The sequence below is a fragment of the Murimonas intestini genome (genome assembly GCF_024622195.1).
GTDB lineage: Bacteria > Bacillota > Clostridia > Lachnospirales > Lachnospiraceae > Murimonas > Murimonas intestini.
In genome coordinates this window covers 519,043-634,385 of record NZ_JANKBI010000001.1, presented here as the reverse complement: position 1 = coordinate 634,385, position 115,343 = coordinate 519,043, and the positions used below count along the sequence as shown (strand labels likewise).

At 43.1% G+C, this 115,343-nt stretch carries 111 protein-coding genes, 1 tRNA gene, 1 other RNA gene, 1 pseudogene and 3 other annotated features (2 of these 117 only partly in view); of the genes and pseudogenes, 98 read left to right on the top strand and 16 right to left on the bottom strand.

The features are described from left to right. Positions 1-141 carry the 3' portion of an ABC transporter ATP-binding protein gene (locus tag NSB28_RS02960; protein ID WP_109624278.1) on the top strand. 1,704 nt of this gene lie to the left of the window's left edge, so only the last 141 of its 1,845 coding nucleotides appear in the window; the start codon falls outside the window, past its left edge; the stop codon is at positions 139-141. A gap of 71 nt (positions 142-212) precedes the next feature. Here NSB28_RS02960 and NSB28_RS02955 read toward each other — a convergent pair whose 3' ends face one another. Further along, a complete protein-coding gene (locus NSB28_RS02955; protein WP_257497418.1) occupies positions 213-1,226 on the bottom strand; it encodes a LacI family DNA-binding transcriptional regulator in 1,014 nt (337 codons plus the stop codon). Positions 1,227-1,999: 773 nt separating this feature from the next. On the opposite strand from NSB28_RS02955, the gene NSB28_RS02950 reads away from it, so the two are divergent. The 11 genes from NSB28_RS02950 to NSB28_RS02900 are packed head-to-tail and all read left to right on the top strand — an operon-like array spanning position 2,000 to position 13,796. After that, entirely contained in the window at positions 2,000-3,112 is a 1,113-nt protein-coding gene (locus tag NSB28_RS02950) for a uroporphyrinogen decarboxylase family protein (protein WP_109624280.1), read from the top strand. A 57-nt stretch (positions 3,113-3,169) separates the two neighbouring features. Then, a complete protein-coding gene (locus NSB28_RS02945; protein ID WP_109624281.1) occupies positions 3,170-4,129 on the top strand; it encodes an ABC transporter permease in 960 nt (319 codons plus the stop codon). Between the two features lie 4 nt (positions 4,130-4,133). Next, a complete protein-coding gene (locus NSB28_RS02940; protein WP_109624282.1) occupies positions 4,134-5,003 on the top strand; it encodes an ABC transporter permease in 870 nt (289 codons plus the stop codon). Positions 5,004-5,015: 12 nt separating this feature from the next. Then, on the top strand, positions 5,016-5,990 hold the full coding sequence (locus NSB28_RS02935; protein WP_109624283.1) for an ABC transporter ATP-binding protein: 975 nt from the start codon (positions 5,016-5,018) through the stop codon (positions 5,988-5,990). Between the two features lie 14 nt (positions 5,991-6,004). After that, the gene (locus NSB28_RS02930; RefSeq protein WP_109624284.1) at positions 6,005-6,982 is read left to right on the top strand and encodes an ABC transporter ATP-binding protein; all 978 of its coding nucleotides are present in this window, start codon (positions 6,005-6,007) and stop codon (positions 6,980-6,982) included. A 14-nt stretch (positions 6,983-6,996) separates the two neighbouring features. Beyond that, positions 6,997-8,613 (top strand): ABC transporter substrate-binding protein, encoded by a 1,617-nt coding sequence (locus NSB28_RS02925; RefSeq protein WP_257497417.1) that lies wholly within the window; start codon positions 6,997-6,999, stop codon positions 8,611-8,613. A 57-nt stretch (positions 8,614-8,670) separates the two neighbouring features. Beyond that, positions 8,671-10,092, top strand: coding sequence for an amidohydrolase (locus NSB28_RS02920; RefSeq protein WP_109624286.1), 1,422 nt, complete (start codon positions 8,671-8,673; stop codon positions 10,090-10,092). Continuing rightward, entirely contained in the window at positions 10,089-11,117 is a 1,029-nt protein-coding gene (locus NSB28_RS02915; protein ID WP_109624287.1) for a Gfo/Idh/MocA family protein, read from the top strand. The genes NSB28_RS02920 and NSB28_RS02915 overlap by 4 nt, the downstream gene beginning before the upstream one ends. 24 nt (positions 11,118-11,141) lie before the next feature. Further along, positions 11,142-12,407, top strand: coding sequence for an L-cysteine desulfidase family protein (locus NSB28_RS02910; RefSeq protein WP_109624288.1), 1,266 nt, complete (start codon positions 11,142-11,144; stop codon positions 12,405-12,407). A 41-nt stretch (positions 12,408-12,448) separates the two neighbouring features. Beyond that, the gene (locus tag NSB28_RS02905) at positions 12,449-13,282 is read left to right on the top strand and encodes a sugar phosphate isomerase/epimerase family protein (protein WP_109624289.1); all 834 of its coding nucleotides are present in this window, start codon (positions 12,449-12,451) and stop codon (positions 13,280-13,282) included. Between the two features lie 40 nt (positions 13,283-13,322). After that, positions 13,323-13,796, top strand: a complete 474-nt coding sequence (locus NSB28_RS02900) for a VOC family protein (protein ID WP_109624290.1) — start codon at positions 13,323-13,325, stop codon at positions 13,794-13,796. Between the two features lie 43 nt (positions 13,797-13,839). Here the strand turns inward: NSB28_RS02900 and NSB28_RS02895 are convergent, their stop codons facing one another. Then, on the bottom strand, positions 13,840-14,001 hold the full coding sequence (locus tag NSB28_RS02895; protein WP_187374124.1) for a hypothetical protein: 162 nt from the start codon (positions 13,999-14,001) through the stop codon (positions 13,840-13,842). A gap of 62 nt (positions 14,002-14,063) precedes the next feature. Beyond that, positions 14,064-15,767, bottom strand: a complete 1,704-nt coding sequence (locus tag NSB28_RS02890) for an ABC-ATPase domain-containing protein (protein WP_109624292.1) — start codon at positions 15,765-15,767, stop codon at positions 14,064-14,066. Positions 15,768-15,874: 107 nt separating this feature from the next. Between NSB28_RS02890 and NSB28_RS02885 the strand changes: the two genes are divergently transcribed. The 10 genes from NSB28_RS02885 to NSB28_RS02840 all read left to right on the top strand — a co-directional run bounded on the left by NSB28_RS02885 (position 15,875) and on the right by NSB28_RS02840 (position 24,159). Continuing rightward, on the top strand, positions 15,875-16,753 hold the full coding sequence (locus tag NSB28_RS02885) for an LD-carboxypeptidase (RefSeq protein ID WP_257497416.1): 879 nt from the start codon (positions 15,875-15,877) through the stop codon (positions 16,751-16,753). A 64-nt stretch (positions 16,754-16,817) separates the two neighbouring features. Further along, positions 16,818-17,141 (top strand) — a binding site (T-box leader). Positions 17,142-17,231: 90 nt separating this feature from the next. After that, positions 17,232-18,956, top strand: a complete 1,725-nt coding sequence (gene ilvB / locus NSB28_RS02880) for a biosynthetic-type acetolactate synthase large subunit (protein WP_109624293.1) — start codon at positions 17,232-17,234, stop codon at positions 18,954-18,956. Between the two features lie 13 nt (positions 18,957-18,969). Then, positions 18,970-19,473 (top strand): acetolactate synthase small subunit, encoded by a 504-nt coding sequence (gene ilvN / locus NSB28_RS02875; protein ID WP_109624294.1) that lies wholly within the window; start codon positions 18,970-18,972, stop codon positions 19,471-19,473. Positions 19,474-19,550: 77 nt separating this feature from the next. Continuing rightward, complete coding sequence (locus NSB28_RS02870) at positions 19,551-19,733, top strand: DUF6472 family protein (RefSeq protein ID WP_109624295.1); 183 nt, start codon at positions 19,551-19,553, stop codon at positions 19,731-19,733. A gap of 102 nt (positions 19,734-19,835) precedes the next feature. After that, on the top strand, positions 19,836-20,291 hold the full coding sequence (locus NSB28_RS02865; protein WP_109624296.1) for a CBS domain-containing protein: 456 nt from the start codon (positions 19,836-19,838) through the stop codon (positions 20,289-20,291). Next, positions 20,272-21,483 (top strand): homocysteine S-methyltransferase family protein, encoded by a 1,212-nt coding sequence (locus NSB28_RS02860; protein WP_109624297.1) that lies wholly within the window; start codon positions 20,272-20,274, stop codon positions 21,481-21,483. The genes NSB28_RS02865 and NSB28_RS02860 overlap by 20 nt, the downstream gene beginning before the upstream one ends. Before the next feature lie 108 nt (positions 21,484-21,591). Continuing rightward, positions 21,592-22,089, top strand: a complete 498-nt coding sequence (gene ilvN / locus NSB28_RS02855; protein WP_109624298.1) for an acetolactate synthase small subunit — start codon at positions 21,592-21,594, stop codon at positions 22,087-22,089. A 125-nt stretch (positions 22,090-22,214) separates the two neighbouring features. Beyond that, a complete protein-coding gene (ilvC, locus tag NSB28_RS02850; protein ID WP_109624299.1) occupies positions 22,215-23,228 on the top strand; it encodes a ketol-acid reductoisomerase in 1,014 nt (337 codons plus the stop codon). A gap of 8 nt (positions 23,229-23,236) precedes the next feature. Beyond that, complete coding sequence (locus NSB28_RS02845; RefSeq protein ID WP_109624300.1) at positions 23,237-23,653, top strand: DUF4430 domain-containing protein; 417 nt, start codon at positions 23,237-23,239, stop codon at positions 23,651-23,653. A 2-nt stretch (positions 23,654-23,655) separates the two neighbouring features. Next, positions 23,656-24,159 carry a hypothetical protein gene (locus tag NSB28_RS02840; protein ID WP_109624301.1) on the top strand — a complete coding sequence of 168 codons (504 nt, stop codon included), beginning with the start codon at positions 23,656-23,658 and terminating at the stop codon, positions 24,157-24,159. Between the two features lie 225 nt (positions 24,160-24,384). On the opposite strand, the gene NSB28_RS02835 is transcribed toward NSB28_RS02840, so the two are convergent. Continuing rightward, positions 24,385-25,311 (bottom strand): LysR family transcriptional regulator, encoded by a 927-nt coding sequence (locus NSB28_RS02835; RefSeq protein WP_109624302.1) that lies wholly within the window; start codon positions 25,309-25,311, stop codon positions 24,385-24,387. A gap of 142 nt (positions 25,312-25,453) precedes the next feature. On the opposite strand from NSB28_RS02835, the gene leuC reads away from it, so the two are divergent. From leuC to NSB28_RS02810, 6 genes and pseudogenes are all read left to right on the top strand, one after another. After that, positions 25,454-26,722, top strand: a complete 1,269-nt coding sequence (gene leuC, locus NSB28_RS02830; RefSeq protein WP_109624303.1) for a 3-isopropylmalate dehydratase large subunit — start codon at positions 25,454-25,456, stop codon at positions 26,720-26,722. Between the two features lie 11 nt (positions 26,723-26,733). Then, positions 26,734-27,225 carry a 3-isopropylmalate dehydratase small subunit gene (gene leuD, locus NSB28_RS02825; protein WP_109624304.1) on the top strand — a complete coding sequence of 164 codons (492 nt, stop codon included), beginning with the start codon at positions 26,734-26,736 and terminating at the stop codon, positions 27,223-27,225. A 105-nt stretch (positions 27,226-27,330) separates the two neighbouring features. Beyond that, positions 27,331-27,696: pseudogene (locus NSB28_RS24960) on the top strand (DUF6783 domain-containing protein). Between the two features lie 113 nt (positions 27,697-27,809). Continuing rightward, positions 27,810-28,667 (top strand): HAD family hydrolase, encoded by an 858-nt coding sequence (locus NSB28_RS02820; protein WP_109624306.1) that lies wholly within the window; start codon positions 27,810-27,812, stop codon positions 28,665-28,667. A gap of 41 nt (positions 28,668-28,708) precedes the next feature. Then, a complete protein-coding gene (locus NSB28_RS02815; protein ID WP_330665334.1) occupies positions 28,709-28,954 on the top strand; it encodes a hypothetical protein in 246 nt (81 codons plus the stop codon). After that, a complete protein-coding gene (locus tag NSB28_RS02810; RefSeq protein ID WP_109624308.1) occupies positions 28,951-29,700 on the top strand; it encodes a M23 family metallopeptidase in 750 nt (249 codons plus the stop codon). Before NSB28_RS02815 ends, NSB28_RS02810 begins: the two co-directional genes overlap by 4 nt. Positions 29,701-29,938: 238 nt before the next feature. On the opposite strand, the gene NSB28_RS02805 is transcribed toward NSB28_RS02810, so the two are convergent. The 3 genes from NSB28_RS02805 to NSB28_RS02795 all read right to left on the bottom strand — a co-directional run bounded on the left by NSB28_RS02805 (position 29,939) and on the right by NSB28_RS02795 (position 31,244). After that, on the bottom strand, positions 29,939-30,223 hold the full coding sequence (locus tag NSB28_RS02805) for a hypothetical protein (RefSeq protein WP_109624309.1): 285 nt from the start codon (positions 30,221-30,223) through the stop codon (positions 29,939-29,941). Positions 30,224-30,225: 2 nt separating this feature from the next. Beyond that, positions 30,226-30,522 (bottom strand): DUF2089 family protein, encoded by a 297-nt coding sequence (locus NSB28_RS02800; RefSeq protein WP_109624310.1) that lies wholly within the window; start codon positions 30,520-30,522, stop codon positions 30,226-30,228. A 365-nt stretch (positions 30,523-30,887) separates the two neighbouring features. Beyond that, the gene (locus tag NSB28_RS02795; RefSeq protein ID WP_109624311.1) at positions 30,888-31,244 is read right to left on the bottom strand and encodes a molecular chaperone Hsp90; all 357 of its coding nucleotides are present in this window, start codon (positions 31,242-31,244) and stop codon (positions 30,888-30,890) included. A 361-nt stretch (positions 31,245-31,605) separates the two neighbouring features. Between NSB28_RS02795 and NSB28_RS25060 the strand changes: the two genes are divergently transcribed. The 8 genes from NSB28_RS25060 (at position 31,606) to NSB28_RS02760 (ending at position 37,754) form a co-directional block, all read left to right on the top strand. Continuing rightward, positions 31,606-31,872, top strand: a complete 267-nt coding sequence (locus tag NSB28_RS25060; RefSeq protein WP_207708120.1) for a GNAT family N-acetyltransferase — start codon at positions 31,606-31,608, stop codon at positions 31,870-31,872. A gap of 425 nt (positions 31,873-32,297) precedes the next feature. Continuing rightward, the gene (locus NSB28_RS02790) at positions 32,298-32,654 is read left to right on the top strand and encodes a hypothetical protein (protein ID WP_257497414.1); all 357 of its coding nucleotides are present in this window, start codon (positions 32,298-32,300) and stop codon (positions 32,652-32,654) included. Positions 32,655-32,875: 221 nt separating this feature from the next. After that, positions 32,876-33,376, top strand: coding sequence for a YHYH domain-containing protein (locus NSB28_RS02785; protein ID WP_109624790.1), 501 nt, complete (start codon positions 32,876-32,878; stop codon positions 33,374-33,376). A gap of 126 nt (positions 33,377-33,502) precedes the next feature. Continuing rightward, positions 33,503-34,195, top strand: a complete 693-nt coding sequence (locus NSB28_RS02780) for a hypothetical protein (protein ID WP_109624313.1) — start codon at positions 33,503-33,505, stop codon at positions 34,193-34,195. A gap of 221 nt (positions 34,196-34,416) precedes the next feature. Then, complete coding sequence (locus NSB28_RS02775) at positions 34,417-35,493, top strand: leucine-rich repeat protein (protein WP_109624314.1); 1,077 nt, start codon at positions 34,417-34,419, stop codon at positions 35,491-35,493. A 362-nt stretch (positions 35,494-35,855) separates the two neighbouring features. After that, positions 35,856-36,053 (top strand): hypothetical protein, encoded by a 198-nt coding sequence (locus NSB28_RS02770; RefSeq protein ID WP_109624315.1) that lies wholly within the window; start codon positions 35,856-35,858, stop codon positions 36,051-36,053. A gap of 685 nt (positions 36,054-36,738) precedes the next feature. After that, complete coding sequence (locus NSB28_RS02765) at positions 36,739-37,149, top strand: hypothetical protein (protein ID WP_109624316.1); 411 nt, start codon at positions 36,739-36,741, stop codon at positions 37,147-37,149. A gap of 23 nt (positions 37,150-37,172) precedes the next feature. Beyond that, entirely contained in the window at positions 37,173-37,754 is a 582-nt protein-coding gene (locus NSB28_RS02760; protein ID WP_109624317.1) for a hypothetical protein, read from the top strand. Between the two features lie 859 nt (positions 37,755-38,613). Here the strand turns inward: NSB28_RS02760 and NSB28_RS02755 are convergent. Further along, positions 38,614-38,895, bottom strand: a complete 282-nt coding sequence (locus NSB28_RS02755) for a hypothetical protein (protein ID WP_109624318.1) — start codon at positions 38,893-38,895, stop codon at positions 38,614-38,616. A gap of 867 nt (positions 38,896-39,762) precedes the next feature. Next, positions 39,763-39,836 (bottom strand) — tRNA-Pro (locus tag NSB28_RS02750). A 313-nt stretch (positions 39,837-40,149) separates the two neighbouring features. On the opposite strand from NSB28_RS02750, the gene NSB28_RS02745 reads away from it, so the two are divergent. The 4 genes from NSB28_RS02745 to NSB28_RS02730 all read left to right on the top strand — a co-directional run bounded on the left by NSB28_RS02745 (position 40,150) and on the right by NSB28_RS02730 (position 43,243). Continuing rightward, positions 40,150-41,172: an aldo/keto reductase gene (locus tag NSB28_RS02745; RefSeq protein WP_109624319.1), complete on the top strand. Its 1,023-nt coding sequence runs from the start codon at positions 40,150-40,152 to the stop codon at positions 41,170-41,172. Between the two features lie 72 nt (positions 41,173-41,244). Continuing rightward, positions 41,245-41,889, top strand: a complete 645-nt coding sequence (locus tag NSB28_RS02740; RefSeq protein ID WP_109624320.1) for a hypothetical protein — start codon at positions 41,245-41,247, stop codon at positions 41,887-41,889. Between the two features lie 35 nt (positions 41,890-41,924). Beyond that, positions 41,925-42,398, top strand: a complete 474-nt coding sequence (locus NSB28_RS02735; RefSeq protein WP_109624321.1) for a GNAT family N-acetyltransferase — start codon at positions 41,925-41,927, stop codon at positions 42,396-42,398. Between the two features lie 80 nt (positions 42,399-42,478). Next, positions 42,479-43,243: a MerR family transcriptional regulator gene (locus NSB28_RS02730; protein WP_109624322.1), complete on the top strand. Its 765-nt coding sequence runs from the start codon at positions 42,479-42,481 to the stop codon at positions 43,241-43,243. A gap of 103 nt (positions 43,244-43,346) precedes the next feature. On the opposite strand, the gene NSB28_RS02725 is transcribed toward NSB28_RS02730, so the two are convergent. Beyond that, positions 43,347-44,105, bottom strand: coding sequence for an alpha/beta fold hydrolase (locus tag NSB28_RS02725; RefSeq protein WP_257497412.1), 759 nt, complete (start codon positions 44,103-44,105; stop codon positions 43,347-43,349). Positions 44,106-44,184: 79 nt separating this feature from the next. Between NSB28_RS02725 and NSB28_RS02720 the strand changes: the two genes are divergently transcribed. The 3 genes from NSB28_RS02720 to NSB28_RS02710 all read left to right on the top strand — a co-directional run bounded on the left by NSB28_RS02720 (position 44,185) and on the right by NSB28_RS02710 (position 47,252). Continuing rightward, positions 44,185-45,093: an SPL family radical SAM protein gene (locus tag NSB28_RS02720; protein ID WP_109624324.1), complete on the top strand. Its 909-nt coding sequence runs from the start codon at positions 44,185-44,187 to the stop codon at positions 45,091-45,093. Positions 45,094-45,230: 137 nt separating this feature from the next. After that, the gene (locus NSB28_RS02715; RefSeq protein ID WP_109624325.1) at positions 45,231-45,788 is read left to right on the top strand and encodes an RNA polymerase sigma factor; all 558 of its coding nucleotides are present in this window, start codon (positions 45,231-45,233) and stop codon (positions 45,786-45,788) included. A 12-nt stretch (positions 45,789-45,800) separates the two neighbouring features. After that, positions 45,801-47,252: a hypothetical protein gene (locus NSB28_RS02710; RefSeq protein WP_109624326.1), complete on the top strand. Its 1,452-nt coding sequence runs from the start codon at positions 45,801-45,803 to the stop codon at positions 47,250-47,252. Between the two features lie 186 nt (positions 47,253-47,438). Here the strand turns inward: NSB28_RS02710 and NSB28_RS02705 are convergent, their stop codons facing one another. Next, positions 47,439-48,299 (bottom strand): putative manganese transporter, encoded by an 861-nt coding sequence (locus tag NSB28_RS02705; protein ID WP_109624327.1) that lies wholly within the window; start codon positions 48,297-48,299, stop codon positions 47,439-47,441. A 133-nt stretch (positions 48,300-48,432) separates the two neighbouring features. Beyond that, positions 48,433-48,705, top strand: a binding site (T-box leader). Positions 48,706-48,926: 221 nt separating this feature from the next. Here NSB28_RS02705 and NSB28_RS02700 point away from each other — a divergent pair. The 19 genes from NSB28_RS02700 (at position 48,927) to NSB28_RS02610 (ending at position 74,428) form a co-directional block, all read left to right on the top strand. Further along, complete coding sequence (locus tag NSB28_RS02700) at positions 48,927-50,588, top strand: 2-isopropylmalate synthase (RefSeq protein WP_109624329.1); 1,662 nt, start codon at positions 48,927-48,929, stop codon at positions 50,586-50,588. Positions 50,589-51,172: 584 nt separating this feature from the next. Beyond that, positions 51,173-52,015 (top strand): cell wall hydrolase, encoded by an 843-nt coding sequence (locus NSB28_RS02695; protein WP_109624330.1) that lies wholly within the window; start codon positions 51,173-51,175, stop codon positions 52,013-52,015. A 202-nt stretch (positions 52,016-52,217) separates the two neighbouring features. Then, on the top strand, positions 52,218-53,705 hold the full coding sequence (gene thrC / locus NSB28_RS02690; protein ID WP_109624791.1) for a threonine synthase: 1,488 nt from the start codon (positions 52,218-52,220) through the stop codon (positions 53,703-53,705). A gap of 12 nt (positions 53,706-53,717) precedes the next feature. Next, on the top strand, positions 53,718-54,062 hold the full coding sequence (locus NSB28_RS02685; RefSeq protein WP_109624331.1) for a hypothetical protein: 345 nt from the start codon (positions 53,718-53,720) through the stop codon (positions 54,060-54,062). A gap of 114 nt (positions 54,063-54,176) precedes the next feature. After that, positions 54,177-55,868 carry a phosphoenolpyruvate carboxykinase (ATP) gene (locus tag NSB28_RS02680; protein ID WP_109624332.1) on the top strand — a complete coding sequence of 564 codons (1,692 nt, stop codon included), beginning with the start codon at positions 54,177-54,179 and terminating at the stop codon, positions 55,866-55,868. A 134-nt stretch (positions 55,869-56,002) separates the two neighbouring features. Beyond that, positions 56,003-56,184: non-coding RNA, 6S RNA (gene ssrS / locus NSB28_RS02675), on the top strand. Positions 56,185-56,304: 120 nt separating this feature from the next. Beyond that, positions 56,305-57,360, top strand: a complete 1,056-nt coding sequence (locus NSB28_RS02670; protein WP_109624333.1) for an aldose epimerase family protein — start codon at positions 56,305-56,307, stop codon at positions 57,358-57,360. A 195-nt stretch (positions 57,361-57,555) separates the two neighbouring features. After that, positions 57,556-59,148, top strand: a complete 1,593-nt coding sequence (locus NSB28_RS02665; protein WP_109624334.1) for a SpoIID/LytB domain-containing protein — start codon at positions 57,556-57,558, stop codon at positions 59,146-59,148. Between the two features lie 54 nt (positions 59,149-59,202). Continuing rightward, positions 59,203-60,042: a YihY/virulence factor BrkB family protein gene (locus tag NSB28_RS02660; RefSeq protein ID WP_257497411.1), complete on the top strand. Its 840-nt coding sequence runs from the start codon at positions 59,203-59,205 to the stop codon at positions 60,040-60,042. Next, positions 60,020-60,286: a hypothetical protein gene (locus NSB28_RS02655; protein WP_109624336.1), complete on the top strand. Its 267-nt coding sequence runs from the start codon at positions 60,020-60,022 to the stop codon at positions 60,284-60,286. The genes NSB28_RS02660 and NSB28_RS02655 overlap by 23 nt, the downstream gene beginning before the upstream one ends. Continuing rightward, complete coding sequence (locus NSB28_RS02650; protein WP_109624337.1) at positions 60,276-61,616, top strand: ABC transporter substrate-binding protein; 1,341 nt, start codon at positions 60,276-60,278, stop codon at positions 61,614-61,616. The genes NSB28_RS02655 and NSB28_RS02650 overlap by 11 nt, the downstream gene beginning before the upstream one ends. A gap of 71 nt (positions 61,617-61,687) precedes the next feature. Next, positions 61,688-62,545: a carbohydrate ABC transporter permease gene (locus NSB28_RS02645; RefSeq protein ID WP_109624338.1), complete on the top strand. Its 858-nt coding sequence runs from the start codon at positions 61,688-61,690 to the stop codon at positions 62,543-62,545. Between the two features lies 1 nt (position 62,546). After that, positions 62,547-63,377: a carbohydrate ABC transporter permease gene (locus NSB28_RS02640; protein WP_109624339.1), complete on the top strand. Its 831-nt coding sequence runs from the start codon at positions 62,547-62,549 to the stop codon at positions 63,375-63,377. A 67-nt stretch (positions 63,378-63,444) separates the two neighbouring features. Then, a complete protein-coding gene (locus NSB28_RS02635) occupies positions 63,445-65,208 on the top strand; it encodes a cache domain-containing sensor histidine kinase (protein ID WP_257497410.1) in 1,764 nt (587 codons plus the stop codon). 11 nt (positions 65,209-65,219) lie between these two features. Next, positions 65,220-66,725: a response regulator transcription factor gene (locus tag NSB28_RS02630; protein ID WP_109624341.1), complete on the top strand. Its 1,506-nt coding sequence runs from the start codon at positions 65,220-65,222 to the stop codon at positions 66,723-66,725. Positions 66,726-66,759: 34 nt separating this feature from the next. Further along, positions 66,760-69,891, top strand: a complete 3,132-nt coding sequence (locus NSB28_RS02625) for a glycosyl hydrolase (protein ID WP_109624342.1) — start codon at positions 66,760-66,762, stop codon at positions 69,889-69,891. A 79-nt stretch (positions 69,892-69,970) separates the two neighbouring features. Next, positions 69,971-70,226 (top strand) — a binding site (T-box leader). 63 nt (positions 70,227-70,289) lie between these two features. Further along, positions 70,290-71,309 carry a phenylalanine--tRNA ligase subunit alpha gene (pheS, locus tag NSB28_RS02620; protein ID WP_109624792.1) on the top strand — a complete coding sequence of 340 codons (1,020 nt, stop codon included), beginning with the start codon at positions 70,290-70,292 and terminating at the stop codon, positions 71,307-71,309. 67 nt (positions 71,310-71,376) lie between these two features. Continuing rightward, positions 71,377-73,794, top strand: coding sequence for a phenylalanine--tRNA ligase subunit beta (gene pheT, locus NSB28_RS02615; protein WP_109624343.1), 2,418 nt, complete (start codon positions 71,377-71,379; stop codon positions 73,792-73,794). Between the two features lie 19 nt (positions 73,795-73,813). Further along, the gene (locus NSB28_RS02610) at positions 73,814-74,428 is read left to right on the top strand and encodes a histidine phosphatase family protein (protein WP_109624344.1); all 615 of its coding nucleotides are present in this window, start codon (positions 73,814-73,816) and stop codon (positions 74,426-74,428) included. Between the two features lie 18 nt (positions 74,429-74,446). Here NSB28_RS02610 and NSB28_RS02605 read toward each other — a convergent pair whose 3' ends face one another. Further along, positions 74,447-74,983: a DUF6512 family protein gene (locus NSB28_RS02605; RefSeq protein WP_109624345.1), complete on the bottom strand. Its 537-nt coding sequence runs from the start codon at positions 74,981-74,983 to the stop codon at positions 74,447-74,449. An 81-nt stretch (positions 74,984-75,064) separates the two neighbouring features. Between NSB28_RS02605 and queA the strand changes: the two genes are divergently transcribed. The 21 genes from queA (at position 75,065) to NSB28_RS02495 (ending at position 91,278) form a co-directional block, all read left to right on the top strand. Beyond that, the gene (queA, locus tag NSB28_RS02600) at positions 75,065-76,102 is read left to right on the top strand and encodes a tRNA preQ1(34) S-adenosylmethionine ribosyltransferase-isomerase QueA (protein WP_109624346.1); all 1,038 of its coding nucleotides are present in this window, start codon (positions 75,065-75,067) and stop codon (positions 76,100-76,102) included. Positions 76,103-76,335: 233 nt separating this feature from the next. Then, positions 76,336-78,201, top strand: coding sequence for an AAA family ATPase (locus NSB28_RS02595; RefSeq protein ID WP_109624347.1), 1,866 nt, complete (start codon positions 76,336-76,338; stop codon positions 78,199-78,201). 62 nt (positions 78,202-78,263) lie between these two features. Beyond that, positions 78,264-78,410, top strand: a complete 147-nt coding sequence (locus NSB28_RS24955; protein ID WP_334304785.1) for a type II toxin-antitoxin system Phd/YefM family antitoxin — start codon at positions 78,264-78,266, stop codon at positions 78,408-78,410. Positions 78,411-78,748: 338 nt separating this feature from the next. Next, positions 78,749-79,606 carry an alpha/beta fold hydrolase gene (locus NSB28_RS02585; protein WP_257497409.1) on the top strand — a complete coding sequence of 286 codons (858 nt, stop codon included), beginning with the start codon at positions 78,749-78,751 and terminating at the stop codon, positions 79,604-79,606. A 271-nt stretch (positions 79,607-79,877) separates the two neighbouring features. After that, a complete protein-coding gene (locus NSB28_RS02580; protein ID WP_276538579.1) occupies positions 79,878-80,429 on the top strand; it encodes a YdeI/OmpD-associated family protein in 552 nt (183 codons plus the stop codon). A 103-nt stretch (positions 80,430-80,532) separates the two neighbouring features. Next, positions 80,533-80,928: an iron chaperone gene (locus NSB28_RS02575; RefSeq protein ID WP_109624349.1), complete on the top strand. Its 396-nt coding sequence runs from the start codon at positions 80,533-80,535 to the stop codon at positions 80,926-80,928. Positions 80,929-81,867: 939 nt separating this feature from the next. Next, positions 81,868-82,365 (top strand): DUF3795 domain-containing protein, encoded by a 498-nt coding sequence (locus NSB28_RS02570; RefSeq protein WP_109624350.1) that lies wholly within the window; start codon positions 81,868-81,870, stop codon positions 82,363-82,365. A gap of 119 nt (positions 82,366-82,484) precedes the next feature. After that, positions 82,485-83,051, top strand: a complete 567-nt coding sequence (locus NSB28_RS02565) for a GNAT family N-acetyltransferase (RefSeq protein ID WP_109624351.1) — start codon at positions 82,485-82,487, stop codon at positions 83,049-83,051. Between the two features lie 188 nt (positions 83,052-83,239). Beyond that, entirely contained in the window at positions 83,240-83,557 is a 318-nt protein-coding gene (locus NSB28_RS02560; protein ID WP_109624352.1) for a hypothetical protein, read from the top strand. A gap of 146 nt (positions 83,558-83,703) precedes the next feature. Beyond that, positions 83,704-84,810 carry an LPD25 domain-containing protein gene (locus tag NSB28_RS24605; RefSeq protein WP_109624353.1) on the top strand — a complete coding sequence of 369 codons (1,107 nt, stop codon included), beginning with the start codon at positions 83,704-83,706 and terminating at the stop codon, positions 84,808-84,810. Next, on the top strand, positions 84,765-85,022 hold the full coding sequence (locus NSB28_RS02550; RefSeq protein WP_306812108.1) for a hypothetical protein: 258 nt from the start codon (positions 84,765-84,767) through the stop codon (positions 85,020-85,022). Before NSB28_RS24605 ends, NSB28_RS02550 begins: the two co-directional genes overlap by 46 nt. Before the next feature lie 221 nt (positions 85,023-85,243). After that, positions 85,244-85,891 carry a TetR/AcrR family transcriptional regulator gene (locus NSB28_RS02545; protein ID WP_109624354.1) on the top strand — a complete coding sequence of 216 codons (648 nt, stop codon included), beginning with the start codon at positions 85,244-85,246 and terminating at the stop codon, positions 85,889-85,891. Positions 85,892-85,958: 67 nt separating this feature from the next. After that, complete coding sequence (locus tag NSB28_RS02540) at positions 85,959-86,249, top strand: hypothetical protein (protein WP_109624355.1); 291 nt, start codon at positions 85,959-85,961, stop codon at positions 86,247-86,249. A gap of 23 nt (positions 86,250-86,272) precedes the next feature. Then, positions 86,273-86,401 carry a hypothetical protein gene (locus NSB28_RS02535; RefSeq protein ID WP_257497408.1) on the top strand — a complete coding sequence of 43 codons (129 nt, stop codon included), beginning with the start codon at positions 86,273-86,275 and terminating at the stop codon, positions 86,399-86,401. Then, a complete protein-coding gene (locus tag NSB28_RS02530) occupies positions 86,398-86,688 on the top strand; it encodes a hypothetical protein (protein ID WP_109624356.1) in 291 nt (96 codons plus the stop codon). The genes NSB28_RS02535 and NSB28_RS02530 overlap by 4 nt, the downstream gene beginning before the upstream one ends. A 229-nt stretch (positions 86,689-86,917) precedes the next feature. After that, positions 86,918-87,499 carry a TetR/AcrR family transcriptional regulator gene (locus NSB28_RS02525; protein ID WP_109624357.1) on the top strand — a complete coding sequence of 194 codons (582 nt, stop codon included), beginning with the start codon at positions 86,918-86,920 and terminating at the stop codon, positions 87,497-87,499. Between the two features lie 4 nt (positions 87,500-87,503). Next, complete coding sequence (locus tag NSB28_RS02520) at positions 87,504-88,400, top strand: ABC transporter ATP-binding protein (protein WP_109624358.1); 897 nt, start codon at positions 87,504-87,506, stop codon at positions 88,398-88,400. Continuing rightward, positions 88,397-89,200, top strand: coding sequence for an ABC transporter permease subunit (locus NSB28_RS02515; RefSeq protein ID WP_109624359.1), 804 nt, complete (start codon positions 88,397-88,399; stop codon positions 89,198-89,200). The genes NSB28_RS02520 and NSB28_RS02515 overlap by 4 nt, the downstream gene beginning before the upstream one ends. A 473-nt stretch (positions 89,201-89,673) precedes the next feature. Next, on the top strand, positions 89,674-90,165 hold the full coding sequence (locus NSB28_RS02510) for a hypothetical protein (RefSeq protein WP_257497407.1): 492 nt from the start codon (positions 89,674-89,676) through the stop codon (positions 90,163-90,165). A gap of 93 nt (positions 90,166-90,258) precedes the next feature. Then, a complete protein-coding gene (locus NSB28_RS02505) occupies positions 90,259-90,966 on the top strand; it encodes a hypothetical protein (protein WP_109624360.1) in 708 nt (235 codons plus the stop codon). A 108-nt stretch (positions 90,967-91,074) separates the two neighbouring features. Next, positions 91,075-91,278 carry a hypothetical protein gene (locus NSB28_RS02495; RefSeq protein WP_257497406.1) on the top strand — a complete coding sequence of 68 codons (204 nt, stop codon included), beginning with the start codon at positions 91,075-91,077 and terminating at the stop codon, positions 91,276-91,278. A gap of 82 nt (positions 91,279-91,360) precedes the next feature. Here NSB28_RS02495 and NSB28_RS02490 read toward each other — a convergent pair whose 3' ends face one another. After that, entirely contained in the window at positions 91,361-92,707 is a 1,347-nt protein-coding gene (locus NSB28_RS02490) for a sensor histidine kinase (protein ID WP_257497405.1), read from the bottom strand. Beyond that, entirely contained in the window at positions 92,704-93,429 is a 726-nt protein-coding gene (locus tag NSB28_RS02485) for a LytR/AlgR family response regulator transcription factor (protein WP_109624361.1), read from the bottom strand. The genes NSB28_RS02490 and NSB28_RS02485 overlap by 4 nt, the downstream gene beginning before the upstream one ends. 207 nt (positions 93,430-93,636) lie before the next feature. Here NSB28_RS02485 and NSB28_RS02480 point away from each other — a divergent pair, with 207 nt between their 5' ends. The 13 genes from NSB28_RS02480 to NSB28_RS02420 all read left to right on the top strand — a co-directional run bounded on the left by NSB28_RS02480 (position 93,637) and on the right by NSB28_RS02420 (position 109,268). Further along, positions 93,637-94,020 carry a DNA-binding transcriptional response regulator gene (locus tag NSB28_RS02480; protein WP_109624362.1) on the top strand — a complete coding sequence of 128 codons (384 nt, stop codon included), beginning with the start codon at positions 93,637-93,639 and terminating at the stop codon, positions 94,018-94,020. 71 nt (positions 94,021-94,091) lie between these two features. Then, a complete protein-coding gene (locus NSB28_RS02475) occupies positions 94,092-94,841 on the top strand; it encodes a LytR/AlgR family response regulator transcription factor (RefSeq protein ID WP_257497404.1) in 750 nt (249 codons plus the stop codon). Between the two features lie 159 nt (positions 94,842-95,000). Further along, positions 95,001-96,155: a GHKL domain-containing protein gene (locus NSB28_RS02470; protein WP_257497403.1), complete on the top strand. Its 1,155-nt coding sequence runs from the start codon at positions 95,001-95,003 to the stop codon at positions 96,153-96,155. A gap of 54 nt (positions 96,156-96,209) precedes the next feature. Then, positions 96,210-97,079 carry a hypothetical protein gene (locus tag NSB28_RS02465; protein WP_109624365.1) on the top strand — a complete coding sequence of 290 codons (870 nt, stop codon included), beginning with the start codon at positions 96,210-96,212 and terminating at the stop codon, positions 97,077-97,079. A 4-nt stretch (positions 97,080-97,083) separates the two neighbouring features. Next, entirely contained in the window at positions 97,084-97,791 is a 708-nt protein-coding gene (locus tag NSB28_RS02460) for a polyphosphate polymerase domain-containing protein (RefSeq protein WP_257497402.1), read from the top strand. A gap of 61 nt (positions 97,792-97,852) precedes the next feature. Then, positions 97,853-98,530 carry a DUF4956 domain-containing protein gene (locus tag NSB28_RS02455; RefSeq protein ID WP_109624366.1) on the top strand — a complete coding sequence of 226 codons (678 nt, stop codon included), beginning with the start codon at positions 97,853-97,855 and terminating at the stop codon, positions 98,528-98,530. 20 nt (positions 98,531-98,550) lie between these two features. After that, on the top strand, positions 98,551-100,101 hold the full coding sequence (locus tag NSB28_RS02450) for a CotH kinase family protein (RefSeq protein WP_109624367.1): 1,551 nt from the start codon (positions 98,551-98,553) through the stop codon (positions 100,099-100,101). Positions 100,102-100,122: 21 nt separating this feature from the next. Continuing rightward, a complete protein-coding gene (locus NSB28_RS02445; RefSeq protein ID WP_109624368.1) occupies positions 100,123-102,303 on the top strand; it encodes a hypothetical protein in 2,181 nt (726 codons plus the stop codon). Further along, positions 102,254-103,417, top strand: coding sequence for a HEAT repeat domain-containing protein (locus NSB28_RS02440; protein ID WP_109624369.1), 1,164 nt, complete (start codon positions 102,254-102,256; stop codon positions 103,415-103,417). The genes NSB28_RS02445 and NSB28_RS02440 overlap by 50 nt, the downstream gene beginning before the upstream one ends. Beyond that, the gene (locus NSB28_RS02435; protein ID WP_109624797.1) at positions 103,414-104,817 is read left to right on the top strand and encodes a glycosyltransferase family 2 protein; all 1,404 of its coding nucleotides are present in this window, start codon (positions 103,414-103,416) and stop codon (positions 104,815-104,817) included. The genes NSB28_RS02440 and NSB28_RS02435 overlap by 4 nt, the downstream gene beginning before the upstream one ends. A 10-nt stretch (positions 104,818-104,827) precedes the next feature. After that, on the top strand, positions 104,828-106,699 hold the full coding sequence (locus NSB28_RS02430) for a metallophosphoesterase family protein (protein WP_109624370.1): 1,872 nt from the start codon (positions 104,828-104,830) through the stop codon (positions 106,697-106,699). A gap of 220 nt (positions 106,700-106,919) precedes the next feature. Beyond that, positions 106,920-108,815: a sensor domain-containing diguanylate cyclase gene (locus NSB28_RS02425; protein ID WP_109624372.1), complete on the top strand. Its 1,896-nt coding sequence runs from the start codon at positions 106,920-106,922 to the stop codon at positions 108,813-108,815. Between the two features lie 33 nt (positions 108,816-108,848). Then, positions 108,849-109,268: an acyl-CoA thioesterase gene (locus tag NSB28_RS02420; RefSeq protein WP_109624373.1), complete on the top strand. Its 420-nt coding sequence runs from the start codon at positions 108,849-108,851 to the stop codon at positions 109,266-109,268. Here the strand turns inward: NSB28_RS02420 and NSB28_RS02415 are convergent. Next, entirely contained in the window at positions 109,262-109,852 is a 591-nt protein-coding gene (locus NSB28_RS02415) for a response regulator transcription factor (protein WP_109624374.1), read from the bottom strand. The two genes, NSB28_RS02420 and NSB28_RS02415, sit on opposite strands and share 7 nt — an antisense overlap. Next, positions 109,853-111,298, bottom strand: a complete 1,446-nt coding sequence (locus NSB28_RS02410; protein ID WP_109624375.1) for a sensor histidine kinase — start codon at positions 111,296-111,298, stop codon at positions 109,853-109,855. It lies immediately after the preceding gene. A 241-nt stretch (positions 111,299-111,539) separates the two neighbouring features. Between NSB28_RS02410 and NSB28_RS02405 the strand changes: the two genes are divergently transcribed. Together NSB28_RS02405 and NSB28_RS02400 are read left to right on the top strand one after the other, a co-directional pair. Next, a complete protein-coding gene (locus NSB28_RS02405; RefSeq protein WP_257497401.1) occupies positions 111,540-113,630 on the top strand; it encodes a serine/threonine protein kinase in 2,091 nt (696 codons plus the stop codon). 32 nt (positions 113,631-113,662) lie between these two features. Continuing rightward, positions 113,663-115,343, top strand: partial view of a DUF5050 domain-containing protein gene (locus tag NSB28_RS02400; RefSeq protein ID WP_109624377.1) — the beginning only. 1,910 nt of this gene lie beyond the right edge of the window; only the first 1,681 of its 3,591 coding nucleotides appear in the window; the start codon lies at positions 113,663-113,665; its stop codon lies beyond the right edge, outside the window.

The following is a 115,343-nucleotide window of genomic DNA, read 5'->3' as shown; positions in this document are numbered from 1 at the left end:
CTTTCGACTATCCGGGATGCGGACAGGATCATGGTGATCGGGGAAGGGTGTATTCAGGAGATGGGGAACCATGAGGAATTGATGGAAAAGAAAGGCATTTACTGTCAGATGGTCACAAGCCAGATGGGGGAAATGAAATAATAGTAAAAAATGAGGAACAGGATGTGCAGGCATCCTATTCCTTATTTTTTTATAGCAAACTTCGTTTAAAATCAGCGGCTGTTTTTGCTTTCAGGCAATAACTCGGTAGACTCCTGGATCGTAAAATGATAATCGACGTAAATATATTCCGGAGAATGATCATTCTTCTCAACGTGGTTTATCAATGCATTACAAAGTGTTAAGCCAATCATGTCAAGGGATGTGTCAACGGAAGTAATCCTGGGCGAAGTGACATGGGAGAGGAAGGTACTTCCAAATCCAAGAATAGCTATGTCCTCAGGGACTCTAAGACCATTGCGGCGGGCTGCGCTGATCGCGACTAAGGCCAGCGCATCGTCTTCGCAGATCATGGCGTCTATAACTGGATGTGTACTGAAAAATTGATTTAAAAGTGTTGAAATATAAAAATAGTCATAATTATTAGGCCGCAGAATCAGAGAAGAATCATATGGGATATCTGCTTCTTTCAGGACGTCCATGTAGGCATCAAGCAAGTCATTTGTTACATATCTGAGGGGAAAAAGCACTCCGATGTGTTTTCTGTTCTGCGAAACCAGATAAGTTGCCATTGTTTTATAAGCGCTGTACAGGCGGGTTCCTACAAAGGAAATTTGACAATTTTCCGGGACTTCAGATGAGTAAACAACGGGGACGATCTTGTTTATTTCCTCAAGAGTTTCAAACTTTGCCATGAGTGCTAAAACAATAACACCGCAAACGTTATTTTCTGTTACACGTTCATACAATTCGTCAAATGAGAGAAGACGGTTGTTTGTAATTTCAATAATGATGCGGTAACCACGTTCCTCAGCAGTTTCATTAATTGCATCAATGATTTTGAGATGCATTAAATGAGATAAATTTGCAGAGATTACTAAAATATTGCGGTTTGTTATCGTTTTTGTAGGATCGTGGTTGACAGTATTAAGATGATTAAGTGCCGCATAAATTTTATTTTTTGTAGCACTGTTAACTTGGGTTTTTCCGCTGAGGACCCTGGAAACAGTAGATATGGAAACTCCCGCTTCCACGGCGATATCTTTCATTTTGATACGATTGTTCATGTGAACCTCCATTTAAAATGTTACTATTCACAGCCCCGCAAAAGACGCGGTTCTGCGAACAGCAGCTTTAAAATTATTTAAAGGAAAGCAGCTGTTCAGTAGTTTTGTCATTTGCTGAAAATTTATTTCTTATGGTGCAAATCTGTTCTTAATATGGGAAGATTGAGAACTGCCATTGCGCTACCTCTGTCCTGCAAAGCTAAAATTATGCAGAATGCATAATTTTATGAGGAATTTTAGCACAAAACCGTATGCGTTTTTGTGCTTTATGTGTATCACGCAGTCTTAACTGTTCAGTACCTGGCCAGTCATGCTTGAGTTAATAATAAATTGAACTGTAAGCAATGTCAAGGATATTTTAAATTTCAGGGAGCATTTTTGAAAAAAACAATTTTGGGCGAAGAAAATAAATTTCTAAATGGAAAATAATAAAACAAATATACTATAAAAAGAAAAAATATTGAAAATTTATGTTTATATTTACTGCTTGTGCTGACGAGAATAAGGGATTTTAAAAGATCAATTGAGGAAAATTATTGCAAAAATATGAAAAAATTAAAAAATAAAAGCGCATGAATGCAAATAATTTGCAGCAATATTATGCATATATTATATTTTTACAGGAAAAACACTGCTGTAAATAGGGAAAAATTTACGAATATGCAAATAAGTATGAAAATTAATAAGAAAATTGTTGCAAAGAAATGAGATTGAGATTATAATGTGATTAAAAGTTGCACATAAATAAATATACAAACAAGGAGGAAATTGTAATGACACATCGTGAACGGTTAATGAAGGCAGTGAAAGGGGAGTGGCTGGACAGACCATGTTCGGCTTTCTGGGGACCTCATTATAATCTTGAGGAGGCAAACGCAAGAGACCTGGCATATGCTACAATTGCTAACCAGCAGGCATACGGATGGGACTTCATCAAGGTTATGGAATCAGGAATGTATTTCCCGGAGGCATTCGGACAGGATATGCCGGCAAACATTACAGAGGACATGCAGTCCTGGGTCAATGTGGAGAAATTTATAATAAATCACGGCAAAGACTGGCTGAAATTAAAACCGCTTCAGGTAAAAGGCAATAAGATTTTTGAACGTAATGTTGAAGTGATCAAAAGAGTTGCAGATCATTTTCAGGGCGATGTACCTATCCTGCCAACTGTGTTTTCACCGGTAAGCATGGCAGGAGAAATGACAGGCGGATTTTTTGATGAAGCAAAAATCGTAAGCATGATCCAGTATGATACAAAAGAGGTAGAATACGGATTATCAGTTATAGAAGAGACGCTTGTAAATTTAATGAACGCATACATAGACGCGGGAGCTGATGGATTCTTCTTCGGATTCCAGAATGGTTTAAATGCCAAGCTTGGATGGGATGCTTTTATGGAATTTGAACATGCCGGTTCTGAGCGTGTGATAAATGCAGTAAAAGACCGTACATGGTTTAACATGGCACATCTTTGCAACGGCAGATTTGATAAAGAAGAAAATACGAAATTTATTGAAGGCTGTCTGGATCTGCCGTTTGATGCATTTAACTACAGCAATACATGGACCGAGATCATGCCGTCTTTTACGGATATCCGTAAAAAGACAGATAAGGTTCTTGTAGGAGGAATTAAGCATTCAGCAATGCCTCTTGGAAGGATATCCTGGAATTCACCAAAAGATAATGATTTTTGCGGAAAAGACAGAGAGGTGATCAAAACCAGGCTTCGTGAAAGAGTAGATACAGCAATCGAAGAGGCAGGAAATAAACTGGTTATTGCAGGCGGCTGCGGATGCTTTGAACCGCACAGATTCTGTGTCTTTGATGAAGTCATGGAAGAAGTGGCAGAAGAAAGAGCAAAGATGCACAGAACTGAAAATTAGAATTGTCCATAACTGTTCAGTACCTTTACAGTTATAAAGATAAAGCGAGAGGCTATAATGGGAAGATATATACTCAAACGTACTTTAACGGCTATAGTAGCTTTTATAGGAATTACCATAATGACATACTGTCTGGCTTCATTGATGCCGGGGTCGCCGCTTGATCAGTTAGTTCAGCCGGAAAGTGGAATCTCAAATGCTGAGCTGGCAGCTATCGAACATAAAATGGGGCTTGACCAACCAATCTACATTCAGTATTTCTTTTGGCTGAAAAATATGTTTCAAGGCAATTTTGGGGTGTCTTATACGCAGCACAGGCCGGTTGTGGAATTGATAGCAGGACGTATCGGACCTACACTTTTGCTCAGCTTATCATCGATGCTTTTGGCGCTGTTTGTTGCGGTTCCGCTTGGAACCGCAGCAGGATACAGGCCATATAAAGGAATTGATTATGCTTCATCAGTCCTGGCGTTTGTTGGCCAGGCTGCCCCCAATTTTTTCGTGGCTCTGTTATTGATCTATATTTTTGCAGTGAAACTGCGCCTGCTTCCGATAAGCGGAATGTATAATTCGGGATCATCCGGAACAGCAGGAGAGGTACTGAAGCACTTGATACTGCCCTGTCTGGCCTTGACCTTCCAGCATTTAGGAATCTTCACCCGCCAGATGCGAAACAGTATGTATGAGTGCATGAGTGATGATTATGTGCGCACGGCGCGGGCAAAGGGCCTGAATGAAAGAACAGTGCTGTTCAAACATACTTTGAGAAATGCACTGCTTCCGCTGATCACACAGGCAGGACTTTCCCTGGGAGCACTTGTGGGCGGCGCGATCATTACAGAACAGATTTTTTCATGGCCGGGAATGGGGACATTGATGCTTAAAGCTATTAAAGACAGAGATTATCCTTTAATAATGGGAATAACCGTTATTATTTCGGTGATAGTGCTGATCGGCAATATTGTGATTGATATTATTTACCGAATGCTGGATCCAAGAATAGATGATAAGGTGTAAGCGTATGAAGAAGTCTAATAAGAAAAACAGTTCATATTTTCATGATGCAGTCGAGCGTTTTATGCACCATAAGTTAGCTGTGGTGGGTTTGGCAGTGGTGACGGTTGAGATCCTGCTGCTGGTCATTCTGCCGGTCATAATGAATTTAGAGCCTAATGCAGTAACCCCGGCGGTAAATATGGCGCCTGATAAAACGCATCTTCTGGGGACGGATACATATGGCAGAGATACTTTTGCCAGACTGATATATGGGGGGAGAACATCCTTAAAAATCGGCTTTTTTTCTGTTCTTGTCCAGGCTGCCATAGGGATACCGTTAGGCATCATAGCCGGATATTACAGGAAGGCAGCGGAAGTGATCATAATGAGGCTGGCAGATATGTTTCAGTCCATTCCTTCGATGTGTTTAAATATAGTGCTGGTATCAGTGCTGAGTCCGTCTGCGGAAACTCTGATATTAGTAATCGGAGTCATGGGATGGCCGTCATTTGTCCGTCTTCTGTATGCAAAGGTGCTTTCCGTAAGAGAAAAAGAATATGTAGAAGCTGCAAGAACAACAGGGACAGGCAATCTGGGAATTATGCTGAAATACATATTGCCGAATTCTATATCACCGGCGCTGGTGGCATTTACCTTCGGAATACCAAGTGCGATTTTGACAGAGTCGGCATTAAGCTTTCTTGGGCTTGGAATTCAGATTCCGGAGGCTTCCTGGGGGAATATGCTCAATGCAGCACAGTCAGTCGCGATCATTTCAACAAAACCGTGGCTTTGGATCCCGGCAGGAATGTGTATTTTTATTACTTTGATCAGCGTGAATTTATTTGGCGATGGATTGCGTGATGCACTTGATCCTAAGACAAAGATTGGTTAATGGAGATGAGAGATGGGAGAAAGAGTATTAGAAGTGAATAACCTGACTACCGTTTTCCATACGAAAACAGGTACATTCCCCGCTGTTTCACAAATGAATTTTACATTGGACGCAGGAGAAACATTAGCAATTGTCGGTGAAAGCGGATGTGGAAAAAGCGTTACCAGCCTGTCTATTATGCATCTTCTTCCGGATAGGATGGGTGAAATAACGCCGGAATCGTCTATTAAATTTAAAGGGACTGAGATTTCAAAGTACAGCAATAAGCAGATGAGTAATCTGCGAGGAAATGAAATATCAATGGTTTTTCAGGATTCGTTAACTTCACTGAATCCGACAATGACGGTCATGGCGCAGATGGTAGAACCTTTTATGGTCCATCAGAAGATAAGCCGCAAAGACGCCGAAAAAGCTGCGATAGAAATGCTGCGGAAGGTGGGCATCCCGAATCCTGAAGCTCGTGTGAAGCAATATCCCCATCAGTTTTCAGGCGGGATGAGACAGCGTGTAATGATAGCAATGGCATTGTCGTGCAATCCGTCAGTTCTGATTTGTGACGAACCGACAACGGCGCTAGATGTGACGATTCAGGCTCAGATCCTGAAGATGATATATGATTTAAAAAAGGAGCTGGACACGGCGGTAATCTTGATAACCCATGATATGGGGGTGGTAGCTGAAACAGCAGACCGCGTGCTTGTTATGTATGGGGGACAGGGAGTGGAGCTGGCGGACTGCCATACACTGTTTACAAATCCGCTGCATCCTTATACACAGGGGCTGCTGGCTTCTATTCCCAAGATTGATGATGATACAAGATTGTCAACGATTGAAGGTATGGTGCCAAGTTTAAAGGATATGCCAAAGGGATGCCATTTTTGCGACAGATGCCAGTATTGTACGGACCGCTGCCGCAAAGAAAATCCGCCAATGTATCGGGCAGGGGAAAGAGAAGTTCGCTGTTTCCGCTATGAAGAAGGAAATTGACAGAGGGCACTAACATGAAAAAATTATTAGAGGTGAAGAATCTGACAAAGACCTTTCCTGTAAATGGAGGTTTTTTGAAGAAAAGTAAAAAGCTTACAGCAGTGGATGGAATTTCTTTTGATGTTATGGAAGGAGAGACTCTTTGCCTGGTTGGGGAAAGCGGATGCGGGAAATCAACACTGGGGAGATGTATTCTGCAGATAATAAAGCCAACCTCAGGTGAAGTGATATTTGACGGGGTCGATCTGTGCAAGTTAGACGAAAAGAAAATGCGGCCATACAGACAATACCTTCAGATGATTTTTCAGGATCCATACGCATCGCTGAATCCCAGGATGACTATCAGGGAGCTGATAGGCGCGCCTGTACATGCTTTTAAACTTGCGGCAACAAGTGATGAGCTGGATGAAAAGATCAGGGAAGTCTGTAAGGTTGTCGGGATCTCTGAAGACTGGCTGAATAAATACCCGCATGAATTTTCAGGGGGGCAGAGACAGAGGATCGTGATTGCCAGAGCACTCATTATGAATCCAAGGTTTATTGTATGTGATGAACCTGTATCAGCCCTGGATGTTTCGATCAGAAGCCAGGTGCTGAATCTGATGAAGGATCTGCAGGAACAGTTTAAATTCTCTTACTTATTTGTATCACATGATTTAAGTGTTGTTAATTATATTGGAGACAGGATCGCAGTTATGTATTTGGGCGAGTTTGTTGAATTAGCTACGAAAAGAGAATTATTTAACAACCCGTCGCATCCATATACACAGGCCCTGCTTTCTGCAATCCCGGTTGCAGACGTTAACTACAAGAGAGAGCGGACATACCTGGAGGGAGAAGTTCCTTCCCCTGTAAATCCGCCTTCAGGATGCAGATTTAGAACAAGATGCAGGTATGCATCGGATGTTTGTAAAAGTAAAAGACCAGAGTTGAAATTAGTTGGGGAGGATCATTTTGCAGCATGTCATATGTGCGGCAAAATAACAAAATGAAAGGAAAAATGATTATGAAGAAGAAAACAGCATTTTTATTTTCAGCAATTCTTATGGTGAGTTTATTTCTGGGTACAGTATTTACTTCAGGCGCTGCAGACAGCCAGACAGTTACTATGGCGTTTACAGGTTCGTGGAATACGCTTTGTCCTTTAGCGGCTACAGCGGATTATGATGACTGCGCTGCCAATCCCATGTTTGACAGGCTTTTAGAGCTGGACGGCAAGGGCGGCTACAGCTACAGACTGTGTGAGAGCTTTGATATTTCAGATGATTTTAAGGTTCTTACCCTGAATCTGCGCAAGGACGTTAAATGGCATGACGGAGAACCGTTCAATGCTGACGATGTAGTGTTTACATATCAGCTCTATTCAAGCGCTGATCTTGTCACATCCAGAAGGCTTTTCTTACAGGGCGTGGAGGGCTGTGATGAAAGCGGGATTGAGCTTTCACCAAACAGCGTACATGTGGAGAAGGTTGATGATTATACAGTAGATGTATATTATTCAGAGCCTAAATCAGAAATTGCTATGTTTGCATGGAATATGTATTTTACAGTTCTTCCGAAACACTGTCTGGAAGGAAAAGACCCTGCTACAATCCTCCAGGATGATTTCTGGACAAAGCCGGTCGGCACAGGGCCATATATTTTTGAAAGCACAGTTCCGGGCGAAAGTGTGACTTATAAAGCAAATCCTGATTATTATCTGGGCGCGCCTTCAATTGAGACTCTCTGCATTAAAGTAATACAGCCGGCAAGCTTGACAACTGCAATGATGGCAGGTGAAGTTGATCTGATCAATGGCACTCTTGCAGCAATCCCGGACGCTGATATGGAATTTGCACAGACTCTTGAAGGATATAATGCAGAATCCATGGAAGGAACATCAGCCAATTTCTTTGTACTGAACAATAAGGTATTTGATTCAGCCAAGATCAGGAAAGCTTTTGCGATGCTTCTTGATAAAGATGCCATGATAGAATCAGGCTGTTATGGGAATGGAGCAAAGGTATACACAACATATGCACCGAAAAATGTTTGGAGCGACCAGGAGATCATAGAGGAATATGGTTATGAGTTTGATCCTGAGACAGCAGTTGAAATGCTCAAAGAAGAAGGATTCGACTTTGACCGCACTTATACAGTATGTATCAATGATATGGCAGTGCGCCAGGCTATTTGTACTGTAATGCAGGATACATGGGCCAAGTATGGCCTTAAACTGGAAATTGTAACGCTTGATACACAGACATGTATCTCCTCAATGAGAGATGAAGCTTATGACATGTGGATCAACGGAGGCGCAGGCGCCAATTTTACAAGTTTGGAGACTGGCTTTATTATTTGGGTAACGATCGATGACAGTGGTGAGTATGGCCCATATAACCTGGCTAAAGTGGATGATCCTACATTTATGAAGGTTGAGAAAGAACTGGCTTCTGCAACAAGTGAGGATGAAATCAAGAGACTTACACAGGAGATTCAGAAACTTGAGCTTACAGAGTACAACTATGTATACATTATCGGGCCCTATATTAATACTGCAATAAGCGACAGGCTTGTGGGCGTGGATAAAGATATGATGCTCACACGCGGATTCAATTACAGCGAGTGGAAAATAGAAGAATAGTGGAAAACAGACCCGCTGCAGATTAAGCTGGCGGGTCTGCTTTAAAAGAGGGGTAATATGGATAGAGAGATACAAAAATGGTTTTTGGAAAATCATGAAGGTGTAGAAGCTCTTTCGAAAAGAATATTTGATCATCCGGAAGTTTCCGGAGAAGAAGAATATGCCTGCTCTCAGGTCGCATCGTATTTGCGTGAGCATGAGTTTGAGGTAGAGACATATCCGGTTGCGCCTTCAAAGGTAAATAATGGTCTGACTGCAAAATGGGGAGACGGGTATCCTGTTATCGCTGTTCTTGGTGAATATGATGCTTTGCCGGGGCTGGGACAGGAAGGAACTGCAAGCCGTTCTCCCATTGAAGGACCAGGTCACGGATGCGGTCACAATCTGATGGGAGCCGGGTGTGCTGCAGGGGCAATAGCGGCAAAGCAGGTTATGAAAGAACAGAAGCTTTCCGGAACTGTGAAATACTATGGCTGTCCCGCGGAAGAAGGACTTGCAGGGAAAGTCCAGATGATGAAGATGGGCTGTTTTGATGACGTGGACATCTGCATTGCTTGGCATACAGGAGGACCGTTCAGAGTCTGTGAACATATATGCCAGTCCATGATTAGCGTGGAGTTTAGTTTTTACGGAATTACATCACATGCGGCATGTGCCCCTCAGGAAGGAAGAAGCGCCCTGGATGCGGCGCAGCTTATGAATATGGGGGTTGAGTTTTTGCGCGAGCATGTTGATGACGCTGTCAGGATCCACTATGTATTTGGAGCAGCGGGTGAGCGCCCGAATGTGGTCCCTGATTATGCAGTAGTGAAATATTACATAAGATCAGATAAGAAAGAGTCAGTGGATCAGGTGTTTGGCAGGGTATGTGATATTGCGAAAGGCGCGGCGCTCATGTCAGGAACAAAAGTATCCTATAAAATCATATCCGGCGGATACGAGCCAGTATTGAATTTTACCCTGAATGATGTTTTGTATGAAGCTATGAAAAAGGTCCCGAACATCGTGTATGATGAGAATGACTATCAGTTTGCAAAAGAGCTGTATAAGAACTATAACGGTAAGGAAGCTCCGGATACATTAGATATGGCGGGCCGGGAAGCTATCATGGGAAAATGCTGCCTGCTGCCCACGCATCTGTGTGTGCCCCTGGGGACTGGCTGGGCGGAGTCAGGATCTACAGACGTAAATGATGTAAGCCAGGTGATTCCCACGGTGCAGCTGTTTGGAGGAGGCGTCATGGGGGTTGGAGGCCACAGCTGGGGCGTAACAGCTTCATCAGGTTCTGCGGCAGGAAGAAAAGCTGCTGTTCAGGCTGGCAAATATATCGCGCAGTTTTGTGCAGATGTTCTGAAAAACAAGGAAGTAGTTGAAAAGAGTAAAAATGAACTTCGGGAGGTTCAGAAGGGAAAACCGCCATATTCTCCCATACTTGCATCAGACGGGGAAATACAGCTGAAAATAGGTGAAGATCAATGAATGTAGCTATTATAGGATGCGGGGCGATTGCCAGAAAACGTCATGCACCGGCACTTTCAAAATATGAGGGTGCATGTTTTTACGGGGTTTGTGACCCGGTTAGAGAGAATGCGGATGAACTGGCGGAAACTTATCATGTAAAAGCGTTTTATGATTTGGGAACACTGCTGTCCTGCAAAGAGGTAGATGCTGTTATTATATGTACGCCTGAGAGGTTTCACATGGCTAATGTCATAGAAGCGCTGAGAGCAGGTAAGCACGTTCTCTGTGAAAAACCTCTTGCGTTAAATGCCGGACAGGCTGAGGAGATTGTAAAAGAGTGGAAGAAAACAGACAGAATGCTAATGGTGGCATTTAGCCAGAGAACATATAAAGTGCATACAATGGCTAAGCAGCTGATCAGGGAAGGGAAAATTGGAAAGCCGGTTTTCTTCAGGACAAATCTTACACAAAAAGGAGTGGAGTATACAACGCTTGCCGGCAATCAGCCGGATTTTTATGATAAATATTTAAAAAATATTGGCGGAGCCTTGCTGTCGGTGGGCTGTCACAGAATTGACCTTGTTGATTATCTCTTTGACGCTCATATTGAGGAGGTACAGGCTTTTACTCCTACCATTGACAAAAGCTATGCAGACGGGAAAAAAATAGATGCGGAGGATCATGCATTAATAAATGCGAAACTGTCAAATGGATTAGCCGGTCTTATATGGATCAGCTGGTGCAATTATGGGGAAGCGGAAAACGAAACAATAGTTTATGGGACGAATGGAACACTGAAGACCTTTGAGGGAAAAGGGATCAGGATCTGTTATAAAGATGGTTCCACGGAAGAATATGATACTCTGGCAGATCATGATGAGTATCAGAATATTACAATAAATTTTCTTGATGCGCTGACGAAAAATGAAGCAGTGATTGCAGACGGGCTGGACGGATGCCGCTGCATGCAGGTGATTGATGCTGTTAAGAAGTCAAACGCTTCTGGCTGCTGGGTTTTGGTCGATAGTAAAGCAGAGAATTAGTAAGGCACACTGGATGGAGACATTATGAGTAATAAAATGTATGAGAATTTTACAGAAGTTTTAAGGCATGAACTTGTACCGGCATTGGGATGTACGGAACCAATTGCGATTGCTTTTACTGCTGCCAAGGCAAGAGAAGTCCTTGGGCATATGCCGGAAAAAATGAAAGTTTCCTGCAGCGGTAATATTGTTAAAAATGTAAAGAGCGTTACCGTACCGTCTACAGACGGATTAAAGGGAATTGCATCGAGTGCGATCGCAGGTGCGGTTAATGGGGATTCCTCCCTGGAATATGAGGTTTTGAAGCCGATCACCAGGGAAAATGTGGAGACGGTCAGGCATTTTCTGGAAGAGGGAATGTGTGAGGTGGGGCTTCTTGACACGGAGGCTGTTCTGGATATTGAGGTGCGGATGTCCGCCGGAAATGACAGCGTAGTAGTTGAGGTCAAGGATGAGCATACACATATAGACCACATTGAAAAAAATGGAGAGATCATTTACCAGGCAAAATCTGAAGCAGCCGCTGAAAATGCAGTAATGCTTGACCCGGATACAACCCTGCCGGATATTCTTTGGTATGCGGATCATGTAGATCTGAACGATGTAAAAGATATAATTGAGGAACAGATAAATAAAAATCTGGTGATCGCAGAAGAGGGCCTTCGGAGACCTTATGGCGCAAATGTTGGCAAAAATATTATGAAGACCTGCAGGGACTGCACTGATAAAGCTGTCGCATATGCCGCTGCGGGCTCAGATGCAAGAATGGACGGATGCAAACTTCCCGTTGTGATCAATTCCGGGAGCGGGAACCAGGGGCTTACGGTGAGCATGCCGGTATATATATTTGCAGAAGAATATAATGTCAGCCATGAGAAAATGCTCAGGGCTGTGGTGTTCAGCAATATGACGGCTATTTACCAGAAAAGCAAACTGGGCAAGCTTTCAGCATACTGCGGTGCGGTGAGCGCAGCCTGTGCAAGCGGGGCGGCTATTACATATATGCTGGGCGGAACTTATGAACAGATTGAAAATACGCTGACAAATGCGATCGCCACGCTTTCAGGAATTGTGTGTGACGGAGCAAAAGCTTCCTGCGCTGCTAAAATTGCTACAGCTGTTGACAGCGCCATACTGGCCCATAAGATGGCAATGAGCGGGGATGTGCTGAAATCAGGAGAAGGATTGATCGCGGATACTTTGCAGGAAACGATCGAGGCATATACGACCATGGGAAGAGACGGCATGCGGGAAACTGACAGAATGATCCTAAAAATGATGACAAGTTAGAGAAATTATAATAAAATGAAGAATGGAAGGGGGGACTGAAAATGAGGATTGGCTTATCATCCGCGCTGGAACATGAAACACCGGAGGAGTGGGCTTTGAGAATGCAGGAGCTGGGGTGCAGATCCGTGGTATTTCCCGTAGACTATACTGCACCTGAAAATGTGATAGCCGATTATGCTGATGCTGCCCATAGCCATGATCTGATGATCGCGGAGGTGGGAATATGGAGAAATGTATTTGCAATTGATCCAAAAGAACAAAGAGAAGCACGTCAAAGAGCAGCGGGCCAGTTAAAGCTGGCGGATGAGATAGGTGCAAAATGCTGTGTAAATGTAGCCGGAACATACGGGGGGCCTTTGTGGGACGGCGGGTATAAAACAAATTACTCAAAAGAGTGCTGGGATATGATCAGGGATTATACCCGTGGCCTGCTGGATGAAGTAAAGCCGGCAAGGACGAAGTACAGTCTTGAAGCAATGCCGTGGATGTATCCGTCAAGTCCGGACGAATATCTGAAAATGCTGGAAGAGGTTGACAGACCTGCTTTTGGAGTACATATGGATGTGGTCAATATGATCAATTGTCCCGGGAGATATTTCTTTTCTGATGATTTTCTCCAGGAGTGTTTTGATAAACTGGGGAAATTTATCTGCAGCTGTCATCTGAAAGACATCAGATTAAAAACAGAATATACTTTCCAGCTGGAAGAGACTTATTGCGGGAACGGCAGCCTGAATATAGAAAAATATATTTCACTTATTGACCAATATGATAAGGATATGCCGGTCATAATTGAACATCTGGATACGGATGAGGAATATATCTCCAGTTTAAATTATGTGAAGGAACGATTGAAAAGAGCAGATCTTTTATAATTATTATGAAATAGCAAAAATTATATGAGGAGGAAAAGAGATGGGTTTAAAACAGATTTTAGGACAGGCTAAGTTTGCACAGGTTGGTTTTGTTGTGAACGATATTGAAGAAACAAAAAAGAAGTATGCATTGTTATTCGACTGCGCTGAACCGGAGGCGGATATCTGCGGGGATTATAAAGTGATGCAGACAAAAATGTATGGGGAACCGGCTCCGCTGGCTAATTGCAAACTGGCATTTTTTGATCTTACCCCCGGCGTTTCACTGGAATTGATCGAGCCTAATGAATATCCCTCAGTCTGGAGAGATCATCTGGATAAATATGGGGAGGGTATCCACCACATAGCGTTCCAGGTAGAGGACGGGGATGCTGTGGTCAAAAGGCTGCAGGATGAATTTGGAGCTGTAGTGGAACAGATGGGGACTTATGGAGATGGAAGCGGCCGGTACATATACCTGTCGCTGCAGAAGGAACTCAAGTGCAGGATTGAATTATTAGAGAGCTACAAGTGATTAAGGAAGGGGCCGGCGCACAAAGTGCACAGGCCCCCGTTTTTTATTCCCCTCCTGGTCCGTCTTTTCGCGGCCTTGTGGATTCGGGCAGCGGTTCAACGGTTACAGGGAATTCTTCTGGTATATTATTAGTAGCATTATCTGACTGCGGCATATCGATCTCGGGGATATTGCCGTCATCGTAAGTAGATTTCATTTTTTCCATGAGCATCTCCTTGTATATCTTCATTTGTTGGTACAGTAGAAGAATACCCATAATCACATTTTTTATACATTTAATCCCCTGTATCTGTTCAGGCATGCAAAGATCTCCTGCCTGCGGGGCATAGCGAGGCCGGAAGGCAGATAGCTTCCGGGAACGACTGCGGCCAGCCCTTTTGATCTTAAAATGTTTTCCAGCGCATTTACTACAGATTGAAGATTGTTCCGCCCATTGAACAGGCTGTTTTCGGCATAAGTGAGGATATATCCCAGGGCAGTGCACTGCTCGGAGTCGGCCAGCTGTTCCACATAGCGCAGGTCAATATTTTCGCGGTTGATGCTAAAGCCGTCCCTTCCCATGGTTTTCATTTTCAGGCGGCTGTTGCCTTTGACCTCCGGGCTGGGGGAAGGGCAGCGTGACACGGAAGGCTTTGACGGCTCGCCGGCAGGGCCTGTGAGCATAGGAAAGGCAAGAGCCTCTTTCTTGGCAAATTCCGTAATTTCCCTTGGAATATAACGGTCCATCTGGATAATGTAGTCGGCGATATGAAAATAAGAGCCGGAACTTCCGGCTACTATGACAGAAGAAATACCGTATTTCTCATATAACAGGCGGGCGCGCTCGATAAATGGAGTGATCGGTTCCTGGTCCCGGTGTACGACACGCTGCATAAGCTCGTCCCGAACCATAAAGTTTGTGGCGCTGGTATCTTCGTCAATTAAAAGCAGTGAAGACCCGCTTTCTATGGCTTCCACCACGTTTGCAGCCTGGGAAGTGCTGCCGCTGGCGTCCTCTGTATAGAAAGAAACAGTGTCCCGGCCGTTTGGCAGGTCATTTACAAACATGGAAATATCCGCTTTTTTAATGCTTCTGCCGTCCTCGGCGCGTATCTTCATGGCTGAAGCATCTGTTATGACATATTCACGCCCGTCCCCTCCGATATGATTATACACGCCCAGCTCCAGGGCCTTCAGCAGTGTTGATTTTCCGTGATATCCGCCGCCTACGATAAGAGTGATGCCCTTTGGTATGCCCATGCCGGCGACAGGGCCCCGGTGGGGCAGCATAAGTGTTACTTCCATGGATGCAGGCGATGTAAATGGTACGCTGTCTTTCATTGGGCGCTGGGAGACACCGGATTCCCTGGGAAGGACGGAGCCGTTAGCAATGAACGAGGTCAGCCCGAGGATGGGAAGCTGTTCCCTGATATACTGCTGGTCTTCAGAGAGAGAAATAACGGATCCCACCTTCCTGGGATCCAGCTTGGCGTAGAAACAAACTGAATTTACACATTCAGGAAGAAAATCAAAAAAGATTTTGATAAGCTCCTGGGAATTGATTGTCCGGCCATTAGCGGGGAATCCTACCTCCAGCCGGATCATGAGGCTTCCGTCAGAGGGGGAGATCTCACAGGCGGTCCGCTCAAGAATCTCCTGTCCGCATTTGCTTACAGATATAAGTCCGCTTTTTCCTGACCCCTTTGCTTTGAAATTATACTTGTCAATCTTTTGCTTAAACAGGCGCAGCAGATAGTCGCAGAGGGCAGTCCTTTTGTAGGGCTTATCATAGGTTTCAGAGGGAAAACCGGCGGCTTTGCCCTGTATCTGTATACTTACTTTAGAGGGAGATGCAAAGGGGTCCCCCTGGACATGGTCAATAGATAATACGTATTTTGGAAATGAATAACTGCCTTTTGTATCTTTGTATGCAGGATAGCTGCGGTGGTCAATGGAGCGCAGCAGTTTTTCCAAATCTGTTGAATTCTTCATGTATGTTATTTTCCTTTCATCTGATAATATTGTGCTGATCTGCACCACAGATAGTATAGCATATTTCGCGTAAGATGATATAATATTTTGTAACAGGAGGGATACAAATGGCAATGTTAAACAAAGGTGATACAGCGGCGCTGGTGTGCTGTTCTAATGGATTAAGGCCGTCTGAGAAACAAAGGATAGATACTCTGGCAGATATACTGGGGGATATGGGGATCAGGACGGCAGTTTCAGCTGTAATGTATGCAGCTTCAACGCACTATGCCGGAACAGGGAAAAAACGGGCGGAAGCGTTTATGGAGCTGTACTGCAGGAAAGACGTGAGAGCTGTATTTGACGTGTCGGGCGGGGACCTGGCAAATGAGGTGCTGCCGCATCTGGATTATGGGATATTTATAAGAGAGCCGAAGCCTGTGTTTGGATACAGTGATCTGACAGTTCTTTTGAATGCTGTAAATGCTTCGGCGGGTATGGAGACATATCTGTATCAGATCAGGAATCTGACAGGGGCTTGTGGGGACAGGCAGAGGGAAGAGTTTTACAGGACAGCCATGGGCGGCAGTGCATGTCTCTATGATTTTGAATTTAAGTTTCTGCGGGGATCCGGGATGGAAGGAATCATGGCGGGAGGAAATATACGGTGTCTGCTGAAGCTGGCAGGTACACCCTGGTGGCCGGATTTTGCGGGGAAGCTCCTTTTTCTGGAGAGCAGAAGCGGAGACGCGGCAAAGATGGCCACATATCTGTGCCAGCTGGAACAGACGGGGGCCCTGGATAAGGTAAACGGAATCCTCCTGGGGACATTTACACAGATGGAAGAGGAAGGCTGCAGACCGCGGATAGAGGAACTGGTGCTGAATATAACTGAAAAGAGAGGAGTACCTGTGGCTGCTACGCCCCAGATAGGTCATGGCAGCGATTCCAGGTGCCTGATATTGGGCAGGAATTATTGTCTGAACCTTCAAGGGAAAACATTATAGAATTATAAATAAATAGTTGACAGCACTTAGATTATGTGGTAGATTATATAAAAATAAACAGATTGTAAATGCAGTGACAGGGAGTAGTACATGTTTGGCGGAATTCAGAGAGAAGGCGGCTGGTGAAAGCCTTTATTCTTAGAATATGGAAGTAGCCCTTGAGCAGTGGATTGAACGGGATCAGGCATAGAGATTCTAAGTAGACTCCAACGGAAGTTTCCGCCGTTACGAGGAAAGCGGTATCGATATTTATCCGTACTGATCAAGTCAGAAAATATAGCAGAAGCAGATATTTTCAAATGTCAGGAGGAGATATCCGTACTGGCATGAGAGCAGAAATTAGTTTCTGAATTTAGGTGGTACCACGGATGATGAATTCGCCCTAAGCTGGAGAGATCCAGTTTAGGGCTTTTTCTGTTACATAGGAAAGTTCGTCCTATGTATTTATATTAAAAAATTTGAAGGAGGAATGAAAGGTATGGAAATGAAAGGAACAGAATTATTTGTAAAAGCATTAAAAGAAGAAGGCGTTGAGACATTGTTTGCATATCCGGGCGGGATGGCTATAGACCTTTTTGATGCTCTGTATGGCCAGGATGAAATTGATGTGGTGCTGCCGCGGCATGAGCAGGGCCTGATCCATGCAGCCGACGGATATGCCCGTTCTACCGGGAAGACAGGAGTATGCCTTGTAACGAGCGGACCGGGCGCTACAAATCTGGTCACAGGGATCGCTACGGCAAACTTTGACAGTGTTCCTCTTGTATGCTTTACCGGGCAGGTTCCCACACATTTAATTGGAAATGACGCTTTTCAGGAGGTTGATATAGTAGGAGTTACAAGAAATATCTGTAAATATGCCGTAACCGTAAGAGAGAGGGAAAAACTGGGAGAAGTGATTAAAAAAGCCTTCTATATTGCTCGGACAGGCAAACCGGGCCCCGTATTAGTAGATATTCCAAAAGATATCCAGCAGGAATATGGGAGCGGTGAGTATCCTGATACCGTTACGGTCCGGGGATACAGACCGAACACGGGTGTGCATGCAGGCCAGATAAGACGTGCCATGGATGTGCTTGAGAAGGCCAGCCGGCCGGTATTCCTCATTGGGGGAGGTGTTAATATAGCCAGGGCCCAGAAAGAAATGACCATGCTCACTGAGAAGACGGGAGTGCCTGTAATCACTACGATCATGGGGAAGGGGGCCATACCTACCAGCCATCCTAATTATGTGGGAAATATAGGAATGCACGGCAACTACGCATCTAACCAGGCAGTTACCAGATGCGATGTCCTCTTTTCTATAGGGACCAGATTTAATGACAGGATCACAGGGAAAATCAATGAATTTGCTCCTCATGCAAAAATAATCCATATTGATATAGATACAGCATCAATTTCAAGGAATATACAGGTTGATATCCCCATAGTTGCAGATGCCAGGGAAGCAATCTTAAAAATGCTTGAGGATGCGAAGCCGCTCCCTGTGGAAGAGTGGAAAAGACAGATCAGTGAATGGAAAGAAGAATATCCAATCCATATGAAAAAATATCAGGGGATGACACCTCAAATCATACTTGAGGAGATCAATAAGATGTTTCCTGAGTCGATTGTTGTAACAGATGTAGGGCAGAACCAGCTCTGGACAACACAGTATCTGGAACTGGATGAAAAACGCCAGCTGCTCACATCAGGCGGACTTGGAACCATGGGATATGGATTCCCGGCAGCTATAGGCGCACAGATAGGAAATCCGGACAAGACAGTGATCTGTGTGTCGGGAGACGGCGGGATGCAGATGAATATACAGGAAATGGCCACGGCAGTGGCGCTGGAACTTCCTGTCATCATCTGTGTGCTGAATAACGGATATCTGGGGAATGTGCGGCAGTGGCAGGAAATGTTTTTTGACAAGAGGTATTCCAGTACCTGCCTGTGCTACAGGAGAAGCTGTGAGCGCGATTGTATGAACAGAGATAAGAAATGCCCGAAGTACTCTCCTGACTTCATAAAACTGGCTGAAAGCTATGATGCGGCCGGTATAAGAGTTGAATGTACAGAAGATATACGGCCGGCGTTTGAGAGGGCAAAGGCAAATAAAAATTCACCTACACTGATTGAGTTTATTATAGAGCGGGAAGCAAACGTGCTTCCGATCGTACCTGGCGGAAATGCAATAAAAGACATGATTATGGATTGTTAGGAGGACGAAAGTAATGGAAAAGAAGAGATGGATCTGTCTGTTTGTGGAAAATGAAATAGGTACCCTGGCCAGGATTTCGGGCCTGTTTTCTGGAAAATCGTATAACCTTGACAGCCTTACAGTGGGAGAGACAGAAGATCCCACGATCTCCAGGATGACTATCAGCCTTACGAGTGATGACCGCACGTTTGAGCAGGTCAAAAAACAGCTGAACAGAAGTGTGGAAGTAATAAAGGTCATTGACTATACAGATATTCCTATTCATATGAAGGAACTGATGTATGTGAAGGTGGGCCATTGCTCTGAAAGTGATAAGGCGGAGCTGTTCAGGATCGCACAGGTATTTCAGGTGTCTATCGCTGACTGTGACAAGACTTCATATATTCTGGAATGCCTTCAGACAGAAGAAAAAAATGATGACATGATAAGGCTCCTCCAAAAGATATTCCCCAACCGCATCGAGGTGGTGCGGGGAGGCAGTGTGGCTATAGAGGCTCTGAGTATGACTGTGAGATAATAAAAGAAATAATCATAAGGGAATTGTTGAAAAGAGGGGGAATCCGTAGTAAGATAAAATGCAGGAGGTGAATGACGATGCCGGGAAAGGGCAATTGTGAATGCTGCATTAATTATTCTTACGATGAAGAGTGTGGTTTTTATGTATGTGAAGTAAACCTGGATGAGGATGAGATGGGGCGTTTTATGAGAAATGATTTCTCAGACTGCCCGTATTTCCAGTACAATGATGAATATAAAATTGTCAGGAAGCAGATGTGATCTGGCTGAATATAACCTATATTTATAACAGCCATGAATATTATGTATTTTATTTATGGAAAAGAATGTGCTATATTAATTTGACGAGACGAGGTAAAAGAAATGAATGTATTGTTTTTCCTGACGCCTAAGAGCGAACTGGCTTATCTCTATGACGATTTTTCACTGAGGCAGGCACTGGAAAAAATGGAGCATTACCGATACAGTGCGGTGCCGGTCATCAACCGGAGGGGTAACTACGTAGGGACATTGACGGAAGGTGACCTGCTCTGGGACATAAAAGATAAATATCTGCTGGATCTGCACAAGGCTGAAGATATTCCTTTGAGCCAGATCAGAAGGCACTGGTACAATGAGCCGGTAAATGTAAACTGCGAGATTGAAGATCTTGTACTGACTTCAATGAACCAGAACTTTGTTCCGGTCATTGATGATAATCAGATTTTTATTGGAATAATAACAAGGAAAGATATCATCCAGTATTGTTATAACTGTTATAAAAATTCAGAAAAAGAAATGCTTGAGCTGAGGGGAAAAGATGGATCAGAAGAAATTTAAGGAGCTGACAGACGGGAAGATCATCCTGCTGGACGGAGCCACGGGGACCTGCCTGCAGAAAGCAGGGATGCCGGCGGGCGTATGCCAGGAGCTGTGGGCCAGTGAACATCCTGATATTATTCTTGAACTTCAGAAAGGGTATGTGGATGCGGGTTCACAGATCATATACGCGCCTACTTTCACAGCCAACAGGTATCACCTCAGGGAATACGGGCTGCAGGATGAGACTGTCCGTCTGAACAGAGAGCTGGTAGAGCTGTCAAAGGCCGCAGCAGGAGGCCGGGCTTATGTGGCCGGCGATCTGAGTATGACAGGAGCCCAGTTGTACCCCATGGGTGATATGGGATTTGATGAACTTGTGGATATATATAAAGAGCAGATAACAGCTCTTGTTGAGGCAGGCGCAGATCTCCTTGTGGTTGAGACCATGATGAGTCTTCAGGAGGCCAGGGCAGCTGTTATTGCTGCTAGGGAGACCTGCAGCCTACCTGTTATGGCTACTATGACCTTCCAGGAAAACGGGCGGACCCTTTATGGCACTGACCCGTCGGTGGCGGCAGCTGTCTTGCAGGATGCAGGGGCGGATGCTGTGGGAATAAACTGTTCAGCAGGACCGGACCTTATGGTACCTATGATCGAAAAGATGGCAGTGACAGCAAGAGTGCCGCTCATTGCAAAGCCGAATGCGGGAAAGCCGTCATTTGATAAGGCAGGAAATGCCGTTTATAATATGGATCCCGGGACGTTCTGCAGTCATGCAGAAAAACTTATAAATGCAGGGGCATGTATCATAGGAGGATGCTGCGGCACCACACAGGAGCATATCAGAGCGCTGGCAGAGGGGGCAGAGAAAATGCCCATTCCCGTGTGGGAGGAGCGCAGCAAGATGCCGGAACTGGCGGCCACGGAACGTACACTTCTGGTCATTGACAAGGAGACAAAGACAGAGAGCATAATATGCAGCAGAGATACTCTGAAGAACTTAGATGCATTGATGGATGAGACTGAAGAAAAAGAGGATGCGGATGCGCTGCTGATCATATTTGAAGACAGCCTGGATTCGGAAGAGGTGCAGGAGGTCCTGGAAACTGTCAGGGAGGTAACAGATAAGCCGCTTGGCTTCCAAGCCTGTGATATAAATGTCCTCGCACTGGCCAGACGCTATTATGCAGGGTGCGCTTTTGTGCGTTAGCTTTATATTAACTGTTACTTTGCTTTCTTACTTTAGCGAATTAAACATTGACAAAGATTTTAATAATTGATAGAATGTTAGTAACTTTGAGTGAAAGTAGGGATATGGATGAACAGAAGAGTGTTATCTATACTGGTAGACAATACATCAGGTGTCCTCAGCCGTGTGGCAGGGTTATTCAGCCGCCGCGGCTATAATATTGACAGCCTGACAGTAGGTGTTACGGCAGATCCCAGGTATTCCAGGATGACTGTCGTTGTGAATGGCGATGAGCTGATCTTAGACCAGATCACAAAACAGCTGGCCAAGCTGATCGATGTAATTGATATCAAGGTATTGGAAGAGTCAGAGAGCGTCAGCCGCGAACTGATTCTTGTAAAGGTAAGGGCTGATGCCCAGAACCGTCAGTCTATAATCGCGGTTGCGGATATATTCAGAGCCAAGATCGTTGATGTGGCTATAGATTCCCTGATAATTGAACTGACAGGGAACCAGTCGAAGCTGGATGCTTTTATTAATCTTCTGGAGGGCTATGAGATACTTGAACTGGCCCGCACAGGAATCACAGGATTGTCCAGAGGTACAAAGGACGTCAAATATCTGTAGAGGAATTTCAGGGGATATTTATTACTGTGATACATAATTTATTATGCAGCAAGCCTGCATATAGGATGAAGTTCGCTAGAGGCTTTTCAAACCTTTAACAAATAAAAAATTTGGAGGAATTTAAAATGGCAGCAAAAATTTATTATCAGGAAGACTGTAACCTTTCTTTACTGGAAGGCAAGACTATCGCAATCATCGGCTACGGAAGCCAGGGACATGCACATGCTCTCAATGCTAAAGAATCAGGATGCAACGTGATCATCGGACTTTATGAAGGCAGCAAATCCTGGGCCAAAGCTGAGGCACAGGGATTCCAGGTATATACTGCAGCAGAAGCAGCAAAGAAGGCTGATATCATCATGATCCTTATCAATGATGAAAAGCAGGCAGATATGTACAAACAGTCCATCGAGCCAAACCTGGAAGAGGGCAATATGCTTATGTTCGCTCATGGTTTTGCTATCCATTTCGGACAGATCGTTCCGCCGAAGGGTGTGGATGTTACCATGATCGCACCAAAGGGACCGGGACATACAGTAAGAAGCCAGTATCAGGAAGGAAAAGGCGTTCCCTGTCTGATCGCAGTGCATCAGGATGCAACAGGAAAGGCAAAAGACATGGCGCTTGCATATGCGCTGGCTATCGGCGGAGCAAGAGCAGGTGTGCTTAAGACTACATTCCGTGAAGAGACAGAGACAGACCTTTTCGGTGAGCAGGCAGTTCTCTGCGGCGGTGTATGTGCTCTGATGAAAGCTGGTTTTGAGACTCTTGTTGAAGCAGGATATGAACCGGAAAGCGCATATTTTGAATGTATCCACGAGATGAAACTGATCGTAGATCTGATCTTCGAGAGCGGATTTGCAGGAATGAGATATTCTATCTCCAACACAGCAGAATACGGTGATTATATCACAGGGCCTAAGATCGTGACAGATGAGACAAAGAAGGCTATGAAGCAGGTTCTTACAGATATCCAGAGCGGTGTGTTCGCACGTAACTGGCTGTTAGAGAACAAAGTAGGCTGCCCGAGCTTCAATGCCATGAGAAAGAAAGAAGCAGGACATCAGTTGGAGGAAGTAGGTAAAGAGCTTCGTAAACTTTACAGCTGGAACAACAATAATAAGCTTCTGGATAACTAATCTGAAATATGGATAATGTGATTAAGAAAAATAATAGTAAAAAGACAGCTGTCATCGCGGTGATTTGTTTCATCGCGGTGATTGTCGTTGTGACAGCAGTATATTTTCTGAACAGGCCGGCTACCCAGAAGGGCGCTAAAACGATCACTGTGGAAGTGGTGGACGGCGGCGGAGCATCAGAAGAATTTGTGATACACACTGATTCAGAGTATCTGCGGCAGGCCATGGAGGAAGCCGGTATCGTCGGCGGAAATGAGAGTGACTATGGCCTTTGGGTCACAACTATGAATGGGATCGAAGCGGATGAGTCAAAGCAGGAGTGGTGGTGCTTTACTAAAGGGGGAGCGATGGTTGAGACCGGTGTTGATACAACTCCGGTTGCAGACGGGGATCATTTTGAGGCAACCCTGACAACTGGTTACTGATCATGAAGGTAAAAGACATTACGCTGATAGGGCTTTTGGCCGCTGTGCTTCTGATCCTGCAGGTAGCGCTTGGGCCGCTTCCCAATATTGAAGTCGTAAGCCTTTTAGTTATCGTATATGCCATGGTCTTTGGAAAACGTGTTTTTTATATCCTGGCTGTATTTGCAGTTCTGGAGGGACTTATCTACGGATTTGGGATCTGGTGGATCATGTATCTGTATGTATGGCCGCTTCTGGCTGTGCTCACCCTCCTGCTTAACAAGACAGAGTCGGTCTGGATATGGGCAGTCATATCAGGCGGCTTTGGGCTGGCATTTGGCGCGCTCTGTGCGATACCTTATGCCGTAGGAGGAGGTTTGGCTGCGGGGATCTCCTGGTGGATAAGCGGTATACCCTTTGATGTCATCCATGGAGTCAGCAATTTTATCCTTGTCCTGATTCTGCTGAAGCCTCTGAAAAAGCTGCTGGGGCGTCTTAAAGGTTACTGTTCACTCCGTGACCAGTAACACGCTCCGCGATGCACAGAAACGGCAAAATTTGCCGTTTCGCGCTGCAAAACTCGGGATTTTCGTGCAAAATACGCACGAAAACACCTCGCGGAATGTTGGCGTGTGAACAGTAACGCTTAAAGTACAGATATACAGAGGGTGAGGCACCGGGCAGGCGGGAAAATAGAATTTTGGTATGGGAGGATGCTCGCTATCTGTGCAGCATCCTTTTGTCTTCTATAATTACTTCTCCATGTCCAGAAAATCAAGAAACTCTTTTACGCTGGGTGAGGGTGTGATATCTGCGGGCCATGCGAAACCAACCTGCCTTTTGTGGATGGGGCAGGGCAGAGGAATCTGTATCAGACTGCCGTCATCCAGCTCTTTTTCAACAAATTTTTTGATCACGCATGCGATACCCAGGCTGATTTTAGCAAAATCGATCAGAAGATCCATAGATGATATTTCAATCAGATTGTTTGGTTCTATGGCGTGCTCCTTCAGATAGTCATTAATATACTGTCTTGTCATGTTTTCTTTGTCAAGCAGCATCAGAGTCCCGGCTTTGGCTATCTCCTGGATGGAAGCAGGGGAATGCTCCTGAGCGCAGGATAAACCGGGAAGCCTGAGCATGAGATTATCCAGGTAGCTTCTGGTGGAAACGAAAATATCCTCTATTTCAGTCAAAGGCTGGAAATGGATATGTGAAAATCTCTCGGGGCGCCCAATCAGGCCTATATCTATCTTGCGTTCTTCCAGAAGCTGGAGGGTCTGGTTAGTGGACTGGCATTCGATAGCTATCTTGATGTGAGGGTGCAGTCCAATGAATCTCTGGAGATACGGCAGCAGCAGATATTTGCACAGCGTAGTGCTGACGCCTATCCTGAGATGCCCGATCCCGAGATCAAGCGCCATCTTCAGCTGCTGTTCACCGGCCTCGATAAAATCAAAGGCGGATTTTACGTAGTCAAATAAAAGGGCGCCCTCATCAGTCAGGCGGACGCCTCTGGATGTCCTTGAAAACAGTGTGGTATTTAAGGACTGCTCCAGCTTCCTGATGGATTTGCTGATGGCGGGCTGGCTGATATACAGGGCTTCGGCGGCATGGGAAATATTTCCGGTACTTGCGACTGTATAAAAAATTTTGTACAGGGAGAGGTTCTGATCCATATAAATTCCTTCCATAACTTTAAATTATACTAAATATTCATAATATATATTTCAATTATAACAAGGCCTGTGTTATAATGCAATCAGAAAAGAAAAAAGCTGCATCAGAATGAGTGCAGCGATAAAATCAGGAGGTAAGACAATGGGAATGACAATGACACAGAAGATTCTGGCTGCACATGCCAATCTTCCATCTGTAGAACCGGGGCAGCTGATAGAGGCGGATCTGGATCTTGTATTAGGAAATGACATTACATCACCTGTAGCTATCCATGAGATGGATAAAATGACAACAGACAAGGTGTTTGACAAGGAAAAAATAGCCCTCGTTATGGACCACTTTATTCCTAATAAGGATATTAAATCTGCAGAGCACTGTAAATGTGTGCGTGAATTTGCGTGCAGACATGATATAACAAATTATTTCGACGTGGGGGATATGGGAATAGAGCATGCCCTGCTGCCTGAAAAAGGGCTGGTTGTAGCTGGCGATGTGGTGATCGGCGCGGATTCCCATACTTGTACATACGGCGCCCTGGGGGCATTTTCCACAGGTGTTGGAAGCACAGACATGGCAGCTGGAATGGCTACAGGGAAAGCATGGTTTAAGGTACCGGGAGCTATTAAATTCAACCTGACAGGAAAACCGTCCAGGTGGGTCAGCGGAAAAGATGTGATCCTTCATATTATCGGAATGATCGGTGTTGACGGCGCGCTCTACAAGTCAATGGAATTTGTGGGAGACGGGATAGCGAACCTTTCTATGGATGACAGATTTACAATTGCCAATATGGCGATCGAGGCCGGCGGCAAGAACGGCATTTTCCCTGTTGATGAACAGACTGTTGCATATATGAAGGAGCATTCTGTCCGCCCCTTCAAAACCTATGAAGCAGATGAAGACGCTGTATATGAGGAAGAATACACAATAGACTTAAGCCAGTTAAAGCCAACGGTGGCATTCCCGCACCTGCCGGAGAATACAAAGACAATAGATGAGATTAAAGAGGATGTGGTGATTGACCAGTCTGTTATCGGATCATGTACAAACGGTCGTATTGAAGATTTAAGAATAGCTGCCAGGATCCTTGAAGGACGTCATGTAAAGAAAGGAATCCGCTGTATCGTGATACCCGCGACCCAGAAGATCTATCTGCAGGCTATCGAAGAGGGGCTTGTGCAGACATTTATCAAGGCGGGAGCTGTTGTGAGCACACCTACCTGCGGCCCTTGCCTGGGCGGATATATGGGAATTCTGGCCGCCGGTGAGAGATGCATATCTACTACGAACAGAAACTTTGTGGGACGTATGGGTCATGTTGACTCAGAAGTATATCTGGCAAGTCCGGCAGTAGCAGCAGCCAGCGCAGTGACCGGTAAGATATCAGCGCCGGACGAATTAGGATTATAGGAGGAACTTTCATGAAAGCAGACGGAAAAGTATTTAAATACGGAGATAACGTAGATACAGATGTTATAATTCCTGCCAGGTATCTGAACTCGTCAGATCCTGCGGAACTGGCTACACACTGCATGGAAGATATCGATAAAGAATTTGTGAAAAAAGTAAATAAGGGAGATATCATCGTAGCCAACAAGAATTTTGGCTGCGGTTCATCAAGGGAGCACGCGCCTATTGCAATCAAGGCGGCGGGAGTCAGCTGTGTCATAGCCGAGACATTTGCCAGAATTTTCTACAGGAATGCGATCAATATCGGACTGCCGATCATTGAATGTCCGGAAGCGGCAAAAGATATCGATGCAGGAGACCGGGTGGAGATAGATTTTGACAGCGGTATGATATATGACAGGACAAAGGAAACAGAGTACAAAGGCCAGGCTTTCCCGGAGTTCATGCAGAAGATCATAAAAGCAGAGGGACTTATCAATTATATAAACAATAAAAACGCTTAGATTCCAGTCCGGGGGCTGCTCCCCCGGACACCCTGCGCTAAAAAATAATTTGTTTACAGCTTGAAGGTATGTCTTAGAGCGTGTTTGAAAAATGCTTTCCGTGAGATGTGCGTCACAGTTTGTGGGAGATTTGTCCCGAATGAAGGAGGCGTAGCGGGCTACGTCGACTGAATGAGGGGCAAATCTCCCACAAAGTGGGGCGTGCAGATCGCGGGAATGATTTTTCAAACACGCTCTAGTACATACCTTATTTTTTTGCCTGAAAAATGCAACTGTTCGCAGGACGTTATCCCGCCGGGTGTTTTCATGCGTATTTTGCACGAAAATCCTGAGGGCTGCAGCGCGAAACGGCGCTTTTGGCCGTTTCTGTGCATTGCGAAGCGTGTTACTGGTCACGGAGTGAAAAGTAACTTTATAGGATTTATGAATATACATGGTATTCCTTACGGGTGTATGTTAAAATATTTGTAGCTATTCAGCAGGTCCGTGCATTTACTGCACAGACCGTAAGAAAAAATTTAAAGAAATATACAGGCGGCAGGTGCTATAGAACTGCTGGGGGAATCAAAGGAGGATCGGGAACAATGATCAAAGCGATAGCTCTGGATCTGGACAGAACTACATTGAACGCAGAAGGCGGATTATCTGATGGGAATAGAGAGGCAATCGAATACGCAGTTTCAAAAGGGATGCATGTAATCGTGGCCAGCGGCAGAGCCCTGTATTCACTTCCTGACCAAATAACAGGGATACAGGGAGTAGAATATGCAGTTACTTCCAATGGAGCGTCTGTTTACCGCCTTTCAGATAGTGTGCGCCTGAGGCATTATAAGATGACAAAACAGTCAGTACTGAAGATCCTGGAGGTGACCGGGACAGAGTCACAGAGCCGGGAAGCGGCTTATGAAGTCTTTGTGGACGGCGAGGCATATGCACAGGCAGGGTATGTGGCGGATCCTGTTCACTTTGGGGCATCCCCAAAAGCCGTGTCTTATATCCGGGGAAGCAGAAAACCAGTAGAAGATATTCAAAAGTTTATACTGGAACATATAGAAGAATTGGACAGCATGGATGTGGTGTGCCGGGAGGGCCCTGTAAAAGATCTCATCTGGGAGCGCATTCAGAGGGAGGTTCCGGATATATATATGACTTCATCTGTACGGCAGCTTATAGAGATATCATATAAAGATTCGGGGAAGCATATGGGAATCAAATTCCTGGCAGATTATCTGGGGATACTGCCCAAGGAGCTGGCTGCTTTTGGCGACGGCGACAATGATGCAGAAATGCTTAGAGAGGCCGGCATAGGGATAGCGGTGGCAAATGCATCCCCAAAATGCCTCCAGGCTGCAGATTATATAGTTCCCGGGAACGATGAAGACGGGGTGGCCTACGGAATATATACAATATTGTGCGCAGCACGCCCAACTGCAAGGATCTAAGTTATGGGATGCACGTAGTTTGGCCAAGCGAAGAGAAGAAGGTGGAAGAAATGGAAGAGGGAAAAGTTGTCTATTATATTGATGAGGGGCGGATATATTCCGGACAAGTGACAGATGTGGAAAAATCGGGGAAAGAGTTTGTATTCAGCATAGACAGCTACGGTGACTGTTCTGGTCAGCACAGGATATCATCGGCGCAGATAGGAATTAAGGTCTTTCTTAGCAAAGAGGAGGCAGAAAGTGCTGTGGGGGTTGAACAAGAAAGTTATAGAGAGGAATCTACATGAATATACGTTTTTTAGGTCAGATTGTATTGCAAGTAACCGGATTGATTTATGCCACTGTAAAATACAGAGACAAAGAAATTGACAGTGCTGATGGTTTTGTTCCCCAAACAGAGTATTCATTGCCGTTTGACGGAGAATGGTATACGATAAATGGTGGTATAACAAAAAACACGTCCCACTCCTGGGATATTCTGCCGCAGCGTTTTGCCTATGATTTTATAATTGTGGATGATGAAGGCGGGAGTTATCACGGAGACAGTAAAGATCTGCACAGCTATTATTGTTATGGGAAGGACATTCTTGCTCCGGCGGATGGTATCGTTGTTACAGTAAAGAACAGCTTTCCGGACTGCCGTATAATGGACGGGGAGCAGACAGACCCGGATACACCAGATATTGGCGGCAACCGCATTATCATAAAGCACTCTGCAAATGAGTACAGTACTCTTTGCCATCTGATGCCTGGGAGCATATTAGTAAAAAAAGGACAGAAAGTAAAAAGAGGCGATGTTATTGCTAAGTGCGGTAATTCAGGCAATACGACTGAACCCCACCTCCATTTTCAACTGCAAAATACTGCAGGTTTTTATTCTTGTATTGGTCTGCCTGTCCATTTTACAAATATTCACAAAAGGATTTTTAACAGCTATTACAAAGTTGATTCGCGACCGCTGCCGGAAAAAGAAGATATAGCAGAAGGTTATATTTACCGAGGGTTGTTAGTAAAAAACTTTGGAGACAATTAAACAGCAGCTTATTTATATGGTATATGCCGTAAAATTATCTTAACTTCAAAGAGCCGATAATTCATGAGGTCGAAAGACCTTATAATTATTGGCTCTTTAGCTTAGTGTCTGGCGCTGTCATAAGGATACATTGCACAGGTATGTTTGCTTATCCATTTTATTGTTTGTATCTTAGGCAATAAAAGAGGAAGTGCTTTAGTTCTCTATTTGAAGGAAACTCAATTTGAGAACTTATATACTAGATGTCTTTTGCTTTCATCCTATTAAGTTCTTTCTGCCTGTATCCCTTACGGCTATCCAGCCAAATAAAAAGTTCAAGTACAAGAATAATGACACATGGAACAATAGTTTTAGCGGTAAGTTTAACATTCATGGTATAAAATAATATACTCATTATAATAGCGGAAATAATGGGTATAACTGCTCCTAACTGCCAATACTTCCTTGTGCCTAAATACTTCTGCGTGACTGTTATAGACAGTGTGATGATGACAGTAATGATTATTGAAACAATAGTTGGCATACTCATCTCTCCTTTTCTTTTTTGTATTTATCAATAATAATTTTTGCAGTCTCTAAATCAATACGAGAATCGACAGCCAGGCCTTTAATGAAAGCCTGAAATGGCTCGTCTTCCTGCTGGTCACTGATTTCTATTTTTTGTATAAGTTTATCCAGTCTCAGCCGGACAGTAGGGTATGAAACTTCATACAGTTTTGCTATTTCTTTTAATGAACCGGATTTTAAAATAAAATTTTTTAGAAAAGCTGCGTCTTCCTGCTCTAGTGCCAGTATCCACTGTGGTATTTTGTCAATCTCCAATTTCAATCACCCTTTCACATAATATTCAATATAGTTAAGTATAACATGAATAAAATTAAAGTCAATATAAAAATGAATATAAAGAAAATAATATAAAGTTATAATATAAAATAATAAACGGAGGAGGACTACCAGAAGAAAAAATACTAACAGATATGTCAGATGAATGAAAGGGGAGATAGCGTATGAATATATTTCAAAATGACAAGGTAGTTTTGTTCCCTTTACTCCGGCTGCCGGATAAGTCTTGTCTCATGCAAGGGAGGGGGATATATGATGAATACAGACGTTCAAAAAGATAAAATAAAAGGGGGACACGGACGAAATTTAGATTGTGAGAATCAAGGCCCGTATCCCCGTTTCTATTATTTAAGAAGTTCAGATTTATGTTCAAGAATGGCTTCAGCAGCAGCGCAGGCTGGACAATCACAGTATTTGGCTCCGGAAGCTTTAATTTCTTTGGCATGTGCAGCCACATTAGGAGCATTGCTTCCAAATACCTTCTGGCCGGCATCAGACTCAGCAAAGCTAATTAAAGTATCAATTGGCATAATATCAGCTTCCAGTTCTTCGATATAACGGAGAGTCTCAGAGGCTTCGTTTTCTGTTCCGATGGAATCAAGCCAAGACTGTGCTGCAGCTTTAGTTTCACTGCTGCATGAAAATGCGTTAATAAGTTCGTTTGTTTTCTCAATGGTAAAATCTAATAATTTTTTATCCATGCTAAATTGATACCTCTCTTTCTATTATTTGTAACTGTTTTCACAGTTACATGCAAAAATCCATTTAATATCGCCTTCGGCGATGGGATTTTTGCACCCTTGAATCATTTTCTTACGGTCTGTGCAGTAAATGCACAGACCTGCTGAATAATTACATTTATTTTATCATAATCATCACTATATTGCAATTTGTTATAGCTGAATAGCCATACACATTTGAGAATCAGGCTTTGGGGAAATATTGGGGCAGCTTTAGTGAGTTATATGAAGTAGAAGTAAGAACAAATGGAGAAGTTTTAGATATGCCAATTTGAAACTTGCAGGGTAATGGCGGAAACTGTTATAATACTTAAAAAGTGAGTTGCGCTATAATAAATTTGAGACTAGTCCGGCAGGGGAGCTGGTTAATAGGGTTAGAAAACGCCTGGAACAGGAAAATACATATTATTATTTTATCTGTATGGATAATAAAAAGGTTGGAGCAATTCGCATAATTGATTCTCACGAAAAAAATATGAATAAAAGGATAAGCCCATTATTTATATTACCGGAATATCAAAGAAAAGGCATTGCACAGACAGCAATCCGATTATGCGAAAAATCCATGGTGAAGATGGGTGGGAATTAGATACTATCTTGCAGGAAAAAGGCAATTGCTATTTGATATAAAAAAATGGGATATCGTACAACGGGTAAACTTAAGAAAATCAATGATAATTTAACCTTAATATTTTATGAAAAATAATCTTGAAGGATGGATCAACAGTAGAAGCACAGAGTGCGAGATTTTTAATATTGATTTTGTAAAACATGTATTTATTCAGGAAGAGAGGTTGTATAATTGACAAATATAAAGGAGATAACAAATCCCACTGGCGTCATGCGGAACTTATTAGCATCAAGCATTGGGATAGACAAATATAGTACAATCCTTAATACATATAAAAACGTAGATGTTTCAATGATATAAAATTCCAAAGAAATTTTAATGGATTTTATGTAATTCAAAGAAATATCGATTGGCTAAATAATTACTATATTCTGTTCGAAAGAGTGAAAGGACAAGAGACAACATTTGAAGAAATTCTTCGTGAACTGTATGATTTAACAAATGGAAGAATAGAAGCCTCTTTTTCCAGTAAGATGTATGCAACGCTTTATCCCGAAAAACCAATATGGGACCAGTTTGTATTAAAGTTTTTAGGATTGAAAATGCCGGATGGAAATTCTGAAAAAAGATTAAAAGCGGCCATTGTATTATATAGTGATATTGAAGAATGGTACAAGGAGTTTTTATGTAAGGAAAATGCAAGGTTGTGTTTGGCATTATTTGATGAAATATTTCCTGACTATAAATGGGTGTCAGATATAAAGAAAATAGATTTTTATTTGTGGAGTATTCGGGAATAATTATTATATTTCTGCTGCTTTTTTAAGCCTGCAGATAAATGTAAAGAAGCATAGTTTAAACATACGTTCCGAGTATTTTTATATCAGTATATATGATAAAATCATACCATTACAAACACTAAAATATCATCTTAGTTGTAAAATATCACAAAGGATAAGGAGAAAGAGTTATGAACAAGATTACTAAGAGATTATCAATCTGTATTTTAAGCGGAACATTAATGTTTGCTCCTGTTGCATTGGGGGCAGAAGATTATTCTATTGTGTCAGAGGCTCATTCCGGAAGAACAGACAGCAATGGAGGACATAAAGACAATAAAAATAAGAGTGGTCTGGGATCATATCATTATCATTGTGGAGGACATCCTGCTCATTTACATGACGGAGGGGTATGTCCCTACGGCGGGACAGCATCTTCCTCAGCTGCAGCGTCTGGTATTACATCAAGTGAAGTTACATCAACAAGTACCCCATCTTCATCTGTTTCCAGTGGAGTCAAGACAGTTACGTTACATGATAACAGTACGATTTCACTTTCAACCGATATATTGAAATTAGTCCAGGATGTTTTAAATGAAAAAGGATATGATTGTGGTAAAGCTGATGGAATAGTTGGAGAAAAGACGAAAACAGCTATTTCAAAATATTTAAAAGATAATACTGATGATTCCAGTGATAGGATGATTATTGAAATGATTGCTGAGGCATTGGATATAGAGTAAGTAAAGCTATCAACTGGAATTTCTATCTTAAATAGAGAATATAAAACTGCCGGAGCTGGTCCGTCTGAAAGTAGGGCGGCACCGTGAGATCCCAGAAGGATACCGACTTAAAGAGTGTGGATGTGAATGGAGGCATCAGGGAAATCATATAAAGAAATGATTACATATAATGAATTAAAAGATAGTGATAAAACAGACAATGATGATCCAAACAGTAAGGATGCTGCTATGGTTTCTGATGTGCAAAAGGCATATGATGAAGCTTTGTCCATTGCTAGAAAGGATATCACTAGGGATGGTAAATCTTATTATTATGGAGATATTAATGTCTTAGCAGAATATGTCGAATGGATAGATAAGTACCCAAATGCTGATGAAAATACAGAGATTAATCAAGGTGCAATTTATCGCTCACTTGCTAAAAGGCTAAAAGAATTTTATACAGGTGGTGATAAATATTATGGTAACTGGAAATCAATCTGTCCGATAATTTTTGGATTTGAGGCACTTGATACCTGGGAGGAAATGTTGCCCTATGTTGAAAATGCCAGCATCTATATAACGAATGAGAACTCTTTCACTGAAATAATGAATAAGCTACAGGAGTTAGAGTGTGTGGAGGGGACTTTTGATTATGAAGCACGAAATTTTGATTTTGTGATTTCCGATTTAAGCAAAGCTGTCAGTAAGTTAAAAATTTCAGATGAAATGTTAGGGTATATTCTAGCGGCCTTAGATGAATATGGACCTGCTAGTTTGTTTGATGGGAATTCTTTTACATTTAAACTGATTACTAATAAAAATGTGGAAGGACGTTGAAAATTAGATTATGAAGATTTTGAAGTTACTGGTAACGATGCAGAAGGCAGTGTGTTTGAAGCCATAAATTTGTTATATGATGAAAGCTTTAGGTGGTGATGTGTATTAAACACTAATTAATATATAACAGTGCCATTAAATAGCGGAGATATGGAAAAAAGTTATCTGTGTTGTGAGTTCAAATCGATACAGTTACGACAACAAACTACGGAGGAGAAGCCATGCCACTTATACCAGCCAAATGTACGAACTGCGGAGCAGAATTAGAAGTAGATTCGTCAAAAGATGCTGCTATCTGCCCCTATTGTAATTCTGCATATGTTGTAGAAAAGGCAATAAACAATTATAACATAACAAACAATATTGAGAACTCTGTTGTCAATATATATTCTAATTCGGCTCAAGTGAAGTCAGATTTTGAAATTGAAGGGCATACGCTTAAGGCTTATATTGGCGAATCAGAAATAGTAGATAATATACCTTCACATATTACTGCTATCGGAGACGAAGCCTTTTATGGGAATAAAAAGATAAAGAAGGTAATAATACCTGATTCAGTGATGAGAATTGGAGCCTTTGCTTTTTGTCAATGTAGTAATCTTAAAGAAATTGTTATTCCCGATTCGGTAAAAGTAATAGGTAGCTTTAATGGCAGCGGATTAGAACATATTACACTTCCATCAAATTTAGGAGTAATCGGTGAGTACATGTTTTATTATTGTCCAAATTTGAAAAGCATAATAATACCTAATGGAGTAGAGGAAATCGGCTTAGCAGCATTTGGTAAATGCACTAGTCTAGAAGAGATTACTATACCTGGGAGTGTAACAAAAATTAATGATGCAGTGTTTTTAGATTGCTGCAATATAAAAAAAGTGTTGTTCGAAAATTGGTACAATATCGAGGAAATGGGAGAAGATATTTTTAGACGTTGCCCTACAATACCAGAAATAGTTCCTTCAAATATAATGATGAAATATCATGATAATTTTTACCCGCCCACAGCAGAAACCTCTAAACCAGATGAATCAAAAAAAGGATGTTACATAGCTACCTGCATCTATGGTTCATATGATTGTCCAGAGGTATGGACATTGCGTCGCTTTAGAGACAATATCCTCGACAAGAATTTATTCGGGCGATTATTCATTAAGACATATTATTTGATAAGTCCTAAATTAGTGAAGTATCTTGGTGATTACTCATTGTTCAAAATTGTCTGGAGAAAGAGCCTTGATAGTTTGTTACAGTTACTACGAAAGAGTGGGATAGAAGATACGCCATATAAGGATTTGTAAGTTTCCGCCGGGTTGATATAGATATTATTATCCCACATTGTGAGAACATGGAGCAATTATTGAAGTATCTATAAATTCAAATTGAATAAAATCGCTGCGCGATAGCTTACAAAGGCTGTAGCATAGCGATTTTTCGTTTTCTGTAACAAAAACAGTGGAAAGCAAGTCCTAAAAGTAGTATTTGAGTATTCCGGGCGATTCTGAACCGTCATTCCGGAAGAACCCGTTCTTACGGAACAGGGGTACATTTTCACCATAATATACAGGCTGAAGGAAAAGGAATTTATTGCTTTTGTAAACTCCGATGAACTAATACCTGTTCATAAAGTCCGTTATGCTGATTATTATAGGAGACTTATATAATGACAATAACACAAATTAACTGCGATATTGAGAGGGCCAATATCGCAAGGACAATACTGGAATCCCTTCCAGATTGGTTTGGCAACTCAGAAGCAATAGAAGAATACATCGCAGTCAGCAAGGGACAGCCTTTTTTCTGTGCATTTATTGCCATACAATATAATAATAGTCAAGCTGGGTTATATATCCCTGCTTGACTATTATCTGAGAGTCAGTAAAAATAAGGAACCGCTTTGGTACCGAACGGTCTGCCAGGTGGTGTGAGAGGTCGGCTAATCAACTAATGGTTAGCCTTTACTCGATGAGATGGCCGCTTTCATGCGGCCGAGTTATGAAAATAAGGTGAGAAACCTCAAACTCTATAATTATAATATGACATTATATGGCGCAGTTCAACATGTATTAGTCGCAAGTTTCGACTGTGTTCGACATCTGATTGTGGTTCACCCATTAGTGATTTTCACGAAATTAAATAAATTCATATCTGCTAACCTTGATAATTGATCTAAATACAACAGAAATAATCACAAATAATCAAAGAATAGTCAAAAATAAACAAAGAAAATAAAAAGGTCTATGCTCAGTAACGTAAGATTATGAATTTTGTAATATAAAAAATAACTAAAATATATTGAAAAAATTAGTGTCTCTATTGGACATGTTGTCAAATATATTTAATTTTTATACTTGTGCAAAATAACTCAAATAATATTCAATACAAAATTTGAAATATTGACAAGTATTTAGAAAAAATATATAGTTTAAGCATACAGTTATGAAATAATCGTGTGGGGGAGAGTGATTCCAATGGAGGATATTTTATTTTGAAAACGAATAGGGTTTTTTGTACGCTAACTGAAACTGGATAAGTTTAGGAAGGATATGAAAAAGAAATATTCGAAGAGATTGCTTGCAATCGTTATGGTAATTATAATTGTTATGGGAACCACATTAACAGGATTTTCCAATAGAAATGAAGATAATATTTCACAACATCAGAAAGAGATAATGGAACGACAAAACAAAGGCGTAACGAGACTAATGTGCCTTGATTGTGCATGGTATAGTCACTATGTATGCCAGAGTAATCATAGATATGATGGTAATACAACACATAGTTATTGGGGAGGTATATGTAGAATTAACTGGTATAATGCCACAGCCCAAGAAGTTTGTACGTCATGTGGAAAGGCACTCGCACAATTTGGAGAACACCCTAGTATTGAAAACCACTTAAATTGCTCAAAGGGAATGTACAAAATTTGTATGATTGGGTTACCACCAAGTCCATAAATTATATCTAAATGGGAGTGATCATGAAAACTAAGTATCATATTTCTATAATGATTGTGCTAGTAGTCACCCTATTGGCTTTAGCCGTTACTGGGTGTAGCAAAAATACGACCGATGAGAATTTAGATTTACTAGATTTAAAAACTGGTAGTATTTATGGTTATAAAGGGATTGAATGGAAAGAATCTAAGGATGAAGTAGAAAAATCCCTTAAGTTTTCTTTTGAGGAAGACAAAATTGTTAACCAATCAGAAAATGTCTTTTTTTGTTATAATAGCAAACCAATAAAACTGTTTGACATAGAAGGGACACAGTGGTTTGAATTTAAAAATGATGAACTTCTATTAGTCGGATTTGATTTTAGGAATTCGGATAAAAACGGTGACTTATCTAATTTTTTTGAAAAGACATTGAATGAACTTACAAAACACTATGGTGATTTTCAAGACGATATCACAAAAGAGAATGAATTTGGATTAATGTGTGGATATAAGTGGCTTAATGAAAATGTAGATGGAGGCAGGGACACATTGCAACTAATTTCTTTTACCAAGGATAAAGATGTCCAGATTATATTAACGGTAGGATATATTCCATCTAACTAGTGAAAAGTCATATTAAAAGGAGAACAAATGAAAAAAATCCTTTCTTACTAATAATAATTGTAATTTTAACTGTTATAGTAGGGTGTGGTTTAACGGGATTTTCCCAAAAAGATGAATCTCTAAGTCCTATAATAACAAGAGGAAATTGTTTGAATTGTGGTTGGTTTACACATATTACTTGTATGAGAGACCATGTTTATGATGGAAACACCACACATTCTTACAGTGATGGAACTTGTAGAGTTAATTGGTATACGGCATCTGGGCAGGATAGATGTCTCAATTGCGGACATGTGAATGAGTACTTTAATCGTCACAATTGTATAGAAAATCATTTAAACTGTGGGAAAGGACAGGTTAACATTTGTCCATTACCTTATGCACCTTCAAAATGAATAGTAAATGTATGATAGCTTAACAAAAAAAAGGGAGACTGGTCAAATAAGCCAGCCTCCCTGAAATTTTTCTATCACCTTTTTAGTACGTAAATAACTGAACAATAATAATAGTAAAGGAGTTGTCGGTTAATTCTAGTTTTTAACCTTTCAACCCCGGAAATGAGATTATCTCGTGAAATCCAGGCTTTTTTAAGCTTTGGATCATCACGAGATAATCTTTTGTTTTTTATGCTGCAGTCTAACTATTTGCAAATATAGTGGCTGGCTACACCTGCCTTTAATGTTTTTTTATAAAGATTATATAGAATATTAGCATAACAAATCCAACTACTCGTATTATATCTGAGATTTGTTGATATCCCAATATATACTTAATTGGGAAACTAGAAATTAGTAATATGATAATTAATAACATGAACAAAATATGTAGCGATTTTTTCATACTTACTGGATACTCCTGTTTATTGAGATGTAAAATAGATTGATTGAGTAGATTCGACAGTTTGAATATACATAATGATTCCTGTACCAGAAACAGTAGCCTGTTCGACTTGCCATCTATAAATTAATGTGCCTACACCAAAGATACCAGCAATTCCACCAAGCACACTTCCTAAATTTCCAGGAAGAAATCCTAAAAGTCCACCTGTTGTTGCACCATCACCGACAGCTGATAGTGAGTCAATTAAATCTTGAGCTTTATCAGAAATCATGTATACTTCTGTAATACCAGTGTGTAACAATTTTACTTTCTCCCTGTGCGCGAGTGCTGGGAAGAAGAATGATAGCAGAATAGTTTTCGTCTATGTAAGCAAGTCCTTGAGTAATTAAAGCGTTCATACTTGCAATTTGAGATTCTACAGACGTAATCATGTCATTCGAAAAACCATCTTTTAAAGCAGAATTTACATCAAAGACGATTAATTCATTTTTGTCTTTTTGTAGGAATTGTTCTAATTTCGTATACTGAAGGATTAGTTGTTTCTTCAGTGGATGCTGCAGAGGTAATGATACTTGTAGATAATACCGTAATGAGAGTAAGAATTAGAGCAATAAGTTTACGGAATTTTTTTCATCAAAATACCTCTTTACTCAAAAAAATTGGATTAATTATGTTGACAAAAAATTCTCCATGGGTATCACACTCCTTATATGTACCTGGTATTCTAAAATATATATGTGTTATAACACATATTAAAAATGAAAGCTAGTAAAATTGTCGTGTAAATTATATAAAAAAACAAATTTTGCGCCATATATGAGTTTGGATAATAAATGTATACAAGCAGGTATAACCCCAAGAGGAGTACACGCCTTTAGAAGAACTGTTAACTCCAAAATGAGATGTGAGGGAGTATCAGCAACTGTTGCAGCGGCCCTGCTTGGGCATAGTCCGGATGTAAATGAACAATATTATACGTATGTTATAAGTAATATTGAAGAAAAATTGAAGAAAAAAACAGAATCGTGTCAAAGATTAATGCGGAGATGCCTGTTGCAAAGTGAGTGATTATTTAGATAGTGAAATATATAGGTAATCAAAGGTAATCAAGAAAAAAAGAATTCCGATGCATAAAAATGCTCGGAACCCTTGATTTTACTGGCTTTAATCGGAGTGACAAGATTTGAACTTGCGACCTCTCGGCCCCCAGCCGAGCGCGCTACCAAGCTACGCCACACTCCGGTACGAACGATATTCTATCATAACTCTATATAAATTGCAATAGTTTTTTTGTTGACTTTTTATCATTGATAGTAGAGAATAGTATTATGAGGTTACAGTTTAACTTTCCGTTGTTTCGTGAAGCGCTGTTAAGGGCAGACGGATGCCGGACGGCAGAAAGCTTAACTGTAATAATATGGTAGCTATTCAGCGGGTCTGCGCATTTACTGCACAGACCGTAAGAAAAATGATTCAAGGGTGCAAAAATCCCATCGCCGGAGGCGATTTTAAATGGATTTTTGCATGTAACTAAAAAGACAAAGGAGCGAATATTATGGCAAAGGTAAGGCTTGGCAGAACAGAAATTGTAGTGGAGAAGAATGGATTTGGAGCTCTGCCTATACAGAGGGTAAATATGGACACTGCAAAACATATCTTGCGCAAGGCATATAAGAATGGCATTGAATTTTTTGATACGGCAAGATTTTATACTGACAGTGAGGAAAAACTGGGGGAAGCGCTGAGTGATGTGCGGAATGAGGTAGTGCTGGCATCCAAGACGGGAGCCTTAAATGCTGAAGATTTCTGGAAGGACCTGGAGACTACCCTTAACAATTTAAAGACGGATCATCTGGATATCTACCAGTTCCATAATCCGCCGTTCTGTCCTCTTCCCGGAGGGGAGGATGGGCTCTACGATGCTATGCTGAAGGCTAAGGAAGAGGGAAAGGTAAGATTTATCGGAATTACGAATCACAGGCTTGCTGTGGCGCATGAGGCAATTGATTCTGGAATGTATGATACACTGCAGTTTCCGTTCTGTTACCTCTCAGCAGAAAAGGAGACAGAGCTTGTAGAGAAATGCAGGAAGGCTGATATGGGATTCATTGCTATGAAAGCTTTGTCAGGCGGGCTTATTACCAGTTCAGAGGCCGCAGCCGCCTTTATGATGGAGTATGATAATGTGCTTCCCATCTGGGGTATTCAAAGAGAGAAGGAGTTAGACGAATTTCTGGAATTTGTAGCCAAGCCGCCTGTTATGACTGAAGAGATAAGCGCTCTGATAGAGAAGGACCGCAAAGAGCTGCAGGGTGAGTTCTGCCGCGGCTGTGGCTACTGTATGCCCTGTCCGGCGGGGATAGAGATTAATAACTGTGCACGTATGTCTCTGCTTCTGAGGAGGTCTCCTTCAGAACAGCAGCTTACCCCTGAAGTACAGGCGAAGATGAAGAAGATAGAGGAGTGTCTTCATTGTGGTAAATGTAAGACAAAATGCCCATATGGACTTGATACTCCGGCTCTGCTTGAAAAGAATTATAAGGATTACAAAGAGGTGTTAGCAGGAAAAGCCATATAATGTAATAGGTCAGACGACTGCTGAAAAGCAGGCGGCTGAATTGTAACGAGTTTTTGAAAGGGTGATGCCTAAGTGATTCCCAGAAAAATCAGGCCGGTTGAAGAAAAAATGAATATGGCTGTTTCGATGTTTGTAATTTTTCCGCTGTGGGCATATATTACAGGCTTGTATTTGATTTCAAGTATTGGCGGCAATGCGGGGATGCTTTTACTGAGAGCAGTCATGTTTTTGGGCGGCTTTGTTTTTTTGTATATTGGTTTAATGTCATACAGGAAGGCAGCTGCGGCAAGAAAAGAGAGACAGAGGCTTAAGCAGTTCCCGCCGGTTAAAGGCACGATAGTTGAAGTGAGGCAGGATGTTTCTGTTAAGGCAGATGATTATTCTGTTTCTCAGAAGGTGATAAGGTACTATATGATTGTAAAAATATATGATCCTGAGACCATGATGCCGCGTCTGGTGAAAAGTGAGTATTACAGTGAGCCTTTGCACAGGCTTCTGGGTGATACGAAGGCAAATGTCTACCAGGAACCGAACGGATGGAAGGCAACAGTTGATGATTTTGTATTGAAGAAGAATAGCAGAGAACCGGATATCAAGCTTGAGAATATGGTCATATACGATGTGGCTGCCGGCAAGGAGAACAGATTCCTTGGGATTCTGGGAAAGGCTGCAATTGTAGTTTTGATCATCTGGATGCTGGTTAAGTTCTTTTTATAGCAGGATAAGCAGAATAATTGCAATCGGAGGTTTCTATGGATTACAGAATCAGAGAGATATTAGAAGAAGAGTATAGCCTGCTTGAAGATTTTCTGTATGAAGCAATATTTGTGCCGGAGGGTATGGCGGCTCCGCCAAGATCAATAATCAGGCAGCCTGAGCTGCAGGTATATCTAAAGGATTTTGGAAAGAAAACGGGTGATGCGGGCTTAGTGGCGGAGGCCGGGGAAAAGGTGGCCGGTGCTGTATGGGTCCGTATTATGAATGATTATGGCCATATTGATGATATGACTCCTTCATTTGCAATTTCACTGTATAAAGAATTCCGGGGATTGGGGATAGGCACTGCATTAATGAAAGAAATGCTTTATTTACTGAAGCATCAAGGATACAAGCAGGCTTCACTTGCGGTCCAAAAAGCCAACTATGCTGTAAATATGTATAAAAAAGTTGGTTTTAGCGTTTTGTATGAGAATGCGGAAGAATACATTATGGTAACTCGACTTTAAATTTCTGACGGCAGAAGAAAAAAGGGGTTGACTTTAACGCTGCGTAAAGGTTTATGCTGATTTTGTCAGGAGGTGCAAAGATGGAATACACAATTTTAAAGCTTGCAAATCTGGCTGGAATCAGCACCAGGACTCTTCGGTATTATGATGAGATTGGTTTGCTTAAGCCTTCCCGAAAAGAGGACAGCGGTTACCGCGTCTATGGGGAGGGGGAGGTAGACAGGCTGCAGCAGATCTTATTTTACCGGGAGCTTGGATTAGGGCTGTCTGATATTAAGAAAGCAATGGACGCCCCGGAATATTTCAGGCTGGATGTATTAAAAGGGCACTTGAAGGAACTTAGTGAGCGGCGGGTGCAGCTTGCCCTTCTGATAGAAAATGTTGAGAAGACAATTCAGAAAGAAGAAGGGAGAATACAAATGGCAGATCAGGAAAAATTTATGGGGCTGAAGAGACAGATCATAGCAGAGAATGAAGAGAAGTATGGTGATGAGATCCGCTCAAAATATGGTGATACTTCTGTAGATGAAAGCAATAAGAAAATGTTGGGACTTACAGAAGAAGCGTACAGCGAGATGACAGACACAGGTGAGAGGATCCTGCAGATACTGGAAGAGGCTGTCAGGAATCAGGAAAAGCCCGAAGGTGAAAAAGGTCGTGAAGCGGCCGAGCTTCACAAGAAATGGCTTACATTTACATGGCCCAGCTATACGAAGGAAGCCCACTGCGGGGTTGTGCAGATGTATGTGGCTGATGAGAGATTCAGGGCGTACTATGACGGAAATATGCAGGGATGTGCAGCATTCCTCAAGGCGTCTGTGGAGGCGCACGTTGATGAGATTTAGGCTGTATATTCTGAAGATATCACAGATGGCGGAAACATAAGCCGCAAGGAGCCGGACTGCAAAAAAATGCAGGCCGGCTCTTTGCGGTTTTAGTGAGGGGCTTTTACTGGCTGACATGATGTCCCGGAACTGTTTTGCTGTCTGAGCGAAGGAAATTCAGGACAACCTCATTTGTCTGTTCTGCCCATTTGCCAAAGACAAAATGGGAAGCCTTTGGTATAATAGTGAGTGTACTCTTGGGCAGTGAGCGGGCGATAAGCTTTGTATGTTTATCCTTTATCATATCACGTTCACCGGCCAGTATAAGAGCAGGGGCGGTGATGCGTCCCAGACTGTCAGGATTGATACGCGGTTCTTTGACCATGAGCCCCAGGATCTCTGCCTTTATCCTTGCTTTTTTATCAAATTTTGCAATCAGGCTGCAGATTCCATAACCCAGTATAGTGGGGAGCTGACAGGAGGGCTTAACACCCATGGGATAAAGATTTCCACCTGCCAGTACCAGCTTTTCTATAGGGTATACACTTTTCAGCGCCATCAGCATGGCAATATTGGCACCATCACTGAATCCCAGGACAGAAGCGCTCTTTACCCTCAGGTATTTTAACAGTTCAATGGCATCAATTGACATCTGATCCAAAGTGAGTGGTTCAGGACCTCTTTCTGAGAGGCCGTGTCCCCTGCTGTCCATGGTGATGACTTGAAAATGTTTTGAGAAATCGGGGATCTGTTTGTCAAAGCAGTGGCCGTCTTCTCCATTACCGTGCAGCAGCAGAAGTGTTTTAGGACCATTACCATATATGCGGTAATGGATGTTGGCTCCGTGTATCAGCGCGGAACCTTCTTTGATTGGTTCTGTCATGGCGTTCATCCTTTCTGAGAGTATATTAGTAGTATAGCTTAAGTTTATGAAAAAATTATGAAATATGGGGGAAAAGACAATGAAATATATACCTGCTAAGACGATAGTGACAAAAACGAAAAGTCCGTCTTCGTGGTTTGGGATAGATTATAATATGAATATTTATAAGGGATGCTGTCATGGATGTATTTATTGTGACAGCCGTTCTGAGTGCTACCATGTAGAAAATTTTGACCAGGTCAGGGCAAAAGAAAACGCTCTCCAGATTATCAGGGATGAGCTGCGCAGAAAGTCAGGGACGGGAGTTGTGGGAACTGGCGCTATGAGCGATCCCTACAATCCTTTTGAGAAGGAGCTGGAGCTGACAAGGCATGCATTGGAGCTCATAGACGCCTTTGGATTCGGAGCTGCAATTGCCACAAAAAGCAGTCTGATGACGCGTGATATTGATGTTTTGTCGGGGATAGCAGAACATTCTCCGGTTCTCTGCAAAGTCACGGTCACGGCGGCAGACGATGAACTTTGCAGAAAGCTGGAGCCTAACGTGTCCCCTTCCAGTGAACGCTTTGAGATGATAGAAAAGCTGTCCGGTGCAGGGCTTTTTTCAGGCATACTGCTGATGCCTGTGCTTCCGTTTTTGGAAGATGATCAGAAAAATGTTCTGGAAATAGTAAGACGTGCTTCAGAGTGCGGAGCCAGATTTATATATCCTGCTTTTGGAATGACACTCAGACAGAATCAGAGAGACTGGTATTATAACAAACTGGAGGAAATTTTTCCGGGAGAGGGGCTTGCAGAAAAGTACCAGAAACGATATGGGAATTACTATGAATGCAGATCCCCTAAAGCAGCATCACTATATAAAGCATTTGCGGCAGAATGTGACAGGAGAGGGATACTGTACAATATGAAAGATATTATAGCTGCCTATAAGAGGGGATATGAGGTCAGGCAGCTCTCACTGTTTGACGGACCGGATTTTTTTTGAATTTAAAAATGCGGGATTAGTTACATAAAATCTTTTATATAGATTGAAAATTAATTATTTAATTCTGAGTCCAAATAGCGCCCTGTTTCGTCTAATGGGTATAAATAAGTCAGACTAAGGAAAAGGGGGAGTTTTATGTGAGGTATTTGGTAAAGAGAGCTCAGAATGATGATGAGGAGGCGTTTATTGAACTGATAGAACGCTCTAAGCAGGGGATGTATAAGGTGGCAAAATCTTATCTGCACTGTGAAGAGGATGTGGCTGACGCCATGCAGGAGACGATACTGGCCTGCTATGAAAAAATCAGGACACTGAAAGAGCCGGATTATTTTCAGACATGGATGATACGGATCCTGATTAACAGATGTAAAGATATTTTAAAGAAGAATAAAGAACTCCGTCTTCTGGATGATTATCCGGAAAGGCCATTTATGGAGGAGATGCAGGTAAACCTGGAATTTGAAGAGCTTCTGGAATCTGTGGGAGAGAAGTATAAAACGATACTTGTCCTTTATTATGTGGAAGGGTTTAATACGAGAGAGATAGCCGGACTGCTGGATATGAATGAACACACGGTGAAGACAAGGCTGGCAAGAGGAAGGGATAAGTTTCGCAAAGAATATATGAGAAGTGATGAGATTATAAAAGAATGCAATTTAAAAAAAACGGGATACAGTCAGGCATCTTCATCATAAGGGGGGAATAGGATGAGTAAGCAGTATAATAATGAGGAAATCTCAAGGATATTATGCCAGGATCTAATTTTCAGCAGGACAATAAATGACAGGCTTGATGAAACATATGCCCTTATACGGGCGAACGCAAGACAGATAAGGGAAGGAAGTGCAGAAAATTCCCACAGAAGAGTACGCAAAATGGGCAGAAGAAAAATCGGCAGAAGATTAGGTCTTGCAGCTGCAGTGATGGTTCTGCTGGCTGCAGCATCTTTGGCAGTGGTGGCTGCAGGAGGATTTTTTGTTAAAAACAGCAGCCAGACAGGGGACAGTATGACATATGAATTCAAGATTGATTATACACTTGTACCGAAGAAGTTTGAGGCGAAGCCGTCCTATCTGCCGGAAGGCTATAAAGAATGGCAGAAGGGGAAATATGAGAAGGATGAATATGCGCGAATTTCTATCAGGACTGTAAACATGGATCTTATGGACAGTAACAGCGGCGAATTTGACTGCGTTGGCGTGGAATCAGTAACAACAGATATACTTGGAGGAATGGATGCGGATATTGTGCAGTTAAAAGAAAATAAGATGTCTTACCACCCATTTGATAAAAGGATATACTTGTTCAATCCGGATAAGGGATATGCAATAGCTCTGTATGGGACAGATCTGGTGGAGATGGGAGAACTGAAAAAAGTAGCTGATTCATTAATAGTCACAGAGACAGAGGAGGATATTTCCTATACTTCAGAAGAATTAAAGAAAATCCGGCAGCAAAGAATGGAGGAAGAAAATAAAAAGAGCATGGCAGCCAACGAGGCAGGGGTTCCTGCGGATGCTGTTACGCCCATGGGGGAAGAAGCCGGGATGGTAAACGCGCAGGGGACAGAAATTTCAGACGGAGTAAAATACAAAGTAATGGAGGTGATCCATGCCGACAGTATCAGCGAGCTGCCGGATCTGGAGGAAAAATATTTTATTGATTATGAGGATAACAGCTGGTGGATCCGTGAGGATGGGACACTGAAGCCACAGGGAAGGGTTAAGGCAGATAGCTGGCCGCTGACAGGAGATGAAGAAATAGAGCAGGTGCAGCAGAAATATCTGTTAGTGAGGGTCAGGGCAAAGAATAACAGCGATTCCCTAAAGATGGCTCAGGGAGGGCTTTTTGCGTATCTGCTCCGGCAGGAGGAAGACGGCCATTATTCTTTCATGGATAATACAGTCCATAAACAGGTGGAAGTGGATAATATTCAGATGGAATCCCGGCCATTTTATTTTGACGGCGCCGAAAATATTGAGGGAGAGGCAAGAAGTGACTTTTATTATTACTACCTGGAACCAGGGGAAGAAAAAGAGTACACTCTCATATGGGCTGTGGATGAAGACGTCATTGACAATGTCTGTCTGATGGTGGATTATAACGGGATGTACGAACCGGGATGTTATGATAATAAACGGTTCATGAGCATTAAATAAGAAGGGGGAAATGACCAAAGGGTGTGCCAGGTTATTGCGGCACACCCTTTGGTTCTTCTATAGGAAACTTCGTTTCATATAGAAGCCCCTTCCGGGAGGATGTACAGCAGCGCACGCGGAACAAAAGCTGCGCTTTTCATAATATTGGCTCGAGGGGGGGCGCAAAGCGCATTTTTGTTCATTTGGTCACCAGCCCGCCAGACTCAGCAGGATACCGGCTGCAGATGCTGTCAGATATAGGATGCCGATGATCTTCAGGTTTTCTTTTTTGTCTGGATTCATCTTAAATAAAACAATAAGCCCAACACCGGCTCCCGTGCAGAGTCCGGCAATGACAGAAGCAAATGTGATCGCACCGTCCAGATAAAGCTGAGTAAGTATGACAGATGCGGCACAGTTGGGGATCAGGCCGATGACAGCGGCGATCAGCGGCTGGAAAATGGTATTGCCCAGAAGGAGGGCAGACAGCCTTTCAATGCCGAAAATTTCAGTTATAAGATTCAGCACACCGGAGAACACAAATAAATAAATCAGTATTCTTACTGTGTGTTTTATTGCCGGCTTTACAATACCCCCGTGATCATGGCAGCCGCAGCCGGAGCAGAGATCTTCCAGATGCCTGTCATCTGTCTGCCTCTGCCTCCAGAGACAGTCAACTGCATATCCGGCCAGAATTGCTATAACAACCTTGACAGCCAGAAGAATGAGGATATCCTTTCCGCGTCCCGGATTTCCAAGAAGGATGAGGATGGCTTCATCGGAAGTGGCAATAAAGACGGAAACCAGGGTACCGGGGGAGATCACGCCGCCGGCAAATAAGTTTGCAGCCATGACAGAAAAGCCGCATTGAGGGACACAGCCTGCCAGAGCGCCGAAGATGGGACCAGACCAGCCTACTCTGGCCAGCATCCTGTTAAGAAAACTGCCTGAATAATGTTCAAGCGCTTCCAAAACGAGAAATGCAGCAAACAAAAAAGGAAGCATCTTAATGCAGTCCAGGCTCGTGTCTGTCAGAACATCCAAAAAAATGTTTAAATAATACTCCATAGTGTTAAGTTCTCCTTTTTAGCCTATTTTTTATTATAACCATAAAAAGGATCAAATTACCAGAACTTTTTTGAAACTAAATTCTGCTTGACAATATGAAACAAAAATGATATCTTAGACTCAGTTGATAATAGAGAATGCAATGAAGAGGAATAGTACGATTCGTTCTGATTACAGAGAGCCGGCGGCTGGTGTGAGACGGCAGAAGGATGGATGGGAACTCACCTTGGAGCGGCTGCCCCAAATTTCATGATGTATGGAAGAGTAGGCGCAGACGGAACCCTACCGTTATCCTGGGAGGATATAATGTTCAGCAATTGGACCCGTATCCGCAGAGAGTATGAAGTAATTCATAAAATAGAGTGGTACCGCGTAAGACATGCAGAGTCAGTCTTTCGTCTCTAATGACAGCAGATGTCAGGAGATGGGGGGCTTTTTTAGTTTCCGGAAAAGCCATATGGGTTCACCGGTATAAAAGAACTCTTGTCAGGTTATTCACGCGTAGACTGCAGACCCTTCTGAAAACCGCTTCATATTATCACTGAAAATTACTATATATAGTAAGAAGCAGGACCGCTGCCGGTATGGTGCAGGCGGCAGGAATCAGAAAAGAAAAGGAGAATGGATATGAAAAATTTTGAAAAGTATACCAGGCAGTATTTCATGCCGCCAGAACCGTCTTTTAAATGGGTGGAGAAGGATCATATTGAGAAAGCCCCTATATGGTGCAGTGTAGATCTTCGTGACGGCAACCAGGCGCTGATAGTACCGATGACACTGGACCAGAAAATTGAATTCTTCAAGCTTCTTGTAAAAGTTGGTTTCAAAGAGATAGAAGTGGGATTTCCCGCAGCTTCTGATACAGAATATAATTTTTTGAGAGCGCTTATCGAGCAGAACCTGATACCGGAGGATGTTACGATTCAGGTGCTCACACAGGCCAGGGAACATATTATCCGCAAGACATTCGAGGCTTTGAACGGGGCAAAGAAGGCAGTAGTCCATGTTTATAATTCCACATCTCTTGCACAGAGAGAGCAGGTATTTAAAAAGTCAAAAGAGGAGATCCTGAAGATCGCTGTCGACGGGGCAGCGCTCTTAAAGAAACTGGCAGCTGAGACTGAAGGAAACTTTTCATTTGAATACAGCCCTGAGAGCTTTACGGGCACAGAAGTTGAGTATTCTCTGGAGGTCTGCAATGCCGTGCTGGATGTTTGGCAGCCAACGCCTGACAACAAAGTGATCATTAATCTGCCCAGCACGGTCCAGCATTCAATGCCGCATGTATATGCCAGCCAGATTGAATACATGAGCACCCATATGAAATACCGCGAAAACGTGATACTTTCTCTGCATCCGCATAATGACAGGGGCTGCGGCGTGTCAGACGCTGAGATGGGGATACTGGCAGGAGCCGACAGAATAGAAGGAACACTGTTTGGCAATGGTGAGAGGACAGGAAATGTAGACATAGTGACTCTTGCCATGAATATGTTCTCACAGGGTGTGGACCCTGAACTGGACTTTACAGATATGCCATATGTAAGTGAACAATATGAGAAATTTACAGGAATGAGCATTGATATGAGAAGCCCGTACAGCGGCGCACTTGTATTTGCAGCATTCTCAGGGTCACATCAGGATGCTATTGCAAAGGGTATGAAATACAGAGAAGAGAACGACTGCCAGTACTGGACAGTTCCATATCTTCCTGTTGATCCCACTGATGTGGGAAGGCGTTATGAAGCTGATGTTATCCGTATCAACAGCCAGTCCGGAAAGGGTGGCGTGGGATATATCCTGGAGCAGAACTTCGGCCTGAATCTTCCGGCAAAAATGCGTGAAGCTATGGGATATGCAGCCAAAGGAGTTTCTGATGAACAGCATAAAGAGCTGCAGCCAGAAGAAATATTTGAACTGTTTAAAGAGAAATATGAAGATATTCAGACTCCTTATAATATTACAGAAGTACATTTCAAACAGCACAACGGCATCATTGCTGAAGTGACTGTTACATGCAACGGTGAATCACGGGTGGCTATTGCTTCCGGAAACGGACGTCTCAATGCAGTAAGCAATGCCCTGAAGAAATGCTATCATCTGGAATATGACCTTGTAACTTATCAGGAGCATGCTCTGGAACAGAGTTCCAGCTCAAGGGCTATCGCATATGTGGGAATCAAGGATAAGAATGACAGCCTGTACTGGGGCGCCGGAGTAGATCAGGATATTATCCGGGCATCTATCAATGCTCTTGTGACAGCTATCAATAATAAAGAGACAGCATAAATTTGGCAACCGGATAAAAGGCAGCAAAAGATAGAATTAGGGCAGGCTATTATGTGATTCTTTTGAGGATTATCATAGCAGTCTGCCTTTACGTTTTTTCAGCAGAGAAGCAGTATGAGATATATTTCAAAAATGTTAAATGGATTTAAAGAAATATTTAAAAAATAAATAGAAACGAAATAAAAATGTAAAATGTTGTAAAATGTAGAAAAATGTTTCATAAAAAATGGAAATACAAAAAAATGAGCAGATGTAAAAATGCATAAAATAATAGGGGGAATTATCAAAATATTTTGTGGATATCTCATAAAAAGGCTGCTGAGCTAAAAAAATGCCATGTAAGATATTACAAAATTATGAAACCATACTTGACACTTGATTTTAATTTCAATATAATTTCAATTACTAAGGGCGACATAGATTACTCCATCGAAAAAAGGCGCATAGTCTCTTCGAAAAAGAGTATTTTCCATAGATTAGATAGATAATATGTAACTATCCGGTTCAGGCTGGTCTGCAGGACCGGGAGCAGCAGGTGCCGGAGAGTTGCGAAAATATTTAGAAAAGGAGGGAGGTACGGTAAGATGTTATGGCTGAAGGAAATTTTCTGCAGAGCATGGAATTTCATAAAACAGGCGTTGACGAAGCGCACCTATAGGGAATGCGCAATAATTGTGGCCGGCATTGCCGTACTTGCTGTGGTGGTTTTGGGTGCCGCCGGCTTTTCAGGTGGGGGCAAAAACAAAGTCTATGCCGTCCAGAATTCAAAGGACAAGGAAGCAGAGTCGGGGGATGAAGAAAATATCCCCAATGAACTTCAGGCGGGGCTGATGGGTGTTGTTAACAGTGTCACCAGCCTGGAGGAGTATTCTGCGGCGGCCAGCTCCAAAAGCATCGAGAATGCTCATGAAGATGTCCTGGTTGGAAATTCAAAGGCAAGCAAGGGTGCCTTGAACAGGATATCTGTAGAAAAAGGCCTGAAGGCTATGAGCGGTATCGGGTACATATCCCAGCTGGCAGTGCGTCAGCATCAGATGCCTGTAGAGGATTATTATGCACTTCTGCAGATTGTAGAAGCTGAAGCTACAGGCGGGGATACCTACAGCAAGATGTTAGTGGCAAATGTTGTGCTCAATAGGGTGGAGGACAGCCATTTTCCGGACAATATTTATGATGTGGTCTGGCAGACGGTTGGCGGTTCACCGCAGTTTTCGCCGACGAGTGACGGCCGTATTTACAGCGTAGATATTACAGACAGTACCATAGAGGCTGTAGACAGGGCACTGGATGGGGAAGATAACTCGAAAGGAGCGCTTTTCTTCATTGCCAGGTCGAGTGCTGATGAGCACAATGCTGAGTGGTTTGATGACACGCTGGAATGGATGTTCGAGTATGGCGGGCATGAGTATTACAAATTTGCCGAATAGTGATGCAAAGTACGAAAGAGCGCTGCAGGGCTGTATAGCCGGGCAGCGCTCTTTCGATTAATTTCGCGTAAAGTCTGCTTTAGTTTTGCCTTGTACAGTGCTAAATTCTATGCTATAATTATAAATTGAGAAGTTTTCGGCTTCATTTTTTCACAGAGGTGAGCCGGATAAGAAAACAAAGAAAGAGCAAAGGATGGGAAATATGGAGCTTCTATACAAAAGTACGAGAAACAGTGATACCACAGTAACAGCTTCACAGGCTATTTTAAAGGGCCTTGCAGAGGATGGCGGATTATTTGTCCCAACAATGATCCCGAAGCTGGATGCCGGCATGGATGAACTGGCAGGTATGAGCTATCAGGAAACTGCGTATGCTGTGATGAAACAGTATCTGACAGATTTTACGGAAGAAGAGCTGAAAAGCTGCATTGCCAGAGCCTATGATGAAAAGTTTGACACAGAGGAGATCGCGCCTCTGAAGAAGGAAGATGGAGTCTATTATCTGGAACTGTTCCACGGCGCTACGATAGCTTTTAAGGATATGGCGCTGTCTATTCTTCCGCATCTGATGACCACAGCAGCAAAGAAAAACCATATTTCTAACGAAATCGTGATCCTGACTGCTACTTCAGGAGATACAGGAAAGGCAGCGCTTGCCGGATTTGCGGATGTTCCCGGTACCAGGATCGTGGTCTTCTATCCGAAGTCAGGCGTCAGCCCGATTCAGGAAAAACAGATGGTGACCCAGAAGGGGGACAATACATTTGTTGTAGGTATCAGGGGGAATTTTGATGATGCACAGACAGGGGTAAAGAAGATCTTTGGAGATAAAGATCTGGAAAAGGAGATGGCATCTGCCGGATTCCAGTTCTCATCTGCAAATTCTATCAATATCGGAAGACTGGTGCCTCAGATCGTATATTATGTCTATGCATATGCAAAGCTCTATGCTGCAGGGGACATCAAAAATGGTGAAGAGATAAATGTTGTCGTTCCCACAGGCAATTTTGGAAATATACTGGCAGCTTATTATGCAAAGAATATGGGAGTTCCTATCAGGAAGCTTATCTGCGCTTCAAATGAAAACAGAGTGCTTTATGATTTCCTGGGAACAGGCACATATGACAGAAACAGAGAGTTTATCCTGACTACATCACCCTCCATGGATATCCTGATCTCCAGCAATCTGGAGAGGCTGCTGTACCGTATAGCAGGGGAAGATGACAGTAAGAACCGTCAGATGATGGAAGCTCTCGTAAAAGACGGCAGATATGAGATTACAGAAGACATGAAGGAAAAACTGGCGGATTTCTACGGCAACTATGCCACAGAGGCGGAGACAGCTGATGAGATAGCCGGGCTTTACCGCAAGACAGGTTATGTTCTGGATACGCACACAGCTGTGGCCTCCAGGGTTTACCGCAAGTATGCGGAGGAGACTGGCGATACGGCAGTGACAGTCATAGCTTCTACAGCCAGCCCGTATAAGTTTACTAGAAGTGTCATGGATGCTGTCGATAAAAAATATGATGCCATGTCAGATTTTGAACTGGTGGATGAACTGAATAAAATATCAGGAGTTGCTGTGCCCAGGGCTATAGATGAGATCAGAAATGCCCCTGTGCTCCATGATACAGTTGTGGATGCGGCTGATATGAAAGATACTGTTAAGAAATTCCTGGGAATATAGAGGGGGGAGAATATGGACTCAATGTTTGTGCTCCTGGACGTCATAGTCCTGGGATGCGGTGTTTACATACTGTATGCATATTACCTGATGAAGGTGAAGGGGGAGGTGAAGGAGAATCTTCTTTTAAATCCGACTACTCCTCTGAAGCGCTGCAAGGATAAGAAGGCTTATATGGAATATATGGGGCCCAGGCTTTTGGCGCTGGGAATAGGCGCGCTTATCTGCGGAGGTGCAGGGCTTATCAATGACTATACTAACTTTATGGGTTCCTGGTACCTGGCAATCACAGTAGTTTTTCTGGTGCTTGTCATCTGGTTTGCTGTGGCAGTTAAGAAATCTGTTAAAAAGTTCTGGTAGGACAGGCCAAATTATTAAAAAGCTGTAAAATCGTAAACTGGCTTTGTTAAATACTTGACATTTGACTTTGAAAATGAGATAATGAAGCCAAATTTTGATAAAGGAGGACATAAGATGTCAACAAAAGCGTATTATCCACTTAATGAAATCGGCGCTGGCAAAACTGGTTTTGCAAAGACCCGTTCCATTATCGAAGCAGCTTTCTACGGAAACAACGTAGTTAAAGTAAACACTTTAAAAGAGGCTTATGAATTAGCTAAAAACTCAACAGGAACAATCGTTACAGATATGCCAGTATACAGAGGAGAGGAATTCGGTCTGGAACCGGATGCAAAAGTTCTCTTATTCAACGATGGCGCTATCACAGGCCGTTATGCTGCAGCACGCCGTATTGCCGGTGAACCGGGAGTTGACTGCGCAGCACTTGATAAAGTGGCTATGGACGCTGTATATGAGTCACGCTGGAAAACAATGTACCATGCAGAGGTTTATGTAGGCCTTGATCCTGAATTCATGGTAAAAGCTCACCTTCTGATCCCGGAAGGAGAAGAGAACATCATGTATTCCTGGATGCTGAACTTCCAGTATATGTCTGATGAATATGTTAAGATGTACAAGAACTCCAAAGCAGTAGGTGATGGAAAAGAAGCAGATATCTATATCTTCTCTGATCCCCAGTGGTCACCGGTTGAGCATCCGGGCGTTGATTTCAGCTGCCTGAGCGATCCTCAGACTCTTTGCTACTTCAATACAAACCAGAACTGTGCATGTATCCTTGGTATGAGATACTTCGGAGAGCACAAAAAAGGCACACTGACAATGGCATGGGCTATTGCAAACCGTAACGGATATGCCTCCTGCCACGGCGGACAGAAAGAATATACATTAGCAGACGGATCTAAATATGTAGCATCTGTTTATGGTCTGTCAGGATCAGGTAAGTCTACTCTGACACATGCTAAGCATGACGGAAAATACGGCATCAAAGTGCTTCATGATGACGCATTCATCATCAACACTGATACATGTGCATCTATCGCTCTTGAGCCTACTTACTTTGATAAGACACAGGATTATCCGGTTGGATGTGAAGATAACAAATATCTCTTAACATCTATGAACAACTCAGCAACACTTGATGAGGACGGACATATCCAGATCGTAACAGAAGATATCAGAAATGGTAACGGACGTGCTATCAAATCTAAACTGTGGTCTCCGAACCGTGTTGATAAGATTGACGAGCCGGTTAATGCAATCTTCTGGATCATGAAAGACCCGACAATCCCGCCGGTTGTTAAATTAAAAGGAGCTTCTCTTGCATCTGTTATGGGAGCAACACTGGCTACAAAACGTTCTTCAGCAGAAAGACTTGCACCGGGAGTTGATCCTAACGCATTAGTAGTAGTACCTTATGCTAACCCGTTCAGAACATATCCTCTGGCTAACGACTATGAGAAATTCAAAAAACTCGTAGCTGAGAAGAATGTAGACTGCTATATCATCAATACTGGCGATTTCATGGGCAAGAAGGTTAAACCTGCTGATACTCTTGGAATCCTTGAAGCTATCGTTGAAAGAAAAGCAGATTTCAAACAGTGGGGACCATTCTCTGATATCGAGATCATGGATTGGGAAGGATTTGTTCCTGATATGAACGATCCTGAGTACGTTGGCCAGTTAAAGGCACGTATGACAGACCGTGTGAACTTTGTTAAGTCAACTGCAACTGTTAAAGACGGTTACGATAAACTTCCGGATGACGCTCTTGCAGCTATCCAGAAAGTTGTTGACGAATTAAACTAAGCAATATATAATGGGGATGTTGCATCTTGCAGCATCCCTTTTTGTTATTTTTTAATTAGTGGTAATAAATTCTTTATAGAATTATATATTGAAAATAGACAGATACTAGAGTATAATCTTAATAAAGAAAAAGGTACTTCCTGGAATGTGCGACACTCCTGTCGTTTTGAACCTACATTTACTTTAAACGGGATTCCTACATTGCTGTAATTAATGTCAGGCCGCCTTGGTCAGCGGAAGGCAGAGATTATGGCTGCGGTTACCCACCTAGCATTGCTAGGAGTCAGAAGACAGGAAACGGCATTTTGGGAGGTACTAAAGAAAAAGCATAAGCTGCTGTGAGGCCGGATATCCTGTCAAACGGCAGCTTTTATCTTGAAAACATATAAAGACTCCGCTGCTGCAGACAGTGACGGGAGGGCTGGAAGGAGAAGAGATGGGGATCAATAAGAACGATTTTGGCATGACAAGGGATGGGAAAGAGGCATTTATCTATACTCTTGCAAACAAGAATGGCATGAGCGCAGAGGTCACAGATTACGGCGCGACTCTTGTGGCTGTAAGTACACCTGATAAGAACGGCAGGCTGGATGATGTTTTGCTGGGTTATGAGGATGTGACTGATTACATAGAAAATGGCGGCTATCTGGGAGCCACAGTAGGGCGCAACTGCAACAGGGTAAAAGGCGCCCAGGTCAGCATTAACGGGCAGGTATTCGAATTAGATAAGAATGAGAATGGCAATGACCTTCACAGCGGCTTTCATGGTTATGACAGCTTTATCTGGGATGCTCAGATTATCCAGGAGGAAAATGCAGTAATGTTCTCACGCATGAGTCCGGACGGAGAGCAGGGATTTCCGGGAAATTTTAAGGTATCTGTGAAATATACGCTTACAGAAGAAAATGAGCTGAAGATCCAATACAGCGGAAAATGTGATCAGGATACAATTGCAAATATGACGAATCACAGTTATTTCAACCTGGCAGGACAAGATGCCGGAGAGATAACGGGGCATATACTGCAGCTGGAAGCGGATGCATATCTGCCGGTAGATGAAGAATCTATTCCCACAGGTGAGATCAGAGAGGTGGCCGGAACACCCTTTGATTTCAGAGAACCTAAAGCGATCGGAAGAGATATGGGGGCTGATGATGAGCAGCTGAGGCTGGCCCATGGCTATGACCATAATTTCCTGCTGAGGGGCGGATGCATGGAGGTCAGGAAGATCGCTGAGGTTATGGAGCCGGAGTCAGGCCGCACTATGGAAGTATATACAGACTGTCCGGGGATCCAGCTGTATACGGGAAATTTCCTGGAGAATACTCAGATAGGCAAAGAAGGGGTTGTTTACGGACCGCACCACGGTTTCTGCATGGAGACCCAGTTTTATCCCGACACGCCCCATCATGATGAGTTTCCGTCCTCGATCCTGAAAGCAGGCGAAGAGTACAGCAGCATTACGATTTATAAATTTGGAATAAGAGTCTGAGGACCGTACTGCTGTCTTATGTGGTGTATTATCTGAATATGCAGGCAGAAATAACAGGAATGTTTGTTGCAAAACAGCATTCCTTTTTTTCTGCCTGGCAGCAGATCTGGATTAAATTGCCGGTTATTTATGGAATTTTCTGGACATACTTCAATATACTTAATTATATGGAAAAGGTGAGAAGGTTAGAAAATCATGGAAGAAAAATGGAAGAGGATGCTGTTTTACATCTGCGCCCTGCTTTTTGTTATGGTAGTTTATATTGGAATGATTGAGCAGAAAACGAAGGAACGTCTTCTGTCTGCCTCCCGGGAGGCGGCTGATATGTCTGAGGCGCTTCAGGCACAGGGGGAGGAAAAGGATACCGGGCCTGGCGGGACAGAGGATACGGAAGAAATCAGGACAGCCAGTGCAGGAGCGTCTGGGGAGACAGAAGCACAGAAAGAGACAGAAGCACAGGGAGAGACAGAAAACCGGAAAGAGACAGAAGCGCAGGGAGAGACGGAAACTCAGAAGGAGTCAGAAGCACAGGGAGAGACAGAAACTCAGAAGGGGACAGAAGTGCAGGGTGTGACAGAGGTATCTCAGGCAGAGCAGAAGACAGAAACGGGGAAAGAGGGCGGCCTTACAATTGAGGACTGCGGCGAGAACCCATCTATCCGGGTATTGATCTGTTCGGATAATTATTCATATGATTATCACAGTGCCGTGAGTATCGGCTGTACATCTGATTTTATACTGGAATATTCGGGAAAGAAGGAAGAACACAGTACTTCTGAGGTGCTGGAACTGACACCTGAGAGTGAATACCTGGCTGACGGCATAATGACAATGACGCCATTAAAGGAAGAAGGTAAAATCATTCTTCCTAATCTGGCGCGTGCCGTACAGTGTCCTGCTTACTGTGGGAAGATGGAAGTGAGGGTGCAGGACGGGGCGCTGCTTGTTATCAATGAACTTCCTTTAGAGACATATCTAAAGGGAGTGGTGCCGAGTGAAATGCCGGCCTCTTATCCTCTGGAAGCCTTGAAAGCCCAGGCAGTCTGTGCCAGGACATACGCCCTCAAGAGCATGTCGGGCGGCAGGGCGGCAGAATATCATGCTGATGTGGACGACAGTGTCTCATATCAGGTATATAATAACAACAGACCTGACCAGAGGAGCACTGAGGCTGTGGAAGGGACACGGGGAATGGTCCTCAAAAAAGGGGACGGCACGCTTGTGGATGCCCTTTACTATTCTACATCCTGCGGACGTGCCATGCAGGATGATCTCTCAGAAGAAGCTGTGTTCTGTGCATTTATGGATACAGGGGGGACGAAGGCATATGAGGCCTCGGAGACATGGTACAGATGGCAGGCATTTTTCTCAATAGAGGAACTTACCAGGCTGGCCGGACTGTGGCAGGAGGGATTTGGACAGGTGTATGAAATGTCGGTGGCTGAAAGGCTGAAGAACGGATCTGCCCTCAGGCTCGCTGTAAGCGGCGAAGGAGGCAGTTTTGAAGTGGAAGGGGAATATTCTATAAGAAAGTTTTTATCGCCCCTGTATACGCCTGTAATCGCTCAGGACGGATATGAGGCGGACGGGATGAGCCTGCTTCCCAGCGCCTTCTTCTATTTTGTGCCGGAATACGAGGAAGGCACTCTCACAGGATATACACTGAAAGGGGGAGGCTATGGGCACGGCATCGGACTGAGCCAGAACGGGGCTAAGGGAATGGCTGATGCAGGGCTTGACTATACAGAAATACTGAGCGAGTATTATGGAGATACACTGCAGTATTGAAGTTCGTCCCCAAAAGTGGTATTATGAGGTATGAAGAAAATACAGAGGTTTATAATGAAGAAAATAAAGCAAGTAATTCTCTGGTGCTGGAAATTTTCCAGGAGAGTCAGCAGAGACAGAGTAGACGCCTACGCTGCCCAGTCCGCTTTTTTTATCATCATGGGTTTTATTCCGTTCCTCATGATGCTGCTTTCTATGCTGCAGTATACCCCCCTGACATCGCCCCAGGTGATGGAGATGATAATGGATTTTATGCCGGAGTCGTTCAGAGATTATCTTCAGGGTATCGTGTCTGAGCTGTTTACAAGGTCTACGGCAATATTGTCGGGAACTGCCATAGCTGCCGTCTGGGCGGCCGGGAGGGCTGTGCTGGCCATGACAAAGGGGCTTAACTCTGTTTATCATATTGATGAGACGAGAAATTATTTTTATATGCGTCTGAGGTCTGCCTTTTATATTGTGTTTTTTATGATCGCGCTGATCCTGGCTATGGTCCTTCTTGTATTCGGTAATAAGATCCAGGAGGCCCTGCTTTCAAACGTTCCGTTTTTACAGCAGTTTTCGGGTTTCATTATCAGTGTCAGGACAGTGGTGACGCTTGTTATCCTGGCTCTGCTTTTTTGGGGCATGTATGTGCTGCTGCCCAACAGGAGGCATGTTCATGTTTTAAGCCAGCTTCCGGGCGCAATTGTGACGGCTTTTACCTGGTCTATTTTTTCATACGGTTTTTCCATCTATTTTGAAATGGTGGGACAGATGTCAAGGATCTATGGGAGCCTGACCACAGTCATCATGATCATGCTGTGGCTGTATTTCTGTATGTGGCTGCTTTTTATCGGGGCTGAGATCAATATATATCTGGAAGATCCATATGGATATTTTGAAGGTATTTGACGGTGCGGGAAATAGAGGGCCCGGGATGGCTCACAGCAGGAATGGGCAGGAGCTTTTGAACGAAAATGTATGGAGAAAAATGCAAATGTCATGGAGAAAAAAGTCATCTTTGTGTGGGATGGCTTTTTTTACTGTTATTTTTCATGGAGAAGTGCAGGATTGTCCATGTATAAAAGTAGTTTATCCATGCTATGATTATTCCATCACAAAGAAGAAAGAAGGAGGAAGGTATTATGAAGTTTAGAAAGGTGACGGCATTGCTTTTGGCAGCAGCGCTGGCAGCGGGAAGTCTGGCAGGGTGCGGCAGCGGTAAGAGTGCAGAGGATGATTCAGCGGAAGCCAAAAAAGTAGAAAATGAAGTGAACAAAACAGCTTCAGGAGAGGAAGTCACACTTACGATGCTCATAGATAACGGCACTGAGCCCGACGGGTATGAAGCAGTACTCGCCCTGGCTGAGGAAAAGCTCGGTATCCATGTAGACGTAGAGATCCGCCCCGGTGGAGATGAGGGGGACAATATCGTAAAGACGAGGCTGGCTTCCGGCGATATGGCTGATCTTTGTATCTATAATTCAGGTTCTCTTTTATCAGCGCTGAATCCGTCTGAATACTTTATTGATATGACAGATTCCTCTGTGGCATCTACATTTGATGAAGCTTTCACAAAAGCAGCAAGCGTTGACGGAGTGCTTTACGGCGTACCATTTGGAAGCAGTTCAGCAGGCGGCGTAATGTACAACAAAGAAGTATATGAGAAATATAATCTGGAAGTGCCGGAGACTTGGGATGAGTTCATTGCAAACTGTGACGTCTTAAAAGAAGCTGGTGAAAATGCTCTGATCGGTTCTTTTGGTGAGAGCTGGACAGCTCAGGTGCCATATCTGGCAGATAACTTTGCAGTCCTTCAGAAGGAGCCGGATTTCCCGGAAGGCTTTACAGCAGGCACAAAGAAATACGCTACCTCTGAGGCAGGCCTGAGAAGCTGGCAGAAGCTCGCAGCGACTACACCGTATTATAACAAAGATTATCTTGCAACAAATTATAATGACGCATGCGATATGCTTGTTAACGGCGAAGGCGCACATTACATCATGCTGACAATGGCTCTGCGCAATATTTATTCTCTGTACGGCGACGAAGTAAATAAAATAGGCTTCTTCCCGATCCCTGGAGATACACCGGAAGAGACAGGGCTTACTGTATGGGCAGCAGGCGCTATCTATGGAAATAAGAATACAGATAAGGTAGATGATATTAAACGTTTCATGGAATTCTGGGTTTCAGATGAAGCAATCGATGCTTATGTAGAAAAAGTGCTTCCTGACGGACCGTACCACAATGGATATCAGCTGCCGGATACAGCTTACGACGCAGTTAAGGTAGATATGCAGAAATACTTTGACGAAGGAAAGACAGCTCTGGCACTTGAATTCTTAACACCGGTAAAAGGTGCTAACTGCCCGGCTATCTGCCAGGAGCTCGGCTCAGGACAGACCACACCGGAAGAGGCGGCAGCAGCTTACGATGAAGACTGTAAGAAACAGGCTGTGCAGCTTGGACTTGACTGGAAATAAAAGTGGTATATAAAAGGGCCAGCTGTCTATAAAGGCGGCTGGCCTTTTACTACACAGAGAGGGAATGAAATATGAATAAAAAGAAAATCTATTCTACCTGGTTCCTGGCCCCTGCAATGTTAATTTTTCTTATTTTCTTTATAATCCCCATGATAACGTCCCTGTTTTTCAGTATGACTGTCTGGGATTTTAAAAATTTCACATTTGTGGGCCTGGATAATTTTAAAATGTTTTTTTCAGAACGTTCTCTGAATATCGGTATAAAAAATACACTGATCTATGCAGTGCTTACATCTGGTTTAAAAGTTATCCTTGCATTTTTGATCGCAGTTTTCCTTTCAAGTGCAATAAGGACAAAAAATATCATCCGGTCTATCGTATTCTTTCCGAACCTGGTCAGCACCATAGCGATCGGAATAACATTTACAGCATTTATGCATCCGTCAAAAGGTATTTTCAATAAAGTTATTGAATTCTTCGGAGGGACAGGGATCGACTGGCTGGGAAATATCAACCTGGCATTATTTTCGGTCATTGCAACAGATGTCTGGAAGGGCGTATCTATCGCAACAGTAATTTATGTGGCAGGTATCGCATCCATTGACAAGACATTTTATGAAGCTGCATCGATAGACGGCGCCAGCGGCTGGCAGCGGTTAAAAAGCATCACGATTCCTCTCTGCCGCCCGGCAATGAATTCCGTTATCATCCTTTCATTTATCGGTGGTATGAGAAGCTTTGACCTGATCTGGGCTATGACAGGGGGCGGCCCCGGTTTTGCGACGGACGTTATGGCATCCATTGTTTACAAACAGTATGCTGCAGGCTTCTACGGGCTCTCCACTGCGGGCAATGTGATCATGTTTGTGCTGATTGCCGTTCTTGCGTTCCCGCTTCAGAAATTCCTGTTAAGTAAGGAGGTAGACTAGCATGAAAAAAAGAAAGAGACTGCTGCTTCTGGGTGATATTATCGGTATGGTATCAGCTATCGTGATATTTGTTTTCCCGTTTCTTTTCATGTTCATAAACTCCCTGAAGGACAGGCGCGAGGCCAATCTGCTCAGCATGGCTCTCCCGAAGGAATTCCTGTGGGAAAATTATAAAAAGGTTTTTGAGGCAAATAATTACATTGTCCTGACAGCATTTAAAAACAGCTTCCTGCTGACGGTCCTTTCAGTATTAGGGCTTATCATAGTCTGCTCTATGGCCGGATACGTGCTCCAGAGAAGAAAAGACAGGACCATGAGCATTGTAAACTTTGTCATCATGACAGGGCTGATGATCCCGCCTGCTATCCTGCCTACTATCTGGGTAATGCAGGGGCTGCATGTATACCGGACCTTATTTGGAATGGTGATGGTGGAGATCGCGCTGCAGATCCCCTTTGATGTTATGCTTTACCGCGGCTTCATAGGAACCATCCCTGTAGAGCTGGAGGAGGCTGGATATATTGACGGCTGCAAGCGTGCAAGCCTGTTTGGAAAGATCATTTTCCCGCTGCTCAAACCGGTGACAGCGACAGTAATCATATTGAATGCGGTAGGCATCTTCAATGACTTTACTAATCCGCTGTACTTCCTTCCGGGAAGTAAAAATGCCACTGTCCAGCTGACGCTTTATAATTTTATGGGACAGTATTCAAATTCCTACAATCTCCTGTTTGCTGACGTAATACTGATCACAGTCCCGATGCTTATTGTATTTATTATTTTTAATAAGCGTATTGTAGACGGTATGGTGGCAGGTTCCGTGAAAGGATAAAAAACAGGAGCCAGATAAATGTTTTCGTGCTATAATGGACAATACTGACAGTTTTGGAGGGGATGCGATGAAATTTCAGACCAAAATGATCGTGGTGTATGCCGTTCTCGGGACACTGATTGCCTGTATAGCCGGAAGCATTTATTATTCTGTAAGTATGTCAAAGCTTACAGAGCAGGAGAACCAGAAGCTGAGGATCACTGCCAGACAGCTGGAGCAGCAGTATGAAGAGATGATCCAGTCCATGAAGGATGTAAGCCAATACCTGCTCAGTGACAGGGATACACTCTCTGCCATTACAGGGATCTCCTACATGGAGGATAAGGCGGAAAATGATATTTATCTGGCTCAGGCTGAAAAGACGATCCAGGTACAGATAAGTACGGATTATATCACACGGAAATTTTACCGCGTGGTTTTCTGCAATGACAGATGCCTGCCTATAGCAAGCAACAACTGGCTGGACCGGCAGATAATAAATGGCATTGATTATAAAGAGATGCCCTGGTATGAGAGGGCCAGGGAGAATCCCGATACATTTACGATCATGGGGGCTCATAGAGATACATGGGGCAAACGTGATAATCCTGAAGTTTTTTCTGTTGTAAAGCAGATACAGGGGAAGGATATGGGGTACATTGAGGTCCAGAAAACTATGGACGATGTAGCCCGTGTGCTTCAGGCGGCCGATCTGGGCATGGATGTATGCCTGATGAACAGCGCAGGTGAGATCCTGTTCCAGAACAGGGAACAGGACGTGGAATTTAACAGGCAGTTCCTTGGAATACAGGATATACCGCCCGGGAAGTATGAAGACGGGCAGGGGAACAGCTGCCTGGCAGCCGGAATATATAATAAAAAGACAGATACTATGATCCTTGTTCTGGAGGACGCAGGGGTGCTCAGGGAAGGTGCAGGATATATCTATGTGATATCTCTTCTTCTGATAGGCGGTGGTATGCTCCTGTCGCTTGGATATGTAATGATCGCCACAAAGCGCCTGACAAAGCCTATGCACAGGCTGCAGAAGGCTATACAGGATACACAGCTGGAGACACTGGACCAGCCTCTGGAATTTGATGACCCCAATGATGAATTCCAGAAAATGGCACGTGTATATGAAGAGATGAAGCTCAGGCTGAACAGAGCGATCCTTCAGGAAAAAAGACTTTCATTCCTGCAGCTGCAGGCGCAGTTTGACATGCTGCAGGCGCAGGTCAATCCGCATTTCCTCTATAATGTGCTGAATGTGATCTCAAACAGAGGCATTCTAAGCGGCGATGAGGTCATATGTGACATTTGTGATGATCTGGCGGGGATGCTCCGGTACGCGACAGATACGAAAGAGAAGTACGCCACGCTGGAAGATGAGACAGATTTCCTGAAGCTGTACTTTTCACTTTTAAAGTACAGGTATGAGCATAAGCTGGAGTATACGATAAATATTGATCAGGAGATCGAAAGGCAGATACTGCCGAAGCTGGTCCTTCAGCAGCTGGTAGAGAACAGCATAGCTCACGGGTTTGAAAACAGCAGCAAAATCATGAAAATCTGTGTGACAGGATGGCAGGAAGATGGGCGCTGGTATGTGAGTGTCCGGGATAATGGCGAAGGCTTTAAGGCGCAGGTCATGGAAGACCTGGAAAAAAGCCTGGAGAAGATCAGAAAGGATCTGACCACCAACCGGCAGCATGTGGAGATGAAGATCGGCGGTATGGGACTGATCAATACATATGCCCGGCTCTATCTGCTCAACGCAGATGATCTGGTTTTTAATATCCAAAATAATGAGGACGGTGCCCAGATTGTTTTTGGAGCATCCCTGAGCTGAAAGGAAGGTTTATGTATCGAGTTTTTATTGCAGAAGATGAACCGGCAGCTATGAAGCATATATGCACTATCATAGAGATTAAATGTCCGGGCTTTGAGGTGGTTGGAACTGCTGATAATGGCAGGAGTGCGCTGGAGCAGATAGAAAAGCTGCAGCCGGATGTGCTGATCACGGATGTGAAAATGCCTGTCATGGACGGGATAACGCTTGTGAAAAGGATAGGGGAGAAATATCCTGAGATCTTGTCTGTTATAATAAGCGGCTATCAGGATTTTGACTATGCAAGGGAGGCGCTCCGCTCTGGTGTCTGTGATTATATCCTGAAGCCTGTCAAGCCTTCCACGTTTCAGGAGCGGATGAGAGTCATTCAGGGGAAACTGGATGAGGCATATTATGTGAGGCGCAACAGGATGATCCGGGAAATGTGCAGAGGAATTCTGCCGGACGAAAAAAAGTTTGCCAGATTTTTTCCAAGCTCAGAGTATTATGTGGCGCTCTTCAGGAAAAACGGGCTGCCGAGGCGTTTTGTGAATTCCAGGGGAATAGAGATATTTTCTATCAGGGATGAGCAGATGATGGTCTATGGAAGAGACGAGATGGAAGCGCTTTACATATGCCCCAGGGAGCTTCTGTTCCACAACAGCTTTTATCAGCTGATGACCCATATGGCGGAAAAAGAGAAGGCTTCTGCAGCTTATTATACTATGGTGCTGCGGGAGGAGGCTGTGCCCGCCATACAACTGCCGGAGGTGATTAAGATGCTTTATCAGACTCTGGATTACAGTCTTATCATCGGGAGAAAACAGGTGATTGTCAAGGAGGGGCAGAATCTGGATGAGAAAGCAAATACGGGAAGCGGGATCTGGAACCCATATCTGGACAGGCTGGAGATCCTGGTAAAGGATCATGCTCCAAATAATAAGATCCAGGAGGAAATAAAATGCTGTTTTATGAAATGGAAGGAGGAGGGGCATACACAGCTCTGGGTTGAGGATAAGGTGAGGGAGATGTTCGGAATCTTCCGCAGATATCACGCTCTTGACGAATCCATCGAGATGTGCGAATATTTCATTGATGAGGCTTTTTATTATGCCGCTGATATGGAGGGCCTGGCAGACAACATCAGGCAGATACTGGGCAGGAGCATGACAGAAGAGGCAAAGAGGATCAAGATAGATACTCCTGAATTTTTTGAGAAGATAGTCAAATATCTGCGGGAGCATCTGGCAGAGCCACTGTCTCCCCAGGATATCTGTGAGGTGTTTGGGATCTCACAGACATACTTAAGCCGCCTGTTCAGGAAATACAGCACCATGGGATTTAATAAGACTTTAAATCTGTTTCGGATAGAAAAAGCAAAAGAGATCATGAAAGACAAGAGCAGTCTTTATATTAAGGATGTAGCGGCTATGGTGGGCTATGGGGACCAGTTTTATTTCAGCCGTATATTCCGGTCTGTAACGGGGATAAGCCCTACAGAGTACATGGAGAAGGACGGGGAAGAAAGCCTCATATAAAAACATTATATTAATTAACGGGAGGTAGCACAAAATGAATTTGTATCCTAAAAATCAGGGACCTTTAAGCGACAGTCTGTTTGAAAAACCGACCAGCGAGTACAGGGGGACTCCTTTCTGGGCATGGAACTGCCAGATGACAGAGGAGAAAGTCTCGATGATCGTTCAGGCGCTGGAAGATATGGGGATGGGAGGCGGACATATACACTGCCGCACAGGAATGAATAATCCTTATATGAGCCAGGAGTTCCTGGATCTTGTAAAAGACGCAAATCAGAAGTTCAGGGACAAAGAGATGATAACCTGGCTGTATGATGAAGACAGATGGCCGTCAGGGGCAGGCGGAGGACTTGTGACAAAGGATGAGAGATACAGGATCCGTTTCCTGGTCTTTGCTCCGGAAAGGCTTACAGGGCTGAAGAAGGAAAATGATCTGTCATCCAGCGGTCAGGCTGTGCGCAGTGAGAACCGCAGGCTTATAGCACATTACCAGGTTCGGCTCAAAGACGGCTGGCTGGCAGCATATGAGAGGATTCCTGAAGATAAAACGCCTGATGAGGGATGGGATGAATGGTTTGCCTATCTGGAAATATCAGGGGACAATCCCTGGTTTAATAACCAGTCATACGTAAACACCCTGGACAGAAAGGCTATTGAAAGATTTATCGAGGTGACACACGAGGCATATTACAGGGAGCTGGGTGATGAGTTTGGAAAATCAGTTCCGGCAATCTTTACAGATGAGCCGCAGTTCTGCCATAAAACAAGGCTTAATTATGCTGATGACAAGATGGAAGTGATTATTCCTTTTACAGATGATCTGGAGGTTACCTTCACGGAGGCTTACGGACACAGCCTTCTGGATTCTCTGCCGGAGCTCTTCTGGGAAAAAGGGCCGGATGAGATATCACAGATCCGCTACCAGTATCATGACCACATCTGTGAAAGATTTGCCGATGCTTTTGCCGATACCATAGGAGAATGGTGCAGGGACCATAATATTATGCTTACCGGCCATATGATGGAGGAGCCGACACTTAAATCACAGACAGCTGCGTTGGGTGAAGCGATGCGTTCCTACCGTTCCTTCCAGCTTCCGGGGATCGACATGCTCTGTGACAGAAGAGAACTGTCCACTGCAAAGCAGGCGCAGAGCGCCTCACATCAGTTTGGATACCCGGGTGTCTTAAGTGAATTATACGGAGTCACAAACTGGGATTTTGACTTCAGGGGCCATAAGCTGCAGGGGGACTGGCAGGCCGCCCTGGGCGTGACTGTGCGCGTTCATCATCTGACCTGGACTTCCATGGCAGGAGAGGCCAAGAGGGACTATCCGGCCTGTATCGGATACCAGTCTCCGTGGTACAGGGAATATAAATATATTGAGGATTATTTCTCAAGAGTGAATACACTGATGACAAGAGGTAAGGCTGATGTGAAGATCGGCGTGATACATCCTGTGGAGTCATACTGGCTGTACTGGGGCTCAGAGGAGAAGACAGGCGGCATACGGGAGGAGATGGATGAGAATTTTGAAAAGCTCATCAACTGGCTGCTGTACGGGTTCCTGGATTTTGACTTTATCAGTGAATCTCTCCTTCCTCAGCAGAATCATCCTGAAATGTCTGAAAGTGACATGTTCACAGTAGGTGAGATGAATTATCAGGCCGTTCTGGTGCCGAACTGCGTGACACTCAGGAAATCTACCCTGGACCGCTTAAAAGCATGGAAGTCAAAGGGAGGAAAGGTTATTTTCGCAGGTGAGACACCCAGGCTTCTGGATGCCTGTCCGTCAGCAGAGGTGGAGGAGTTTGTGAGGGAGTGCACCTGCATCCCATTTACAAGGAACAGCCTCCTTACTGCCCTGGAGCCGGAGAGGACCCTGGAAGTCAGAAACGGGGAAGGACTGATGGCTGAAAACCTCATATATCAGATGAGAGATGATGAGGATAAAAAGATATTATTCCTGGCCCATGTAAATAAAATGGAGAATCCTGACCTGCCAAAGAAGGAAACACTGACTGTCACTATTGACGGTACATACAGGGTAATGCATTATGAACCGCTGGACGGCAGCAGGGAAGAGCTTCTTCCTGAGTACAGGGAAGGGAAAACGATCCTGAAAAGGGAAATGTATGACCATGACAGCCTTCTTCTGTACCTGCTTCCAGCTGATGTGGCAGAGGCAGCTTCAGGGGAGCCGGACGAAAAGGCGGCAGGACTGGAGAAAACAGATGAGACAGCCTGGGACGACCTGGCTGTACCGCCTGAAGTGCCGGTGAGCCTCTCTGAACCAAATGTATTTGTGCTGGATCAGGCAGAATACGCTTTTGATGATGGTGAGTGGAATGAGAGGGAAGAGATACTGCGCATCGATAATGAATTCCGCCGCAGCCTGAAGTTCCCGCTCAGGATGGAGGCATTCGCACAGCCCTGGCTGGATCAGGAGGAGGAGAAAGCGGAGCATACACTTTCATTGCGGTTTGAGATATTCTCAGAAGAGGAGATAAGCCCGGTCGTGCTTGCCCTGGAAAATAAGACTGCAGAAGTAATATTAAATGGTGAGGAGATTCCTTTTGAGGAGGATGGGTGGTATGTTGACAGAGAGATCATCCGCCGCAGGCTGGGAACTGTCCGAAAAGGAAATAATGAGCTGATTGTCAGAATTCCATACCGCAGGAAAGAGAATATTGAAAACATGTTCCTTCTGGGCGATTTCGGGGTCAGAGTGAAAGGCTCCAGAGCTGTTCTGACGGCACCCGTAAGGACACTGGCATTTGGGGATATAACTGTACAGGGGCTGCCTTTCTATGGCGGAAACGTAGAGTACCAGATACCTGTACAGCTTCCGGCAGACGGGATGCTGAAGGTGGAAGCCAGCAGATTCCGTTCACCGCTTATGAAAGCTGCGCTGGATGACGGGGAGGGCCAGTCGATCGCCTTTGCGCCTTACTGTGCATGCTTGAAAGCCGGGGCTGGCAGCCATGTACTGAAGCTCACAGCATTCGGCAACAGGATCAATACTTTTGGAACCCTCCATAACTGCAATGATACAGAACCGTGGCCGGGACCGAATGCGTGGAGGACTGCTGGCCAGCAGTGGGCTTATGAATATCAGATAAAACCGACAGGTATACTGAAGGCTCCTGTTGTATCCTTTACATAAAATGCTGGTCAAAGCATTTCCAGAAATAATCTTGACAGATTTAGAAGATGTGGTAGAATAGGACATAACAAACATGTCATGAAAAGCTGTGAAGGTGTAAAGTAGCAAATCATTTTCTTGCAGAGAGAGGGAGTCACCGGCTGTAAGCTTCCTTAAGTTCAGATGGTTATGTGAATTTCCCACCGGAGCTTCATTTCCGAAATGCATAAGAGAAATATCCCTGTGGGGAGAGCAGTGCATGTGTAAGAAATGACGAGACCGCGCGTTAAGCGGACAAAGTGCCTGTCACAGACAGGAAGCAGGGTGGTACCACGGATATCAGCTTCGTCCCTATTTTTAGGGGCGGAGCTTTTTTTCATGCATGTCGGAATCAGAAGAATAAAAGGAGAATAAAAATGATGAAAGAAAAACTGCAGGCAATCAAAGATGAAGCCATGAAGCAGATCCAGGCTTCCGATGCACTAGATAAGCTCAATGATGTCCGCGTCGCTTTCCTTGGAAAAAAAGGCGAGCTGACTGCCGTATTAAAAGGTATGAAGGATGTGGCGGCTGAGGAAAGACCCATTGTGGGCCAGATGGTAAATGATACAAGGACTGCTATAGAAAATCTGCTGGAAGAGACAAAGCGGAAACTGGAAGCAAGGGCAAGAGAAGAGCAGTTAAAAAAGGAAGTCATCGATGTCACTCTCCCGGCAAAGAAGAATAATGTGGGACACCGCCATCCGAATACGATTGCTTTGGAAGAGGTTGAGCGCATCTTCATAGGAATGGGGTATGAAGTGGTAGAAGGCCCTGAGGTAGAGTATGACCTTTATAATTTCGAGAAGCTGAATATTCCAGCGAACCATCCAGCGAAAGATGAACAGGATACATTCTATGTGAATAAAGATATCGTTCTGCGTACACAGACCTCCCCTGTCCAGGCACGTGTGATGGAGCAGGGCAGGCTTCCTATCCGTATGATAGCTCCGGGCAGGGTATTCCGCTCTGATGAGGTGGATGCCACGCATTCCCCGTCCTTCCATCAGATTGAAGGGCTTGTGATTGACAAGAATATCACCTTTGCTGACTTAAAAGGCACCCTGGAAGAATTTGCAAAAGAACTTTTTGGGCCGGAGACAAAGACAAAATTCCGCCCACATCATTTCCCGTTCACAGAGCCGAGCGCAGAGGTGGATGTGTCCTGCTTTAAATGCGGAGGTAAGGGATGCAGGTTCTGTAAGGGCTCAGGCTGGATCGAGATACTGGGCTGCGGCATGGTGCATCCCCATGTGCTGGAAATGTGCGGGATAGACCCTAATGTATACAGCGGTTTTGCTTTCGGTGTAGGGTTAGAGCGTATCGCGCTGCTGAAATATGAGATAGACGACATGAGGCTGCTCTATGAAAACGATATCCGTTTCCTGAAACAGTTCTAGAATATGTCAGACTGGCATTCATAATGCCGGATAATTAAATACAGCAAATTAAGAAAGGAAAATAAATATGAATACTTCATTATCTTGGATTAAGGCATATGTACCGGAACTGGACGTGACTGCCCAGGAGTATACAGATGCAATGACCCTCTCAGGGACAAAGGTGGAGGGATATGAGGCTCTGGATGCTGACCTGGAGAATATCATCATAGGCCAGATCAAATCTATAGAAAGGCATCCTGACGCGGATAAGCTCATTGTCTGCCAGGTAGATACAGGAAACGGGACTGTTCAGATCGTGACAGGGGCGCCCAACGTAAAGGAAGGCGACAAGATCCCTGTAGTGCTTGACGGCGGGCGTGTGGCAGGAGGCCATGACGGCAAAAAGACTCCGGGCGGAGTGATGATAAAGAAAGGCAAACTGCGCGGCATAGAGTCCTGCGGTATGATGTGCTCTATTGAAGAACTGGGAAGCACACGTGACATGTATCCGGAAGCGCCTGAATACGGGATCTATATTTTTCCGGAAGACGCAGAAGTGGGAATGAGTGCAATTAAGGCATTGGGACTGGATGACGTGGTATTTGAATATGAGATCACATCCAACCGTGTAGACTGCTACAGTGTCATTGGCATTGCCAGAGAGGCGGCAGCCACATTTGGAAAAGAATTTGTGCCGCCTGTTGTAACTGAAACAGGAAATTCAGAGGATGCCAATGACTATATTAAAGTCACCATAAAGGATGAGGAGCTCTGTCCCCGTTACTGTGCCAGGATCGTAAAGAATATAAAGATAGCCCCCTCGCCTAGGTGGATGCAGAGACGCCTGGCAGCGAACGGGATCCGCCCCATCAATAATATTGTAGACATTACAAATTATGTGATGGAAGAATACGGACAGCCTATGCACGCCTATGACTACGATACTATTTCGGGCAGGGAGATCATTGTGCGCAGGGCCGAAAAAGATGAAAAGTTTGTGACTCTGGACGGACAGGAGAGGACACTTGATGATTCTGTGCTGATGATCTGTGACGGCGAAAAGGCTGTAGGTATTGCAGGGATCATGGGCGGTGAGAATTCCATGATTACAGACAGTGTCAAGACAATGATGTTCGAAGCTGCCAGCTTTGACGGTACGAACATCAGGCTTTCCAGTAAAAAGATAGGCCTTCGTACAGATGCTTCCGGCAAGTTCGAAAAGGGCCTCGACCCCAATAATGCAAAAGCGGCTATTGACAGGGCATGCCAGCTGATTGAAGAGCTGGGAGCCGGAGAAGTAGTCGGCGGGACAGTAGATGTCTACAAAAAAGTAAAAGAAGCTGTACGCATCCCATTTGAACCGGAAAAGATCAACGCACTGTTGGGAACTGATATTGCCTCAGAGACTATGCTGGACTATTTCAGGAAAATAGGCCTGGAATATGATGAAGAAACTAATGAAGTCATTGCGCCTACATTCCGCCATGACCTTTTCCGTATGGCTGATCTGGCTGAAGAAGTGGCACGTTTCTACGGATATGATAATATTCCCACCACTCTGCCCACAGGGGAGGCGACTACAGGAAAGCTGCCGTTTAAGCTGCGTATAGAAGAGGTGGCCAGGAACATTGCGGAATTCTGCGGATTTTCACAGGGGATGACATATTCCTTCGAGAGCCCCAAGGTATTTGACAAGCTTCTGCTTCCGGCAGATTCTGCCCTGAGGAACGCAGTGCAGATATCAAATCCTCTCGGCGAAGATTTCAGTATCATGAGGACAGTGTCATTAAACGGAATGCTGACCTCTCTGGCATTTAATTATAATCACAGAAACAAGAATGTCCGCCTTTATGAGCTTGGAAATATCTATCTGCCCAAGCAGGTGCCGGTGACAGAGCTGCCGGATGAGAGGATGCAGTTCACTCTTGGAATGTACGGTGAGGGAGATTTCTTTACAATGAAAGGCGTTGTGGAAGAATTCTTTGATAAGATCGGCATGGATAAAAAGAGAGAATATGATCCGGGCGCAGGAAAGCCGTTCCTTCATCCAGGACGTCAGGCCAATATCGTATATGAAGGTGAAGTGGTGGGTTACCTCGGTGAGGTCCATCCTCAGGTGGCAGATAATTATGAGATCGGTGAAAAGGCTTATGTGGCAGTGCTGGATATGCCGGTCATAACAGAAAAAGCCACGTTCGACAGAAAATTTGAAGGGATTGCCAGATTCCCGGCAGTGACCAGGGACATCAGCATGGTAGTTCCAAGAGAGATCCTTGCAGGACAGATCGAGGCTGTGATAGCCCAGAGGGGCGGCAAGATCCTGGAGAGCTATTCCCTGTTCGATATCTATGAAGGCTCACAGATCAAAGCAGGTTACAAATCAATGGCTTATTCAATCGTATTCAGGGCTAAGGACAAGACACTGGAAGAGGCGGAGATCACAGCGGCCATGAAGAAGATCCTGAATGGGCTGGAGTCCATGGGGATTGAGCTGCGCCAGTAAAGCATACAGGTGAAAAGAGATGCAGATATATATTGTCCGTCATGGAGAGACGCTCTGGAATGTCCAGAAGCGGCTCCAGGGACGGACGGATATTGAATTGAACGATAATGGCCGGTTTCTTGCAAAAAAGACGGCGGAAGCATTAAAAAGTGTTCCATTTACGGTTTGCTTTTCCAGCCCGTTAAAAAGAGCAAAGGAGACGGCGGGGATCCTGCTGGCGGACAGGCATGTGCCTGTCCGGGAGGATGAACGTCTGATTGAGATCAGTTTTGGAGAGATGGAAGGACTGGTCAATGACGGCAGCGGCCGTGGGATGCTGAAAAATTACCAGGATTTCTTTAAAGCTCCCGGAAGATATGTGCCTCCGCCCGGAGGTGAGGCCCTGTCCAGCTTATGCAGACGCACAGAGCAGTTTTTAACGGATATTACAGGCAGGGCAGAATTAGAGCAGGAAACAGTTCTGGTGGCAACACATGGGGCCGCTATGCGGGCCCTGCTGAACAGCCTGCGGGAATACAGCCCAAACGACTTTTGGGGCAAGGGAGTTCCTAAAAACTGTGCTGTGGCCGTACTGGAAAGCCATGGCGGGGAAGTACGGATCTGTAAGGAGGACGAGGCGGCAGCCAGCCTGTAGTATTCTTGTATATATGTCTTATATGGGGGTGGCTGTGTCTGGTGACAGGAACAGATTAATAGCAGGCGGATTCCAGGTGAAGCAGAAGAACAGTACAGCAGTAATGAGCAAAAGGCAGGTACAGATGAAATCAAGTCTGTGGCTGCCTGTTTTTTTTCTTGTAAAGAGCAGGTAAGTTATAAAATAAGTGATAAAAACCCCGAGCAGGAAATCAGCTATGTCCAGCCAGAGATAATGAGTGCCCAGTATGCCTGTATAGGTATAGTAGAAGATGACAATAAATGCCAGGCCGCAGCCGATACCCACAGTCCTGGAGAACAGGAAGCCCTCAGCTTTTCTGGCACACCAGAAGTATTCAGGAACTGTCAGAAGCAGCACTGGAAAAAAGAGCATTTTCAGGTGTTCCCAGGTGGATTCATTCACAGGGGCAAACAGCCCTGCAAGAGGATGACAGCCTGACCATTCATAAATGAAATGAAAGAGCGTTCCGGCTCCCATTGCGATTATCATAAATATGATTTCCCGGAAGAAATACTGTTTTTTATAAATTTTCATTTGAATACCTCCGGAAATAGTGTATGATATTATTTGCAGAAGTATGCGGAAAAGTAAATGAAAGATTAGGAGAGATGATAGATGAAGACATCTGATTTTTATTATGACCTGCCTCAGGAGCTTATTGCACAGGATCCTCTGGAAGACAGGGCCGGATCCAGGCTTCTGGTTCTTGATAAGATAACAGGGGAAATTGAGCATCATGTATTCAGAGATATTATAGATTTTCTGGATCCCGGCGACTGTCTGGTTGTAAATGACACAAAGGTTATCCCGGCCAGGCTGATAGGAAGCAAAGTGGGGACAGATGCAAAAATTGAAGTCCTTCTTCTGAAACGGAAAGAAAATAATATATGGGAAACGCTTGTAAAGCCAGGCAAGAAGGCAAAGCCCGGAACAGTGATATCTTTTGGAGACGGCCTGCTTACAGGGGAAGTACTGGAGGTCGTTGAGGAGGGCAACAGGCTGATACAGTTTTCTTTTGAGGGTATTTTTGAAGAGATATTAGACCAGCTGGGCCAGATGCCGCTTCCGCCCTACATAACTCACCAGCTGAAGGATAAAAACCGTTATCAGACTGTGTATGCAAAGCATGAAGGTTCTGCAGCGGCTCCCACAGCCGGGCTTCATTTCACACCTGAGCTTTTGGAAGCCATACAGAAAAAAGGAGTCAGGCTTGCGCATGTGACTCTCCATGTAGGGCTGGGAACATTCAGGCCGGTGAAGGTGGACGATGTGACAGAACATCATATGCATTCGGAATTCTATGTGGTGGAAGAAGATCAGGCCAAATTAATCAATGAGACTAAGGCGGCCGGAGGTAAAATAATCGCTGTTGGGACTACCAGCTGCCGCACACTGGAAGCAGCCACAGGTGAAGATGGCATCTTAAAGGCGGGGAGCGGCTGGACGGAGATCTTTATCTATCCGGGATATAAATTCAGGATGATCGACAGGCTGATAACAAACTTCCATCTGCCGGAATCTACTCTGCTGATGCTGGTATCTGCATTGGCGGGAAAAGATAAGATAATGAAAGCGTATGAAATCGCAGTGAAAGAGAAGTACAGATTCTTTTCTTTTGGGGACGCAATGTTTATTACAGGCAACCAAAAATAAACCGTACAGTTTACACAAAAAGCAGCCAGGAGGTTAATTCTCCTGGCTCTTGTTGTCTTTTGAATAAATTGGTATCTCAAACCGTTCTTGGACACGATGCTGCCGATTTTGCCATCCGCCTTTGTTCCGAATAATGTTGATTTTATTCCGAATTGAAAGTATACTAATTTATAGAACTTAGGAGCTTCCTGTATAATTCAAATATAGGGAATTCCAAGAAAGAAGGTGTAACTATGTGCAATACCATGACCGTGAAGGAAGCCGCAATGCTGTGGGGGATCACAGAACGTAGAGTAACAGTCCTATGCAAAGCGGGGCGGATAAAGGGGGCTCATAAGAATGGCCGCAGTTGGGTGATTCCTACAGATGCCGAAAAACCTGCAGACAGCCGGATTAAGACTGGCGTATATAGAAAAAGCAAAATGCCATCTAACCTGCCGCTACCGGTTGGAATTTCGGATTACCGGTTAGCTTCATCGGAATACTATTATGTTGATAAGACTATGATGATCAAGGATTTTTTGGACGAGCGGCCAATGGTCTCTTTGTTTACCCGTCCGCGTCGTTTTGGAAAGACTTTGAATATGGATATGTTTCGTACCTTTTTTGAAAAGACGGACGAAGATACTTCAGTTTATTTCACAGACAAAAAGATTTGGCAATGTGGAAAAAAATACCGCGACTATCAGGGGAAATATCCAGTGATTTTTATCACCTTTAAGGATGTAAAACGGGAAACCTGGGAGGAAACCTATGATCAAATCTACAAGATTCTGAGGCAGGAGTTTGAACGCCACAGTGAGCTATTAGAAAGCGAACAGTGCAGCAAATATGAGAAAACATATTTTAAAGCTATTATGGAGGGGAATGCGGACAGCACGGACATGATGATGGCCCTGCAAAGACTCTCTCAAATGCTGGACGAGTATTATGGGATACCGCCGATTATTATTATCGATGAATATGATACGCTGATCCAGCAGGGGCATATGAGAGGCTTTTACGATGACGTGATTCTCTTTATGCGCAACCTGTTTTCAGGCGGTTTGAAGGATAACCGACATCTTTCATATGGTTTTTTAACTGGTATTCTTCGTGTCGCAAAAGAAAGTATTTTCAGCGGGTTAAATAATCTTGCAGTCAATTCAATTTTGGATAGTCGATATAGCGAATATTTTGGCTTTACTCCGGCAGAGGTACAAGCGATTGCCCGCTATTATCATGCAGAAGAGAAGTATGGGGAAATCTGTACATGGTACGACGGGTATCGGTTTGGAGATTCGGAAATATTCAACCCGTGGTCTGTTATTAATTATTTTAGAAATCATTGTCAGCCCAAAGCCTTTTGGCAGTCAACCGGCAGCAACGAGATTATCGGCGAAGTCCTGGCAAATGCAGGAGAAGATATCTATAAACGCCTTAATGCTTTATTACAGGGAGAGTCTTTTCTAACGTATATTGACACCGGCGTTATTTATCCGCAGATTCGAAACAACCCTTCCTCTGTGTACAGCTTTCTTTTGGTTGCCGGATATTTGAAAGTTGTAAAGGTAGAGCCTGCTTTTAGCGGCGATTATATGTGTGAGGTGGCATTGCCTAACCAGGAGATTGCGTTTGTCTATAACAAAGAGATCCTGCAGAAATTAACGGATATCATTCCCCAGGCTACTGCGATATCAATTCAAGAAGCGTTGTTTTCCAATGATGTACAGCGGCTGCAAAAGGAGATGCACAAGCTTCTACTTCAATCGGTAAGCTGCTACGATACTGCCGGAGAAAACTTTTACCATGGATTTGTTCTGGGTCTCTGCGCTATGATGGATAACCGCTACTTCATCAGCTCGAATGGGGAGTCGGGCGAAGGCCGATACGATATTCAATTATTGCCTAAGTCGGAAAAGATGCCTGGCATTTTGATTGAGCTTAAGGCTGTTAAGAATTTTTCTGGTGATAAATTAAAGCAACTCTCAGAAACGGCTTTGGCGCAGATTGAGGATCGTAAGTACAATACTGATATGTCTGCCAAGGGTATTAAGACGATTTTCAAGTACGGAGTTGCCTTCAGTGGGAAACAAGTTGAGATTACGGCAGCTTCCTAATAAAAAAGCTGAGAAAACTGAACCTGTATAACATTGATATCGAATGATAATTTAGTCGGGAAATTTGTTTCGCTTACGAAGCAGTTGCGGAAGAATCAAAAGAGCCTATTTATATAACAAAAAACAGAGAAGGTGATATGGTTCTAATGAGTATTGAAGCTTATGAAAAACGGGAACAGATCCTGGAACTTCGGGGACGTGTTTTGTAGGCAGAGCAGGAACGTCTGAATGGAGAAAAAACAATGAACGTAGGAGAGGCAAGAAAAGCGCTAAAGGAACGGTTAAGTGAAATATAAGGTTGAAATCCTCCCATCTGCCTGGGAGGATTTCCAGATTCTGGTTCAAAAACACCAGATAAGTGCGAAGAAAAGCTGATTTATTAAGGATATACCTTTTTTCAAGTTCAGAGGATGATTGTTTACGATTCAAAGCGGTTGATTGCTAGTGCTGCTGTATTGTGGTAAGATGAATAAAGATAAAGATCAGAACCTACAATTAATATACAGGAAAAGAATAAGTTCTGGTATGACCAGGAATGGAGGAAAGAATGCAGGCACCAGGGAAAATTGTTAAAGTAAATGATACATATATGCATGTTTATCACATACCCCAACAGACAGCAGATCATAAAAATACAATTGTATTTTTATCAGGTTCTGGTACAGAATGTCCAACTTATGATTTTAAACCGTTGTGGCACCTCCTGGCAGGGAGAATCAATATGGTGGTAGTCGAACGTCCCGGATATGGGTGGAGCGGACAAACCGGACTTTCCAGAGATATTGATACTATTTTGGAAGAAACGCGGAAAGCATTAAAAAAAGCGGATATCACGGGACCGTTTATTCCAGCCGCTCATTCAATGTCTGGTTTGGAGGTTATATATTGGACACAAAAATATCCAGACGAAATCAAGTCCATTATAGGACTTGATATGGCAGTACCTGAGGCTTATCGTTCGTTAGAGACTCCGTTATTTCTTTCCCCAATGGTGTGGATTGCACACTTATTGCGCAGACCCGCTGCTAGAGTTATGACAAAAAGCCATCCAGTAGTGAAGAATAATCTCCTTAACAAAAAGCAGCAGGCAGAAATGTATAGGATTACCTCGAAGCAGCTGCTTAGTAGAAATATGGTTGATGAAATTTATTTTATAAAAAGAAATGCTCTTAAAGTAGGAGAGGGTAAATCCCCGTCTCTGCCAGTGCTCTGTTTTCTATCCTATGACAAAGAAAACCTGAAGCAGATCCCTACGTGGGGAAAGATCCACCAAGAGTATTTTTCGACAAACGAGCATGTAAAATTTATTAATCTGCCATGTGGTCACTATGTACATAGAGAAGAGCCGGAAATGATAGCAGAGTCAATTACTCATTTTCTGAGTCTGCATGGTATGTTATGCTGATTTATTTCAGAGCCGGCAGATACAATAAATAAAAAAGTGGTTGTAGATAATTTATGTTAGCTCCGATTGGCGGATTGAAAGAGTGTTGTATCACCCATGTAAAGAAAGAGATAAAACAAGATATTCAATCTATCATCGTTCCCGAATTTACAGGGATCGATAGTATAATGATAGATTGATAAATACCCGTTTAGTCAGTAGAAAAATTAGTAATTGCACGCTTATGGCGAGCAAAGCAAACGATAAGGAGGGATATATCATAAGCGAAACAATGAAATTTGACAATAGAAAAGAATTTCGTGAATGGCTCAGTGAACATTGTCTTATAAATGATGGTATTTGGCTTTTGTTTGGTAAAGCTGGTGGGCCAAAAACTATAAAAGCAGGAGAGGCCCTGGAAGAAGCTCTCTGTTTTGGCTGGATTGATGGACAGATGGAAAAGATTGATGATAAGACATACAAGAAGTATTTTTCTCTGCGCAGAAAGAACAGCAAATGGTCTGAGAAGAACAAGGCGCTGGTGAAAAAGCTTGAGGAACAAGGGCTTATGACTGACTTTGGCAGGAAGAAGATAGATGAGGCCAAGAAGAACGGTCAGTGGGATGCTTCAAATCCTCTGGCAATCATTACAGAGGAACAGATTGCCTGCCTGTCTGCATTGTTGGAAGGGCACGAACCCGCTCACACAAATTTTCAAGCGATGTCTCCATCCGTAAAGAAGACTTATACACGGGCATATTTTGACGCAAAGACAGATGCCGGACGGGAAAAGCGAATTGTCTGGATGGTGGACAGGCTCAATAAAAATCTAAAACCAATGTAATCAGTTTTAAAAGAGTCCTATTATGGAAAGAGGTGCCGCAGTATAATCTGCATGCAAACGTCCAGCTTGTCTGGAAAATTTGAAGTTGAGGAGAAAATAAAATATGTGGATATGCCCCAAATGTGGAAGGGAGTTTAAAAGAACAAATCAGGGACATTATTGCGGAAAAACACCTGAAACAGTATTAGAATATATAGATTCGCAACCATTAGATATACATTCCCATTTAAAAGAAATGATGATTACATTGCAAAATAGTGTTCCATGTATAAGTGAACGTATATTATGGAGTATGCCGTATTATGAAAAAGAAGGAAAATCTGTCTCCTTTTCTGCTTGTAAAAAACATATTAGTTTTTATGTAGGGATTGAAGCTATTGGAGAATTTGCATCCGAGTTAAATGAATTTGTCACAAAGAAAAATGCAATCTATTTTCCTTATAATAAAGCATTGCCAACAAAACTGATTACAAATATTGTGAAATGGTGTTTAAGCTGATTTGACAACATAGAATTTGCAATGAAGGTTATTTATATGATAGGAGGTGTGTGTTATAGCTGACAATGTATTTTGGATTCTTGTTGCCGGAGTTATTATAGGTGCTCTGTTAATTCATTTTTATGTTTGGAGAAAATATCATTATATATGCTCTAAATGTCACCGTTCTTTTAAACCAAGCTTTTTACGTTCACTGATAGCAGTGAACGCCGCTGAAGATAGGAAATTGAGGTGTCCGAATTGCAACTCAACAGAGTATATGAAAGCCTTGAAAGATGAGAAGAAACACGCAAAATAAACATAATGTGGAATAGACAAATTCCAGCTGTGCGCCCAGCAAAGGGCAATTAACCTAACAGGTGCAAATCCGGTCTGTTTAAGGTCTAACCAACCAGCAGTAGCGAGTCTTGCGTGGTAATCAGTAATGATTGTTGCGAAGCGTAGACAGCAAGCTAGTAGGGTTGCAATGCGATTGAGCCTCGAAAAGTTGAATTTCAGAGGGCTGACGCCTTAACTGGTGCGGAAAGCAACATCGGCTAACTCGCTATGGTGAGAGTTCGTCGGCACTGCGTGGTCAAAGAGCCAATCATGCTTGACATAGTGGTTAATTGTCAACTGAGGAGAGCCTATTGCTTCTTGGAAACAAGTACGCTTCATCAACTAGATGTGTATGACAACAATGACCTGCCAGCAAAAGAACTGATTGCGAAGCTGTAGTCAGATGAAAAGCTACACATGGGAAGGGTTTATAGATATGCTGAAAGTGTATCCGCTTGCCAAACCAAAGATATATGTTAGTCTATTCTAAAAGCGAATGTTATTATGAGGAGCCGTATGCGTAAAAGCGCATGTACGGATCTGTGAGGGGCTTGCGGCGTGAGCCACTTGTCTACTCGACTATCTGAGTGAAAAATCAGAAAATTTAAAGGAGGTGCTGAAATGTACGATTTACCTTATGGCTATTGTGGTATTATGTGTGCTTTGTGTAATCGTCATATCGTGAACGGGAATAGTGCCTGTTCTGGTTGCTCTCAAAATGGTTATTATTCTGAACCATGTAAGATCTCTAAATGTTGTAAGGAAAAGCAAATTCTTCATTGTGCATTATGTAATGAATTTCCTTGTGAAAAAGTAAAAAAAATCGGAGACTTCAGTGACCTAAATACTAATGAACATTATACTAAGGCTTGCCAATGTATATTGGAAAACGGATTTGATATTTGGTATCAAGAATATGAAGAGCGAAAAAATCTTTTAATGATAGCTTTAGAAAAGTACAACAACGGCAGAATGAAGCGATACTTATGTGAATTGTTTATGCGCGAAGATTTAGTTGATTTACGAGAGGTAATGGAGGTTGCTAATAATGATTTAATCGGCACACCAAAAGAACTTTCCACTCAGTTTAAGTCTATAGTAAATAGCATTGTCAAATAGAGATAAATTGTACGACACCCTAATTGTATTTATTGTGTTTATCTGTAGGGGGAATCTTAGGTATGGTAATGTTTAACCAAATCGGTTGGATATTCTAAATTTGAAGTTGAGGTGAATATATGCGGAATGATATTGCTATACGCCCAGAAACACAAAAGGATTATAAAGATATTATTTCTTTGGTGTTACGTTCTTTCCAAGAAGGAACCAGTTATTCTGATGGAACAGACATTATTGCATTGATTGAAGAAATCAGAGTCTCTAAATATTATATTCCAGAATTATCTTTTGTAGCTGAATTAAATGGGAAAATAGTCGGACATTTCTTATTTTCACATTTTCCTTTATCAAGAACACCAAAAGGGGAGCACATAGATAGCAAATCTATTGTAATGTTAGCTCCAGTTTCTGTGCATGCAGATTATTTTCATAAGCATGTTGGTATTACAATGTTAACATTAGGAATTGAAAAAGTAAAAGAATTGGGCTTCAAGGGAATTACCGTGGAGGGAGATTTTCACTTTTATAATCGTATAGGATTCAAGACATCATCACAGTATAAAATATATCCTACAAGCGGATATCCAATGAGTGAACCAAGATGTATGATGTGTCAGGAAACATTTGAAGGGTCATTGGAAGGAATACAAGGATATATTGTTTATGATATGTATTGCAATGCGTAAATTCCAGAAACTGAAAAATCTGAACTCTAGGAGGAATACTATATGTTAGATTTTATTTGTGATTTTTTCGGTGGTATTATGGAACCTCGTATTACGAAGATTGTACGAAAATTTCTAAAAAATTAAAAAAATCTTAGTCTGTCATGTAGGGGAAAGTTAAATTTGCTCAAGAAGAAAGGGGGCTGCTTATGACAACTTTTATATGTTTTGTAATTGCTATAGTGATTATATATGTTATGAGAGTATTTACTGGCGGCTTTGACATTACAGAACTTGTATCATTTTTGTTGATGATAGTATTACTTGGTTCTCACGTATACTTATCAACAAGGAAAAAAGCAATCTTTGGAATAGTGGTACCAATATTTATTATAGTATCGTTTTATCCTGTATACAAAATGATGAACCCTGTAGGCACTACATTTCTTGTACTTGTTGTGTTGTACATGATAGCTTTAGGTAGTTGTATTTATATATGGTATAAGGCAAGGAAGAACAATAAATAAATCCGAGTTTATCAAATATTTTAATAACTAAGTGATAAGCCATCAGGTTTTTTAATCATCTGATGGCTTGTATTTTAACTATAATCTGAGCATTACCGCTAAATGGTAGTGCTTTTTTTGGGCAAAAATGGAGAGGAGACAGATTTGTGGAAAACAGTAAAATGGGCAAGGATGCCGTCAATGGTATCCGGATTACTTTTTATGTAGCAGAGTGTATGGAATTTCCGCGTTATGGTGAGTGCCGGGAAGATATTTTATCTGCAGAAGAAGCAGTAAAATTTTATGAGGCAATTCCATCAGAACGCCTTAATGCGGTCAAAGGAATTGGAGTCCATGTATATGACCAAAAACAGCCGGAATTTTTACAAGAATTTCAGTTGGTCCACATGGGGAAGATGGATGTGGATATGCTGCAAGCAATGTATGGATTTGATGACTATCCGCAAATTCTACGAGCTGCAAGGGAGTTGATATCTGCAATGCCGGAACTGGAAGTGATCGATACTGGGAAATTGTTGAATGAAAAAGAGGATTTCCATAAGAGTGCAGACGTGATGGAAATAGCGGAAAGTATCAATCAGTTTCAAAAGAGAATTGATCCCGATGGGTATGAATCTTTTTATCCGGATGAGGAAAAACACATAAGAAAAATTGCAATGCAGCTTCTGGTTGATAAGGGTAAGGAAGGTTTTCAGAAATGGCTTGAATTTGGGCGATTTCTTGAATCACCAGAGCTATCCGCAGAAACACAGAGGCTATTGATGACCTTAAAAGACTCAGAAATAGAGATACCTTATAATATGGAGCCTTTTGTATATGTGGATTCCAGTGAAGATATGAGATTGGAAGAAGGAGAGGTTTTAACACTGCAGGAGGCGGTGCTGCTATTTGGACGTTTGGATTATGAGCAGTGCCTGTCCCGGAAAAACAAAGAAACTTTAGGGTATAACAAAACCTGGTTCCGCATTCTTTATCTGCATGAAGGGGAGCTTTGTTCTTATAATGGCCGTCAGGATTTTGGGGATGGCAATGGGGATTTGTTCCAACACATAGAGGCACAGCAACAGTTCTATTCAAGTGATGAAGGTATGGAATATTTGAAATCATTGCCAGAGCAGGAGGCGGCTGCACTGTGTGCTGTGCCAATACTAATAGGGAATTTGCCAGATATATGTCTGTCGAGATGGCGCCGGGGGAAATCAGAAAGATGTTTTGCATTGAGGCATTTGTTATTGCCGGGCGTCCGATTTTAATCACCCTGCCGCTAGCGGTGGCCGTGGTGGGGTATATGCTGCGAATGAGCTATCTTGAGGCAGGAGAGTTTTTTGCCGAGGCACCGTTGATTCCAATTGTTGCTTTTATGCTGGTTATTTGGGGAACCGTGGCGTTGGCTTATTATCTTGGCTGGCGGAATGTACATAGAATCAATCTGGCAGAAGTTTTGCGTGATGATACAATGGTGTAAGAATTAAGCGGCACAGATTTCAAAGTTTGTATTGGAGCTCCATAAAGACAGCAACAGGAGGATTATAGGATAAATTATTGAGCGTGCATTTCTAATTTTAGATTGGCACGCTCTTTCAATAATAAATGATTGACAATGGATAATAATTAGTTGACAACATACACTGTGTATGTTATATTGAGAATACAAACATACTGTATGTATTAAAAAGGAGGTATAAAATGCCACGCAATAAATATCCGGAAGAAACCGTGCAAAAGATACTGGATGTATCTTTAAAACTATTCCTTGAAAAAGGTTATGAAGAAACTACCGTATTGGACATTGTTGATAATTTGGAAGGACTAACCCGTGGAGCTTTCTATCATCATTTCAAGTCCAAGGAGGAGGTTTTAGATGCTTTAGGGATCAAGTTATTTTGGGACGACAATCCATTTGAAAAGGTAAACTCGGAAAAAGATTTGAATGGTTTGGAAAAAATTAAAAAGGCTATTAAATTGTCATTCCAAAACGAGAAGCAGCAGAAGGTCGGTATCATGTCTATCTCATTGCTGAAGAACCCTAGAATCTTAGCAGAGTACATAGAAAGTAACCAATATATTGTTTATCCATTTTTTGAAAAACTTTTTCAAGAAGCGATTGCAGATGGCTCTATCAGTGCCATGAAATATCCAAAAGCATTATCAAGTTTATTTACATTACTCACAAGTATATGGTTACAACCAGCAATATTTCCTTGTTCAAAGTCCGAGCTTTTAGAAAGATTATATTTCACGAAAGATTTACTTGAGAATTTAGGTGTACCCATTATTGATGAGGAAATATTAGACTATGTAAAAAATGTATTGGAAAAAATGGTAACTGAATAAAATTGCGTAAGCAATTTTATTTGCCTAAATACATACAGACAACATGTATAAAAGAGGAGGAAAAGACATGAAAGAAGAAAGGTTTGAAGCTTCTATGGAACATTTTGGTGATGCCATTGAGAAAACGGTGGAGGGTGCGGCAAAAGTGATTGATAAATCCGTAAACCTTGCGTGGAAATTTCGCCCTGTTCGGTTTGCAGGAAATACCTTAACCTTTTTAACCGGAGCTGGACTTATTGCAAGTTCTGTACCACTTGATGAAAAAGGATATCATAAAACGGCTAAAGCTTGTTTAATTGGCGGTAGTTTAGTGATCATCATACGCATTGTTGAATTAGCTGTATTCAGAAGAAAGTAATTAATAGACAGGAGATAATATCAATGAAAAAAATGATTTTTTGGTTTAAGTTTACAACTATTGCTATTATTTCAGCGATAGCTGTTATTGAAGTATTATCAGACAGCAGTATTCATGATAAGTCTTACAGTCAGAGGGAGGATGATCTATGACAGAAGATAGATTTGAACAAATAATGGAAAATGCAGGCGATTCTATTGAAAAAGGTGTAGAGAATGTGGCAGACAAATTTGATAAATCTATTAACAAAGCATGGAGACACAGACCTGTCCGTTTTATAGCAAAGACATTTACATTTTTACTAGGTGTCGTCCTTATGGTAAGTGCTATTCCGCTTTTAAAAAATGGACAGAACTTAGTAGCTAATATTTGCTTAGTAAGTGGTATTTTAATAATAGCAGCAAATATAGCTGAACTAATTATATTCAAAAGAAAATGATCTATAGCTGAGCGTAGAAGTGCTATAACAATGACTGGCTAGGGTGTCGGCTTTAAATTCGATGAAGAAAAACCGTAACCGTATTTCACATTTCTGATGTGAAATACTGGCTGCGGTTTTTATATTATATTGCAGCAGGTGCTGTGTACATTGACAAAGTGATGAATCTATATTAAAATATCGGTAGATATATATCGGTTGGTATTTAATTAATGAAAGAGGTGGTACAATGGCTCCCAGACAAAAGATAACAAGAGATATGATTTTAGAATCTGGTTTTGAATTAGCAAAAAGAAATGGCATTGAAAGTGTCAACTCTCGCAATGTGGCAAAAGAATTATCCTGCTCTACACAACCCGTATTCAGTCAGTTTCCTACAATGGAGGAATTAAGAAAAGCAGTTTTTGATTATGTCTGTGAGAAATGTGTTTATGAGATTTTGAAAAACAAAGAGAAAAGAGACTTTCTTAGCTTAACTACCCGCTGGTACTTAAATCTTATAAGAAACGAAAAGAACTTGTATAAGCTAATCTATTTTTCCTCTGGCTTTGAACATAATTCCGTTATTGAAATGATGTTGAATTATGATAGCAATAGAGAAATGATTAAAAAAATGCAATCTGATTATTCTCTGAATGAAGCACAGTGCAATGATATATTATTGCGGACATTTGCATTACTGCATGGAATTGGCTCTTTAATTGCTTTTAATGATTTACAAATTAGTGATGATGAAATTTCTGCTTTGATAAAAAAGACAGTTGTTGAAATGGTACAGGGCGCCTCAAACTCAAACATTAAGGAGGAATGAGATAATGAATGTCATAGACATTAAAAACTTGACTAAATCTTATGGGAAATCAAGGGGTATCGAGGATGTTACCTTTTCCATAGAAAAGGGAGAAATTTTTGGATTTATCGGGCCAAACGGAGCTGGGAAAAGCACAACTATACGTTTATTGCTTTCGCTGATATATCCAGATAATGGACATGCTACTATTGAAAATATGGATTGTTTCAAGGATAGTAAAAACATTAAAAAGATACTTGGCTATGTTCCATCAGAAGTAAACTATTATGATGATATGAAAGTTATTGATTTATTTGATTATTCCAGCAGGTTTTACAAAAAAGATTGTTCAGATAGATCCCTGGTATTGTCTAAACGGTTAGGTCTGGATATTACAAAGAAAATAAATGCCCTGTCTTACGGGAATAAAAAAAAGGTCGCTATAATTCAAGCCTTACTCCATTGTCCTAAAGTATTGATTTTTGACGAACCCACAAGCGGACTTGACCCGTTGATACAAAACGAATTTTTTGAAATCCTCAAAGAAGAAAAGAAAAGAGGAATTACGATACTGTTTTCATCACATGTCTTGAATGAAGTTCAAAAAGTCTGTGACCGTGTGGCAATAATTAAGGAGGGGAAAATATTAACGATTGAACAAATAGAATCATTAAGGAAAAATCAGTTCAGACAAGTGGAAATTTCTTTTAAGAAAACTAACACTCATACATCATATGAAAATATGGCAGTCAAAATATTATGTGAAAACGAAAACACTATATCATTTCTTCACGCTGGAAATATCCACGATTTATTATCAGCTTTAGAAAAAGATAACAACCTAGAAAATGTATCTATAACTGAACCGTCCTTAGAAGATGTCTTTTTGCATTATTATGTTGAAGGGAGTGAGGATAAATGAAAAACTTATTCTTTAGAGAAGTGAAAAGGAACTCGAAATCCTTTTGTCTCTGGCTTGTTATACTGGTTGCGGTAAACGCATTTATGTTCGTTGCTTTTGAAAGTGTTGCTGAAACAGCGACAAATACAGAAGCTATGCTCTCCCAATATCCCGAAGCGTTTATTAAAGCTATGAGCTTAGATAAATTCGATATGACAAATATTCTGCACTATTATGCAAGCCGTTCCTACATCCTATTTATGCTTTTTGGAAGCATTTATTCCGTTATGTTATCGGCATGTATCCTTTCAAAAGAAGAAGCTGACCGCTCAATAGAATTTTTGATTTCTAAACCTATAACACGCAATGAGATTGTAGGGGCAAAGTATTTATGCGTCACAATGTATGTATTACTTTTCAATTTACTATTCTCAATATCAAACTTTCTTTTTATGCAAGTTTTTAAAATGGATAGTTTTGATTTAGAACCATTTCTTCTAGTGTCAGTTGGTGGATTTTTTATTCATATGATATTTGCTTCGGTTGGATACTTGCTGTCCGTATTCATAACAAAGACCAAAACAATTATATCTGTTTCTTTTGGAGTAATCTTCATCACCTATTTTTTTAGTATTTTAGCTTCTGTTGAAGAAAAAATGTCCTATCTTAAATATCTCTCACCTTTTAGCTATTATGGTGCAGAAGATATGGTTATAAATTCAGCTTTAAATCCATTGTATTTAATCATCACAATCATTATTATCACGTTGTCTGTTGGACTAACCTATTTTTTCTATTCAAAGAAAGATATAACAGCCTAAATATATTGATAAGATAAGAATAATTTCTGCAAATTGATCGCTGTCATAATATAATCGCTATTTCTGATTTTGCAGGGGAAAATTCAGAAATTGCTAAATCTTCTTGTTAAAAGTAAATACCTATGTTGATAAGTGTTAAGATATAGAGTACAATTCATATTAACGCTTGTTAATTTGGCGGGAAAATATGAGTACAGTTACAAGCGAAAAGAAACTATATCATTTTGGGAATATTGAGGAACTGTTACAGGGAATGTACTCTTACGTTATCGACAGGTTTTCAACAGCTCTGAAACAGGCGAAGTAAAAGCAGTATCCTTAAAATCAGTATTTGATTTAGATAATTCCTGTTGGTATTCTAAAGGATATGCCCTGTGGCTGCTATGCCGAAAGAAAACTCAAGATATTGATTGGATTATTAGAAAACGGTAATGTTCTGTTTTATTAATTAGACGATGTAAAGGAGAAAGAGTATGCTTTTACCAATAGAATGTGCGATTGCCTGTATTATTTTTGCAGTAATAATACTACCAACACAGTATAAAGACCCCGTTAAGTATGTTATGTCATACCCTCCGGAAATTAGAAAAAGAGTAGGATCTTTGCCCCAATATAAGAATTCTATTAAAAGAACTGAAAAAGGGCATATATTAAAAAAACTTATTGCTGTATTTATATTCATTCCTCTTTTAGCGGCAGTTGCCTATTATTCTGGAGCTAAAAGCTTTAAAACAGCATTTATACATGTGTTTATTTTATTTTTATCCGTTAATTTATTTGATGTAATTGTGCTTGATATTGGTGTGTTTTGCCATAGTAAAAAATTAAGAATAGCAGGAACCGAGGATATGGACAAGGAATATAAGAACTATTTATTCCATGTTAAAGGAGGCATAAAGGGAATTGTGTTAGGTATTGTGATTGCTCTTTTATCGGCGGGCGTTGTTCAATTGGTATTTATGTAAATATAAAATAATTCAGTTTGTTTGTAATATTTAAATTCAGAGAGCAGTTTAAAATGGCGTGGTTAAAAAAATAACAACAAAAGGAGAACAAATATGTGTACAAGTATAGTTTCAAATGGTAATAAAACTATTATTGGTTTTAATCTTGATATTTTGGATATGGAATATAAGGTTGTAGCTGAAAACGATAAAGTTTATATTGCTATATACGATAAAAAAGAAGGATGGTTACCGCTGTTTGGCGCTAATGCCAGAGGGGATTTCGTAGCTATGCCAACATGTTGGCCATTCGATGAAAGAAGTAATCCTGCTAATACAGATTGTCAAAATATCATTATGCTGGATATTGATTTACTTCTTAGTAAAAAAACATTAGGTGAGATCAAAGATATTGCTGAGCATGGATCTGTTTGCAGTGTTCCTGGTGTCACTTTCCAATCCCAACTTTCAGATAGTGCTGGAAACGTTTTACAAATAATTCCGGGGCAAGGAGTACGTTATTTACCAAAGCCGAAATACTCGGTCTTAACAAATTTCTCCCCGTTTAAGGGAAGAAATGAGCAGCACCCCTGGATGGGATGGGACAGGTATAATAAGGCGGTAGAGATGCTTGAAAATAAAAATGAAGACTTTGATGTCTCGGATTGTTTTGAGATTCTAAGGCAGACTGCACAAACAATATGTCCCACTGTGGTATCAATTGTATTTGATGCTGCAGATAACATGGTATATTGGTGTGAGAACAGAGAATGGAGTAAAATACAGAAAAAGAAGCTACTGGCAGAGCAGCAAAAGAGATAGTTATAAACTATATTGGTTTCTATGATAAAGGTGTGGTGTTAGCTGGCGGCTGCGGAGATACAAACGGAAAACCGCAGATAGACAAAACAGAGCATTTAATAAAGGCTTATGAGTTTGGTAAGTCCATTTACAAAGTATAATTCTTGCGGACGTCTCTGTAATCCCGGTCCTGCGGCGGCAGAGGTGTTTTCAGACAAGCTGAAAGCGTACAAAACAGGTAAAGGTACTATAAGGTTGTTCTACCATGAACCTCTGCGGCTTGAACTGATTGCCGAGATTGCAGGATGGTGCGAAAAGGAGTATGGAGAATAATGGTTTGCTGCCGGTGAGAGCTCCCGCAGAAGCACGCTGATACGTGGCTTTTGCGGGGGCTAGTCTTTTTGTACCGGAATTTCTACATATCTGATGAAATTTTGAGAAGAACGGAGGCGCAGAACACACCTTCTTTTTGCTCAAACTGTACATCTCCCCCATATCGGGCAGCTATACTCTGAACAGAAGCTGTCCCGATTCCAAATCCTTCCCTTTTTGATGACATGGGAATCCCTTCATGAAAGATCACAGGTGTTTTGCAGGTATTGTCTACCAGAATAAGCAGTGTTGATTTATTGCGCTGTTTTATGCAGAGTTTGATAAACTTTTGTTTTTCTGTGCCGCGTATGCAGGCTTCTACGGCATTTTCCAGAAGGTTTCCAAGCAGTACTGTGATATCCGTGCTTGTAACGGAACAATTGTCAGGGTAATTTACTGCAGCTTCAAACTGGATCTTAGCGTCCCGCGCCAGCGTGGCATAATAGCAGACCACTGCGTCCACTACATTGTTGCGGCAGTAAAGCTCCAGCGTGTCAGGCGGAAGTTCGTTCTTGTAAATATCTATGTAATCAGCAAGCCCTTCCCTGTCATTCCTGTCTATATAGCACTGCACAACGGCAAGGTGTTGGCGGAGGTCATGACGGGCCCTTCTGATCTCTTCCATGTGGGAAGTTAGGAGGTCACATTGTTTCCTTTGTGATTCCAGGTTTCTGTCGGCGTATTTCAGGGCATCTTCCAGCTGTGCGCTGTGCCGGGAGATCTTTAGTGTGTTTAAAACCACATAGGATACATAACAGACGCCAAACAGCATGAGATAGCGGGAGAAGAGAAACTGCCATGAAGCATAGGCATATACATCTGTTACTGTACAGTACAGCATACCAAACAGGGTGGAAAACAGAGGGATCTTCCAGAAATTCTGCCATATTTTTTCGTCATCGATTTTCAGCGCATCCGATATTGTATGACTGAAAAAATGGAACATAAAAGGACAGGTGACAAGATATATCAGTATGCGGGCGATATTGTAAATAAGATATGGATGCCGGACGGAGAAATCAATAAAAAACCGGCTCTCAATATAGTTTGCATTGCCGAGTACAAAAAACAGCCAGGCCAGAAACAGCAGATAGGTAAACATCAGTTTCGGGAAACTTTCTCTGATCAGCAAAAAGGCAAGAGCCAGAAAAACAAGCATAAAGCTGTAGCGTGTGACCGTTGTCCACTGTTCCGCATACTCATTACCCTTCAGGTTGATATAATAAAAAACCATGCTGTTTGCAGCAGACAAAAGAAGCTGAAGAAGAATGATGTAACGGAAGGGCATCCGCAGCCTGTCACGGAACATCCAGTATCTGGGCAGTGTAAAAGGAATGGTATCCAGGAAAGGAAAGAGAAGCACCATCATTGTATCAAGTATTTTCATCATAAAAGCATACCCTTCCTTTCACGCTGGAATATATAAGAATGATAGAGTGATTCAATTTTTTTCTTATCCCGCTGTGAGAATGGTACAATGTTTCCGTTATCCATCAGAAAATCAAACCTGATGATACATTCTACGCGTTCCAGGTTAACAATGCAGCCCTTGTAGCAGGTTAAAAACTGAGGATAGGGCGCAAGCAGGCCTGTCAGGGATTTAAAGGAAAGGCGGAACCGGTAAAGGCCGCATTTATCAGTATGGATCTGGACATAATGATTGTCCTGGTCGCACCAGAGTATTTCGTTCAAAAGGATTTTTTCCTGTTCTATGCGTATAAAACGGGCTCCCCATATTTTATCAAGTCTGGCAGTTTCCAGAGTTTTTGCGAAATTATCATATCCGTAAGGTTTGACCAGATACCCGCAGGCCTGTACTGTGAAGCTGTCTATAGCATGGTCACGGCTGGTAGTCACGAATATAAGCGCCGCAAGTTTATCCAGTTTGCGTATCTCCAGGGCGGTGTCGATGCCGGAAAGTCCGTCCATGTACTGGTCAATAAAAATAATGTCATAAGTATCTGGCATGAAGTCTGACAAAAAAGCCTGGCCGCTTGTATAATCTTCTATAGAGACAGTCTCAGCGGCATAATTTTCTTTCATATAACGCAGCAGGTATTCTCGTATATCCTCCCTGCAGCGGCTTATATCATCAATTATGGCAACTCTCATCGTCCACTCCCCTCTCTGAAGTAATATTGAGTGTTTACAGCTGTGAAGGTACTAAATAGTTTTATTAATTTTATTGTACAGTAAAGAGCTGATTTCGGCAATGTAGTTTAAGGCCAAAATCTGCAGTTTGAAGCCATCCTCTTGAAAGTTATGGTTTGTTTCGTTATGTTAACTTTAGAAAGCAATGACAGAAGGAGGAGAAAACGTATGTGGAGGATATTTGTCTGTGATGGCAATGAAGCAGAAAAGAAACAGATCATAGAGTTCGTGCGGCATTGCTGTGATGAAAACAGCGTGGAAGCCCGGACTTCGGGGTGCAGTGATTGGCCGGAACTTGCGGAACTGGTGAAAGTGGAGGAACCGGATATTGTGATTATAGCTCAGGACGGCGTGGAAGGGTTAGACACGATTACAAGCGCATGTTATTTGACAGGCAGGATCATCTGGTTTTCAAATCTGGATTTTGGCATACAGGCGTATAGGCTCTGTGTTGCTTATTTTTGCAAAAAACCGGTAACGTATCAAAAGATAGTACGGGCAGTCAAAAGGTGTCTGGAGAAACAAACAAAGTCACCCGGCGATATGAGCTGATATCATGTATTGCTCGATTTTCAACAGTTATTCTACAATTTACAACATTTATATTGTATTTGATGCTATTTATGATTAACTATAAACAGGGTGATAAGATGTATATTTCTATATGCGATGACGATGAAAAAGAGAGAAAAATACTTGCAGCATACATCCAGAGAGCTGAAAAAAAGAATCAGCTCCCATATAAAATTGCAGCTTTTGAAAGCGGTGAGCAATTAATAGAATTCATGGAAAAAAGGGAGGTATGCAAAATCAATTTCCTTGATATTTATATGGATGGAATGAACGGAGTGGAATTAGCTGGAGAAATACTCAAAAGGGATAAGGATGCTGCAATTGTATTTACTACTACCAGTGCAGATTTTATGGCAGAAGGATTCCAGATTGGAGCGGCACATTACCTGGTGAAGCCAATCAAGTATGGAAATGTGGAAATAGCTTTAGAACGGTGTCTGAGACTTGTAGGGAAAGCAGAGCGTTACATAGAACTGAGCGTTGACCGGGAAATCAGAAAAATTCTTTTCTCCAAGATTATTTATGTGGAGTTTCAGAACAGATATTGTCTTCTCTACACAAGCTATGGAATGATGAAAAGTTATCTGAGGCTTGGTGATCTGGAAGAAAAGCTGAATGATCCAAGATTCCTTCGGTGTCATAGAAGTTTTCTTGTCAATCTGGACTATGTATCCTCCATGGCAGGTTATAGTTTTACCCTGCTGGACGGTTCTTCCGTGCCTGTACGGCGGGAGGAGCGGGCAGCCATGAAGCAGAAGTTTGAAGACTATTATTTTGAAAAGCTGCGTAAGGATTTATAAACAAAGGAGGTGAGGATTATAAAAGATAGCATAAGGATATTCTTTTTTAGCTTTTTTCTTAACCTGCCATGTTATCTTTTATGCTGTATTCCCTTTTTTACGAAACTGCGGGTCAAAAAATCTACAATTATAGCAATGATCGGGGGTACAACATTATGTGTGGCCGCTTACTATACAGTGCGGAATTATCTGATGCCTGACGGACGGTGGCTCGATTCGATAGTACTTATTGTGTTCTATCTGATTTATATGCTGGAATATATTATCGCATTCAGGATCTCATTCCCAAAACTGCTGTATATCTTTATGGTGGTGCAGGCATATTCGAATATCATAAACGTTACTGCAAAATACATAGATGTGAAATTATTTCCTGGCGATGTGAATGTTATGGCAGCTGTTCCCTATAGCTGTATGATACTGGGCATGATGCTTGTTACGCTTCCCTTTCTGTACCGCCTGTTTGAAAAAAGGATACAGCCGGCCATGGATGGCCTGGGAGACAGAAGTTTTTGGCTGCTTTGTATTACGCCGGTGCTGTTTTTAATTATTAATGTTTTTTATTCATGGTTTTATATTGAAAACTTGAATGATGACAGGATTTTTTCAATCTATATACTTGTACTGCTTACTGGCCTTCTGACATATTTTGTAACCTTCCGGGCTGTTCTGGATTCCTCCATGAAGGTAAGGCTGGAGGATGATATGCGGAATATGGAGCATCAGCTCAGTCTGCAGGCGGCAAATTACAGACATCTGACCGACAATATTGAAGGAATCAAAACAGCGCGCCATGATATGCGCCATCACCTGACTGTGATTATGGGATATGCGGAGGCAAAGGACACAGAAGGCCTGAAAAAATATCTGGCGGATTATCTGAAAAGCCTTCCGGATGATAATGAACAGTCGGTATGCCTGAATTATGCAGTAGATACGATTGTACGCCATTATTTATCCAGGGCGCGCAGGGCAGGAGCGGAAATTGATGTAAAAATTGTACTACCCCAATCTGTCGGAATACCTGACATGGAGCTCTGTATTGTTTTCGGGAATCTTTTTGAAAATGCTGCCTGCAGCATAGAAAAGCAGAGAGCAGGACATAAATTTATTCATGCCAGATGCTCTGCCGCACAGGGAAAGATGATTCTTACACTGGATAATTCAACTGATTCTAAAGAGAAATCAGAACCTGGTGTGGGCCAGACTTCTGTAAAGGGAGTTGCTGAACGCCATGGCGGATGTGTGCGGTTCGAACAGGAGGGGGATATATATAAGAGCTCGGTACTGCTCTTTATCGCTCAAAAGCAGTAATATGACAGCCGGAAAAAAGAGCGCAGCAGAAAATATGATATTTCAGGAGAATAGATGAAAAAGCAAATTTATAAAGTTATTTTAATTGTATGTCTGCTGCTGTGTGTCCTTTATTTATTCCTGAGGACCGGACATAGCGGGGAAAAAGAAGCAGAGACAGGAATGTTTTCATGGGATGAGGAGACTGTAGAGGACCCGGCAGGTATGAAGGAATTGATTAAGGCCCTGGGTATCACAAGGTGGTATCAGGAATTCCCACAGGATTTGGATGAAGAAAAAACTGCTGCTTTTATAAACTATATGAATACGCTGGGAGTGAAGACAGACGCACTTGTAGGATCAGTTGAATGGGGATTTGAGGAGGATGGCGCTTCTCTGATCGCATGCATCAGTTCTATTGACAGCTACAACAGAAACGTCAGGCTGAAGGAGCGTATCGGCGGGCTTATGGTGGATGTGGAACCCTATATCACAGAGAAATTCAAAAATGACAGGGAATACTATATGGACATATACGTGAATGGTATGAAAAAAGCATATACATATGCAAAAAGTAAAAACATTGATATCATTGCGTGTATTCCCAGACATTATGATGACCAGGGACTCCGGGAAGGGCTTGAGGAGCTTATCGCTGAAACATGCGATGAGGTTGCAGTCATGAATTATGGCAGAGGGAATGAGACAGAGATGATAGCTGAGGAAGTCCGGCTTGCAGAGAAATACAAAAAAGTATTCCACTGTATTCTGGAATTCCAGAATGTGGGTGTACATGGCCTTACTGAGGAAGAGACCTACAGGGAAGAAGGCATAGGGGAAGCAATAAAGACCTGGGGAAAAATCAGGGATGCCTATCCGGATGCCCGGATAACAGCAGATTACCATTGGACTCGTCCTTTGCTTGAAATGATAAAGGAGGAATGAAATATTGGATATTCAGAAGGTGCTCCGTCAGGAAAAGAAATATCTGCTGGCTGCAGAGCAGGGGGCCCGGCTGGCGGCAAAGCTGGAAAAAGTTATACAGGAGGATCCGCATAATGGTGAGAATGGGTATATGGTCCGTTCACTGTATTTTGACACACTGAACAATAAAGATTATGAAGAAAAAATGGCTGGAACAGAAGTGAGAAGGAAAGTAAGGCTCAGGGTCTACGACCCGGAGGATGATTTTGCGCTGATTGAAATTAAGCAGAAACAGGGGGGAAACCAGCTGAAGCGCTCTATGAAAATAAGCAGGGAGCATGCACAGAAACTTTCGGAAGGCGATTACAGCCCGTTGACACAGTATAAGGATCCATTTGCAGGGGAAGTCTACGGAATTCTGAATATGAGCGCTTATATTCCCAGAACAATTATTGAGTACCGCAGGAAAGCATTTATAATGCCAGAAAATTCAATCAGGATAACATTTGATTCTCAGATAAATGCTACGGAGTCCAACAGAGACCTGTTTAGTCAGAATCTGCTGTTCTATCCTGTGCAGAATCCCTGGAAAGTGATTCTGGAAGTAAAGTATAACGGCTTTCTGCTCTCTTATGTGAAAAATATTCTGCAGGCGACAGATAAAAGCGAAATAGCGGTGAGCAAGTACTGCATGGGCAGAGCAGTCAGTTACAGAAATTTACAAATGGTATAAGCAGGAGCAGCGTTCCGGCAGGTCTGTGTATTTACTGAACAGTTATAAGGAGGAAAGGTATATGAGTGGATATTTATCTAATATGATTCGTCAGATTGAGGCTTTGAACATGTCAGGTATAGTTACGCAGCTGGTTGTTGCGGCGGCTTTGGGATTTGTTATTTATCTGTCTTATTTCATTGCTCATTCAGGAACAGTCTACAGCAGCAGGTTTAATGTGAGTCTTGTGGTGCTCACAGTACTGACGACACTTGTCATGACGGCCATCGGAAATAATGTGGCGCTGTCTCTTGGTATGGTCGGCGCATTATCAATTGTACGTTTCAGGACAGCGATTAAGGATTCCAGGGATACGATCTACATCTTCTGGGCGGTTGTGGTGGGGCTGGCCTGCGGTGTAGGTGACTATTCTACAGCGGGTGCAGGCAGCGCTATGGTATTTGTGATTCTTTTGATCCTGGGACGTATCCAGAACCAGAACAGAATGCTTCTTATCGTGAGGGGAGCCAGAAGTACAGATATGACAATAATGTCAGTTGTTATGGAATACTTTAAACGCAGAGCAAATTTAAGGGTAAAAAATACAACAGACGATACAGTGGAACTGATCTATGAGATACCGCGCAAGATCTATCTGAAAGCCAGCAGCGGCGTGGACAGCATTGAAGACCAGCTTTATCAAATAGAGCATATCCGGTATGTGAACCTTGTGACACAGGATGACGATATCACCGGATAAAGAAAGAGGTGGAAAACATCATGGGAAAAAAGAGAATCGCAGCAGTAATCATTGCCATGGTGACTTTCCTGGGGTCTGTTCTGGCACAGATGGAGCTGGGTACTCCGCAATATCGTGTACATCAGCACAGGGACTGGAAAAACGAGGAAGAGCTGGGGATAGCAGATGGCAAAAACTGCATCCATGAGACAAATACTTCCGGGTATACTTATGACTCAAATGCTGTAGATACTGCAGAGCTTAAAACCCATCTTCCCATTGTGGTGATTGATGTGCCTGATAAAATACCGGGAGAACCTTACCATGGCGAGGAGGGAACAGAATACACCCTGGCGCCTGACGGCGATACATATACGATGGCAAAGATGAAGGTGATCGACCACCGGGACAGATATAATCAGGTCTCAGATGAAGGAGAACTGTCCTCACTGATCAGGATCAGGGTAAGGGGAAATTCTTCCAGATGGTTTGAAAAAAGCTCATATTCCATAAAGACAGTGGAAGAATCCGGAGATTACAGGAATGTAGCTGTGATGGGGATGGAGAAACATCATGAATGGGTACTGAATGGCCCATATCTGGACAAAAGCCTGATGCGCAACTATATGGCAATGAATCTCTCGGGGGAACTGATGGAATATGCGCCCGATGTCAGATACTGTGAAGTGGTTCTCAACGGAGAGTATAAAGGTCTTTATCTTATGATGGAAACAGTCAGCCGGGGAAAAGGACGGATCGACATTGAGAAACCCAATAAGACGCGGAATATTACAGGTTATATTATTGAATTGGACAATGACTCAGTTCAGCCGCCTACTGCGCTGGATAATTTTACAAAGTATGCGTCCATACTGCGGGAGCGGGCTTTTTTTGACATTGTATATCCCGGTAAGCTAAACCTTACGCCTGAACTGCAGGATTACATAGAGAGAGATGTCAGCGCCTTTGAAAAGGCACTCTATTCTTTTGATTATGATTCATTAAGGTATGGATATCCTGTTAAGACAGATGTTGACCAGTTTGTAGATTATTTTATTATCATGGAAGTATTTATGCAGTATGATGTGGGAAACAGGTCGACATTTTTTTATAAGGATATAAATGGACGCTTTAAGCCCTGTGTCTGGGATTTTAATAATTCTCTGGACAATGCGGCCATTAACCTGGAACTGGACGACTATCATATCAGCGGTTTTTTCAGCATTCAGTCTCCCTGGTTCTGGATGATGCTAAAGGAAGAGGATTTCATAGATCAAATCATCCGTGAATACAGAAGCCTGAGAGAGGGTATTCTCAGTGATGACAGCTTAAAGGAGTACATAAGTGATACGGGTGCTTATCTCGGGAGTGCGGTGGACCGGAATTTTGCTGTCTGGGGATATACATTTGAACCCCAGAACCTGCAGTGGAATAATAAGCTGATCCCGGATGAGAGAAATCCCTCAAGCTATGAAGAGGCAGTACAACAGATGGAAAATACACTGCTGGACAGAGTGGATTGGCTGGATAAACATATTGAGGTATTAAAACAGTATGGACACGAATCTGCAGTTAAGAAATTTAACCACTGACAGACAGAAAGGAGAGAAACTATGAAGAAGTTTTTGATTTTCTGTGGAGCTGTCATTCTGCTCTTTATATGCTGGTGGGGACTTTCAGGAAAATTTGGACTGTTTATTGACCTGCAGACTGATAAACAGGTAGAATCGTTCACGGCAGTCCGGGGAAAAGAAATTCTGGTTGACAGGGGTGAGGGGCTAAAGCCCTTTGAGATCAGAGGGATAAATATGGGAGTTGGGATTCCCGGCCATTTTGCTACAGATTATGCGATTGATAAAGAGACGTATCTGAGATGGTTCCGTGAAATACAGGATATGGGGGCAAACTGCATCCGCGTATATACGATACAGAACGACAGTTTCTATAATGCCATGTGGGAATATAACCATGATAATCCGGATCCCCTGTATTTCCTTCACGGACTGTGGGTAAACGATTATGTCCAGAATTCCCACAGGGACGCGTATGACAGTGAATTTGCAGATGCAATGATAGAAGATTCCAGGACACTGGTGGATATTATCCATGGGAATAAAAAATTCTCCCTGGGGGTGGATCTGGGGAAGGGGACATACAACAAGGATGTATCTTCATGGTGCCTGGGATATATACTGGGTGTGGAATGGGAAGACACAACTGTGGAATTTACAAATAAAATGCAGGATGACAGAAATTCGTACCAGGGGAAGTATATGTATACCACCAGTGATGCATCTCCATTTGAAGCTATGCTGGCTATGACTGGTGACAGGATAATCGAGTATGAGACAGTCCGCTATAAACAGCAGCGTCTTGTGGCTTTCAGCAACTGGCCGACTACAGACCCCCTGGAGTGGGATGAACTTGTAAAGTATTATTTCAGGAAGTTTGCGAAGGTAGATGTGGAGCATATTAAGACAACGGAGGAATTTTTGTCTGGGCAGTTTGCTTCTTATCATATTTATCCATATTATCCTGACTATCTCGGTTTTCTTGATATCATGGGAAGAGATGTTGGACAGAAGGCAGAGTTTATGGAAGAGAACGGAATTTACAATTCCTACAGAGCTTATCTGAAACTGATCAATGAGCATCATTCCATGCCGGTAGTAATTGCTGAGTACGGGGTTCCGTCATCGAGGGGACGCGCCCAGGATGAAAGAGGGCTGGGACGCGCTCAGGGCGGAATGTCTGAGAGTGAGCAGGGCGAGGCACTGGTGAGCTGCTATGGGGATATCATGGCGGCAGGCTGCGCCGGATCTATAGCTTTTACCTGGCAGGACGAATGGTTCAAGAGGACATGGAATACTATGGCCTATACAGATCTGACAAAGACGGCATTCTGGAGTGATTATCAGACAAACGAACAGTATTTCGGCATTCTTTCTTTTGATCCCGGTGAAAAAGAAAGCGTCTGTTATGTAGACGGGGATATTTCTGAATGGACAGAGGACGATAAGGTTATGGAAAAAGATGATGTATCACTCTGGTCAAAGTATGATGAGAAATATGTATATTTCCGGGTACATAAAGAAAATTATGATCCAGGCAATGATGTATTATATATTCCAATTGACACAACGCCAAAATCAGGCAGCATGAGCTGGGAAGAGAAGGACGGAGTATTTGACAGGGCAGCAGATTTTCTTATGATCATAGACGGCATGGAAAACAGCCGTATACTTGTCCAGGAACGGTATGAGGCTCTGCGGGCTATGTATTCTCAGCGTGCTTACCTGCAGGATGCATATCTGAACGAGCCTGCGAAGGACACAGACCATTTTGTGGAGATACGAATGATGATGCAGGTGCCAAATGATCCACATGATGAGGTAGAAAATACGGGATGGGATATTGGAGAAACATTTAATACAGGAAATCTGACATATGGCAATGGGAATCCCAAAAGCCCTGATTTTAATTCTCTGGCAGATTATATCATACAGGGAGATGAAATAGAAATCAGGATCCCCTGGCTGCTTTTGAATTTTTATAATCCTTCAGAGATGGTCATCCACGATGACTATTATGAACATTATGGAATTGAAAGGCTGAATATTGACAGAATGTACGCTGGGGCAGGCAGCCTTGGCAATAAAACGGACAGAATCACTATGGGGACCATTGAACTGAAAGGCTGGGGCAGAAATCCCACCAGCCATGAGCGCCTGAAGCAGGGGTATTATGACCTGCAGAAAATCTGGATTCAGAAAAAACAGGCGGAGACAGGATAAGCAGAGAGGGGTGAAGGTGATGGTACTGCGGGTGGACAATCTGATATATGTGTACATGGCTTTATGTGCGTGTCTGCTGCTGTTTAATCTGGCATATACCGGACGAAGGAGATTGGGCGATATCAGAAATCCTTCTAAAACAAGATGGTGGAATGCATATCTGATAAAGATGATAGCAGAAGAAGCAATGACAGAAACGCAGATGAAAAGGCTGACAAAACGGATAAGCCGCGTATCCGGCCTTCAGGTTTTTCAGGAGACTGTTGAAAAGTTAATTGCAGAGGGCGGACAGACCAGGACAAGGTCGTGGATCCAAAGTATCCATCCCATATTTGTTAAGATAGGCAGCAGGTATCTGAAAAAAGGTGTTATGGAGAAAGCATATTATGCATATGTTATCTGGCAGAACAGACTGTGCGGAGAAACAGAACAGGATGCAGTTGTAAGATACATGCTTCAGCTTACCGGGGAGCATTCCATTTACTGCAGAGAGAACGCCCTGCAGGCAATCTATTCTGCAAGCAGCTCGGAGGTTGTTGTTAAGGCTTTTAAAATGATGCAGCGCCATCAGATAGAACACAGCCAGAAGCTGGTGACTGACGGGCTGGCAGCTTTTCAGGGAAACAAGGAGGAGCTGGCAGCAGCGCTCTGGAGGGAATGGGATAAGTTCAGTCCGTATTACCAGACAGCATTTATAAACTTTATGAGGCTTTCTGTAGACTGCTTTGGGGAGAGGCTGCTAAACTTGTTTAAAATTCCTGAAACAGACAGAGAGGTGAAATTTGCCGTCATCAGGTATCTCAGAAGACATAAATGTGAAGATGCAGCGCCTGTTTTGCAGAAGCTTGTCAGAGAATGGGAGGTGGAAGACTGGGAATTTCCTGCGCTGGCGGCTTCTGCACTGGAAAACTATCCTTCAGAGGAAACGGTACAGGCTTTATATGAAGGCATGCACAGCACATATTGGTATGTACGCAGCAATGCGTCTGATTCTCTTATAAGGATTGCAGGCAAACATAATGTATTGGATGAGGTGTTGTTAAAGAATGACAGATATGCTATTGATATGCTCAGATATAAGCAGGAGCAATGGAAGGGGGAAATGTCCGGATGATGGATGCGATTAAAATATTTTTATTCGGCGTGGATATATTTTTTGTCGTATATTTAATTGGCTACAGCAGCTTTCTCTTTCTTTCTGTGCTCTGGGGTTCTAACAGGCTGTATACAGAACGCATGAATGAGAAGCTGAAGAACAGCCTGCATCAAGATTTCTATATTCCGATCAGTATCATCGTACCGGCCCATAATGAGGAAATAACAGTAGTGGACACGGTATGCACCCTGCTGAAACAGGACTACAAGCTATACGAGATTGTGATAGTGGATGATGGTTCGGAGGATCATACTGCCAAACGGCTGATTGAATATTTCCACATGTACAAGATCGACAGGCCTGTGAGAAAGAGGATACCGTGCAAGAAGGAACTGGCCGTCTATGAAGCTAAGGAGGGGGGCATTCAGCTTACCCTTGTTATGAAGGAGAACGGCGGCAAGGCAGATACTCTTAATATGGGGATCAATATCTCACGTTTTCCTTATTTTATCTGTATAGATGCAGACTCAATGCTTCAGCGGGATTCCCTCCGGGAGATAGCAAAGCCTGTTCTGGAGGATAACCGTACTATTGCCTGCGGAGGCCAGGTGAGGGTGTCTAATGGAGTGCGTCTGATAGATGGGAGAGTCCAGGATTACAGCCTTCCTAAAAAAATAATCATAGCCCTGCAGGTACTGGAATATGACCGTTCCTTTATGGCATCCAGGATCTTTATGGACAGCTTTAACGGAAATCTGATCATATCCGGAGCATTTGGACTGTTTGAAAAGAATACAGTAGTGCTTGCCGGAGGCTATGATAACTCAACTATGGGGGAGGATATGGAACTGGTGGTGAAGCTGCATGCTTTCTGCAGGCTGAACCATCTGGATTACAGGATAAGGTATACCCCCGATGCAGTCTGCTGGAGCCAGGCGCCGGGAAATCTTCCTGACCTTATGCGCCAGAGGAGAAGATGGCACATAGGGCTGTATGAAAGCCTTACAAAATATAAAGCGGCGGTAGGCAGAAAAGAATACGGAATTATGGGTACAGTCTCCTTTCTATATTTTTGGATCTATGAACTGCTGTCTCCATATATTGAAATTTTTGGTATCCTCACTATTATATTGTCTTTCTGGGCAAATTTGATCAATGTCCCTTTTATGCTTCTCTTTTTTGCTGTTTATGCGCTTTTTGGCTGTACGCTTACTCTTGTTGCATTTTTCAGCAGGATCCACACGCAGCAGCTGCATATAACTGTTTGGGACGGCGTAAAGGCTATTCTGCTGAGCGGTTTTGAGCTTGTGGGACTGCGTTTTATACTCATGCTGGTCCGTGTAAATGCATTGCTGGGATACCAGAAGAATAAAAATGTCTGGGGAGAAAAGGAACGTTACAGGCATAACAGAGAATAGGAGGTAGCAGATGAAAAGAATTTTCAATAAAGACAGTTTAAAGAGAACAGCTGCTGCATTTTTTGGCATACTTCTGCTTTGTCTGGTTTTTATAATTGCCCATATAGACAGCGGACAATATGGAATCAATGGAAAGGCAGAGCTTTCTGTACCCGGGGACAGTGGAAGGATAGAGTTGATTTCCTCAGGCAGGACAGAGTGGAAGTACTTGGATGACGGACAGGAAAATATTGTGGAATCAGGTGATGAGTTACGGTGGAGAGAGAACAAGTATGATGCTTCAGGATGGAAAGAGGCAGCAGGTTCTTTTGGGGCAAAGGACGGAGAAAGAAAAGAGATGGGGAAGGGAAATGCCCCCAATATTCTGCTTGAACAGTATGATGATGACGGAAACTCAAAACCTGTTTATCTGTTCCGCACGGAGCTTACAATTGCCAATCCTGACAGTATCGCTGTCATGACAGGAGAAGTGGAATTTGATGATGCTGTGCTGATCTATATTAACGGGGAATTGGCATGGGCGGGAAACAATCCGGACGGGGGATATAAAAAACTGACAGATTATGGGGCAAAAGAAGGTGTCTCCAGTCCCCGTTTGGAAAAGTTTACAGTCAAAGACACGTCTATGCTGAAAAAAGGGAAAAATACTGTAGCTGTTGAGGTACACCAGAATTATGCCTCGGGCTCGGACATATATTTTAACTTTATATCTTTGGAGGGGCTGACTAAAGGGGAGGAGACAGTGAAACTGGATACTTCCGGCCTGCTCCTTGAAGTGGGAGAAGATGAGAGAAGTATCCGTGTAAACTGGTATACAGATGATGCAGGAGCATATGAACTTCAGTATAGTATAAAACAGCAAGATGAGGAACCAGCTGCCTATGCTGGCTGCCTTATGGGCAGGCAGAAGGGGGAAGCAAAGGATGCATATTGCTATACTGCAGAGATAGATATGCTGGAGACAGGCAGAGAATATGTGTACAGAATCAGAAGGCTTGGCTCGCAGGATATTTCAGAGACCTACACATTCTGTGCCCCCGGGAAGGATGAAAAATTTACATTTTTATTTGCAGGAGATCCTCAGATTGGCGCCGGAAAGCTGACAATGGATGGAAAGGCCTGGGAAAAATCTCTTAATGAAGGTCTGGCAGCGGCGCCGGATGCAGCTTTTCTGATCACTGCGGGAGATCAGGCAGACAGTTCGGACCCGGAGAAGGCAAAACAGGAGTATTTAGAATTCCGCAGGCCGGAAATATTGAAAAGTCTTCCTACAGCAGTTAACCCCGGGAACCATGAAGCTGCAAATAACCTGTATGAGAAACAGTTCCAGAGAGATGGACGGAATGATCTGGCATATAGCTTTACGTATAAGAATGTTTTGTTTGTGGCCCTTGACTTATTTAACGATGATGCAAAAGGTCAGGCAGATTTTCTGAGGCGGGCAATAGAAGACCACCCTTCAGACTGGGTGGTGGTAACCATGCATTATTCTCTGTTCAGTGCGGGCGCCCATGCGGATGACGAATCAATTATAAAGAAAAGGAATCAGCTTGCACCTGTATTCTCAGAATGTAATGTTGACCTGGTCCTGGCGGGACACGACCACAGCTATTCAAGAACTTTCTATATGAATGGCCTTACATCCACGGGAAAGACAGGCGGAAGGAAGAAAAACGGGGAAGTCCTGTATCTGACGGGAGGTTCATCTACGGGAAATAAGTATTATGAAAAGAATAAAGAAGAGACAGGGTACGACGCTTATTTCCTGGAGGAGAAAGTTCCGGTAATGGTATCGGTAACAGTGAAAAGAAAATCCATAGAGATCCGCACGTATGATGTGTCAGGCGGAGAGGAGATCGATGCCTGTATAATGACAAAATGAGTGATGAGCGGCGGCGGGAGAATATCCTGGCGCTGCTTGTTTTTTAATTATAATAGAATTCTTTTTGCGATATTCTGTCTATGGTGCTATACTGACTATGACACTGCTATTCACAGCTTTCTCTCAGCAGATCTGGCTGTTACTGGAAAAGCGGTATGGATATGCCTGCCTGAGGATTCAAATGGACAAGCCGGCAAGATGAAATGGGGGCATGAAAACATTGAAGAATAAAGAATTGGCAAGAACTAATCTGTTGATAAGCATTGTACTTGTCATCGGCTTTGCGCTGACGGCAGTATTCAGCTACAGGGCCAATTACCAGGCGTCCCTGGATAATATTGAGAGGGTGTCATCCCTGACCACGGAAGGCATCTATTACCGCCTGACTACAATGTTTGCTAAACCAGTCAATATATCTATTACAATGGCACACGACAGTCTGCTGATAGAGCATCTCCTGAGCGAAGGTGAGCATCTGGAAGATGAGAATTACGCAGAAACGATCAGGACATACCTGAAGGCATACCAGGATAAATATGATTTTGACTCTGTATTTTTGGTCTCTGTTGCAACAGGGCGCTATTATAATTTCAGCGGATTAGACCGGGTACTGACCAGGGATGATCCTGAAAATCAATGGTATTATGATCTGATGGACAGCAGCCCTGAATATTCTCTGAACGTAGATAATGATGAAGTGGATGGAGCGGATAATGAGATCACAGTATTTGTGAACTGCAAGATTACAGATACGGACGGAGATGTGATAGGTGTCGTGGGTGTTGGAATACGAATCGATTATCTGAAGGAACTTCTTGGGGATTATGAACAGAAATATAATGTTCAGGCCAGCCTGATCAGCGGCGGAGGCAAGATCGAGATATCCACTGATTACACAGGATACGAGCAGAAGGACTGGTTTTCTGTATATGACAGGGAGGAGCTGCGCAGACAGATACTTCAGTGGACAGATAATACGTCCAATCTGGAAATATGGACAGATACAGGATCAGGGTCTGCTGAAAGCAGTTTTGTTGTGGCACGCTATATCCCTGAGCTGTCCTGGTGCCTTGTTGTAGAGCAGAATACAGGAAGGCTGATCCATGATATGAAGATCCAGCTTTATCTGACATGTGTCATACTTATCACTGTAATACTCATAGTACTGCTTGTAACTACAGCCGTGATCAGGAAATTTAACAGGCAGATCACAGCCCTGGTTGAAGAACGACAGACAAATTTCAAAAGGGCCACTGAAGAGATGTATGACAATATCTATGAGCTGAATATAACAAAGAACTGTTATGTCGGCAAAAGAACGGAAGAATACTTCGAAAGCCTGGGGGCAAAAGGGCTTCCCTATGACCAGGGCCTGAGGGTGATAGCCCGGAAGCAGATAAAGGATGAATTCAGAGAGGGATATGTGTCCACCTTTACACCTGAGAATGTCATAAAGGAGTACAATAATAATAACAATCATCTCAGGTATGATTTTATGATCACAGAAGACGGGATCAATTACAACTGGATGAGGATCGATGCATATATTTTATTTTCTGAGGAAGACCAGTCTATCCATATGTTTACATACAGAAAAAATATCGATTCTGAAAAACAGAAGGAACTTCAGGCAGCCACAGACGGGATGACGGGATTTTTTACAAGAAATGCCACTGAACGTTTTATTAATAAAATATTGTCAGAGAATCCGGGTACAAGTTATGCGTTTTTTATCTTTGACATTGATAATTTTAAGCAGGCAAACGATCAGTTTGGCCATGCATTCGGTGATTCATGCATCAGAGAATTTACAGACATCATCAGGAAGCATTTCAGGGAAAAAGATATACTTGGGAGGATTGGAGGAGATGAGTTTGCCGCCTTCATCCCTATCCCGGATGCAGACTGGGTGAGGGTAAAAGCAGAAGAACTATCATCGGCGCTTCAGATAAATTATACTGACCAGTGCGGCAGCTGGAATATGTCAGCCAGCATAGGAGTGTCAGTAAGTCCCGGGGATGGGACAGACTTTGACTCTCTTTATAAGAAGGCTGACGCTGCCCTTTATAAGACTAAACAAACAGGAAAAAATGATTATAATATCTACAGTGTCTGAGACAGAAATATATGTGTTTGGAAGGAGAAAAAAATGCTGAAAATTTATGAACACAAGGCCCAGTATTATGAGACTGACCAGATGGGAATCGTCCATCACTCCAATTATATCAGATGGTTTGAAGAGGCCAGGGTGGATCTGATGGATCAGGCGGGCCTGGGCTACAAAAAAATGGAGGAGGCGGGGATCATAAGTCCTGTGCTTTCTGTAGAAGCAGAGTATAAGTCCATGGTGCATTTCGGGGATGTGGTGGCTATAGAAGCTTCACTTGAAGAATACAATGGGATACGGATGACGGTGTCTTATCTGGTGAAAGACAAGGACAGCGGGGAGATCAGATGCAAAGGCAGAACACGCCATTGTTTTCTGGACAGGGAGGAAAAGCCTGTGTATCTGAAGAAGTCGGATCCTGTCTTTCATGATCTTTTTGAAAGGCTGAAGGCAGGTCAATAGGTGAGGCCTTTAAAGATATGGATAAGTTCACTCTGGTTTGCAAGCCCCAGTTTTTTTAGAAGATTATTCTTCTGGTTTGCGATCGTCTTAGGAGAGGACTGGAGCTTTAAGTCTTTTCCCATCAGCAGTTCAAAGATAGAATATTCTGCAGGAGAGAGCTCAGAAAGGATCAGGGAGGCTATCAGATGCTCCTGAGGAGTGTGGCCGCCGGCGGTTTTTCTGATAGTCTCCAGAAGGAGGCTGAACTGGCTTTTAAATATATAACCGGATGCAAAGGAGCGGCGGCAGGCATCTGTTATGATCTGAGGATTCTCAAATGCTGTCAGGATGAGGACTTTTGCATCTGTGCTGATACGTATCATTTTGGCGGCCTGTATGCCGTCCAGATTGGAGGCTGTCAGATTCAGATCCATTAGTACGATATCAGGTCCCATAGCCTGGGCGAGTATCAGCGCCTGTGCGGGAGATGACGCCGTGCCGCAGACTGTCATATCATTTTCTTTTTTCAGACAGTCTTTAATCAAAAAACAGAAATCCGGGTCGTCCTCAACGATCAGTACATTTATTTTCTCCTGTTCAGCCATTCAGTGTCTCTCCTTTCTTGTGAGTCCTCTTTTTCGCGGCTGGGGCAGATAGAGATAAAAAACAGTGCCGCATCCGTTTTCACTTTTTACGCGTATTTCCCCATCGTGCTTAAGCAGTACTTTTTGACAGTAATAGAGTCCAAGGCCTGTATGGGCATCTGTTCTTTTTGTAGTATAATAAGGCTGGAAGAGCTTTATAAGATCTTCTTTTTCTATACCCTTACCGGTATCTGCAACTTCTATGCAGCAATAACTCCCATGTTTCTCCTGATAGCAGGAAATACTTATCTTTCCGGTTCCGTCCATGGCATCAATGGCGTTCTGGAAAAGATTCAGAAGGACTTCCTTGAGCAGGTCTCTGTCACAGTATACTGTCTGTGCCTCCTGGCAGTCTAATTCAAACACCACTTCTTTATGTACTTTCTCCAGATCTTCATAACAGCTTTTTAAAAAGGACTGGGCATCGCAGTGCTCGGGTCTGGGATTAAGCTCCTGGGAATAAGATTTTGTTTTGGAGATATATCCTGAGACGCGGCTGGTGGAGCGCCGGATGATCTCTGTATACTCCTCAATCTCTTCAGAAGGCGCCTCTTTTACAATATTTTGTGCGCACCAGTCGATCTTTGCTATCTGGTTTTTCAGCATATGCTGGACAAGCTCCATACTCTTGTTGATCAGCTGGCTGTCTTTATCCCAGTCATACGTCTCATGGCGGAAACGTGCGCCCATGAACCCGTCACGCGATACATGATATAGGTAAAAGAGGATCAGGATCATGATTATGACAAGATTCCCCTGCCATGTCTTAAACATCCTGCCAAGACTAAAGAGCTGGACAGGAAAGATACTCAGCATGGCGTACCAGCTGGGAACGAGGACCAGAAAAGCAATGGCTCTTTTCTGCTGTCTGATCTTGGAATGGCGTTCCCGGGTCAAAGTATTGAGGATCATATAAGTCATCACGATACTGTTGATAAAATTGTAGATAGTGACAAGCATATAATATGTTCTGTCATTCAGCTGAAAATACCTTGTCTGTGTATAGGGATAGAAGAAACCAAACACTATTCCCGGTACAAAGGACAAGATACAGATCCAGGGAAAAGCTTTCGGATGCCTCAGTTCGAAACGGTTAAAATATAAGCTGAAGATCAGCATGGTAGGGGTGGCAAAATAGTAGGGTATTGCTGTCAGCACAGAATAAATGGTAAGGGCGGTCCCTTCATCCAGCAAAGAGGGGTAGGACTGGATCACCCAGGGGAAAAGGCTGTAGTACAGATATTCTTTCAAGACCCCTATGCTGAAGCAGATACCACTTATGAAACACCATCTGTTTAATTTATTGTGTCTGTTGCCTATGTAAATCAGAAAAAACAGCAGCCATATGAGAAAGGTAAACAGCAGAAGAAATTCTCCCGGCAGGCCTTTTGGTGAGCTATCTTGCATATTTTGATCTCCTTTTTGTACCCTTGAATCATTTTCTTGCGGTCTGTGGTTTAAGTATACAAAATATTTCGGTTAACTACAAGATTTCAGTGCTATATTTATCTGAAAATAAATCCCAAAAATTTTAGGAACTCCTTAATTACCCGCAGTGTTATGATAATAATAAGATTATTGCAGGGATAGCTGAGAATAGAGCGAATGTTGGCGTCATATGTGCAGAATATGGGGAGGAAGATATTCTATGGATTATGAGAAAATGTGTATGGGCTGTATGAGGGAAAAAAACGGTCAGGACCAGAAATGTCCTTACTGTGGTTTTGATGAAAAACAATTTGTAGCCCCGGCGTACAGCCTCGTAAACCGCAGTATTTTGAACGGCAAATATATGACAGGGCGTTTTCTTGAGGAAAGCGGCTACTTCATTACTTATCTGGGATGGGACTTGAATCTGGAAATAAATGTGATGATACATGAGTATTATCCCTGTACGATGCTGTGGAGGGATGATATGACACAGCCTGGCGTGGGGTGCCGGCCGGAGGACCAGGAGGCATTTGCAAATGGAAAGAGGAAATTCTTTACAAGGGCAAAAGTGCTTGCCAGGATGTGGGATCTGCCAGGTGTCGTCAGTGTAAAGGATGTATTCGAAGAGAACGATACGGTTTACATGATAACTGAGTATTATCAGGGGATGCTGCTTGATGAGAAACTAAAGGAAGCCGGGGGAAGGCTGGATGCAGATACAGTCTTATACTGGATGGAACCGGTGATGCAGGCTGTTTCCAGGCTGAACAGGGAAGGTATAATATGCATGGGGATCAGTCCCGGAAATATCCTGATAACCACAGAAGGGTCAGGCAAGTTGAAAGAGATCTGGAATCCTACGGCAATCTCTCCTTATGATGAAGGCGGGTTCGTGCCGGCCGGAAACAGTTATCTGGCTGAGGAGGAATACCGGAAGGACAAAGACCCCGGGCCATGGACTAACGTATATGCAGTCTGTGCTGTTATCTACAGGTGTATAACCGGTTCAGCGCCTCCTAAAGCTATGGAGAGGATCATATATGACAGCATTGTGCCGCCTTCCGGGCTGGGCTTTAACATGGGGAAAGTACGTGAGGAAGCACTCATGAGAGGTCTGGCTATACATGCGGATGACCGCTGCCAGAATATGGAGCAGCTGATGGAAGGGCTGTACCGCAGTGATGCCCCCCGTACCGTCTCTCAGAGCGCCCCGGGCCCTGTACCACAGCCCGGCGCCCATCCCATGCCGCGGCCCGGCGTCAATTATGGGGCAGATAATGTGACCAGGCCGGTATCGGACGATATGACAAGGCCCCTGCCGCCCGGCAGACCAGGCGGCACAGCGCAGAGGGAGCCAGCCGCTTCAGCCGGGGAAGGCAGCAATGCCTATATGGGAACGAAAAACGGGCCAGGTGCTCCAAAAGGCAGGAAATGGCTGAAATGGCAGGCCTTTGCGGCGGCAGCGGCTGTTCTGCTGTGCAGTGCGTGCGTATTCTTTTTTGTTAGAAACGGCGGCTCAGGGGGAGATAAGATACAGACGGGGACAGTGCCTGCGGAACAGGAAACAGTGCAGGCGCGCCAAAACAGGTCAGATACAGAAGCCCCTGCAGCAGAAAAAGATACCGGCCAGCCCGGTGGAACAGGGCAGGGCAGCGAAGCCGGACAGGGCAGAAGATCAGGACAAAATGACGGGACGGGAGGACAGTCCACAGAGGGAAACGGCTATAGCTGGGATCCGCAGGAGCCAGAAGTAAACGGAAATGGCACAGGAAAAGATGAACCATCAGGAGAGCAGAACGGCCTGAACCAGGAAGATTTGGTATACGGAGGGGCGGACTTTCCTTACCTGGATTCCGTTATCAGCCGGTTTGCAGACGACAGATGCGTGGAATATGGCTGGGATGAGGTCATAGTGGCTGACAACTATATAATGTATCTGCTGGATTATGCTGAAATACAGAGAGACGAAAGAAGCGGCCAGAACTATCTTTTGGTTGAAATGGAGATGAGTACCACTGAAGGCAGCCCGTACAGCAGCCTGCTGGTAGCAGATTATAACTTTGCAGCATTAGTGATGGATGCGAGTGCAGAGCGCCTGGTGATCTGCCTGCCGTCTATGTATTTTTTGAGCAGTGATGAAGAGACGCCCAGGTATTTTCCCATAGAAGTGGGCAGCGAATCAGCCGGGGAGATAATACTTGTGTATCCGATTCCGGACTGGTATGACAGCTGGGGCATTATGGAGACAAATATGCATAACGGAGAGGAAGCAGGACCATTGTACCTGGTCAGCGGCCAGGATGATTAGGCCGCTGTGCGGCAGGAGAAAGGGAATGTATTATGAACAGAGAGATAGATCATGATTTGCTTTGTATGGGCTGTATGAGGGAAAGAGAGAATGCAGAAGGTCCATGTCCATACTGCGGCTATGAGGAAAAGCAGGAGGGGCCGTCCCATTATCTGCCATGCAGATCCCTGCTGAACGGGAAGTACCTTGTCGGGAAGGTTATAGGCGAGGGTGGATTTGGCATCACCTACCTGGGCTGGGATCTGAACCTGGATATGAAGGTGGCTATAAAAGAATACTACCCATCCGGTCTGGTGACAAGAGTGTCAGCATCTTCCCCGGTGGTGGCCAGCTACACAGGTGAAAAGGCGGAGTACTATAACACAGGGAAAAATAAATTCGTGCAGGAAGCCAAAACCCTTGCCAGGTTTTTTGCGCTGCCGGGCATTGTGGGAGTAAAAGATTTTTTTCAGGAAAGTAATACTTCATACATAGTTATGGAATATATAGAAGGGGTGACTTTAAAAGAATACCTGAGACAGTCAGGAGGAAAGATTCCTGCCAGAAAGGTCCTGGAATGGATGAAGCCGCTTATCCACTCTCTGGAAGAGATCCACAGGGCGGGGCTGATCCATCGTGATATCAGTCCTGACAATATCATGATCACAGATGATGACAAGGTAAAACTGCTGGATTTCGGAGCTGCCAGAGATATCTCCCCTGACGGAGGGAAGAGCCTGTCTGTCATGCTCAAACCGGGGTACGCGCCGGAAGAGCAGTACCGTACACATGGGTCGCAGGGGCCCTGGACAGATGTATATGCTCTGTGTGCGACAATGTATAAGTGCATGACAGGAGTGACTCCGCCTGAGCCGCTTGAGAGGATGAGGGAGGACACCCTGCAGAGACCGGCCCTGCTGGGGGCTGTCCTGACACCTGCCCAGGAGGAGGCGATCCTTCAGGGGCTGTCTGTGGATGGCAGGGACAGGTTCCAGAGTATGGAGGCGCTGGAGCGGGCGCTGTATTCGGATGAAGGTAGCGGACTGGCATATGCGGGAGGTCAGGAATCAGCCGGGCAGTCATATACGGGAAGGCAGACGTCATCCGGGCAGCCATACGGCGGCAGACAGGAGACATACGGACAGTATCAGGAGGGAGACTCCAGGACAGTTCCGGTATCGGATGCATATTCCGGGAGGTCTTCAGCAGGATATCAGCAGATCAGCCAGGGCGGTGATGACGGGCGGAAGAAGAACAGAAAAAAGCTCATTGCGGCTATCGCCTCGGTTGCCGTGCTTCTCTGTATATCCTGTACGGTCCTGCTTCTGCTTCCGGGTAGCAAAAAGGGTAAGGAAGAGGAAGAGCGCAGGTATGGAAATACGGCATGCAACATGATAGGGGTAGGGCTGGCTGTCCCTCAGGAAGGGGATACATACTTTAAAGTTTGTTTTAATTGGACAGAAGATAAGAGTGACCGTGATATTACCGGGATCTGCATGGAGTCTGGCGGGAAGACTATAAAAGAGTCCAGAATGCTGAACAATGGATTTATGTTTCTTTGCAGCTATTGGGATGGATGGGTCTATTATGTAGACATGGAAGAGTATTATCTGTGGCGCGTCCGGGAAAACGGTACAGAAACGGAAAAGGTCAGCCGTGAGCCGGTATCCTTCTATCAGATTATGGATGGAAAGATATACTATGCTGATGAGGATCTGGAGAATCTTTTTGTGA

Coding starts and splice junctions, on each gene's coding strand:
- NSB28_RS02955 (WP_257497418.1), bottom strand. CDS start 1,226: ATGAACAATCGTATCAAAATGAAAGATATCGCCGTGGAAGCGGGAGTT.
- NSB28_RS02950 (WP_109624280.1), top strand. CDS start 2,000: ATGACACATCGTGAACGGTTAATGAAGGCAGTGAAAGGGGAGTGGCTG.
- NSB28_RS02945 (WP_109624281.1), top strand. CDS start 3,170: ATGGGAAGATATATACTCAAACGTACTTTAACGGCTATAGTAGCTTTT.
- NSB28_RS02940 (WP_109624282.1), top strand. CDS start 4,134: ATGAAGAAGTCTAATAAGAAAAACAGTTCATATTTTCATGATGCAGTC.
- NSB28_RS02935 (WP_109624283.1), top strand. CDS start 5,016: ATGGGAGAAAGAGTATTAGAAGTGAATAACCTGACTACCGTTTTCCAT.
- NSB28_RS02930 (WP_109624284.1), top strand. CDS start 6,005: ATGAAAAAATTATTAGAGGTGAAGAATCTGACAAAGACCTTTCCTGTA.
- NSB28_RS02925 (WP_257497417.1), top strand. CDS start 6,997: ATGAAGAAGAAAACAGCATTTTTATTTTCAGCAATTCTTATGGTGAGT.
- NSB28_RS02920 (WP_109624286.1), top strand. CDS start 8,671: ATGGATAGAGAGATACAAAAATGGTTTTTGGAAAATCATGAAGGTGTA.
- NSB28_RS02915 (WP_109624287.1), top strand. CDS start 10,089: ATGAATGTAGCTATTATAGGATGCGGGGCGATTGCCAGAAAACGTCAT.
- NSB28_RS02910 (WP_109624288.1), top strand. CDS start 11,142: ATGAGTAATAAAATGTATGAGAATTTTACAGAAGTTTTAAGGCATGAA.
- NSB28_RS02905 (WP_109624289.1), top strand. CDS start 12,449: ATGAGGATTGGCTTATCATCCGCGCTGGAACATGAAACACCGGAGGAG.
- NSB28_RS02900 (WP_109624290.1), top strand. CDS start 13,323: ATGGGTTTAAAACAGATTTTAGGACAGGCTAAGTTTGCACAGGTTGGT.
- NSB28_RS02895 (WP_187374124.1), bottom strand. CDS start 14,001: ATGGAAAAAATGAAATCTACTTACGATGACGGCAATATCCCCGAGATC.
- NSB28_RS02890 (WP_109624292.1), bottom strand. CDS start 15,767: ATGAAGAATTCAACAGATTTGGAAAAACTGCTGCGCTCCATTGACCAC.
- NSB28_RS02885 (WP_257497416.1), top strand. CDS start 15,875: ATGGCAATGTTAAACAAAGGTGATACAGCGGCGCTGGTGTGCTGTTCT.
- ilvB (WP_109624293.1), top strand. CDS start 17,232: ATGGAAATGAAAGGAACAGAATTATTTGTAAAAGCATTAAAAGAAGAA.
- ilvN (WP_109624294.1), top strand. CDS start 18,970: ATGGAAAAGAAGAGATGGATCTGTCTGTTTGTGGAAAATGAAATAGGT.
- NSB28_RS02870 (WP_109624295.1), top strand. CDS start 19,551: ATGCCGGGAAAGGGCAATTGTGAATGCTGCATTAATTATTCTTACGAT.
- NSB28_RS02865 (WP_109624296.1), top strand. CDS start 19,836: ATGAATGTATTGTTTTTCCTGACGCCTAAGAGCGAACTGGCTTATCTC.
- NSB28_RS02860 (WP_109624297.1), top strand. CDS start 20,272: ATGGATCAGAAGAAATTTAAGGAGCTGACAGACGGGAAGATCATCCTG.
- ilvN (WP_109624298.1), top strand. CDS start 21,592: ATGAACAGAAGAGTGTTATCTATACTGGTAGACAATACATCAGGTGTC.
- ilvC (WP_109624299.1), top strand. CDS start 22,215: ATGGCAGCAAAAATTTATTATCAGGAAGACTGTAACCTTTCTTTACTG.
- NSB28_RS02845 (WP_109624300.1), top strand. CDS start 23,237: ATGGATAATGTGATTAAGAAAAATAATAGTAAAAAGACAGCTGTCATC.
- NSB28_RS02840 (WP_109624301.1), top strand. CDS start 23,656: ATGAAGGTAAAAGACATTACGCTGATAGGGCTTTTGGCCGCTGTGCTT.
- NSB28_RS02835 (WP_109624302.1), bottom strand. CDS start 25,311: ATGGATCAGAACCTCTCCCTGTACAAAATTTTTTATACAGTCGCAAGT.
- leuC (WP_109624303.1), top strand. CDS start 25,454: ATGGGAATGACAATGACACAGAAGATTCTGGCTGCACATGCCAATCTT.
- leuD (WP_109624304.1), top strand. CDS start 26,734: ATGAAAGCAGACGGAAAAGTATTTAAATACGGAGATAACGTAGATACA.
- NSB28_RS02820 (WP_109624306.1), top strand. CDS start 27,810: ATGATCAAAGCGATAGCTCTGGATCTGGACAGAACTACATTGAACGCA.
- NSB28_RS02810 (WP_109624308.1), top strand. CDS start 28,951: ATGAATATACGTTTTTTAGGTCAGATTGTATTGCAAGTAACCGGATTG.
- NSB28_RS02805 (WP_109624309.1), bottom strand. CDS start 30,223: ATGCCAACTATTGTTTCAATAATCATTACTGTCATCATCACACTGTCT.
- NSB28_RS02795 (WP_109624311.1), bottom strand. CDS start 31,244: ATGGATAAAAAATTATTAGATTTTACCATTGAGAAAACAAACGAACTT.
- NSB28_RS02785 (WP_109624790.1), top strand. CDS start 32,876: ATGTTTGCTCCTGTTGCATTGGGGGCAGAAGATTATTCTATTGTGTCA.
- NSB28_RS02780 (WP_109624313.1), top strand. CDS start 33,503: ATGGAGGCATCAGGGAAATCATATAAAGAAATGATTACATATAATGAA.
- NSB28_RS02775 (WP_109624314.1), top strand. CDS start 34,417: ATGCCACTTATACCAGCCAAATGTACGAACTGCGGAGCAGAATTAGAA.
- NSB28_RS02770 (WP_109624315.1), top strand. CDS start 35,856: ATGACAATAACACAAATTAACTGCGATATTGAGAGGGCCAATATCGCA.
- NSB28_RS02765 (WP_109624316.1), top strand. CDS start 36,739: ATGAAAAAGAAATATTCGAAGAGATTGCTTGCAATCGTTATGGTAATT.
- NSB28_RS02760 (WP_109624317.1), top strand. CDS start 37,173: ATGAAAACTAAGTATCATATTTCTATAATGATTGTGCTAGTAGTCACC.
- NSB28_RS02745 (WP_109624319.1), top strand. CDS start 40,150: ATGGCAAAGGTAAGGCTTGGCAGAACAGAAATTGTAGTGGAGAAGAAT.
- NSB28_RS02735 (WP_109624321.1), top strand. CDS start 41,925: ATGGATTACAGAATCAGAGAGATATTAGAAGAAGAGTATAGCCTGCTT.
- NSB28_RS02730 (WP_109624322.1), top strand. CDS start 42,479: ATGGAATACACAATTTTAAAGCTTGCAAATCTGGCTGGAATCAGCACC.
- NSB28_RS02725 (WP_257497412.1), bottom strand. CDS start 44,105: ATGACAGAACCAATCAAAGAAGGTTCCGCGCTGATACACGGAGCCAAC.
- NSB28_RS02720 (WP_109624324.1), top strand. CDS start 44,185: ATGAAATATATACCTGCTAAGACGATAGTGACAAAAACGAAAAGTCCG.
- NSB28_RS02710 (WP_109624326.1), top strand. CDS start 45,801: ATGAGTAAGCAGTATAATAATGAGGAAATCTCAAGGATATTATGCCAG.
- NSB28_RS02705 (WP_109624327.1), bottom strand. CDS start 48,299: ATGGAGTATTATTTAAACATTTTTTTGGATGTTCTGACAGACACGAGC.
- NSB28_RS02700 (WP_109624329.1), top strand. CDS start 48,927: ATGAAAAATTTTGAAAAGTATACCAGGCAGTATTTCATGCCGCCAGAA.
- NSB28_RS02695 (WP_109624330.1), top strand. CDS start 51,173: ATGTTATGGCTGAAGGAAATTTTCTGCAGAGCATGGAATTTCATAAAA.
- thrC (WP_109624791.1), top strand. CDS start 52,218: ATGGAGCTTCTATACAAAAGTACGAGAAACAGTGATACCACAGTAACA.
- NSB28_RS02685 (WP_109624331.1), top strand. CDS start 53,718: ATGGACTCAATGTTTGTGCTCCTGGACGTCATAGTCCTGGGATGCGGT.
- NSB28_RS02680 (WP_109624332.1), top strand. CDS start 54,177: ATGTCAACAAAAGCGTATTATCCACTTAATGAAATCGGCGCTGGCAAA.
- NSB28_RS02670 (WP_109624333.1), top strand. CDS start 56,305: ATGGGGATCAATAAGAACGATTTTGGCATGACAAGGGATGGGAAAGAG.
- NSB28_RS02665 (WP_109624334.1), top strand. CDS start 57,556: ATGGAAGAAAAATGGAAGAGGATGCTGTTTTACATCTGCGCCCTGCTT.
- NSB28_RS02660 (WP_257497411.1), top strand. CDS start 59,203: ATGAAGAAAATAAAGCAAGTAATTCTCTGGTGCTGGAAATTTTCCAGG.
- NSB28_RS02655 (WP_109624336.1), top strand. CDS start 60,020: ATGGATATTTTGAAGGTATTTGACGGTGCGGGAAATAGAGGGCCCGGG.
- NSB28_RS02650 (WP_109624337.1), top strand. CDS start 60,276: ATGAAGTTTAGAAAGGTGACGGCATTGCTTTTGGCAGCAGCGCTGGCA.
- NSB28_RS02645 (WP_109624338.1), top strand. CDS start 61,688: ATGAATAAAAAGAAAATCTATTCTACCTGGTTCCTGGCCCCTGCAATG.
- NSB28_RS02640 (WP_109624339.1), top strand. CDS start 62,547: ATGAAAAAAAGAAAGAGACTGCTGCTTCTGGGTGATATTATCGGTATG.
- NSB28_RS02635 (WP_257497410.1), top strand. CDS start 63,445: ATGAAATTTCAGACCAAAATGATCGTGGTGTATGCCGTTCTCGGGACA.
- NSB28_RS02630 (WP_109624341.1), top strand. CDS start 65,220: ATGTATCGAGTTTTTATTGCAGAAGATGAACCGGCAGCTATGAAGCAT.
- NSB28_RS02625 (WP_109624342.1), top strand. CDS start 66,760: ATGAATTTGTATCCTAAAAATCAGGGACCTTTAAGCGACAGTCTGTTT.
- pheS (WP_109624792.1), top strand. CDS start 70,290: ATGAAAGAAAAACTGCAGGCAATCAAAGATGAAGCCATGAAGCAGATC.
- pheT (WP_109624343.1), top strand. CDS start 71,377: ATGAATACTTCATTATCTTGGATTAAGGCATATGTACCGGAACTGGAC.
- NSB28_RS02610 (WP_109624344.1), top strand. CDS start 73,814: ATGCAGATATATATTGTCCGTCATGGAGAGACGCTCTGGAATGTCCAG.
- NSB28_RS02605 (WP_109624345.1), bottom strand. CDS start 74,983: ATGAAAATTTATAAAAAACAGTATTTCTTCCGGGAAATCATATTTATG.
- queA (WP_109624346.1), top strand. CDS start 75,065: ATGAAGACATCTGATTTTTATTATGACCTGCCTCAGGAGCTTATTGCA.
- NSB28_RS02595 (WP_109624347.1), top strand. CDS start 76,336: ATGTGCAATACCATGACCGTGAAGGAAGCCGCAATGCTGTGGGGGATC.
- NSB28_RS02585 (WP_257497409.1), top strand. CDS start 78,749: ATGCAGGCACCAGGGAAAATTGTTAAAGTAAATGATACATATATGCAT.
- NSB28_RS02580 (WP_276538579.1), top strand. CDS start 79,878: ATGAAATTTGACAATAGAAAAGAATTTCGTGAATGGCTCAGTGAACAT.
- NSB28_RS02575 (WP_109624349.1), top strand. CDS start 80,533: ATGTGGATATGCCCCAAATGTGGAAGGGAGTTTAAAAGAACAAATCAG.
- NSB28_RS02570 (WP_109624350.1), top strand. CDS start 81,868: ATGTACGATTTACCTTATGGCTATTGTGGTATTATGTGTGCTTTGTGT.
- NSB28_RS02565 (WP_109624351.1), top strand. CDS start 82,485: ATGCGGAATGATATTGCTATACGCCCAGAAACACAAAAGGATTATAAA.
- NSB28_RS02560 (WP_109624352.1), top strand. CDS start 83,240: ATGACAACTTTTATATGTTTTGTAATTGCTATAGTGATTATATATGTT.
- NSB28_RS02550 (WP_306812108.1), top strand. CDS start 84,765: ATGTTTTGCATTGAGGCATTTGTTATTGCCGGGCGTCCGATTTTAATC.
- NSB28_RS02545 (WP_109624354.1), top strand. CDS start 85,244: ATGCCACGCAATAAATATCCGGAAGAAACCGTGCAAAAGATACTGGAT.
- NSB28_RS02540 (WP_109624355.1), top strand. CDS start 85,959: ATGAAAGAAGAAAGGTTTGAAGCTTCTATGGAACATTTTGGTGATGCC.
- NSB28_RS02535 (WP_257497408.1), top strand. CDS start 86,273: ATGAAAAAAATGATTTTTTGGTTTAAGTTTACAACTATTGCTATTATT.
- NSB28_RS02530 (WP_109624356.1), top strand. CDS start 86,398: ATGACAGAAGATAGATTTGAACAAATAATGGAAAATGCAGGCGATTCT.
- NSB28_RS02525 (WP_109624357.1), top strand. CDS start 86,918: ATGGCTCCCAGACAAAAGATAACAAGAGATATGATTTTAGAATCTGGT.
- NSB28_RS02520 (WP_109624358.1), top strand. CDS start 87,504: ATGAATGTCATAGACATTAAAAACTTGACTAAATCTTATGGGAAATCA.
- NSB28_RS02515 (WP_109624359.1), top strand. CDS start 88,397: ATGAAAAACTTATTCTTTAGAGAAGTGAAAAGGAACTCGAAATCCTTT.
- NSB28_RS02510 (WP_257497407.1), top strand. CDS start 89,674: ATGCTTTTACCAATAGAATGTGCGATTGCCTGTATTATTTTTGCAGTA.
- NSB28_RS02505 (WP_109624360.1), top strand. CDS start 90,259: ATGTGTACAAGTATAGTTTCAAATGGTAATAAAACTATTATTGGTTTT.
- NSB28_RS02495 (WP_257497406.1), top strand. CDS start 91,075: ATGAGTTTGGTAAGTCCATTTACAAAGTATAATTCTTGCGGACGTCTC.
- NSB28_RS02490 (WP_257497405.1), bottom strand. CDS start 92,707: ATGATGAAAATACTTGATACAATGATGGTGCTTCTCTTTCCTTTCCTG.
- NSB28_RS02485 (WP_109624361.1), bottom strand. CDS start 93,429: ATGAGAGTTGCCATAATTGATGATATAAGCCGCTGCAGGGAGGATATA.
- NSB28_RS02480 (WP_109624362.1), top strand. CDS start 93,637: ATGTGGAGGATATTTGTCTGTGATGGCAATGAAGCAGAAAAGAAACAG.
- NSB28_RS02475 (WP_257497404.1), top strand. CDS start 94,092: ATGATTAACTATAAACAGGGTGATAAGATGTATATTTCTATATGCGAT.
- NSB28_RS02465 (WP_109624365.1), top strand. CDS start 96,210: ATGAAAAAGCAAATTTATAAAGTTATTTTAATTGTATGTCTGCTGCTG.
- NSB28_RS02455 (WP_109624366.1), top strand. CDS start 97,853: ATGAGTGGATATTTATCTAATATGATTCGTCAGATTGAGGCTTTGAAC.
- NSB28_RS02450 (WP_109624367.1), top strand. CDS start 98,551: ATGGGAAAAAAGAGAATCGCAGCAGTAATCATTGCCATGGTGACTTTC.
- NSB28_RS02445 (WP_109624368.1), top strand. CDS start 100,123: ATGAAGAAGTTTTTGATTTTCTGTGGAGCTGTCATTCTGCTCTTTATA.
- NSB28_RS02440 (WP_109624369.1), top strand. CDS start 102,254: ATGACCTGCAGAAAATCTGGATTCAGAAAAAACAGGCGGAGACAGGAT.
- NSB28_RS02435 (WP_109624797.1), top strand. CDS start 103,414: ATGATGGATGCGATTAAAATATTTTTATTCGGCGTGGATATATTTTTT.
- NSB28_RS02430 (WP_109624370.1), top strand. CDS start 104,828: ATGAAAAGAATTTTCAATAAAGACAGTTTAAAGAGAACAGCTGCTGCA.
- NSB28_RS02420 (WP_109624373.1), top strand. CDS start 108,849: ATGCTGAAAATTTATGAACACAAGGCCCAGTATTATGAGACTGACCAG.
- NSB28_RS02415 (WP_109624374.1), bottom strand. CDS start 109,852: ATGGCTGAACAGGAGAAAATAAATGTACTGATCGTTGAGGACGACCCG.
- NSB28_RS02410 (WP_109624375.1), bottom strand. CDS start 111,298: ATGCAAGATAGCTCACCAAAAGGCCTGCCGGGAGAATTTCTTCTGCTG.
- NSB28_RS02405 (WP_257497401.1), top strand. CDS start 111,540: ATGGATTATGAGAAAATGTGTATGGGCTGTATGAGGGAAAAAAACGGT.